We start from the raw sequence: 115,343 nt of genomic DNA, 5'->3' as shown, positions 1-115,343 counted from the left end.
GAAAAGGGAATGACCTATATCAGCTCTTCAGGTGACGAACAGTTTGAATCTTATCCTGAATTACTGATACAGGCTCGCAAGTACCTGCAGTCTCTTCAGGAGCAAGGCATTCAACAAGGACAGGTCGTTATTTTGGAGATTGACCAGTCACAGGAATTTTACCGTACCTTTTGGGCTTGTATGCTGGGGGGCATTATTGTCGCCCCGGTTAGTCCTCCGGCTGCCTGGGAACCAGGCTCAGCCGGTCTGGAGAAATTCACGAAAGTGTGGGAGGTGCTCGGGCGTCCAGTCGTTATCGTCGAGGAAGCCTACATGCCCAAGTATAAGCAGCTTGCGGAAAGTCCGGTATTCAAAGGTCTTATGTTGATTAGCGTGAACGAGCTTCAAGCAGGCCAGCAGATGGCTGATCTATGCCCAACCTCTCCTGATGACATTGTGTTCCTGCAATTCTCATCAGGAAGCACTGGAATTCCCAAAGGTGTGCAGTTAACAAATCACAATATTATCGCCAACAGTATTGCATGCAAGACTTTTCTTGGAGCTGAAGAAGGAGATAATGTGTTTACCTGGTTGCCGCATACGCATGATATGGGGATATTTGGACAGCATCTGACACCCGTCCTGAGTGGAGCCAACATCATGGTGATGTCACCTTATACCTTCGTACGGTCCCCTTACCTGTTCTTGCGCAAGATTACGGAGCATCAGGGAAAATGGTTTTGCTGTACCAATTTCGGTTTCGAATGGATGGTTCAGAAGATCCCGGATTCCAAGCTCTCAACGCTGGATCTCTCTTCACTGCGTATGACCTTGAATGGAGCAGAGCCTATATCAACGTCTGTTATCGAGCGATTTGTCAAAAAATTCAGCTCTTGTGGCTATCGTCCCAATATGATGTTTCCTGCATATGGTATGGCAGAAGCGACAGTAGGTGTATGTACCTCCAGACTGGGGGAAGAGCCACGAATTGAACGTATTTCGCGTACACGGCTGGTGCAGGAAGGACTGGCTGTGCCAGTCCAGCTACCTAGCAGTGATAGCCATACTTCAGATGTGATCGAATTTGTCCATGAAGGGTATCCCATGACAGGGATTCAGATCCGGATTGCGGATGAACAGGGTGAAGTGCTGGATGAGCGGGTTGTTGGCGAAATACAGATTCGTGGGGAATCGGTAACCTCCGGATATTACAGTCTCCCGGAGATCAATCGTGAAATGTATGTGGATGGGTGGCTTCGCACTGGAGACTTGGGTTATATGGCTGATGGCTCCCTGGTTGTAAGCGGACGAATCAAGGACATTGTGTTTATTCGGGGACAGAACCATTATGCGCATGATCTTGAAGAAATTTTGTACCAGAATAGCAGCATTCTGAGAGGGAATCTGACGGTAGTCGGACACTTTAACAGCCTCAAACAAGTAGAGGAGCTGCTTGTATTTGTTAAATACAAATCGGGTACTCCACAGTTCCTGGATGTACGACAGGATCTGATCCAACGTATGAGGGCTGGATTGGGTATTGAGATCACCCATGTTCTCCCAATCAAGGTTATTCCCAAAACGACGAGTGGCAAGGTCCAGCGCTTCATGCTGAGAAACGAATATGAGCGTGGAGTATTTACCAAGGACATCGAGGCCATTGAAGAGCTGATTCGCGAAAACACACAACAGCAAGGATACGAGACGGTTTCCGCATCGTCTTTGGAGTATACCGTACGTAAAGCCTGGGCCGAAATTCTTCAATTGCCCGCAGGAAAGATTGAGATGGATACTTCTTTTCTCGCACTTGGAGGCAATTCCATTCTCTCTTATCAATTACTTGACAAGCTGTCTGCACATATGGGACGTGAATTAGGACAAGAACTACTTGTTTTTTGCAGTACCGTACGTGAGATGGTGGAATATCTGCAGGAACTTCCAGCAGAAACGAAGGACTTTGAACAAGCTGAAACAACAGATAATCACCTGAATGTACATCGTGCTATTGCTATTACCGGACTGTCTCTGCGTCTGCCTGATGCCGACACCCAAGAGCAGTTCTGGAGCAATCTGGTTAACGGGTTAGATAGTGTTGACCGGGTTAGTTTAGAGCGTGCAACACGTTCCAAGCAACCCGGTTGGGATGACTGGATTGGGGAACTGAAGCAACCGGATACGTTTGATCATGAGTTCTTTGAAATCCCGTCTGAACAAGCTGCATTTATGGATCCGCAGCATCGGAAGCTGCTGGAAGTTGCTCATGAGGCGCTGGAGGATGCAGGTATGCTCGTGGATCATGAGGATAAGCGTGATGTGGGTGTGTATGTAGGGATTAACCCAAGCACATACTTCGATCTGGTTGTTGATTATATGAACCGGAGTCTTGGAAAGGCTGTTCATTCTCACGCTATGGTAGGTAATATGTCCAATATTGCAGCGGCCTCCATTTCACACATGTACAATTTTACAGGGCCGGCACTGTCCATAGATACAGCATGTTCTTCTTTTCTGGTCGCACTGACGCAAGCTGTGGCGGCCATTCAGGACAAGCGTATCTCTGGGGCAGTTGTAGGTGGAGCGAACATTTTGGCTACACCGCATGTTCATCAACTATCACGCAATGCTGGAATCTGTTCTTCCACTCAACATACGAAGGTATTTGATCGGGAAGCAGATGGTTCAGTCCTGGGGGAAGGTGCTGTTGTTGTATATCTGGAGCCGCTAACAGAGGCAGTTCGCAACAATAAACATGTTTATGGTGTGATTCGCGGGACAGCGGTGAATAACGACGGATATTCCCTGGGCATTATGGCACCCAACCCTCAGGGGCAATATGAGGTACTTCGTGCCGCTTATCGCGATGCCAACCTAAACCCGAGCGAGGTCTCTTATATTGAAGCACATGGATCGGGGACAAGAATTGGAGATCCAATTGAGGTGAATGCCTTGCTCCGACTGTTCCGGGAAAAGGGATATCCAAGCGACAATTCGATTGGATTAGGTTCAGTCAAAACCAATATTGGACATTTATTTGCAGCCTCTAGTGGAGCCAGTCTTGCCAAGGTTCTGCTCAGTATGCAGCATGGGGAACTGGCACCAAGTCTGCATATGGATAATCCGAATCCGGCCCTCCGACTGGACCAATCGCCGTTCCATATCGTTAGCGAGCATAGATCGTGGGATGTACCTGAAGGGAAAACGCGGAAGGCAGGCATCAGCTCATTTGGCCTGGGAGGTACGAATGCCCACATTGTGCTGGAGGAATGGAAAGCCCCTGTCCGTGCAGCTGCCCCGGCACGTGGCCAGTTGTTAACGTTCTCTGCGAAATCAGAGCAGGCTTTAAAAAAGCTGATTGATAACACGGAGCAGTATGTGAAGAAACATGCGGACCTGGCACTAGAGGATCTTTGTTTTACCCGGAACAGATATAGAAAACATTATCGGTATCGTGCGGCAGTAGCTGTCAGCTCAACCGGAGAGTGGAACATTGAAGAGATGGAATTTGGCTTCAAGCCTAGAAACCGAGCTGCTCGTGTCAATATTGTGGTTGGGGGGCATGAGATTTGCGGAGAAGATGAGGCTCAAGCTCGTAAGGTAATCAGGCCAGACGATTCTAATGAAGATACCGTATCAACCTTGAACTACTGGGTGACTTTGCTTGAGACACTTGTACATCTGGTTCCTTCCATTCAAGAGATTCGAGGAATAGCTGCAGGAGAGGAACTTGTATCCAGTTTACATCTGGATGGCGAGGAACATCACAGCGCTCATGCAAGCCAATCCACTCCAGTGAACAACAGAGTGACGTTAGACAGTCTGCAAGACACACCTGGCAAGATGGCAAACGCCGACATTGTAATTATGATTGGAGCAGATCAGACAGTGCAGCAGCTCGAATACAGTGGCAAGGAGAGCTTCATCCGCCTGTCTGCCGAGCCGACACTTACCATGGAGGATCAGCTTGCTTTATTACTGGGACAGCTTTATGTACGTGGTGCTGCACTGGATTGGGAACAGTTACATCCGAATGGCTCTGGCCAGATTGTACATCTGCCAGCACATCCATTCGAGCCGTATGTACATTGGATAGATGTGAATCAGGGAACGGAGGTCATGATATGACAAAAGAAGAAATTGAGCTTTTTCTCAAAAGCGAGATTGCTGCAGCGTTGAATCAGGAGCCAGAGGACATCGATGAAGAGATGAATTTTTTGAAAATTGGTGTCTCCTCTGTGCAGGCGCTCAAGATCATTAACCGTGCGCGTAAGCATCTTCAAGTTGACATCAGTCCGGTTGCGTTGTTTGAATACAAAACAATTGCCGAGTTCGCCGCCTATCTGAATGAATCTCTTCTTCAAGAGGGGGTTGCCGAATGATTGAAGTGGATATAGAGCAAGAGATCATTCATGAAGCTGAATTGTTTGCTGCCCGTGAAATTCGTCCTTATGCTCAACAAATTCAAGAGCAGCAAGCCATTCCCAGAACATTGATCCGTGCCATGGCTGAAAAAGGTTACTTGGCTGCCTCAATCCCCGCTGAATATGGCGGCATGGGTCTCGGTCCCAAGGCGTACGGGCTGTTGACTGAAGTATTTGGCAAGGCTCTTCCAGCCGTTCGCAGCTTGTTAACGGTACATACTTCACTTGTAAGTGAAACTTTGGTACGTTTCGGAACGCCTGAGCAAAAATCGTCCTGGCTGCCCAAGTTGGTGAAGGGAGAATGGATTGCTGCCTTTGGCTTGACTGAACCGGAAGTTGGTTCGGATGCCAAAAGTGTAAAGACCGAGTGGAGAGAAGAATCGGACTGTTATGTTTTGAATGGAAAAAAGAAGTGGATCACGTTTGGACATTTGGCAGATGTATTTATCATTATTGCCTCGAATCAGGGACGAAGCACTGCTTTTTGGGTCGAACGCCAGTTTGAGGGTGTACAGACCCAACCTATTGAAGGTGTCATGGTTGCGGGAGAGACAGGTATAGCTGAGATTGATCTCCATGAGGTGCGTGTACCAAAAAATCACATTATTGGACGTCTGAATGAAGGTTTTGAGTACATCGTAACCGGGGCGCTGGACCAGGGCAGATATAGCATAGCCTGGGCAGGGCTGGCGATTGCGCAGGAAGCGCTGGATGCCATGGTGACTTACTCAAGGAAGCGGAAGCAATTTGATCAGAAGCTAAGTCATTTTCAGCTGATTCGCGGCATGATTGGAGATGCGGTGACAAAAGTCCATGCAGCACGAGCATTATGTTTACGGGCAGCCGAGCTGAGAGAAGCCAAGGACCCGCAGGCCGCCATGGAAACAACGATCGCCAAATATTTTACGTCCAAAGTTGCTGTTGAAGTTGCAAGCGATGCGCTACAGGTTCATGGTGCGAACGGAATTAGTAACCAATATCCTGTTGCCAGGTTGTATAAGGAAGCCAAAATTCTGGAGATTATTGAAGGTTCTTCTCAGATGCAGCAGGAGATGATCTCGCATTACGGATTAAAAGCCTATTACAAGCGTGGCGGTAGCGTATGACGTTCTGTGCGCTATTTCCCGGCCAGGGAAGCCAGTATATCGGAATGTGCAGTGAGTTGTTGGAAAGTGAGCCGGAGGCGAATCAGATCTTTGCGGAAGCGAGCGAGGTGATCGGATTTGATTTGAAGGCACTGGTTATGGAAGGGACCCTGGATCAATTGACGGTCTCTGAATATGCTCAACCTGCTGTACTGACAGCAAGCTACGTTTTATTTGACTCATTTGTTCGCCGGACAGGAATGACTCCAGATTATGCAGTAGGTCACAGTTTGGGGGAGATTTCGGCTTTGGTAGCGGCAGGAGCATTGCGATTTGCTGATGGGATCCGTTTTACAGCTCAGCGTGGTGCGTTGATGCATCGCTCCATTCAGGAGCAAAAAGGAAGAGCGGGTATTGTTGTTGATGTAACCCAAGAAGCGCTTGAAGAATTAGTCGAGAATATTCGTCAGAATGAGTATGTGACGATCTCCGGTTATAATTCACCGGGACAGTTTGTCGTCGCAGGTACTGCGAAGGGTCTTCAATTGCTGGATGATAAGGTGGATGGCTACGGTGGGGAGTTCATTCCTTTTCGCATGATGCCAATGAAGGCAGATGCACCTTATCATAGCGAGTTGATGCAGTTCATTCAGCCTGAGCTTGAAGAGATGCTTGCAGGGATTTCCTTCTCTGCACCGGTGTTTCCCATATGCTCTACAGTACATGGTGAGTTCATTCGAGGAGCCGAGGACATTCCTAAGCTGCTGAGCAGCCAGCTTTTGCAACCCATTCGCTGGAATCAGGCATTGGCACGTGTTCAAAATCTGGGAGCGACGGTATGGATCGATATCGGTCCAGGCCAGAGCGTAAGAAATATGCTGGCTGAGAATAAGACCTTGCCTGCAGCCTATTCGCTGGATGATCCGCAAGATCGATCCAGGTTACTGGAGCGACATGAAGCAGTAAACCAGACAAGTGTGGGAGGCGATAAGGCATGATCACGGAGATGATGCAGTACAATCAGCGGGTGAAACAATGGCTGCCTGGAGGTGTGCACTATAATTTTCACCTTCCTTGGGAAGAGACGCCGCTCCATTTCAAGCATGCTTCCCGAAGCAGAGTGACGGACATGAACGGCAACGAGTATTTGGATCTATATGCCCGCTTTGGTGCCCTCATTGTTGGTCACGGCAACGAGGAGTATAACGAGTGTCTGAAGGATACCATTGACCGTGTTCTTTCCGTAAGTCATTGCGATCTGGATGCAGAGGCTCTGGAACTGATCCATCAATATGTTCCTTCAGCAGAGATGATTCGTTTTGGGTTATCAGGCACGGAGATTGTCCAGAATGCACTTCGTCTTGCCCGGGCGTGGACAGGTAAAAATCGCTTTGTACGTTTTGAAGGCCATTATCATGGCAATGCGGACAATATTATGGGTGGCAAGACTGCACGTACAGGTCTGCCTGTACCTTCAGACTATCCCGGTGACATGAAAGGAACAAAGGGGAGGGCAAGGGATGCCATGGAATCTCAATCCTACCTCTTGCCATGGAATGACGCAGCCCGTCTGGAGGAACTATTTCACCAGCATGGAGACGACATTGCAGCAGTAATCATGGAGCCGGTTTGTGTAAATGGTGGCGGAGTCATGCCTGCTCCGGGTTATCTGCAAAAAGTCAGACAGTTATGTGATCAATACCAGGTCGTGCTCATTTTTGATGAGATTATAACAGGATTCCGTATGGGTCTCGGTGGTGCCCAACAGTTATTCGGTGTAACGCCCGATCTGACTACACTTGGGAAGGCCATCGCCGGTGGCGGAGTTCCGGTGTCAGCCCTGGTTGGCCGAGCGGATATCATGAAGTTGCTTGTAGACAAAAAAGTAATTCATGCGGGTACGTTTAATGGCTATCCATTAGGTACAGCTGCTGTAAAAGCTACACTGGAAATGTTGGGCCGCAATGGAGGACAGGCGATGCACAGCATGAACCGCCATGCTGAGATGATGCATGACATACTCTGCCAGGAAGCAGTGAAGGTAGGTCTGCCTTTAATTGTTCAAGGGCCGTCTGGCTGTGCTTCTTATCACTGCTGCACGGAGCCGCTTACGGATACGGCTGATTATACGTTTGAATTAATGTCTTTTGATATCTTGTTAAATAGCAAGCTTGCTGAGCACGGTGTTCTGGTATCTACGCTCTCGCGGATGTATCCGAATATCCTGCTTGATATGCAAGATGTTGCCTGGTTCGGTGAGCGTGTCCCTGCAGCACTTGCAGAAATGAAAGAGATCTACGACGAGCTGATCTGATGCTAGCTCAATAAGGAGGTGATTAGGTATGCATAATCGACTGATTGCAATCATTGGCGCAGGGGTGATGGGATGCGCCACAGCACTGGATGTCGCGAGGGCTGGTTATCGTGTAATTTTGCAGGATATTTCGGCGTCGGTCATCGAACACGCTCCTGATGTTATACGTCGTGAATATCGTTCAGCTTGCTTTCTGAAGCAAGGGTACGGTCAGGTGCCACTGGATCAGATCATGGAACGAATCTCGTTTCAGACACAAGATGAAGGTGTGGAAGAGGCAAGTATCATTATTGAAAATGTAACCGAGAACCTGGAGTTGAAAAAGGAAGTTTACGCACGACTATACCACAAGGTTCGTCCGGATGCTTTATTTGCGCTAAATACAAGCTGTATTTCCGTGACAAAGCTCGCTTCATTTTTGCCTGACCCAGGTCGAGTCATTGGGGTGCATCTGATGAATCCAGTTCCTGTTAAATCCATGGTGGAGGTGATCAAAGGACATCATACAACGCAGGGTACGGAACATGAGATGGTAGCGTTTTTGGAAACTCTTGATAAAAGTCCGGTTGTCATAGAGGATCTGCCCGGGTTTGTCTCTAATCGCCTCTCGCACTTGATAATGAATGAAGCGGCGTACATTGTGCAGGATGGAATCGCTACACCCGAGCAGGTGGACGCCATTATGAAGAAGGGCTTCAATTATCAGATGGGGCCGCTGGAGACGGCGGATCTGATTGGTCTGGATACGGTCGTGCATTCATTGAAAGTATTGTACGACAGCTATCAGGACCCCAAATTCCGATGCTGTCCGATGTTGCAGAAAATGGTTGATGCAGGACAGTGGGGGCGGAAGACGGGTCAAGGATTCTATGCCTACTAAGATGAAGGGTGGCATGACCATGGAAAAGCTCAAGGATATCAAATGTATCGTTTGGGATCTGGACCACACCATTATGGGATGGGGTTTTGCTTGAATCTGCAGATGTGCATCTGAAGCCGGGCTTAAAGGAGGTGATTGAAAAACTGGACCAGCGAGGTATTTTGCATTCTGTTGCCAGTAAAAATGATGCAGGTTCGCCGGTTTCAAGCAGCAATCTGCAGATCAGGAAGGAAGAGTGCTGTTTTAGCATGATTTGCAGCAGGCTGTAGAGTTTCCAGATTACATTGAGGTTTTAGTGCCCGAGGGGCAACATCAATAACAAGGGGGAAGGGCAGTGGATTATCGTCAGGAAATTCGGGAGTTTATCGGGAACAACCTCACCATGGATCATGAAGACACTCAAATTAATGATAATGACAATTATTTTGAGCAGCGGTTCGTCAATTCGCTCTTTGCGATGCGTTTGGTGGACTTTGTAGAGCGTAGATTCCAGATTGAGATAGCAAATGAAGATCTGGATTTGGCTAATTTCTGCACGATTAACCGTTTGCATGATCTTATTGAGAGAAAGTTGACTGAGAAGGAGGCGGCACTATGATTACAGCTAATCAGGCATCCATTCGTCCAGTCACAAGTCCGGCAACCAGCCCGTCCAACAAATATATGTATTTGTTTTTGGGAATTTCCTTTGGCACATGTTATGGAATCGCAAGTTTGTTCTTGTTCTTTGCGGATTTTATTGTACCCATAACAGGTGAGTTAACCTTGATGCATCCACTTGCGATCGTTGCTCTGTATTCACCTTCCATTGCCGGATTAATTACATGTTATGTGATGGGCGGAACGGAAGCATTAAAAGGAATGTTTATGAAGCTGGTTCCGCGCAGACAGGACCTGTTCTGGATACCGCTCATTATTGGTATTTCCATCATCTTTGCATCAACAATGCACTTTGGTTCCTTGTTATTCGGCATACCGGTCCCTGAGTTGACATATAGTGTACCTGAAATGATCTGGTTGGGGATTGTGAATCTGATCAAGGAGACGGGGCTGATTGGTGGGCTGTTTGGCTGGATCGGATTTTTGCTTCCATTCTTGCAAGGGAAGTTAAAAAATAATATAACAAGTGGTCTGATTACCGGCCTGTTGTTCGGATTATGGGTGCTTCCGGGATACTTGATTTCCTCTTTTGGCACCTCAACCACTTACATATACTACGTTGTTCAGCTTATGGCATTTATCGTGTTCCAAAGTTATATCTTCAATGCAACCAAAGGTACACTTCTGTTTTATCTGCTTGCATTCTGGCTTGTAGCCACAGGAAGTCAAATTGATTTGTACTACTTTAATCCGCAAGTTCAAATTATGCAATTCTTCTTTTTTGCAATATCGGCTATTGTCATACATGTCATCTTCAAGCGTAAAAATGTGGATACTTCACTTCAGACATTCCCTGCATATGTTCTGGAAAGAAAGTAAGCCTGGTTATGGTGGTGGATAAGTGATGGAACCGATCTATTTGGAGCAGCTACAAAAGGGGGAGGGAAACAGACAAATGGTCTGTTTTCCTTATCTCGGTGGCAACTCCAACAGTTTTCAGCCCCTAGTGCCGTACCTTCCTGACACGGAAATTTGGGCGTTTACGCCCCCGGGTCATGGTGTGAACACCGAAACACCCCTGAAGCATATGCAGCAACTCGTAGAACTGTATACCAGCAAGCTGCTGGATGTTATACAGCCTGGCAGTCTGTTATTTGGACATAGTCTGGGAGGGATTACAGCCTACTTCGTTGCGCAGCGCTTATATCAGGAACGTCCAGATGTAGCTAAAACGCTACGGCTTGTGTTATCAGCCTGCAACACGCCTGACGAATGCGGGATGCAGAATTATGATCGGATGTCAGACGAAAATCTGATTGATCATCTGTTTTCCTATGAAGCTCTTCCGCAAGAACTGATACATGAAAAAGAATTGTTGAATTATTTTCTGCCCGTCATCCGGGCGGATTTCAGGATGCTGGAATCTGCAGCAACGCTTGAATATGAGCCGCTCTCATTGCCGGTATTGTATCTGTGGGGAGAACGGGATCGTACTGTTACCCTTCAATCCGCGTTGAGATGGGGCCGATATTTTGACACATCCATGAAGCTTCAAACCATCAAAGAGGGTGCTCACATGTTCATGATGCATCAACCTTCAACGGTGGCGCATTATCTGACAAGCTTTATGACTCCAGATAAATAGGAACAACTTGTAGATGAGAGGAGCCATGTTCGTTTATGCTGCTACGAATGCTGAGAAACGATATAACGAGAAAAAAAGGGATTACGGCCGCTTTATTTATTTTTGTACTACTGGCCGCCTTGCTGGTATCTTCGGGGTCACGAATGATTATGGAACTGACGAGTTCCATCCAATATCTATTTTCTGAATCCAAAACACCACACTTTGTGCAAATGCATGCCGGAGAGATCGATCAGGCCAAAGTGAACACATGGGCTGAAGAAAATGCCATGGTCCAGCAGCATCAGATTGTGGAAATGGTCAACATTGACGGCTCCAATCTGTTCCTCGGAGCAGAGTCCGAAAAGAACAGTGTTATGGACATTGACTTTGTTACACAGAATCAGGGTTTCGACTATTTGTTGAATCTGGACAGTGAGATTATTCAGGTGAACGATGGCGAGATCGCGGTTCCGGTATATTACATGCAGCAAAAAAAATTGAGCGTGGGCGACCAGGTTCGGATCGATAATGGTCAATTTGAGCGTTCTTACACCATCGTTGATTTTGTCCGTGATGCTCAGATGAATCCATCGGTTGTGCACTCCAAACGGTTTATCGTGAGTGCAGGGAATTTGCAAGAACTGAAGCAGAGCATCGGAGAGATGGAGTATCTCATCGAATTCCGGTTGACGGATCCCGGACTGACGAGTGAATTTACCCAGGCTTACCAAAATGCCGGACTTCCCAACGCGGGTCCAGTCGTAACCTATGGGCTGTTCCAGGTACTGAATGCCATGACCGACGGAGTTATTGCAGCCGTTATTATTCTGGTCAGTCTTGTGCTGATTCTGATTGCGATGCTTTGCATCCGATTCACGATGCTTGCGACCATCGAAGAGGATTATCGTGAGATTAGTGTCATGAAAGCGATTGGAATCGCAGAGAAGGATATTAAGAGACTGTATCTGATGAAGTATGTATTTATGGCGGGATTTGCATCCGTGCTTGGTTACATTGCATCACTTGGCGTTAACAGACTATTTGTTTCCAACATCATGTTGTATATGGGAAAAGCACCTGCAACCCTGTTGCATTTCGCGATTCCATTATTAGCCGCTGGAATAATATTTGCCATGGTTGTTCTGTTTTGTCGAACGGTACTGCGGCGTTTTCGTTCCATCTCCGCGGTGGATGCTCTCCGTACCGGGAGCCTGGGAGATACACAGATCATTCGAAACCGGCTTAGTTTGTCCCGCAATCGCTGGTCTTCCGTACCTGTCTTTCTTGGTCTGAAGGAAGTGATACAGCGAATCAAGATGTTCCGATTATTGTTATTTGTCTTTGTAGTCAGTTCATTTATCATGATTGTGCCGGTCAACTTCCTGAACACTTTGCAGGCGCCAAGTTTTATCTCTTATATGGGTGTTGGACAAAGTGATATTCGCATTGACTTGAGGCACACAGACGATGTGGAGCAGCGTTATGACAATCTGGTTGCCCAGATCCAAAATGATAAAGATATCAAAACGTATTCCCCATTGGTAACAAGCCAGTTCAAGATTAAAAATGCGGAAGGAAGTTACGACAATCTGAGTGTAGAAACTGGGGATTTCAGTATTTTCCCATTGTCTTATGTTAGCGGTAATGCGCCAACAACCGAGAATGAAATTGCGTTATCTGATGCCAACAGTAGCGAGCTGCGCCTGAAGACTGGTGAGCAACTTACCTTGCTGGTTAATGGCAAGGACCAGATGATGACGGTCAGCGGAATATACCAGGACGTTACGAATGGTGGGAAAACGGCGAAGGCCTTATTACCTTACAACAAGGATAGTGTGTTGTGGTATGTGGTCAGTTTGGATCTGAATAATCGCGGGGACATGGCTACCAAAATTGCTGAATATGAGGCGGCTTTCTCGCCAGCCAAAGTAACCGATCTTCAAGGTTATCTGGATCAGACGTTAGGCGGAACCATCCAACAATTGAAAATGGTGACGATGCTGGCCTTGGTCATCGGTGTCTTCATATCTATTTTAATTACAGCACTGTTCCTTCAGATGTTAGTAGCCAAGGACAACAACGACATTGCTGTACTAAGAAGCCTTGGGTTTGCCTTGTCTAAAATAAAGTTCAAGTATGTCGTGATGTCACTTGTCATATTAATCTTAGGGGTTGTTACTGGAACGATATTGTCCAATACGTTGGGTCCGTTGCTGGTTAGTGCCATTATGTCGACGTTTGGTGCTTCCAATATTGTCTTTGTTGTTAACCCGTTACAGGCATATATTTTGTGTCCATTGTTACTTGCAGGCACGATTGTACTGACAGCATGGATTAGTATCCAATCGATCAAGGAAACGAGCATATCCAAAATGATTGTCGAATAGGGAGGATCAACGATGACAACTATACTTGAGGCTAAAGACGTGAATAAATCCGTAGCGATCGGCGAGAATGAAGAACATAACATCTTAAAAGATATCAACCTTCAATTAAAAAAGGGAGAATTTGTTTCCATCATGGGGCCATCTGGCTCAGGCAAGTCTACCTTACTGTACAACATAAGTGGTATGGATCAGATTAGTGCTGGAAGTGTCTATTTTAATGGCAAAAAAATATCTGCATTTGAGGAGAGGGATCTGGCAAGTCTACGTTTGACCAAGATGGGATTCATCTTTCAAAATATTCATCTGCTCAAGAATCTGAATCTATTAGACAATATCGTACTTTCCGCGTATCTGGCCAAGAATAGCAGCAGAGAAACGATTAATACACGGGCGATGTCATTAATGAAAAAAATGGGGATTGATGAGCTGGCTGGGCATAACATCACCCAAGCCTCAGGCGGACAGCTTCAACGGATTGCCATCTGCCGTGCGCTGATCAATAATCCAGATATTTTATTCGGCGATGAACCAACGGGGGCGCTGAATTCCAAATCAACGTATGAGATCATGGACATTCTGGGCGATATTAATGCAACGGGAACAACCATTCTGCTGGTGACCCATGATGTGAAAGTCGCTGCCAGATCGGAACGTGTACTGTTTATGATGGACGGTAAGCTCGTTGCAGACAGAAATATTGGAAAATATGCAAGAGAGCGTCAGGATCTAAAAACAAGGGAAAGCCATTTGGCGCAATGGTTGACTGAAATGGGGTTCTAAAAAAAGAACTCCATGACTACAATAGACCGACAGTCGGTCGAACGTATCGGAGGCCAGGATATGAGACTGATAAAAAACCCGGAAGAACGCAGGAACGAGATTTTGGATGCCGCCGAGATTCTGTTCGTAACAAAGGGATATACCAAAGCTACGGTCATGGATATCCTTCAGGCGTGCAACATTGCCAAGGGTACATTTTATTATTATTTTCAGTCCAAGGAAGAGGTCATGAACGCCATCGTCATGCGTTTTATTCTGAGCGGGGAGGCATCGGCCAGGCACGTGGTGTCCGATCCCAAACTGAATGCCCATGACAAAATTTTTCGCATCATGATGGCGCAGAATCAGCCTGACGGCAGAAAACATGATCTCATCGAGCAATTGCACAGTGTTCATAATGTGGAGATGCACCAAAAGAGTCTTGTTGAGACGGTAATTCGATTAAGTCCCATCTTGGCCGAGGTGGTAGAGCAGGGCATTCAGGAGGGGGTATTTCATACACCTAACCCAAAGGAATCCATCGAATTCTTGCTCGTATCGTCACAATTTTTGCTGGATCGAGGCATCTTTCAATGGGAGGAGGAAGAACTCCAAAAAAAGGTTGAAGCATTCACACATATTATGGAACGTGTGCTGGGAGCAGAACAAGGAAGCTTCGCCTACGTCACTCGTCTCTATTTTCCGAATCAAGGTTAGCCGAGAAAGGAGTATCATCCATGGAACATACCGTTCAAAAATCATTTAAAAAGTTTCTGGTAGTATGGTTTGGTCAGCTCATCTCCATGATTGGGATTGGACTTACAGCCTTCTCCCTGGGGGTGTATGCCTTCGAAAAAACGAATACGGCAACAAGTGTTGCATTGATTACCTTATTCACGTTTCTGCCGAATATCCTGCTTCGACCTATTGGAGGGGTACTGGCAGACCGATTCGACCGTCGAACGATGATGATTATCGGCGACCTGGGGTCGGCAGCCGGTTTGATTTTCATTCTGTCCATTATGCTCACAGGTGATATCCAATTATGGCATATCTATGTGGGAGTAGCCTTTAGTTCCGTGTTTTCTGCGTTGCAGAGCCCGGCATATAAGGCCTCTGCTACGGACCTGCTGGATAAGGATCAATTCTCAAAAGGCAGCGGTCTTGTACAACTGGCTGAATCCTCGAAGTTTCTGTTTTCACCAATCATTGCGGGCATTCTGCTTAGTATAACAACCATTGAAGTCATTCTGGTCATTAATATTCTGACATTCCTGGTTGCCATTCTGGCTGTGCTGGTTATTCGGAAGAGCATGAAGGTGGAGCGAGAGGATCGAGAAGGAAAAAACTGGATCACCGATATTCAAGAGGGCTGGAGAGAAGTTGTAACCAACAAGGGAGTACTGTTGCTGGTGGTGATTATTTCACTTGTCACCTTTTATCTGGGATTCCTCGAGACACTCATTGGTCCGATGCTTCTGTCATTCACGGATGCAAAGACACTTGGAACGTTTCAGTCTGTTAGTGCCATCGGCATGCTGATTAGCAGCTTATGCATCGGCATATTTACAATAACAAAGAGATACGCAAGTGTGCTTGTGATGGGTCTAATTTTGTGCGGCTTGTCTTTCTCGCTTCTGGGCATATCCACCAACATTTATTTTATAATCTTCGCAGGTTTCCTGTTCCTGTCATCGCTGCCGTTTGTCAACATGAGCGCAGATGTGCTGGTGCGAAACAATATTGCCAACGAAAAGCAGGGCAGGGTATGGGGAATCATTGGTATTCTGTCACAACTCGGGTTTATTATTGCGTACAGTTTGGCTGGATTTCTGGCCGACCATGTGTTTAATCCGTTGCTGATGGAGGGGGGAGCACTGGCTTCGTCTGTTGGTCAAATTATTGGAACTGGGCCAGGCAGAGGTATTGCCTTTCTGTTTATCATCGCGGGTCTGTTTGTTATTCTGATCGCAATAATCACATCCCGTTTGAAAATGATCAAATCTCTGGAGCAGAGCCCAGATATAACAGCTCCATCCGATGTTGGCGGGTTGGCGCACGATTAATTCGAATCCAACAGCGTAAGCCCTTGTTCGCAGCAGCGTGTGATACTTCTTCTGTACGAAGAAGTTATTCACACGATGAGCAGACAAGGGTTTTTTTGTGCTGAGGAGTCAGAAGATGTACTTAGACAAGAGAGTTTGTGTATTTGAAATTTGGATTGTCGGTGGAGCTTACCCTTTAACCGCCCCTGAAGTTAGTCCACCTACAATATACTTTTGCCCTATGAGGAACACAATCAACACAGGCAATGATGTGAGCACGATATCGGCACTAACCAGATTCCACTGGGCACTAAATTGTCCAAAGAAGTTATATACAGCCAGCGTCATCGGCCACATCTCCACCGTGTTGAGCATATAGAGCGGAGCAGTGAATTCATTCCAGACACTCAGGAAGTTCAGGACAAATACCGTCACCAGCACCGAGGTTAACAAAGGCACAATGATTCGCAGGAACAGTTTGATCCCATTACATCCGTCCATGATCGCGGCTTCATCCAGCTCCTTCGGGATGTTAGACACAAATGCATATGTAATGAACAGCGAGATCGGAATCCCCATGGCCGTGTAGAGCAGAATCATGCCGACATGTGAATTAATCATACCCATCGACTTCATGACTTCCATCAGCGGAATGTAGTTGAGCGGCAGTGTGATACCGAGAATCAGGAAGAAGTACAGAAACTTGCTGAGCCTCGAATGGTTACGAGATAAAGTGAATGCCGAGAAGGCCACAACAAATACCAACAGCAGGGAAGAGGCCCCCGAATGCAACAGACTGTTGAAAAAAGAACCTCCCAAGTGTCCCTGTTCATAGACAATTTTGTAATTTTCGAAAATAAACTTCTCGGGCAGTGTCAGTTTCAGCACTTTGGCCTCGGCGTCGGACTTGAATGAATTCAGTACAATGACGACAAAAGGAATCAGGACCACCAGGCTGAGCAGCCAGGCGAGTACATTTAATCCGATCGAAGCCAGTCTTTTTCTCAATCGCATGTCAGTATTCCACCTTTCGGTTCATCAAACGAATGATGAAAAAGGAGAGGATTGCCATGATGACAAACAGAATGGTAGATAGCGCACTCCCCAGTCCCCAATACCCTTTGGCAAAAGAGGAATAGACCGCCGTGTTAATCACATCTGTCGCGTTACCGGGGCCACCGTTGGTTAACACGTATACGGCATCGAATACTCTCAGCCCATATGTAATATTAAGTACCGTGGCGATGGTAATGGTAGGCATCAGCATCGGAATGGTGATCCGGAACAGCTTCTGCCCGAAGCCGGCGCCATCAATGGATGCTGCTTCGTAATAATCACGTGGAATCGCGAGCAGTCCGGCGATGAACAGCACCATGATGTACCCCATGCCTTTCCACGTATCCACTGCCATGATGGATGGCATGGCCCAGGTCAGGGAGCCCAGCCAGTTCTGGGCGAGAACGTCTAGTCCCATGGAACGCAGAGTCACGTTAACGAACCCATTGTTGGGGTCGAGCAGACTTTTGAACACAAGTCCAACAATCAGGAACGACAGCACCTGTGGGGAGAAGATAATCATCCGATGCAGATTGGCGGCTTTTACACCGCTGACCAACAGTAGAGCGAGAAATAAGCCCAGAACGGTCTTGGCGATGGATGTAACGAGGGTGAACAAGACTGTGTTTTTGATAAAAAGCAGATAGGTCGGATCACCCGCGAGAATGGTACGGAAATGCTCCAGACCGATAAAGTTCTTCTCCGAACTATAACTGTTCCAGTCAGTGAAGGAATAATAGATGCCCAGCAGGGCGGGAGCAACGATGAACAGCAGATATAACGCAATTGCTCCAGATGAGAAATACCAGGGATAGATTTTGTTTGCATTCATAATCCGTAACACCTTTCCTTCCTGCCAAAATACACAAGCGGGCAAATGCCCGCTGCATGTAACGCTATTCAGCGTTTATGTTTATCGGTGATTTGCGCTGTTACTGCCACTTCTCATCTTTCAGCACTTTGGCTTGTTCAGCACGACGTTTATCAATATTTTGCAAAATCTGATCCGGTGTCATTGCACCGGCGAACATACCTGATAAGTCCTTGCCAATATCCATCCATTGTGGATCAATATATTTCACAGCGGCCTGCATGACCGTACCTTTTTCATGATTTTTCTCATAATCAATATAGTCCTGTGTCAGCTTTGGTTCGATTTCCGGCCAGCAGATCGTCAGGTTGCCCTCACCTTCATCGAACACACGTTGCAGATGATCATGCTCGGTAATCCAGCGGAAGAATTTCAGCACTTCTTCGGGATGTTTACTGTTTTTGTTACCAAACATCGCAGCCGATCCGCCCGGATTCACACCAATCGTCTGATTATCTCCCCACGGCATGACGAAGAATCCCATATTGTCTTCCATTTCCGGATACGCTTCGGACACTTCCTTTTCCGTCCCTGGAACCCGCAGCAACATCGCTGCTTTCTCCTGACCAAACGCCTCAATTCCCGCTTCTACCGTATTGGACAAGAAGTCTTTGCCGAAATAACCGAGATCCGCAAATTCCTTCAATTGTTCAATGACCGTCTTGAGTTGCGTCATATCTGCGACTTTCATCTCATTGTTGTTTAATTTCTCGTAGGTTCCCGCTGTTGTTTGCTCATAGTTAGGTCCCGTTTCGAACAAAGGCAGAACCTGATACCACCCGCTGGCAGGTGCTTGATAGAACGGAATGATGTCTTTATCCTTAATTTTCTGGCTGATTGCCTTGAATTCGGCATAGGATGTAGGAGGCTCTATGCCAAGCTCTTGGAAGATACGTTTGTTATAGTACACATACCAGATTTTCGTTGGCGCAAAAGAAACCCCGTACACCTTGTCATTGTGACTGACAGTTGGCAAAATCTCTTCAGACATCCGACCTGTGAATTCCTCATTGGTCAAGTCAATGGCATTTTCCTCCGGTCTTACGTTGGCCGGCATGCTCAGTGGGTCCACATCGACATTGAAAATATCAGGTGCTTCGCCAGAAGCGAGCTTCACCTTGATCAGGTCACGCCACTGTGCGTCAGGTACGACCTGGAAGTCAATTTTGACACCCGTCTCCTGCTCATATTCCTTGGCCATCGTCTGCATGATGCCTGTACGCGGAATACCGGATTGACTTGTTCCAAACGTGAGAGTGACCTTACCCGAACCTTCCGTACTTTTACCTGAGTTGCACCCGGCAAGCAGCAGAGTGGAGAGCAGGAGCACACTTGCAAGCGAAAATAGAAATCGTTTTCTCATCATTGAACCTCCCGGAATATAAAGAAAATTGTCACTTGCCGAAACGCTTAATGTAAGCGTATTCTTATGTGAATAACTTTACTGTGAACAGCAGATGTGCTCAATAGACAAAAGCGTTCTGTTGGGTGGACATTTTCGAATGGTGTGACAGATATCATCATAGGACGAGGTGTGTGGGGATTGCGATATCGATTTGGAACGCTTCAGCAAAGTCTGTTTGCCTATTACTCTGCGGTATTTATTATCTTTTCGCTGATTGTGGCGGGGCTTCTGTATGTTTTTCTCGCAAGTGACATTCGTCATCGAAGTGAAGAACAGCAGAGACAACTGGGGGTATCCATCGTCAGTAACTTGGATCAGGAAGTGGTGAAAATGAACAACTTTTCCATGAATATCGTGTACTCCAATCTGGTCAAAGAACACTTCAGTCACTACTTGGCACCAGCAGAAGGCAGTGAGCAGACAATGACGAGTGATCCGGCATTGTACAAGGATACAACCACACTAATTGATGTCATTCTCGCGATCATCAGCAGCTCCAACACAGCCAAACAGGCCAATATCTATGATGTGAATGGCAAGATGCTGGGAGCGGGTGCATTCAACGGTCAACTGTCGGTAGACCTGACTCAGCGACCGTGGTACAAGGAAACCTGGGAGCGGAGTGGCTGGCGGGTGATCCAATTGTTAGAGGGCGGAGCTTTGCCCATACCTACGGGCGAGGGAAAATCGGATCAACCTTATATTTCGCTTACCCGTGTATACAAAGATGGCAATTATGTCAGCCAGGGTGTCGTTGAGATTTTGCAGGATGCCGGAACCCTGTTCCAGCACTTGAATGAATTGCAGGCGAATAACAACGATCTTCGGATCTATGTAGTGGATGAACAAAATACACGGTTGTATCCACTTTCTTCGGATGCCGATGTTTCTCAAGCAGGCCATTTCGATGATGTGGACTTGATTCAAAATCTTTCATTTCCACCTGATACGATGCAGGAGATCACCGATCCTTTGAGTCATTCCAAACAAATGATAACGTACATGACGTCACAGGAGACGGGATGGACCGTTATTGTCATGCAGTCCAAACAATCCCTTTTCGCGAGTCTCAACCGGATGGCTGTGATGTTTATCGGTGCCACGTTAGCTACTCTCATGCTGATTCTGGTTCTCTCGTATCTGATTTCCAAAAGGGTTACTTTGCCGCTGCATCGTTTGCAGCGCATTATTCAGAAAACGGGTGAGAATGATCTGGTATCGGGTCAGGATTCCGGTCAATTGTTCAAGCTGGAGCATCCCGGTTCTATTCGGGAGATGGATGAGTTAAATGATACGTTTATCCGGCTGAATCAACAGCTTGTGCAATCGTTTCAGGACAGGCTGGCGATGAAATCTCAGGAGACAGAAGCGAGATTGCTGGCGCTGCAATCCCAGATGAACCCGCATTTTCTCTATAACAACATCACCAATATCAGCATCATGGCGGAAGAAGGCATGAATGAGCAGATTGTCGCGTTCTGCGCCAATATTGCGTCTATGCTGCGTTATATTTCTACTCCGGGTAAGAGCGGGGTTCCACTGTCTCAAGAATTGGATTATTGTGAGCGATATCTGGAGTGTATGAAGATTAGGTTTGAGGATGATCTACACTACGAGTTTCATATTCCGGATGAGATGCAACATATTCAGATTCCAATGTTAATGGTACAACCACTACTCGAAAATGCCATGAAATATGGACTGGGTGATACCCCTCCATGGAAACTGAATATTACTGGAGAGTTGGATCCGGTACAGCAGACCTGGCAGATCCACGTAGAAGACAACGGGCCTGGCATGGAACCCGAGGCACTTGCCAAGATCATGCATTATATCGAACAGTCACAGGAGTGGGAGCGTATGCCTGACCTCGAAATAAACGGCATGGGACTCAAGAATATATGGGTCCGATTGAAATTATGGTATGGCACAGCAGCCCACATGCAGATTACGAACAAGCCTTCCGGCGGTGTCCAGATTACTATAGGCGGTTCCATTCGAAAGGAGCATGACTGAACCCATGACAATCAAATATAGAACGATTATTGTGGAAGATGAAGCCTTGATTCGCCGGAATGTCTCGCGCAAATTCAGAGAGCTGGACACCCGGTTCGAGGTGATCGGTGAAGCGCGGAACGGTCAGGAAGCGTTACAGCTCATTGAACATTCCGTACCTGATCTGGTCGTAACTGATATACAGATGCCGGTAATGAATGGATTGGAACTCGCCAAACATCTGTATTTTGCCTATCCGCATGTGAAAATTGTCATTCTGAGTGGTTATCATGAATTCGAATATGCACGGCAGGCGATCAGTTACAAGGTGGAGGATTATCTGCTCAAACCATTATCGGAAGAACAGCTTCGGACACTGCTGGATGCGATGGAATTGAAGCTTGGGAGCGCTGTGGATTCGCTTGCCCATGTCAGTGCCGTGCTGGATGAGCAGGTGAAGCCGGAGGATATCGCAGAGGCTGTTAAGTTGTATTTGAAGCAGAATTACATGCATGAGATTACACTCCAGGACATGGCGGGACAGATGCATTTTAGTGTGGACTATCTGGGAAAGTGCTTCAAGAAGGTGACGGGGGAGACTCCACTGAAATATATGACAGGTCTGCGGATTAATGAAGCGAAGCGCATGCTCGTCACTCACGAGAATATGGATATCAAGACCATTGGTGGAGCGGTAGGGTATAGTGACTCCCACTATTTCAGCCGGATCTTCAAAAACAAAACGGGCATGTATCCTAGCGAATACCGACTGCAATTGCAGGAACGAAAAAAAGCCCTGTCCATGGATGATGAGCACCATGTTGACTTGAGCTGATCACTGGGCCAGAGCTTCTTCGGTTATTTTGCGAATATCAAACGGGGAGCGGATACCTTCTTCGATCATGTCGGGGAGAATCTGTTCCAGAAAATACTGCACACAGTGGAGGTCGATATTTTTGATTTTGACCAAGGCATAACGGTACATAACGATAAATTCTTTCTCCGTATTGCCACGTTGGAGCTCAGCAAAGGCTTCATATACCTGATCCATCTTGTCTGCGACTTCGAGAATCAGTCCTTCAACCGATTGGTCTTTGCCCTCACGCAGCTGTCTGCGGAAAATAGGCTGGAACTCTTCAGGAATATTTTCATTAATAAAATGTTCAACCATGCCTTCTTCCACCTTTTGCAGCATCGAACGCAGCTCCAGTGAATAATGTTTGACCGGGGTCTTGATATCACCGATGAAGATTTCGCCATAATCATGACTGCTCGTAATTTCGTATAACTTCTTCCAATCGATGGTGGTTCCATGTTGCTCCTCAATATCTGCGAGTGTTTTGGCGTACTGTACGACTTTCCAGGAATGGGCGGATACGCTGTGTTCTTCGAATTTGAATTTGCCAGGTGTACGAATAATACGTTCAAGATCATTCAGTGACCTGAAGTACGTATGGATTCCCATATAAGCGATCATCCTTTGCTGGTTGAGTATAAGTGTGAGTATCCATCGACTATACGCCAGTTATGTCAACTGTGGATTAACGCGGATAGCAACGAAGGTAAAATGAAGCTATAAAAGGACGAGAGGATGAATGGGAACCGTACGAGAGAGTAACAGCTTATCAACAAACAATAAAAAGCCACGATGTGTGACTGAACGTGAGTTCGGCATCCATCGTGGCAGTTGAATCAAGAATTATGACTTTTTACGTACCGGAGAAGTGTACCAGTACGCCATGCCGACAAAGAGGGCACCACCGATGATATTACCAAGTGTCACCGGAATCATGTTGTGGAACCAGCCTGCCATCGTGATTGTATCCGGGTGGTTTGGCAGCAACCAGGATAAAGACAGCAAAGTCATATTGGCAACACTGTGCTCATAACCACTTGCGATAAATGCGTACAGACACCACCAGATTAGAACAAGTTTGGCGATATCTTCTTTGGAGCGAGCGGCCATCCAGATCGCCAGACAGACGAGCCAGTTACAGAGAATTCCTCGGAAGAACAACTCAGATACGGGCGCCGCCATCTTTTTGGCAGAGACGACAAACAGCAGATGTTCGGGTGTGGCCGTTTTGAACAGGCCGCTACCGACTATAAGTAGACTTAATAGAATTGCGCCAAGCAGGTTACCAACAAAGACGAGCCCCCAGTTCTTCAGCGTTTCGTTCACTGTGGTTCGGCCTGCCAGTGTACTCATGGTAAAGAACATATTGTTACCTGTAAACAGTTCCGATCCGGCAAAGATAACCAGCGTGAGCGCGAGTCCGAAGGACATGCCCATCAACATGGTTTGCAGTGGTGACTGCGCCGCAAGGAGCGGAGCACCGATACTGAAGATCAGAACGATGCCAAGTCCTACATAGGCACCAGCCATCAAGGCAGCAACCATATACCGTGACAGGCTTGCGTTCATTTGATCCCGTTTTTTAACCGCAGCTTCAATAATTCCCTCAACACTTGGTGTATACATCACGGTTTCCCCCATTATTTTGCATCAATCTTTGAACGTTTCAATGGAGCTATATTTCAATCCAGACCTGGCCGTTCTCTACCTTCACCGGATACATCTGTACTTGACCGTTGTCCGGTGCTTGCACAAGACCGGTAGTCAGGTCGATTTTCCAATCATACAGCGGATCGTACAGATAATGCCCGGACACGATGCCTTCAGCCAGCGGCCCACCCTTAGGGTGGGGATTGTGATTATCCGCAGCAAAGATGGTTCCATCCGATGCACGAAAGACAGCAAGCTGTTGATCCTTAATTTCAACTACTCTTCCGATTCGTGGCAGGAATTCTTCAACTACTCCGGCAGGGAAGTAGGTGCCTGATTGTTTTGTCGTCATCTTAAACCACTCCTTATCTATATTTAACATTCCGGCAATATTAATCTTGCGAACTTACTTATGGACGAGCCGATACTTCGATACCATGGAACATTTTGCTTTGGCCTTCTTCATTGCGAATCGTTTTTTGCCAAGGTTCTTCAACATGCTCAAGTGCAAATTCAATCCGCTGCATCAACGCTTTACGTTCCTCAAGGTTATCCACAACCACCGAACGAATATGCTCCAGACCCATGCGTTCCACCCACTCGGACGTCCGTTCCAGATAGTTACCTGTCTCGCGATAATATTGCATGATGGCTCCGCACAGTTCAATCAACTCTTCATCCGTTTTCACTTTACATAGGGAATCAGCCAGTCTTGCTTTAATACCACCGTTACCACCGATGAAGATTTCCCAGCCTCCGTCGTTACCAACGATACCAATATCTTTGGTACATGCCTCTGCACAGTTCCGCGGACAACCGTTGACAGCATATTTAAACTTGGCTGGCAGATCCAGACGTTCGAATTTACGTTCGATGCGAGCGCCCATGGCCATGGAATCCTGTGTACCGAATCGGCAGAATTGGGAGCCGACACATGTTTTGACCGTACGAAGCGATTTGGCGTATGCATAACCTGAAGGCATATCCAGTTCAGCCCAGACTTTGGTCAGATCTTCTTTTTTAACACCAATCAAGTCGAGACGCTGACCGCCAGTCACTTTGACTGCTTTCACATCATATTTGACTGATACGTCAGCGATTCGTTTGAGGTCCGCTGGTGTAGTCACCCCGCCATACATCCGAGGTACAACCGTATACGTTCCATCCTTTTGAATATTCGCGTTCATACGTTCGTTAACAAAACGGGATTCTTTCTCATCTTCGTGTGTATCTGGTGCAATCATGCCAAGGTAGTAGTTGATCGCCGGACGACATTTGGAACAACCTTCAGGTTGACTCCAACCCAGTACATTCATGACCTCTTTGGTCGTTTGTAATCCCTTTGCACGAATCTCGGCTACAATCTCATCCCGTCCCATGGAAGTACATCCGCATATTCCCTGTTTGGCTCCACTACTGAAACTGTCTCCAAGTACATATTGCAGAATCTGTTCAACCACCGGTTTACATCCACCGCAAGAGCGGGTTGCACCGGTACAGGCTTTGATTTCATCTACAGTAGTAAGGCCCTGGTTTGTAATAACATCAACAATGGTTCCTTTGGTTACCCCGTTACATCCACAGACGATCTCGTCCTCGGGCATCGTTTCAACAGAGGTTGCTTTCTTATGACCACCGCAGCCTGTACCCATGAGTGAACCATACAATTCTTCGGTCATTTCGGTCTGCTGTTTAATCAGCTTCTGCAATTCGGCAGAATCCGTAATGTCACCAAAGAGCACGGCGCCGACCATTTTATTATCACGAAGAAGAATTTTTTTGTAAGTCCGTTTCCAGTCATCTTTGTGCGAAATGACGGTGTGCTCCGGACTGTCGATGAATTCACCAGTTGAAAACACGTCCACACCCGAAATTTTCAATTTCGTGGATACAACAGAACCTTCATAAGGAGCCGTTTCAACCCCGCAGATATGTTTCGCCAGAATCATACCTTGCTCGAACAATGGGGCAACGAGGCCGTAACATACCCCGCGGTGCTCTGTACATTCCCCGACCGAGTACACATTTTCAAGTGAAGTCTGCATATAGTCATCCACGACAATACCCCGGTTGACTTCCATACCGCTTTCGCGGGCTACAGCCGTATTGGGTTTAATGCCTACAGCCATGACCACAAAATCAACATTCAAAACCGTATCATCTGCAAAACGTATCCCTTCAACCCGTTCGCCGCCCAGCAGTTCGGAAGTCTGCGCACCCATTTTGAACCGGATACCCTGACGTTCGAGTTCCGCCTTCAACATGGCTGAAGCTTGCGGATCAAGCTGACGCTCCATCAGATCCTGCATCAAGTGCACTACGGTAACTTCCATGCCAAGTTGTACCAACCCTTTGGCAGCTTCAAGGCCCAGCAGTCCGCCTCCGATAACGGCCGCTCGTTTATATTGCTTAGCAGCTTCCAGCATGACATTGCAATCGGCGATATCGCGGAAACCGACAACACCTTCTTTGTCATGTCCAGGTACGGGGAGAATAAAGGAGTTAGAGCCAGTCGCAATGATGATTTTGTCATAAGGGAAGCGAGTTCCATCCTCCGTCACAACCTCATGGGCATCCGAATCAATTCGGGTTACGGTTGTTCCTGTATGGAGGGTAATACCATAATCCTGATACCAGTGGAGATCATTCAGGACGATGTCATCCAGTGTTTTGCTTCCTTCCAATACATAGGACAACATAATGCGGTTGTAGTTAGGGTAGGGCTCTGTGCCAAAAACAGTAATATCAAATCGCGTAGTTAATTTCAAAATTTGTTCTACGGTACTGATTCCTGCCATTCCGTTACCTATGATAACGAGTTTCTCTTTTTTTCCGTTCATGTGTGTATGCCTCCTTGGATAGACGCTGTACATTACCAACAATTTTAGTGGTTTATATTTGAAATTATACAAGTAGTTGACGACAGTTTATGTGATTTAATTCACTAATAAAGATAGAAGAGTCATAAATATTATAGTGTGAGCCCCATCACAGAAAGTGATATTTATTTTATATAAATAAGAAATGCGAACTATTGTTCTTATTTTGTTTTCGTTGTAAAATCGGAACTGGGCCGTATTGTTCCCGATTTCTTTGAAAGGACGTTTTTGCATCATGATGGGAAGATCCCACCTTATTATCGGGACAGGCGTGTCGCTTTCTGTTCTGCAGTTGGCCGGTATGCCAGTGACTGCGCCGGCAGTTACGGTTGCTCTGATTGGTTCGTTATTGCCTGACATTGATGAGCCGAATTCGCTGCTGGTATCCAGAGCCTTGCCTAACAGCCTGATCAGGTTGTTACAGACGATTCTGTTGCCCACAGCTGTATTTGTGTACTTCTATGTTCATGCCAAACCATGGAACCTGTTGCTTGCGATCCTCATTGCGCTTGTGTCATTCCTGCCTTCGCGTTCGCTTCGCAAAGTGTTGATGTTTGCGATTGGACTCGGGCTGGTCTTTTATGGTCACGCATTTGCACCGTGGAATCTGATTGCAGGTAGCCTGCTTATGCTGTGCACCACGCTAACTCATAGGGGACTGACACATACCCTGTACGGAACCGCAATATGGGCGGGCTTGTTGTACAGCACGACCCAGCAGCAGGGACCTGAGATCTGGGTAGCGGGAGGAACTGCATATGCGATGCATCTGTTGGCCGATTCACTAACCAATCGGGGTATTCGTCCGTTACCACCGCTCAAGTGGCGCATACGGGTGAATCTGATGAGTACAGGGACCAAGCGTGGGGCCGTTGTAGAGAATGTCTGCATTGTGCTTAGTCTTATTTTGGCCTGGATTGCATTCTCACCGCTATTTCTATAGCCATCCAAAAACGCCAGCCCGCATAATGTGGGCTGGCGTTTACAGGTATGCATTTCATAATGAATGGATCGTAATAACCTAGCTAATTCAGGATTGAGAAGGAGAATCAGTCAGGTCGTCAATATCGGAAGAACCAAATACAAATAAAACAACAAGAATGACAATAATCAATAGCTCAGCGAACCCAGTTCCGTCAAAGTCAGACATCACTTCAACCTCATTTCTTGGCGTTAAGAATTGATTCTTTGTTGGAAAGCCCGTATAACATCATTCAACGTCATGTCCCCACCAATCTCATCCAGGAATTGCACCAGTTTGTCTTGATTCGATGGTGTGATATTTTGTAACGTTTTATATTGTCCGACCAGTTCAACGACCAGTGTAGCTTCTCGAAACAACGTGACCGCATCCACTCTTAACTTCCCACTGACCAGTAATGCTGCAACGATAAGTTCCAGATTTCTTCCTTTAAGGTTGCCATTGAGAAGGGTGTTTGCGGCATTTGTTTTTTTGGAGCCTTTATTCGATTTTCCATTCCTTCTCACTGCCATAACAGGTCCCCCGCTGCTTGGTGTTTAATTCATCTTCCGTTATTGTATCTTATGTTTAATTCCCTATAATGTTCGGCCTATTAATCTACGTATCTAACTGATATCGTTGTGAATATAAAAAAGAGACCTCCCGATTGTTAGGAGGTCTCTTGACAGCTATTACGCGTTATTAATTATGGTATTCATCGTTGTCCGATCAAGACCTTTGACCAGCTTCACGATCAGTTCTTTGGCTGCATCGTAGTCATCCGTATGAATGATGGAAGATGAGGTATGGATATAACGTGCGCAGATACCAATCACTGTTGATGGTACACCAATGCCACTCAGGTGAACTTGACCTGCATCGGTACCACCTGGTGAGATGAAATACTGCATTTTGATCTGATTGGATGAAGCCGTATCTTGAACATATTCCACCATTCCGCGATGGGTGAACATACCCGGGTCAAAAATACGAAGCAATGCGCCTTCTCCGATATGTCCAAAGGATTGTTTGTCACCTGTCATATCATTCGCCGCGCTACAGTCAAGTGCAAAGAAGATATCAGGCTGAATCAGATTGGCCGCCGTACGTGCACCGCGAAGCCCCAGTTCTTCCTGAACCGTTGCACCAGCATAGAGTGTGTTAGGCAGTTTTTCCTTGTGAAGCGCTTCAACCAGTTCAAGTGCAAGTCCTACGCCGTAACGATTATCCCACGCTTTAGCCATAATCTTCTTAGGATTGGCCATAGGTGTGAATTCACAGATCGGCACAATCTGCATACCTGGGTGGATGCCCCAAGATTCTGCTTCCGCACGGTTGTCCGCCCCAATGTCGAGATACATGGTATTCAGATCCACAGGTTTGTTCCGCTGCGACTCGTCCAGCAAATGTGTAGGTGTAGAACCTACCACTCCGGTAATCCGACGATCAGGTGTGATAATTTCCAATCGTTGAGACAGTACAGCCTGACTCCACCATCCACCCAGTGGGCGGAATTTGATCATGCCTGTTTCCGTAATGCCAGTAGTCATGAAACCTACTTCGTCAAAGTGTCCGGCTACCATAACTTTGGGACCGGATTCCTCCCCGCGTAATACACCAAATAGACTCCCCAGACGATCCTGGACGAACTCATCGGTATAAGCGGAAAGCTTATCTTTCATCCAGCCGCGAAGCTCACGTTCAAAACCGGATGCGGAAGGAAATTCCGTCAACGTACGAAACATATCCATCGTTTTTTCATTCATGTGTCTACAACTCCTCTGTTGGTATGTATTTCAGGTCACAGTAGAACGGCTACCGGCCTGTTGTTATTTAACCACTGGTCACATTACAGTATGAACCTTGCGCAAGTGATTGTCCATGTTTATGTCACGTATTTAAGGCATGTTTTGGGTGCTTACGGTGTCCAAGTTTCATGACTTTATCCGCTTTAGTCTTAGTCCTGATGACACTTCAATGAATATGAATATATGGAGGAGATGTCATCATTTTGTGATGTTCTTTATGTTCGATATTTGTTTGTCTGTTTCAGGAAGGAGCTAAATATCCAATGAAGCCTCCAGAAGAGGGCACGGAAAAAGTACTGTTTATCGTTCTTTTTATCTTGCTCGTGATTGTTCTTCTTTATTTATAGAACGTATCTAGAAGTCCTCAGAACCGGCGTATTCGCATCCTGCTTCCACAACATGATCTTGTTGGAAACATATGCTGTCTGTCGCCGGATACATAACCTTCCGATTATTAACAAACAATGAATATAGGATTACACACACTGGCATTGAGCCGTAGCTTTGAACCATTTCACATAGAGGAGGTCTTGTATCTTGCCAGCTCAATCTGCATCGGGAAGCGAAAAAAAGTCGTCGTCCCTGTCCATGGATGAAAAGGAGTACAAAAAAGTCGCAAAAAAACATGAGCCGCCTCGTCCAATCCTGAAAAATTGCCTCAAGGCATTTCTGGTTGGGGGTACTGTCTGTTTGATTGGACAGGCCATTCAAGAGGCTTTTATGGCCGGTTTCGACATGACATCGAAGGAAGCTTCCAGTCCTACAGTGGCGGTCATGATTCTCATATCGGTTATTCTAACGTGTCTCGGCGTTTACGATAAAATGGCTCAATGGGCAGGAGCAGGAACTGCTGTGCCGGTTACCGGCTTTGCCAATTCCATGTGTTCTGCTGCACTGGAACATCGTGCTGAAGGACTGGTGCTCGGTGTAGGGGCCAACATGTTTAAACTTGCTGGTTCCGTTATCGTGTTTGGTGTCGTGGCAGCATTTGTCGTAGGGATTGTTTACGCCTTTTTGGGATTTGGAGGTGGGCACCTGTGAAACGATTGGGTCGCCAGACATGGCAGTTTGAGAATCGTCCGCGGATCATCGGTAAAGCCGCAGTTGTAGGACCAGAAGAAGGCGAGGGTCCACTGTCATCTGATTTCGATTATGTCTATGACAATCTCGAGATCGGCGAGAAAACGTGGGAAAAGGGAGAACGCAAACTGCTCGAACAGGCCTCTCAGCTGGCTTTGGTTAATGCAAATATCACCAAGGAAGAGCTTCAATTTTTTGTGGGTGGAGATCTGATGAATCAGATTATCAGTAGTTCCTTTTCAGCGCGAAAACTGGGTGTGCCTTACCTGGGTGTCTTTGGAGCCTGTTCTACTTCCATGGAAACGTTAGCGTTAGCGTCCATGATAGTTGACTCCGGGGCTGGAGATTATGTCCTTGCAGGAACGGTGAGCCACAACTGTACGGTGGAAAAACAATTTCGGTATCCTACGGAGTATGGTTCCCAAAAGCCGCCTTATGCGCAATATACCGTCACAGGATCAGGGTGTGGTGTGGTCTCCCGTACGGGTGATGGTCCCGTTGTTACCAAAGCCACGATTGGACGCATTATGGATTTGGGCATCAAAGATCCCTTTAACATGGGTTCAGCCATGGCGCCAGCAGCAGCCGACACCATAATCTCTCATTTCAGGGATACGGGATTGGAACCCGGCTATTATGATCTCATTGTGACCGGGGATCTGGCTTCCGTTGGTCTGCCAATTACGAAAGAGCTTTTGCAAAAAGAAGGCATTCCCATGGAACAGACGGTTTTTAATGACTGCGGCCTGATGATCTATGATCGGGAGAAACAGCCTTATGTTGTTGCCGGGGGAAGTGGCTGCGGATGTTCTGCCACCGTCACCTATGGTCACATTTTGAACCGGATGCAGAAGGGTGATCTTAAACGGGTGCTCGTCGTTGCTACGGGTGCGCTGTTATCTCCGATTTCGTACCAGCAGGGTGAAAGTATTCCTTGTATTGCACATGCCGTAGCCATAGAAAAGGAGGGATAAGGGTAATGCAGTTCTTGTGGGCATTTATTGTTGGCGGTTTAATCTGTGTTGTCGGACAGCTTCTAATGGATGGGGTTAAACTGACGCCAGCTCATACCATGAGTACACTTGTTGTGACAGGTGCGCTTGCGGATGCATTTGGCGTGTATGACCCCCTGGTTAAATTTGCAGGTGCGGGTGCAACCATCCCCATCACAAGTTTCGGTAATTCCTTGGTGCACGGGGCATTGACGGAGCTGGAAAAAGAGGGATGGCTGGGTGTGATTACAGGGATTTTCGATCTGACTGCGGCGGGAATATCGTCAGCGATCATCTTTTCTTTTCTCGCGGCATTGGTGGTTAAACCAAAAGGCTAACATAGAATGAGAAATCTACTTGAACATATTGCGACTCAACAGAGGCTTCGGATAACTTTTATCCGGGCCTTTTTTGTCGTATTCATGCGTGAATTGCGGTGAATCTGACGGGCTGGAAACAAATTGTGAGTTCCTTCGAGTGTACTCGTGACTCTGGATCATGTACAATAAAAGGAAATCTGTATGCTTTTTTAGGAGGTTAGACCACATGCCTGTGCGCAAAGAGTCGATCCAAATCATATCCGCAGTTCGTTCAAATCTGGAATCCTGTATTATGGGGAAATCCTTTGAAATTCAACTTTTACTTACAGCTTTGCTTGCAGGCGGGCACGTTCTGATTGAAGACGTACCGGGAACTGGCAAAACGCAATTAATCAAGGCATTATCGAAATCCATGCGTGGTGAGTACCGACGCATTCAATGTAATCCTGATATTTTACCTAGTGATATTACGGGGGTATCTGTGTTTCATCCGAAGGATGAGCGGTTTTATTTCCGGCCAGGTCCTGTGATGACCAACATTTTGCTAGCTGATGAGATTAACCGGGCCACAACAAAAACCCAATCAGCTTTGCTTGAGGTTATGGAGGAGCGCAGTGTAACCGTTGATGGTGATACGTATGATCTGCCACATCCATTCATGCTCTGTGCAACTCAGAATCCGATTGATTTTGAAGGTACGTACACTTTGCCGGAAGCACAACTCGACCGGTTTATGTTGAAAATAAGTCTGGGTTATCCCGATAAAGAAATTGAGAAAATCCTATTGAAACAGCATCAGCTCGGTCAGCCTGTAGATCGCCTTGAATCCGTGACTCATATGGACCAGATATCGGCAATCCAGCAGGAGATTAGGGAGGTCTTTATCGGTGATCCGGTTATGGACTATCTGCTTGATGTTGTTCGTCAAACCCGCTCCCACCCATCTGTATTGCTGGGTGCCAGCCCACGGGCAGCCATATCGTTCATGATGGCCGTAAAAGCCTTTGCTTTCTTGCAGGAACGTGATTATGTGCTTCCGGATGATGTGAAAACGATGGCCCCTTATGTGATCTCTCATCGTATTGTGCTTCGTCCCGAATCGAGACTGGACAGTATGAGTTCCGAGGCCGTTTTGAAAGCCGTACTCCAGCAAGTGCGCGTGCCCGTCTCCATGGGGCAATAGTTCATGAAGCCGCTTTTTAGAACAGTCAATAGAGGGTTACGCCACCCACGCGTATGGAGCATCGCAATGGTGTGGATGTGCTGTCTGGCTTATGTTTTGTTTCAGGGCGGGAAGACATCCCTTATGTTGCTGTCGATGGTGACCCTGCTCTGTGTGTACCTTGCCATAGCTGGATTTAGCGGGGTAAGACGTGCTCAAGGAGTTCGTAGGTTATCTTCTGGTCCAGACCACGAAGAATTGCTGCATGCGGGTGACCAGGTTCAAGTACAGCTGAGTCTGACGATTCCGGGATTCCTCCCGCTTCCCTATGTTGTTGTACGTGAAATGCTGCATCGGCACAACGGAGAATCGTGGTCGTTCAAGGAAAGTTTGATTCCCAATATGCGAGGTAATGGCGAGTTGTCTTTTCAGACACCGCCACTTGAGCGGGGAAAGTATGTTTTTTCAGAAACGGAATGTGCCAGCGAGGACATATTTGGACTGATTGAACATCGAGGAAAGTTTAAGGCCAAAGGTGAGTTTCGTGTACTGCCAAGAACGGTATTTATTCCATATTGGCAGCTCTACGACCGCAAATCACGGTTATCCGGTCCTCAGACGGCGTTAACCCGTTCACGGAGAGAGACCACTCAGATCAATGGTGTACGTGACTACGTATACGGAGATCGACTTTCCCGCATTCACTGGAATGCCACGGCAAAGACAGGGAACTGGAAGTCCAAGGAGTTTGAACATGAGTCTGTGCCCAAAACCATTCTGGTTCTGGATGCGCTGGCATCAAGTTATGAACATGGGGATGCTTTCGAAATTGCCGTTTCCACGGCTGCCTCTCTGCTGGAGTATGGTGTCAGGGAACGAATGGGGATGGGGTTGTTGACATTGTCAGAACAGACATCCTTCATGGCCCCCAGTGAAAGTCTGATGGAACGACAGAAGATGATGCATCATCTGGTGGATATTCAATATAACGGTCAGGATACCCATCTGTTGCCCGGCGTGGAAAGAATCGCACGTCAACTGCCTCAGGGAGCCTACTTTGTCGTGATTTCTCCCCAGAAGGATGAAAAAATAATGGAACTGTTGCGCTGGGCCGATACGCGGGGCATGACTCCATGTCATATTCTGATCGATACCAGTGAATCCCGCCGGAGTGCCGAGTGGAATGCCATGTTGCGTGGAAGAGGCACGAGGTCATTCACTGTTTCTCACTTGCAGGAGCTTCCAACGGTGATGGGGGGAGGTTCTGTATGAGTACAAAAGGAAATGAAAGTGTTGCAGGAAAACGATCCTGGTATCATGCAGCGTCGTTGCTCTGGATTTTCCTGATTGGAATGCAGTGGATTTCATTTACGCAGGAATCGTGGTACACGGAGACAACTTCTCTGGTGTTATGGACACTTGCAGCGGTTAGTGTGCTGGAGGTCATTCTGCCCTTCAAAACGATGTATCGGGCGATCATCAAGGCGGTCGTTGTTGGTTACATTTTGCATAAAACGCTAATTGATTATACGGTGTACATCCCTTATGGCTCTTTAACGGACCGAGCGGAACAATTCATATTACACATGACGCCGTACATCTGGTTCTCCCTGTGTGCATGGGTGATGCTTGAAGCTGCGCTTCGACTCGTGACCACAACACGTCGCATTCTTGTTTTTCTGGGTGTTAACATCATTTCGATGGGGATTCTCGATTCTTTCACTCAGATTCCGCTCTGGATTGAAATCGCGTGGGTGATGTTTGCGGGGATGGGATGGCTCGTATGTCAGCATTTCCGTAACTATCAGCTACAGTATCCACAAGGTTGGAAACGAATCATCCGGTATCCTTATAAAGTCCTGGCCAATATTGCCATTATCTTTTCTTTGATTATTGTAGCCAGCGTTAATATGCCGGAGATTCCACCCACCTTGACGGATCCATACACAGCTTGGCGTAACTATACCGGAACTTCCACCAATCAGGCTGGTAATGGAAACCTTGATATTCCGGCGGCTACCGAATCGGGATACAGCAGGGAAGACAATCAGCTTGGTGGAGGATTCAATTTCGACTATACCCCTGTCATGTCTGTCACCACCAATGAGCGCAGTTATTGGCGCGGTGAGACACGTGCAGAGTATACAGGCACAGGCTGGGATGACCGTGGACGGGGTTCAACAGAGAATGTTGAAGCCGGACAGCCTCTGGAGAACCAGGAATCCGGTAATGTGAATACCAAACAAGTGACTCAGAATGTAACGATGCTGAATGATAATGTCTATCCGATTCTCTTCGGTGCTTATTCGATAGCTGAAGTTAGCTCGATTAATGGTGAAGACAGAACGGAACGGATGTTGTGGAATGCCGAACAGGCTGAACTTCATGTGGTGACAGACCGTCAGCAACCGCAGTATCCCAAGACGTATACTATCGTATCGGAAGCCCCTGTGATTGTGGAAGATGAGCTTCGTACGAAGTCATTTGAAGATCTGTATAACAGTAATCCGGCAGATGATATGTACTTGCAGTTACCATCCCGTTTCCCTGACCGGGTGTCAGATCTGGCAGCCGAGATAACGGCATCTGCGAATACTCCGTATGAAAAAGTGGCATTACTGCAAAACTATTTACAAACTAATTTTGAATACACGAACAATCCGGATTTATCTCGAAAAGTAAGCAGCGACTTTGTGGAAGGTTTCCTGTTCGACATTATGGAAGGCTACTGTGATTACTTCTCCACTGCGCTGGTGATGATGGCGCGCTCGGAGGGCATTCCTGCAAGGTGGGTTAAAGGTTATGCGCCTGGACAACTGTCCCTGAATTCGGACATGCAGGCTCCACGTCAACCTGGCGCGGAGATTGAGACGACCTACACCGTTACCAATGCAGATGCACACTCCTGGGCAGAGGTTTACTTTGGTGAGTATGGATGGATCCCTGTTGAAGCAACACCGGGCTTTGATATGCCGCTGCTGACGGAACAGCCTGATGTACAACCTGTAGATGAGCCAGAAGAAGAGCCAGAAGAGGAGCCGATACAAGAGGAAGAGCAGACCCCTGCACCTGAGCAGACATCGTCTGCCATCCCAACTTTTGTTATCTGGGCTGCAGGAGCCATTATCGTATTGTGGGTAGCATATATGTTCTGGCGTAATCGTTTCTCCATGCGATTCTTCCTGCTTCGTCTACGGACAGGTGGACCGCTCACCCCTGAACAGAAGGTAGTGGCAGAGACCGAGCGTTGGATTCAGTATGTGAAACGCAAAGGGTTGACCCGGAGCGGAGACGAGACACTTCGTGAATCGGTAGCCCGCTGGAGCCAGGCCAAACCTGCTGCAGAAGCAACATTGCATGAGCTTCTCACGAAGTTTGAACAGACTCGTTACAGCCCAGCGTCCGTAACTGCCGACGACTGGAAGGGCGTCTATCAGACCGCCTTGAAGCTGCGGAAGGAACTGAAAGCGGAACGGGCATAGTTGTTGCCCGTCCCGTTTTTCCTTTTTTCCTATGCCATCAGGCGCTGTATGCATTTTCAGGAAAGACGGATTTGTGATATAGTGTGTCGTATGAAACTGAGGTGACTTCTTTGTTTAAAATGTTAATGCCCAAGCTGCGTGTAGACACGGTTTTTGACATTAATCTGGAAGAGCTGTACGCTCAAGGCTACCGTGGAATTATAACTGATCTGGATAACACACTCGTTGGAGCCAAAGCCCCTGACGCTACGCCCGAACTGATTGAATGGTTTGCACGTGTGAAAGAGGCAGGTTTCAAGCTGATGATTGTGTCCAATAACAATTTGAATCGTGTATCCCTGTTTGCGACCCCGCTGGATATCCAGTTTGTGCATAGTGCACGCAAACCATCGAATGTACCGTTTCGTAGAGCAATGAAAATGATGGAGTTATCTCCTGAAAACACGATTGTAGTAGGCGATCAGATGCTTACGGACGTTTATGGAGGGAACCGAATGGGGTTATATACCGTTCTGGTACTGCCAATCTCCATTGGGGACGAAGGTTTTATGACCCGCTTCAATCGACGCGTGGAACGGATTGCTCTAACGAGTTTACGCAGGAAAGGCTTATGGCTTGAGGAGGAAAAGAAGAAATGACAGAACCGCATAACGGCAATCTTGCCGTAAGGTGCAGCGGATGTGGCGTGCATCTGCAAACAGAAAATTCGGAATTACCAGGGTTTATCCCCGAGAAGGCATTGGATCGTGAACCGGTTATATGCCAGCGCTGTTTCCGCATCAAAAACTACAATGAGTCATCATCCGTTACGGTGGATCAGGACGAATTCCTGGCGCTGCTTAGCAAAATCGGGGATAAGGATGCACTTGTCATCCATATCGTTGATTTGTTTGACTTTGATGGCAGCATTATCTCCGGTCTGCAACGTTTTGTAGGCAACAATCCGGTATTGCTTGCTGTGAACAAAACGGACTTGCTTCCGAAAGTAACCAACTGGAACAAGGTTCGGAACTGGGTACAGAAGCAAGCCAAAGAACAGGGTTTGCGTACCGTGGATGTAGTCTTGTGCAGTGCAAAGCAAAATCAGGGCTTCGACAGACTGCTTGAGCTTGTAGGAACGTATCGCGAAGATCGTGACGTGTACGTGGTTGGTGGTACCAATGTGGGTAAATCCACACTGATTAACCGTCTGATTCGTGATTACAGCGATCTGGAGCAGGAACTGACCACATCCCGTTATCCGGGAACAACGCTGGATATGGTGAACATTCCGTTGGATGATGGAAAATATATCATTGATACGCCTGGAATCGTGTATCCATGGCGTTTCAGCGAGATTGTTTCACGTAAGGATCTCGCTGCCATCATGCCGGAAAAACCGCTTAAACCGGCTGTGTATCAGTTAAATTCCGGTCAGACGCTGTTCTTTGGCGGCATGGCTCGATTTGACTTTGTGGAAGGTGATCGCCAGTCGTTCACTTGTTTTATCAGCACTGCGCTTGATATTCATCGGACGAAGCTGGAGCGTGCAGATGATCTGTACCGCGACCACCTTGGAGAATTGTTATCTCCGCCAACCCGTGAGGATGCAGCAGAGATGGCGGAATGGACCAGACATGAATTCCGCATCAAACGCGGCAGTCAATCGGATGTATTCATCTCGGGTCTGGGCTGGATTAAGGTTAATGGCGATATTGGAGCGCTTGTTGCTGTGCATGCTCCAAAAGGCATTCGTGTACAGATCCGCCCATCCTTAATCTAATGTAATCTCAGAACCTGTACATCAGAGCGGATTGGAGGCGGACCTATGTCTGAGGATAAAAAGGGCACCCCTTCACTTCCTGTGTTGCTTGGCGTTATGGGTGATCCTATTGCTCATTCCAAATCACCGGCAATGCACAATGCGGCCCTGCAAGCTGCAGGAGTGAATGGAATGTATATGCCGCTGCATGTTCATCCGGATCAATTGGAAGCGGCAGTTCGGGGAATTGTGGCATTGGGCTATCGTGGTGTCAATGTCACGATCCCGCATAAAGAGCAGGTGATGCAGTACCTGGATGTGATCGATGAAAGTGCTCGCCTGATTGGTGCGGTGAATACCATCGTCAATGAAAGTGGAACACTGACAGGGTACAATACGGATGGTATTGGCTATGTCCGATCGCTGAAGGAAGAGGCTGTGCCTGAGCTTGCGGGTAAACGTATTGCTGTACTGGGAGCAGGTGGAGCGGCAAGAGGCGTTATATACGCACTTGCATTGGAGAAACCTGAACGCATCCACATTCTGAACCGTACAGCGGACAGGGCTATTGCACTCGCTTCGGATTTACGGGGCCATGGCTTGGGAGAAATCTCAGGCAGTGGCATGGAAGACGCTGCGACGGTCTTGGCTACGGCTGATATTGTGATCAACACAACGGCTGCCGGAATGCATCCTCATGTTGATGACGTGCCAGTTGATCCCGCACTGATCCGTGAAGGCGCAGCTGTGAGTGATCTGATCTATAATCCGCTGGAGACCCGTCTGCTTCGGGAGTCGCGGATGCGAGGATGCACAGTGCACGGTGGTCTGGGTATGTTTGTATACCAGGGCGCAGTGGCCTTTGAACATTGGCTTGGCATTCCGGCTCCAGTGGAGACGATGAGACGAGCGGTACTAAACAGTTTTGAAGTGTGAAAATGATATTAAGAGTACAGGCAATCGGAGTCACCTTGTGTACTCAGTGATCATTTTCACCATTGAAAAATAATAATTGAATGGTCAGGTCCGGACAGTTTTTGTGCTGTCGATCAGGTCCTGCTCAACATAAGGAGTATGGAGTATTCATGTTAAACGGTAAACAAAAGCGCTTTTTGCGGTCACAGGCACATCACCTGACCCCTGTATTTCAGATTGGTAAAGGTGGAACTAACGAGCACCTGTTCCGTCACATCGAAGATGCGATTGAGAAGCGCGAATTGATGAAAGTGCAAGTGTTGAACAACAATGACGAGGACAGAAAAGAGATGGCAGAAGAAGTTGCCCGTGAAACGGGAAGTGAGCTTGTACAACTGATTGGTAACACAATCATCCTGTACAAAGAATCTCGCGATAACAAACAAATCGAACTACCTAGATAAGGGAGCGTGACACAGGTGAAGATCGGCATCATGGGTGGTACGTTTGATCCGATCCACATGGGACACCTCCTGGCAGCTGAAGCGGCAAGGGACTCACATGCACTGGATGAGATCTGGTTCATGCCTTCCCATGTTCCACCTCACAAACGCGGAGCCGGAGCTTCGGGACAGCAACGTCTCGATATGACGGAAGCGGCTGTGAAGGGTGTGCAGCAATATGAGGTGCTGGGTATCGAGATGGAATTGGGCGGAGTGTCTTATACCATCGATACGATGAAGGAACTGTGGCGTCGCCATCCTGAACATGAATTTTATTTCATTATCGGGGCGGATATGGTGAACTATCTCCCCAAATGGGAGCAGATTGAAGAGCTTGCAGAACGCTTAACCTTTATCGGAGTTGGTCGGCCGGGCTTCCAGTTACATCTGGATGATTTACCAGACGAGTTACAGGATCGGGTCCTGCTGGCCGAGATGCCCTTGGTCGATATTTCATCGACAGCCGTACGCAGACGTCTGGCCAAAGGTCATTCGGTACGCTTCATGATTCCTGATGAAGTGCACCAATACATTGTAAGGAGCGGTTTATATGGCACTAAGCCGTGATGAACTGATTCAAGCCGTATCCGGACAAATGCCGGAAAAACGCTGGAAGCATACACTGGGTGTAATGGAATCGTCAGTGATGTTGGCTGAAAAATACGGTGCTGATCCTGTGAAAGCAGATCTGGCAGCGATATTGCATGATGTGGCGAAGTACTGGCCCGTAGCGGAGATGGAAGCGGTCATCCGTGATAACGGATTAAACCAGGAACTTCTGCAACATGACAAGCAGCTCTGGCATTCCGAAGTCGGTGCTTTTGTAGCCAAGCGTGATTACGGTGTGGAAGATTCCGAAGTTATTAATGCCATCCGGTGGCATACCTCGGGTCGGGTAGGAATGAGCTTGCTGGACAAAGTGGTATGTCTTGCCGATTACATTGAACCGGGACGAGATTTCCCGGGAGTGGATCACATTCGCGAACAGGCTGAACGTAGTCTGGATGAAGGTTTAATTGCCGGATTCGATTCGACGATCAGCTTGTTGATCTCGCAGCGCCGTGTCATTTATCCTTTGACCATGCTGTCGCGGAATGACTTAATTGCACAATTATAGAGGTTGTTCAAAAAGTCCACCTTTGATTACGAAGGATGCCTAGCGGCATCATCAGCATCGAACTTGAAATTCAGCCGAAATGTCCGTTGCTCACGTAGTTTGCCTACGCTCCGCTACTCCATTTCTAGCTTTATTCCATCTTCTCGGTACTGAAAACTGATCTTTTTGAACACACAATTATAGATTATGGAGGTTGGTTCATGACAGTATCATCGAAAGAACTTATGAATATGGCGGTTGCTGCCGCTGACGACAAAAAGGCATCCAATATTGTAGCATTGGATCTGATTAATGTTTCTCTGGTGGCAGATTATTTTGTAATTTGTCACGGGAATTCCGATACACAGGTACAAGCCATTGCCACTGAAATTCGCAAACAGGCTCATGCAGCCGGAGCGACGATCAAAGGTATCGAAGGTATGGATTCTGCACGTTGGGTATTGATGGACATGGGCGATGTTGTTGTTCATATCTTCCACCGCGACGAGCGTGAATACTACAACATTGAACGACTCTGGTCTGATGCCAAAGTGGTGGAAACTGTATGAGTTTGATTGCTGGAACAGTCGTCTCTTTGCCGGTTTCACGTGAAGTGTCTCCGTTTGGCTTCTTTTTGACGACAGGATCGGAAGATGTACTGCTTCACTACACCGAGTTAACACGGGATATTAAAATTGGTGAGACGCTTGAGGTATTTGTATTCTTTGATACAGAAGATCGTCTGGCCGTAACGATGAAAAAGCCTTATCTCATGCTTGGCGAAATGGCACGACTGGTTGTGGCTGATGTTCACCCACGACTGGGCTGTTTCCTGGAAATGGGCCTTGGACGGCAATTGCTGCTTCCTATTCGTGAATTGCCTGAACTGGAAGAACTGCGTCCTCAAGTGGGGGATGAAGTCTTTGTAATCATGGAACATGACAAGCAAGGACGCCTGCGTGCCAAATTGGCCGGGGAACGTGAGCTTTCACCATTGTCTTTCCATGCGCCAACTTCATGGTTAAACGAGTGGGTTGAAGCGACGGTATACAAGCCACTGCAGATGGGTACTTTTGTACTTGTAGAGGGCGGTGTACTGGGCTTTGGCGCAATTGGTATGATTCATTCATCCGAACGTAGTCATATGCTGCGTCTTGGTGAAAAAGTGAAATGTCGGGTGACACTGGTACGTGAAGACGGACGTGTGAATCTGGCCATGACTCAACTCAAACAAGTTGGACGTAACGAAGATGCAGACAAGCTGCTCGCCTTTATGAAAGAGCGTCCTATGGGCGGCATGCCTTACTCGGATGCAACTCCGCCGGATATCATCAAGCAGCGCTTTGGCATCAGTAAGTCTGCTTTCAAGCGTGCCTTGGGCAAATTGATGAAAGACGGATTGGTGGTCCAAAAGGAAAGCTGGACGTATCTGTCCGAATCTGCTCCTGCGGATCAAAGTGAAAACAAGTAATCTTCCTGATTAAATAGTTGTAATATGGAACTCGGATAAGGCAGGGATAGGCTGGGTAAACACCGGATGCCCCTGCTTTTTCTTTTGTTATATAAATTGAACTAAACATTTACACGAAACGGAGAGGACAGAAAGAACCTGAAGAAGCGGAGCGTTCGCCTTTATCCCCGGATTTAAACCTTTATAAAAGGAATAAAAAAAATCTGGGGATAACAGCGATCGGAAGGTTGTTCTGTCATTGGAGTGTCCAGTGTAAATATTCTTTGGTTCAACTTATATAGATCAATTCGAAAATGAAATTGAAAGTGCGGTGCCTGACATGTCTTACCGGAAATTTGCCTATGTGTATGATGAATTAATGGAAGATATGCCTTATCCGGACTGGATAAGGTTTGCAAGAACAGCATGGGAAAAGCATGGAATGCCCAAAAGTGTCGCTGAACTTGGCTGTGGAACGGGCTCCATTACGATCCCGCTCGTGAACTCCGGTTTTGAAGTTACAGGCATTGATCTCTCAGCAGATATGCTGTCGGTTGCGCGCAGCAAGATGGAGGCCACGCCTCAGGGTCATCGCTTGTATCGCGAGGGCAGTGTCCGTTGGGTGCAGCAGGATATGCGGGAATGGCGAGTTCCCGAACCTGTGGATTCGGTGATATCTTTCTGTGATTGTGTCAATTATTTGCTTGAACAAGAAGATGTCATTCGTACATTTCAGCGGACATATGAGATGCTGAAGCCTGGTGGAACGTTCCTGTTTGATGTGCATCATCCCAATACCCTTATTCGTTATGATGAGGAGCAGCCTTTTGTACTGGATGAGCGCTCCGTATCTTATATCTGGACTTGTGATTTGGACCAGGATCGCTGTGAGATTGAACATCATCTCAGTATTTTTTCGCGTGTGGATGATGGTAACAAGGATATGTACCAGCGGTTTGAAGAAGTTCATGTCCAGCGCGCGTATAATCCGGACTGGATGAAGCTGGAGTTATCCAAGGCAGGTTTTAGAGACGTGAAGGTATATGCGGATTTTGAATGGAAAGAGGCCGGAGACAGCGCTCAGCGCTTGTTCTATGTGGCTGTGAAGTAAGAGCGAATAATGAGAACTGTCCTTATGTTTGGTGCATAAGGGCAGTTTTCGTATTATCAGGTTAGCCAGTAATTACTGGTTGGCCTTTTTTTGTGGTCGTTTTACGATGGGGGGAAGCCGGGAGAACGTGGCGGTTTTAGGGGCTAGGACCTCGTAACAAAAACAGTTCTCCCACGACCTCCAAAAGACCATGTTTGGGCTGGTAGGGGCAGTTGACCCCGTATAACAAGCGAAGCTATGGGTTTGGAACCATCGTGGAAAGGACCGGCGAAACAAAAGATAAGGAGTGAGCATATGGAACCTGTTGTTGGTGTAGATGTCGCTAAAGGTTCAAGTGTGATACAGGCGTTTCAAAAACGAAATGAACCCGTTGGCAAAGCTATCGTCATTGAGCATGCTGCGAGTGGATTCGAACAATTCACGGAGATGTTAGGGGCCCTTCAAGCCGAAACGGGTGTTGCTCCTGTGGTTGTTTTGGAAGCGACTGGGCATTACCATCGTGCCTTGGTGTCCTGTCTGAATCGGAGTGGCTACACCTACTACATTGTGAATCCCTTGCAATCCAAGCGAGCCAAGGGAACGCAGTTACGCAAAGTTAAAACAGATGCTGCAGATGCTTGGCATCTGGCAGAGATGTACTATCGCGGCGACGTGAAGCCACATCGAAATTGGGATGAGACGTTTACAGAGCTACAGCATTTGACTCGGCAGCATGAGTTTGTCACGGGAATCTTTGTGCAGGCGAAGCTGAACAGCAGAGCCTTGCTGGAGCAAGTGTTTCCGGCGTATGAGCAGATATTTTACAATGTGTTTTCAACCACATCATTGACGGTGCTGTCTCATTGTTTGGAGGGAAGTGTGGCGAATTGGAATGAAGTCATTCAGGGTAATTCGGGACGATCCCATTCCAAGCGATGGGCCCATGAAAAAGCGAGAAAACTGGAGGAAGTACTGGATGAATGGAGAGGAATTCGGCGTAGCCCCGCTCAAAGCAAGGCACTGCTCGGAATGGTCTCTTTATTGTTGACGATGATTCAGCAACTGGAGGAACTCGAAAAACAAATGGAGGAACTCGCAGAAAATCTGCCCGAAGTCGAACTGGTGAGAAGTATCCCGGGAATTGGAACGAAACTGGCCGCAGCCATTGTAGCTGAACTAGGTGATGTGAAACAGTTTAGTGATGCGAAGCAACTTGTGGCGTTTGCGGGCCTTGACCCCGGGATTTTCAGTTCAGGAAAGTTCACAGCGACAAGTACACGAATCACGAAACGAGGTTCTAAAAGGCTCAGACGTTCGCTATATTTAGCGGTGCAATGTGGAATGCGAAAGAATGCGAATGCAAGAATCCGTTCGTACTACGAGAAAAAAAGAAACGAGGGCAAGCCCTACAAGGTGGCTGTGATCGCCTGCGCAAACAAGCTGTTGCATCACATTTTCGCCATCTTGCAGAAGGGCCAGCCCTACCAAGTTTAATCCATATTTAACCAAAACCTCCATTGCAGTGGAGGTTATTTGCATTGGTCGAAAAAAGTATAACATGAAAAGAAAACTCATCCAACCTGAAATGCTTGACAAACATTAGCTGGTTTTTGTTTGATTTTCCATGGAGAATGAATAGCAATAGTCTTAAATAGGGTAAAGGAATGCAAGAAAAGACATAACGACGTGACAAAAAGTATTGCCAGTTAAAGTAAATGAGGCGATAATAGTCGGATAGAAAGCGTTTTCTGAGAAAATAAATCAACTGTCAATGTGAGGTGTAGAAATGGAAAGTACATATAAAACAAGACTTACCTCAGAACAACTGAATGCCATTATAGAACAACATTTCTCTACAAGTATACAGAACTACAAGGAAATGGTGGATGGCTGGGCCAATCATGCATACCTCATTACACTGAGTGACGCACAGCGAGTGGTACTCAAAATTGCACCGTCGGCTTCGACAAATCTGATGCGCTGTGAGCAGGATCTCATGATTGCCGAGGTTGAGGCACTACGCCTCATCACCGAGCTACCGGATGTCCCCGTACCTCAAGTGCTGGCTTATGATGACTCTTTAACCATGGCTTCAGCACGTTATTTTATCATGGAGTACATGTCTGGAACACCCTATAATCAGGTCAAGGATCAATATTCTGCGGAAGAGCAGGAGGCCATTGAATACCAGCTCGGTCTGTACAATCGTCGAATTAATGAAATCAAGGGCGAGAAATTCGGATATTTTTCGGAGCAAACACAACGTTATTCTACATGGAAAGAAGCATTTATGAATCTGATGGATGATATTCTTACCGACGGGGAAGAAGCCGGGATTACATTTTCGATTGATTACCCTGAATTGAGACGCCTGATTGAAGAAAAATCGGATGTGCTGGACGATGTTAAAGAACCTGTGCTTATCAGTTGGGATCTGTGGGATGGCAATGTACTAGTGGACGCAGGTCGAATCACAGCGATTATTGATTTTGAACGTTCACTGTGGGCAGATCCTCTGATGGAGCATTATTTCAGTCATTTTAACTATACGCCTGGTTTTGTGAAAGGGTATGGACATGAGATTACGACTGAAAGTGAGCTGAAAAGAAGAAGTCTCTATGACTTGTACTTTGATCTGGTACTGCGCATTGAGTGCGCTTATCGTCAATATGATAATCAGGAACATGTGAATTGGACCATTCATAATCTGGAGGAAGGCATTGAGCGTTTTCGGTTATCCTGAACAGCAACGAGTATTATTGAACGGTACGAACCATGTGACTTAAAAGGGTCATTATAACGTGTAATATTGACTTTGGGCTTGCTTTTTTATATAATGGTCCCGATATTGTATACATATTTCGATGATAAGGATCAGTAGTAATTCCTGTACATAACAGAGAGCCGGCGGTTGGTGCAAGCCGGTTGACAGTGATTTGCGAACTCGCCTTGGAGAAATGCGGTGATTACACCATTCTGTTTAACCTGCTTGTATAAAGCTTGGGGTCAGGAATGGAAATCCGCATCGGTTAACCGCCGTTACAGGTCCAAAGGGAGTGGATGACGAAGCACGTTCGTCCGCTAACTAGGGTGGTACCACGGGAATTCAACCTCTCGTCCCTAGCGCTGCAAACGCTACGGGATGCTGAGGTTTTTTTGTTGCAATTAAAGCTAAAGCGAATAACCTGAAGGAGGAACAATAGATGAGTGAGAATAACCAGCCGAAACACGGCTATCAGCCACAAGTCATGGAAAAAAGTTGGCAGCAATACTGGGATGCAAATAAAACGTTTAAAACGGGTGAGGACCCTGCTAAACCGAAATTTTATGCACTGGATATGTTCCCTTATCCATCCGGTTCAGGTCTGCACGTAGGACATCCGGAAGGATATACGGCAACAGATATCGTTTCCCGTTACAAACGTATGCGCGGTTACAATGTATTGCACCCAATGGGTTGGGACGCTTTCGGTCTGCCTGCTGAGCAGCATGCACTGGATACAGGTGAACATCCACGAGATATTACATTCCGTAATATTGACAATTTCCGTCGCCAGATCAAATCGCTTGGTTTCTCCTATGACTGGGATCGTGAGATCAGCACAACGGACCCTGAATACTATAAATGGACACAATGGATCTTTATCCAGCTGTACAATAAAGGCCTCGCTTATGTGGATGAAGTTGCAGTTAACTGGTGTGAAGCCCTTGGAACGGTACTTGCTAATGAAGAGGTTATTGATGGCAAGAGTGAACGTGGTGGACACCCGGTTGTACGTAAACCGATGCGTCAATGGGTTCTGAGAATTACCGAGTATGCAGAGCGTCTGTTGGAAGACCTGGAAGAGCTGGATTGGTCTGAAAGCATCAAGGATATGCAGCGCAACTGGATCGGTAAATCGACAGGTGCGGAAGTTGTATTTGCCATTGAAGGTCGCGAGGAAGTCATTAAGGTGTTCACTACCCGTGCAGACACATTGTTCGGTGCGAGCTTTGCAGTACTTGCTCCGGAACATGAATTGGTAGAAGCAATTACAACGGATGAACAACGTGAAGCGATTCAGGCTTATCAGGAGCAGGCTTCTCGTAAGAGTGATCTGGAACGTACGGATTTGGCCAAAGACAAAACAGGTGTATTCACTGGCGCTTATGCAATCAACCCTGTTAATGGTGCAAAACTGCCAATCTGGATTGCCGATTATGTTCTTGCAGGTTACGGTACAGGCGCGGTTATGGCTGTTCCGGGTCATGATGCACGTGACTGGGAATTTGCGAAGCAGTTCGGTCTGGATATCATTGAGGTTATTCAAGGTGGCGACGTTACACAAGAGGCATATTCCGGTGATGGCGCGCATGTGAATTCCGATTTCTTGAACGGACTGAACAATGAAGAAGCGGTTGCCAAGATGATTTCTTGGTTGGAAGAGAACGGTAAAGGACAAGGAAAAGTAACCTATCGTCTGCGCGATTGGCTGTTCAGTCGTCAGCGTTACTGGGGTGAGCCAATCCCGATTCTGCATCTGGAAGACGGAACAATGAAGACCGTACCGGAGGATCAACTTCCACTGCTGCTGCCTGATATCGACCAGATCAAACCTTCGGGTACAGGAGAATCACCACTGGCGAATGTTACGGAGTGGGTGAATACGGTAGATCCGGAAACGGGAATGAAGGCACGTCGTGAGACCAACACCATGCCACAATGGGCGGGCAGCTGCTGGTATTACCTGCGCTTTATCGATCCGCACAATGACAAGGAACTGATCTCCAAGGAGAAACAGCAACAGTGGCTGCCAGTTGATCTGTACATTGGCGGAGCAGAGCACGCGGTGCTTCACTTGCTGTACGCTCGTTTCTGGCACAAAGTGCTGTATGATCTGGGTGTTGTGGAGACCAAAGAACCTTTCCACAAACTGGTGAACCAAGGTATGATCCTGGGTACCAATAATGAGAAAATGAGTAAATCTCGTGGTAATGTCATTAACCCGGATGAAATCGTCAATGAATTCGGTGCAGATACATTGCGTCTGTACGAGATGTTCATGGGACCATTGGAAGCGACAAAACCGTGGAATGCAAACGGGGTTGAAGGCATGCACCGCTTCCTGTCACGTGTATGGCGTCTCTTCATTAACGAAGACACAGGAGCCATCAATGACAAGATTACGGTGGACGGTGGAACGGATGAGTTCAAACGGACTGCTCACAAAACGATCAAAAAAGTTACGGAAGATCTGGAACATCTGCGCTTCAACACATCCATCAGCCAGCTGATGATTTTCATCAACGATGCATACAAAGCGGACACACTGCCTCGTGAAGCGATGGAGAAATTTGTACAGCTGTTGTCACCACTGGCACCGCATATGGCAGAGGAACTGTGGAGCCGTTTGGGTCATGAAGGTGGAATCTCTTACGTGGCTTGGCCTGAATATGATGAGTCCATGACAGTGGATGCGGAAGTGGAAATCGTTGTTCAGGTGAATGGTAAAATTGTAACTCGTGCTACAATCGCGAAGGATCTGGATGCACAGGGTATGCAGGACTTTACGATGGAGCTGGCACCTGTTAAGCAGGCGCTGGAAGGCAAGACCATTCGCAAGGTCATTGCCGTTCCAGGCAAACTCGTTAATATTGTTGCCGGTTAATCTCACCGGCTCGGAATAGTTCATCCAGCTTTAACAAATCTTCATCATATTTGTCATGTGTCGTGTGGATCAGGCTGTCGAAAACGCCGTCAAGACTAACCTTCAGCAGTGCAAGTGCCTGAGCGGTAATACCGCCAGGTACAGCGACACGAGCCTGAAGCTCTTGCGGGGTGTATCCTCCTTCGGTGAGCAGCTTGCCTGTTCCCAGGAGCATTTCGCCAGCCAGAGCGCAGGCATCTGCCCTTTTAATGCCTGTCAGTTTCACTGCACTTTCGATCCACTGTTCCAAAAAGAACGATATGAATGCAGGTCCGCAGCTGGAGAAGTCGGATGTGATTCGTGTACAGGCTTCATCCACTTGGTACGGCCTGCCTATATGACTAAGCAGACTTTCTAACACAGCGCGGTCTTCACTGGTCATTCGTTCGCCATGTATACAGAGGGATGCTCCACTGCCGACTTGGTGTGTGACGCTGGGAATTACCTTGGAGACTTTGCAAGGAAGTGAAGATTCCAGATGTCGCAGCTGCACGGGACTGGTGATCGAGACAATTATATGATTGGGATTCACGACAGGCAGAATGTCGTCAATAACATGTTTGAATTCAAGCGGCTTCACGCACAGGAAGATGATATTACTTCGGATCACCGTTTCCCGATTGCTCTGGGATTCATGCAGACCGGGGTAACGGAGGGATAACTGACGTACTTTGGACGGGGTTCGATTGCTGGCTGCGATCTGCCGGGGCTCAAGTGCACCCGATTGGATCAGGGCATAGATTAGTAGACTGCCCATGCTGCCGGTTCCGATAAATCCAACCTTCATTGTTTCAGGCCTCCTTTCATGCTTTACGGTACTGGCGCAGTTCATTCCCTCTATTCTATGCGTGAGGACCTGTTTCACATGACATGAAAAATGCACAACTTGTTTCATCAGGAAAGTTCAACGGTTCGGAAGCACCGCCCGTGTTCGAAATGAATGATTTTGAATTCAGGGAGAGGTGTGAAAGAATGAGATGGACCAAAGGGATGACCATTGCTGCTGCGGTGGTTGGAAGTATACTTATATTATGGTCGGGCAAAAGTGAACAACCACCTAGTGGCTGGGAACCCTTGCAGCTCGGCACCGAGAAGCCGACGATAGAGCAGGAACTCCCTGCTGTACAGTCGGCTACTTCGGTTCAGGGCAATACAGGAGCATCTTCGGGAGCGGATGCAAGTGGGATGCAGACTGGGAATGAGGCAAAGGCAGAAGAGTCTAAAGAGCTTGCGAGCGTTGGGGTTGAAGGTGATTCAGTTGTTCAAACTATAAGCCAGACGAATGATAATCCACCGGACACCTCCAATTCGATTGAACCAGTTACGCGAAGTACGAATTCGAATCCTTCGGTTACCTCCGAGACGGGCTCGAACAGTAATCCCCCTGTAGTTCGTGAGGAAGCTAGCGACAATGGCAAGATTGATGTGAATACCGCTCCAGTCTCCAAGCTTATCGAGCTTCCCGGAATTGGGGAGAAGAAAGCTCAAGCTATTGTGGACTATCGGAATGCACATGGTCCTTTTGCAAAAGTCAGTGATCTGACAAAGGTTAAAGGAATCGGGATGAAGATGCTGGAGAAGATGGCGCCGTATGTGCAGATCCGGTAAAATTAAAATATAAATTGTATCAAGCGGGAGGAAAGCAGCATGAGTACAGAGGTACGCAAGGACTGGGATACGTATTTTATGGACATCGCGTATATGGTTTCCACCCGTTCCCGCTGTTCGCGTCGTCATGTGGGTGCCGTTCTTGTTCAGGGAAAGAAACTGCTGGGAACAGCCTATAATGGTGCACCCACCGGCGTCCCGGATTGTTCTGAAGCAGGTTGCATGATATCGGAAGAGTATGAGTTGGTCGTGACCGATGGGCAAGAAGAAATGGTGAAAAAGCAAAGATGCATTCGCACAATTCATGCGGAGCAAAATTTGCTTTTATTCACAGATCGAATCGACCGCGAAGGCTCGTCCGTGTATGTGACCGACGAACCGTGCTGGACATGTGCCAATATGCTGGCGAATAGCGGGATTACAGAAATCGTGTTTCATCGTTCTTATCCTAAAGATACCGGCAAGGTTACCAATATGATGGAACAGAAGGGCATAACGTTCCGCAGACTAGAGAATTACCAGCCCCCGCGGGAAACGATGATGACCGTGAGCAATTAATGTGAATATGGTCGAATATGTGAGGGAGAACCTCCGGCAAGCCTGAATTGGCTTTCCGGGGGTTTTTCTGCGTTCAACGGGTGAAATGAGGGAGGGCTAGAAATGAAAGGCAGACCGTTATTAAGTTTTACGATTTGTTGGTTGTGCGGGAGCGGGATAGCATGCGCGTTGACAGGCTGGACGTTAATCTGGGGGTTAATTGGAGCTCTGACATGTCTGCCACTTTTACTTCATTTTATTAATGTGAGTGGATGGTCTGTTTTATTTTTACTCGCTGCCTTTATTGGAGGCGCTGCACATTGGGAATGGAATGATGCAGGCAATCATAGCAGTCTGCCGGAGACCATGCATATCGCTGCTCATGAGTTGGACGGATGGTCAGCTGAAATTCAGGGTGAGCTTGTGTCAGATGTACGTATTGATGGAGATCGGGCTGACTTTAAGATGCAGATGTCTTCAATATTGCCAACATCGGATTCGTCAGTAGATGCAGATCTTGCATCATCTTCTGCATTCAACATAAATGAACAATTGATCGTACAAGTCAGACTGTTGGAGGAAGAAGAACAACAGGTAGCAGCGGGCTGGAAGAGGGGGGATGTAATCACACTTAATGGTTCTTTTGCTTTTCCTGGCGAAGCAAGGAACTTTGGCGGGTTTGATTATCGCAGTTATTTGCGTACCCTGCATATCCACTGGTTGTTCAAAGTGAAGGGAGCCAGTTCGGTAACAGCAGTTGCTCCTGAGGGACTTGGACAATATAACGTACTACGGTGGACGGATTGGACTAGGCATAAGTTGGGCTCGGCGGTTGAGCAGTTATTTCCAGAGCCTCATGCAGGATATATGAAGGGTCTTATTATCGGGATGGCTACTGATATCGATCCCGGTACCTATGGTCAGTTTTCACAACTAGGTCTAACGCATATCCTGGCAATCTCCGGAACCCATGTCGCTGTATATGTTGCTTCGTTGCTTCTCATTCTATCTTGGCTAAGGCTTACCAGAGAGACGGCACTCACGATTGTTCTGATCCTGGTGCCAGCTTATGTACTGTTATCCGGTGGTTCACCTTCAGTGATTCGGGCAGGGATGATGTCCATGATTGGGTTGTATATGGCACGTCGAGGTCTCGCCAGAGACGGCCTTCAGATGATTAGTGCAGCAGCGTTGCTGATGATGTGGTGGGACCCGTACTTTTTGCTGAGCGTCAGCTTTCAGTTATCCTTTCTCGTGACCGCAGGTTTGATGATCTACATGCCATTAATTAACCGGCTGTTCAGCGGCTGGCCGAAATCTCTGGCTGCAACGGCATCCGTTACCGTGACCGCTCAGCTGATTTCGTTCCCAGTAACCATTTTGTATTTCAACCAGTTCTCACTACTCTCATTTGTAGCTAACTTTCTGCTGGTTTCTTTGATCAGTGCTATTGTATTACCTCTGGGGACGGTCGCCATGTTATTGTCATTCATATGGGTTCCCTTGGCGAAACCTCTCGCATGGATTGCGATGCAACTGAATCAACTGACATTTATAAGCGTGGAGTGGATGAACAGCCTGCCAGGTTTTGTGTTGATCTGGGCAACACCGCCCTTGTTATGGATTGGAGCATATTATGCTGTGTTGTATGCCTTACTCTACCTGTTGCATCGTGGCAATGGTGAGCAGCAAGAAACAGCGTTTGTTGAGGAAGAGACGGCTCCTCTTGTGAGGGGACAACCTTCAGTTTCAATGGCGAATATGGGCATTCGCTCTTCGGTGTCTACGGTGGCACAAGATCAAGGTAAGAACCGTGTAGATGGAAAAGAAACTTCATTAACGACATTAGGAGCCAGTATTGCCTGGCCGGAATATACAAGTGCATTTACCGCACGAGGTGCAGGTTATTATTCAAGTGAACGAATGAGTAAAGCTCAGCAATGGTTTTGCGGGTTGCTCGCTATCAGCTTTATTGCTGGATTGTGGTGGGCATATCAGACTCCCAAGCCTGCTGGAACCGGCATCGTGCAGTTTTTGGATATTGGTCAGGGAGACAGCACATTGATTACAACCCCGGAAGGCAAACACATTCTGGTGGATGGCGGGGGAACGGTTAGTTTTGGGAACACCGAACAATCGTGGAAAACAAGACGTGATCCGTATGAGGTAGGTGCCAAGGTGGTTGTTCCTTTATTGAAAAAAAGAGGTATCCATCAACTGGACGCTGTAATTGTAACGCATGCCGATCAGGATCATGCCGGAGGACTACAGGCTGTACTGGAACAGATTCCGGTTAAACGTTTCATGTTTAATGGCACAACCAGTGGTAAAGAAAACTTTGATAAATTACTGGACACAGCCATGGAACGTAAAATTCCTCTGTACGCCATTCAGCAGGGCATGTCCTATAAGGCTGATAAGCAGACAAGTTTACATTTTATAGCTTCGGATCTGGCACATATGGATGTAATTGAATCAGGCAATTTGCCTGTATCTGAACACCAGAATCATGATTCCGTTGTCTTTTTGCTAGACATGGCTGGGACTTCCATGTTGTTCACCGGGGATATGGATGCTGCGGCCGAGCAGGACCTGCTCTATATGATTCAAGATGGCTCATTGGCTGCCCAGTTTGAACAGAAAGGTTCAGATATTGGAGTTACAGAGGGAGTTGTACAAAGGGTACTTACACGACCGTTGCAGGTTAATTCAAATGATGTTTCAGCATCTGTATCCATTGACGTGTTAAAAGTCGCTCATCATGGGAGTAAAACGTCTTCAACCGAAGCCTGGCTCCAATACTGGAACGCCAAAACCGCTGTGATATCTGCAGGAGTTAACAATACATATGGGCATCCCAATCCGGGAGTGATGGAACGTCTGGAGGCTACCGGGTCAGATATTTATCGGACAGATCAGATGGGAGAGGTTCAGATGAGGGTGAAAGATGGGAAGATTGATATCCGGTACAAGTTGTTTGGAGTTGAGTGAAGGCAGGCAATCTATTTATCGGTATGAAGATGAGTGAAGAAAACTCCGATTTAATACCAACTGGAAGGTGAAAAAGACAAGAGAACATACAATAATGTGGATAGTTTGAGCAGAAAAAGTATTGAAGTTACGTGTAAATATCGAGTAAATGATCCCACCTGTGAAGCCTAATAGAACATATGCGGCAATAGCAACAAGCAATCTCATATACGTATTATCTTTTTTTCTGTATAAAAGTAGTCCATCCACCAATATAGAAAGTGGCGTAAGTAAGAAAAGTAATATAGCGAGGTTAATCAATAATCCAACCGCAAATGTATACCCGAATGAATAATAGTAAGTATTCTCTAATCTTTCATCTATAGGGACATAGTGATATATCCCCATTGCAAGTGAAATGAACACTGCAGTTAATACAGCTGCAACTATTTTTCCGCGTGGCCTATTGATTCTATGGTTTTTTGTCATTCGAAAATTGACCTCCCTAAATAACTATATTCAATAAGAGATAGGCTAAGGCGTTACTATATTTTAACATACAGAGGTTGAGGAAAAGTGGGAGTTAGAGAAAGAAAGTACTTAGTTGACCTATAAAAGAAAGAAGTCGTTTCGCTGCGAACGACTTTTTTCTTAATTTCATGGTGGTGATATATATTTTTTTTGGCAGTGGCCTGATAGGAAATGAGGGATGGGAGCGTGGTTCCACCGGCACAGATCAGAAGGAGACGGATTAAAAATATGAAATATCGTTACTATAGAAAGCCTACAACGACAAAGGCGCTACAGACTACCAAACGACTTTCGGTTCCGAGTGATACATTGTTTTTTCGGAAAGAAACCTTCAAAAGTTTCAAATGAATTCGGTCATCGGTAGTAGACTGGTATTCGGCAAGTGAAGGAAGGGAAGATTATTTTTAAAAGGACGGGGTGCCTTTAATAAAGGCGCCGAGGTTTACGCTGACCTGCTTGTGAGGGCCTTGAACGATTTGCAGAAGTGAAAAAAAATTTGGATGCGAAAACTTTTTGGGAACCCGTATACGTCTTACTTCTTGTTACGACAAAAGATTTATATAGAAAAGGAATAATCGGCCATGTTCAATAGGAAAACTGAAAAAATTCTTACACACTGTATTACCGAGCATAAAGAGAATGTATACCGACTTGCTTATAGCTATGTCAAAAATAAGGATGATGCCCTGGATATCGTACAAGACTCCATATACAAAGCGATGACGCATCTCGAACTTTTGAAGAACCCAGATGCGGTCAAAAGCTGGTTTTACCGGATTGTGGTGAATACCGCCCTGGATTTTCTGCGCAGAAACAAAAAGGTTCAGGCGATGGATCATGAAATGATCGAAACCTACAGCCCCGGGGCAGAAGATACGTATATGGACATTGATTTGAAGCGAACGCTCGAATCCTTGCCGGATAAATACAAGAGCGTCATTATACTGAGATATTTTGAAGACATGAAGATCGAAGAAGTTGCGGCTGTGCTGGATGAGAATGTGAATACGATTAAAACAAGGCTGTATCAGGCGCATCAGCTATTGCGAATCAAAATGAATGATGAAACAACCAAAGGAGATCGAGTAAGATGAACAATAACATGGAACAGCTGCGAAAAGAATATCAAGAAATACCCATTCCAGATGAATTGGATAGCATTGTAAACCAATCGATTCATAAATTCTCTAAGGAGGGAAGGAGGGGCCGCGGCTCAAAGTACAGATGGTTAGCCGTTTCTAGTGCGGCTGCGTTCATATTCCTTGTTGCGATCAATGTCAGTCCTCCTGTAGCGAAAGCCTTGTCATCCGTACCGGGTGTGGACCGGATTATCCAGGTGCTCACGTTCAAGGAATACGTGGTTGACGAGTCTAATTACAATGCGAGTATCAAAGTGCCTTCCATTACCGATATGGAGAATGAGCAGTTGCAAAGCGGGTTGAACGAGAAATATATGAAGGAAAACAAGGCGCTTTACGATAAGTTCCAGGCGGAAATCAGCGAATTGAAGAAGCAAGGCGGAGGCCATCTGGGACTTGATGTCGGATATGAAGTAAAGACGGACAACGACGAGATTTTATCTATACAAAGATACGTGGTCGAGGCCGCCGGTTCATCCTCGGAGGAGCTTCAGTTTGATACGATCGATAAGAAAAACCAAATCCTCATAACTCTGCCGATACTGTTCAAGGACGATCGTTATGTACGACTCATCAGCGACAACGTTAAAGAGCAGATGCAGGTGCAAATGAAAGCGGACCCTAATAAGATCTACTGGGCTCCGGGAGCTATCGACGTGCCGGTCACCAGTGAGTTCCAGAGCATCGCGAAGGATCAAGGCTTCTATATCAACAACGACGGCAAGCTCGTGATCGCTTTCAACAAATATGACGTCGCGCCAGGCTATATGGGTTCTGTGGAATTCGTCATTCCCACGGATGTGTTGAAAGACGTTCTGATTAACAACAAATACATTAAGTAATGGAAGAGACCGGTGATCGGGAAACCCGCGCCGGTTTTTTTTTGTTAGTACTTTGGTCGAAGAGACATTGTTCTGTTTTTGATTTTCCTAAAACTTTCTGTACCATCTCATGCGTCTAGCCAATGAGTGTGCAAGATTAGACACTCATACAAAGAGATGGAGGATGAAAGCTATGAAAAAGAAAACGATAAAATTCATGAAGATGGGGGCCATGGGCTGTGTAGCCATGCTCGGCGTTGGCGCAGCGAGCTTATCTGCAAATGCGCTGGCCTCGGCACCTGTTTCAGCGAACGTAACTGTCAGCTCTAAGGTACATGAAACCGTACCTATGGCTACAGGAGTAAAAATCGTGGAGAAGGTACTGAGCACAACAAGCAAGAACCTTATTGTGAACATCAAGGTACCGCAGCTGGACGGCATGCTGGACACCAGATACCAGAATGAACTGAATGACATCCTTTTATCCCATGCGCAAAAGGATCTTGCTCAGTGGGAGAAGGATGCCGCAGAAACGGCAAAAAAGGCAAAAGTAAATCACCAGAAGTTCCACCCCTATGAATTTTACGTCAGCTATAAGCTAAAGTCGGACGGAACTGGAAAGCCGGCAGGAGTAGTTTCGCTTGAAGTAATCACGGAAGGGTACAGGGGCGGAACAAGCATGCCACGGATTGATACCTACAACTTGAAAAATGCCTCTGCGGCTCAGCGCGTGACACTGGAGGATCTCCTCGGTTCTAACTATAAAGAAAAGCTTGATGCAGATATTCTTGCGCAAATGAGAAAGGATCCCGATCAATACTTCCTGGAAGAATTCGAAGGGACGTTCACGGAACAGTCGTTTTATATTGAAAAAGGCGAACTGGTTATCGTCTTCCCGAAATACAGTATCGCGCCGGGATATGTGGGTTCACCGGAGTTCCGTTTCAATCTGAAGAATGCCAGCCACTGAGGCAAAGCCGAATGACGATTATTCTGAATGTGGCATCCCGGAGACTCTCTTCTTACGGGATGCTTTTTTTAGTTCTAAAGGTAGAAGTTTCATGAAATTGTTTTGTTCTCTTCATTGATTACATTAATTGGAGAACTTTTCACAACCTCGGCGTCCTACCTATGAGCGACAAATCAAAAAGGATAGGGACGAAAGCAAAATGCATGACAACACGATTCATTTCGGAAGTTTAATCCGGAACTTTGCACCGGTACGAGGCGACGGTAAACGTTATATGCCAGGACTTGATGGCTTAAGGGCATTATCCGTCATGGCTGTCATGGCCTACCATCGCCGGAAGAAATGATAGACAATGACTTGCAGTTTTATGACTAGAATAAAGATAAGGATGATATGAAATGAACAAAAGGAAGAAAACACGATGGCCCATTTGGCTGATTGGATTTATTGTATTAGCTGGCGGGATTCTAGGAATCAATCTAATGGTGCAGAATGTTCTAGCTGCAAACAACAGCGCTACAGAGAACGTTGAATTGTCGCCCAGTGCATACCCAGGCTTAAATATCGAAACAAGGACGAAGAATACGAAGCATTATGTATTGTCGATTAGCAACGTCCTAACAAATAGCAAGGAGATTAATACTCCTATTCAGACGTGGGTCAATGATCAGGAAAAGAAATTCTTAACCCAGGTTGAGACCGATGCAAAAACGCTTCAAGGCGATCATCGTTCTGAATTGAATATTACAGTAGATACGAATAAAATTAATGACCATTTATATAGTTTAGTGTTCAATTCCTATCAAATCACCACAGGCGGTGCTAATGGACAATCGATAATAAAATCTTTTAATATCGACATAGCTGAAAATAAAATTTTAAATTTATCCGATATCATGACTTATGATAAAGCAACAGTTGACCATATTATGTCAATCGTGAAGGAAGAATTGAAGAAACAGAAAAACGTCCACTCTTATGTATTCGAAGCAGAACTTCAAAAATCCATAAAAAATCCATCTGAATGGAAATGGTCCTTAGGTAACGGAGTCTTTACTTTATACTTTAATAAATACGAGATCGCTGCTGGTGCAGCCGGGACGATCCAAGTGAACATCCCACTGAAATCCTTGCATTCCTACTTGAAAAAGGACCTCACCAAAAAATGGAATATCACTTATGGAAATAACGATAAGCCAAAAGGGAAGGGGCCAATTCAGCCTCGGCTTGATCCTAAAGGGAAATATGTGGCTCTTACCTTTGATGACGGGCCTCACCCAAAGGTGACACCTAGAGTTCTAAAGACTTTGAAGGAGTACAACGCGAAGGCTACTTTCTTCATGCTGGGCGTACAAGTAGAGTATTATCCTGGTATGGCTAAAAAAGTTGCTGAGGCCGGCCACGAGATCGGCAATCACTCCAAGAGTCATCCGAATCTTGCGAATATGAGCCTGAGTGAGGTGCGCAAACAAATCATAGAATCATCGCACCGAATCAAAGATGCGACTGGAGAAAAACCAACCCTATTCCGTCCGCCTTATGGTGCTATGAATGAATCAGTCAAAAAAGTCACCAAAGAACAGAAAACACCCATTATTTTATGGTCTGTGGATTCGCTGGATTGGAAAAGCCGGAACGCCCAAGCTGTAAATAAAGAGGTTGCTAAAAACATCAGATCAGGTTCGATTGTACTTATGCATGATATTCACGCTTCTACAGCTGATGCGCTGCCACAAATGCTTAAATCACTAAAAAAGCAAGGCTACCAATTCGTAACGGTTTCTCAGTTGTTGTCCTTGAATAAATCCACAGGAAATGGCCCTTATTATAATCAATAAGTTCATCACACAAAAAGAGGTACAAACCTTCGTTTTTCTAAGGTTTGTGCCTTTTCTATAAGAATGGATTTGCACTATCCTATATAAACCGACCTTCATTTATTTGGATTTAAAAATCATTCCTTGCTGTTTCATTTGATTGCAGGTTACAGCACAGCACAAAAAAAGCCCGCTTTCCGTTACACTCCACGAGGGAGAATATCGGAAAACGGGCCATTTTTTAAAAATGTAGAAGAAATATAAGAACTACTCTACGCCATCCTTAAAGTGTTTGTTCCAATGTTTGTCACCCTTGTGCAACAGATCTTCTACTGTTTTCTCAAGAGTCATTAACAGCTGTGCTCTGACATCAAGTACGGTTTCTCTGTACAAGCGTTCTTCCGATCCAACGATTTTATCGCCGTATAATGCCTGTGCAGCTACGTACTTCCGATGTTCCTCGACCAGAGTATCAATGGAGTCCAATGCATGTTCCACAAAGTGGGAAATACTTTGGTATTCTTTGGGCATTTGTTCTTTTAAAGCTTGAATTTTCGCAAGAGCTGGCATGCTCATCACCTCGTGTTTATGAATGTAAATTTACAATACACTATTTTCATGAAAATTGCATTAAAATCAGCTTGAATTTGGACAAATTTCGACTTTTTTTATTTTAGGACCCAAAAAAGTGCTTATCTATAATGTATGCCATTGCATTTGAATTGAGTCGTGTAAGTAATGGAATCCCTTTTGGATACGTTTGGTGACTCGTTATGCAATTTCTGTTATTCTAAGAGAAGATTTCAGCGGCCCTAATACATACGCCGTTATTTTGTTATGGCAAATTAAAAAAATACTTAACTTTGCAACAATTTTATTGATGATCACGTCTGTAAGGTTGCAGGGAGAGGGGGATCCTTTGTGGTAGAGCCGGAACTCATCAGAGCCGCTCAATCGGGCGATCGCGACGCTCTAATTACCCTATTGCGGGAGATTGAACAACATGTCTATCGGACCGCATATTACATTCTAAATAATGAACAGGACGCTTTGGATGCTGCGCAGGAAGCGTTGATCCGAATTTACACCAAAATCAACTCATACGAAGAAAAGGCCCAATTCAAAACATGGGTACAACGCATCGTCACAAACATCTGTATTGATAAATTCAGAAGAACCAAGCCGTCTGTCTCCATTGACGAACATGACATGGTTTTTCAGGATAATCAGGATGTGGAGTACGAGGTCATGTCTACATATGTGGCCCAGGACATTCAGGATGCGATCAACAAGCTTCCCGAGCATCATCGTACCGTTATTGTTCTAAGATATTTGCAGGACTTATCCTACAATGAAATTGCGGATTGTCTCGATCTTCCGTTGAATACGGTTAAATCTTATTTATTTAGAGCCAGACAGCAATTACAGAATCTACTACAGGAATATCAGAAAGGTGGTGTGACAGGATGAAATGCGAAGAGGTGGTGGAATGGATGCACCGCTATCTGGATCATGATCTGGGCGAGGCGGAAACCGCGCAGATGCTACAGCATGTGGCGAAGTGTCCGGAGTGCGCCGAAAATTTTAGTTTACTCAGAGCTCTTTCCAGAGAACTGGAAGAATTACCGCAAGTAAGCCCGAAATTTAGTCTGGTTGATGCGATTATGCCACAGCTTGATGCCATTGACGAAGCGCGGAAGGAACAGAGTAGCACTATACAGGAAATGAATCCTGTCCCCGCTGCATTTGAGAATTTACAACGTTCAAGTGAGCGGAAAACGAAGCAAAAATGGCTTAACTCGATGGCAGGACGTATGTCCATGGGTGCAGCGGCTGCGGCAGTTATATTGGGATTCGCCATCTGGGGAAATCCGCCTGAACAGATTGAGAATGCCGATTCCATGCTGATGAGCTCTGGAGCTTCTCAAGAGAGCGGCAATGTGGATGAAAATCCATTAAGCAAGAATATTGAAAATTATGATCCTGCCACTTCGTCCCAACCAAGCAGCAACGATGTGTTTGTGGATCAATCGAATGTTTCACCAACTGAACCAGATAACCAAGGCGTAGAAACAATTCCTGAAGAGAACGGTGGAGATGAGGTGCAGGAGCCTGAAGTTCAGTCAGATCCGACACCTAAACAACCGACTACCGAATCAACGCCTGCTCCGAATAAAGGACCGCAGGATAATTCGTCCAAAACTCCTCCGACCGATAATCAGAATAATCAGGTTCAGAACCAGGATTCCGAGCAGAGAATTCAGGAATCAGGAGATTCTCCTAAATCTTCTGCAGATGGGGAAGAGAATGGAGTAACAGAAACAGAAAATGGAGATGCGCAATCCTTCACTTCTCAGGATACAAAACCTAATATGACTGAAGATGCTCCGGTTGAAGGTAACACTGTACCTGATTCCAGTGCAGGTGCAAACGCTTCTGGCGAAAACAAAGGATTGGCAGCAGGACCGGATCAGGGAATGACTACAACGGCAGCACCAAAAGAATGGAAATCACCTGACGGCTCCTATGTAGTTATGCTTATTGGTGATCAAATTAGCATATACTCCAAACCTGTGAGCGAACCGGATGTTCTGAATCTGGTTGAACAACGCAGCATAGAGGGAACACTGAAGTCAGCGAGTTGGTCGAAGGATGGTACCCTATTTAATTACGAAACGGACAAGGACGGAACAACAGCCAAGAACTCGTTTAATGTACCTGCTGTTTCAGGTGAAGCTCCTGCGAAATAATTGAAAATGAGGAGTGTGCTCCCTCAAAACGAAAGAACAATTTCAGCATGACAAGCATATATTGGAAGTAACAAAACGTCCTATCTCAGTTCAAGCAACTGACGTCGTATGACCGCGCACCGGCTTTTTCTAGAACTGCTGGTGTCCGCGTTTATATAGATGTAGGACAGGGGACCTTCATCCATAACTGGATGTAAGGTCCCTTTGTTGTCTTGCGTTTTTTCTGGTAGGATAAGAGGGATAAGGAGGCGCCGTGAATGGATGTAAAAAGTGCAACAAAGGCAATACGTAATGGAGAAACGGCACCGATATATGTGCTGTACGGAACGGAGAAGTACCAGATACAGCAATTTACGGATATGTTAAAAGAACAGGTTATTGAAGAAGAACATCGCGATTTTGCGATTATTCCATATGATTTGTCTGAAACGGCTGTGGAGGTTGTTATTGAAGAAGCGGAGACTGTACCTTTTCTGGTTCCGCGTAAATTAATTATTGTAAGGGACGCGAGTCTGTTCACCGCAGGTAAAGAATCCAAGATTGAACATCAGGTTGATCGTCTGCTTACATATATGGAGAATCCGGCAGATTACAGTACGATTGTTTTCCTGGCCCAAGGGGATAAGCTGGATGAGCGTAAGAAACTGGTAAAGGCTGTCAAGAAACAGGCAGTAGTTCTTGCTTTTGCTCCACTTAGTGGAGATGAGCTGTTGAGTTGGATAGTGAAACTTGCGAAGCAGCGGGATGTTTCCTTGGAGACGGGAGCGGCGGAAACGTTGATCAGCTACGCAGGAACAGGTCTTCAGACCCTTTCTGCTGAAGTAGACAAGTTATGTTTGTTTGCGGGTAATGGGGGGACAATCAAGCGTGCTGATATCGAGTCACTGGTTGCCCGTAGTACAGAGCAGAATGTATTCTCGCTGGTGGAAGAACTCGCTAATTTGCGACTGGAGAAAGCGTTGGCTCTTTTCTATGAGTTGCTGAAGCAGCGGGAAGAACCGATTAAAATTGCCGCTTTAATCGCACGCCAGTTTCGGATCATGATCCAGGTGAAAGAGTTGGGGCAACAAAGTTACTCCCAGCAACAGATTGCCAGTCAGCTTGGTTTGCATCCGTATGCTGTTAAGATTGCGGGTGAGCAGGCCCGTAAATTTCAGCCGGAACGTCTGAGAATGATTCTGAGTCACCTCAGCGAACTGGATTACCAGATGAAAACAGGAGCGGTGGATAAAGTGCTTGGTCTGGAGCTGTTCTTATTAAGACTTGGTGCATGAATGGACACGTAAACGTAATAGATTACTAGTGTGAACAATAAACAAAGCGACCTTTGCTCCATGATCGTTAAATCATCGGAATAAAGGTCGCTTTTGTTTGTGTCTTATACTTATCGAATCAGATACTAAAAAATCCTGAAAGCCTATGCTGTTCAGGATTTTTCCATTGGATCGTATAAGTAACGCTTCTTACGCTTGTGCGGAAAGAGCGTTCAGTTTTTTCGCCAAGCGAGACTTTTTGCGTGCTGCAGCATTTTTATGAACCAGACCTTTAGTTACAGCCTTGTCCAGCTTTTTGGAAGCAGCTTGAATCGCAGCTTTTGCAGTATCAACTTCGTTACTTACCAGAGCAGCATCAGCAGCTTTAACAGCTGTACGGAGTGCAGACTTCTGGGAAGCGTTGAGTGCGCGGCGCTTGTCGCTCGTTTTTACGCGTTTAACAGCGGATTTGATGTTTGGCATTACATTCACCTCCTGTAAGGCATTTGCATGAATACAAACGTTTCACAACTTAAAATATTCTATCACGCTAGCATGTAAAATGCAACAGATATTCCTACGATGTTCGACATGCTGTATAAAGAAACTCTTTTTCCCACACAATATGCTCAAAAGCAGTAAGGGAGGCAGGAACACAATGACACTGGATTTGCAGAACTATACAGTTCGTACCGATTTGGCGATCGACTCCAAAGAAATGGCGCAAGGTGGACAGAAACAAACGATTCCCGGACTACGGGAAGATGTAGAGAAGAAAGAGGGTATTACGATTACACGTATTGATGTCCTGAATGAAGAAGCAGCCAAGGCGATTGGACGGGTAAAAGGTCACTATGTCACCTTGGAAGTACCTTCACTACGGAATGGTGATACCGAGTTACAGGAGCGAGTTGCTGCCGAGTTCACCCGTGAAATGGAAGATTTTATGATTAAGGCCGGAATCAACAAAACATCCAAGGTCTTGATTGTGGGCCTGGGCAACTTAAATGTCACCCCGGACTCACTGGGTCCACTTGTTGTGGAAAATCTGATGGTGACCCGTCAGTATTTCGAATTGGTGCCAGATCAGGTTGCGCCAGGGTATCGGGAAGTCAGCGCGATTGCTCCCGGCGTGTTAGGTACAACAGGCATTGAATCCAGTGACATCGTACAGGGGATTGTAGACCGGACCAAGCCAGATGCGATTATTGCGATTGATGCCTTGGCCTCCCGTTCCTTGGAACGTGTAAATACAACGATTCAGGTCGCGGACATTGGTATTCACCCGGGTTCCGGTATTGGAAACAAACGGCGTGGCCTGACTCGTGAGATATTAGGTGTGCCTTGCATCGCCATCGGAGTACCAACCGTATGTTATGCGTCCACCATCGTGAATAATGTGATTGAGATGATGAGCTCACACTTTCGCCAGGAAACGGATCAGACCAAACAGATCATGGGTATGCTGGACGACATCGGTGAACAAGATCGCTTGAGTCTGGTGAAAGAGGTACTGGAGCCACTAGGTCATGACCTCATTGTTACCCCAAAGGAAATCGATGAGTTTATTGAGGGAATTGCCAATGTTATCGCTTCAGGACTTAACGCCGCGCTCCATGATGCCGTGAATCCGGATAACGTAGCCGCTTATACACATTAAAACTTAAAACTGCTGAGAAGAAGGTCCGAATCTATCGGACTTTCTTTTTTTTGTTTTTGGAATCTTTCATTTTCCTGTTCTATCAATTTGGGCGGGCTCATAGAGTTGAAGTATAAGAGTTGTCCAGCAGGGAAGGAGACAGCAGAATGAACAAGATATTGGCCTGGAATATTGGGAAGTGGAAAAAAAGATGTCTGCACGTGCTGGCCATGGGCCGTACGTTGTTGTTGCTTATGATCATATCTGCCTTGTTTTTTGTCGTACTGGGTCTCGGGGGAATGGCAGAGAAACGTTTGAACAATTCACCCGTTTCTTCCATGAAAGGATTTGCGAGTGCCGTATCAAGCCGCTTTTTCGTCGATATGCTCGGTATGGAGATGCCCCATCTCACCCAGAAGGAACAGACCTCTGCCATATCCGGTGAAAATCTCACCTCATTTGTTTTCCAATTACTAACGAATGTAAATCCTCAAGACCCCAAGAGCCTGATTGCGAGAGAAATGCCGGGCATGGGTTCCAACCAACCTGTTCTGCTCCGTCCTGGATCTGGTAACGAAAAAGCCGAGGCTCCCGAAGATTATCAGCCCGGTCCCGGTCTTACGGACACGGCTTCCGCAGGTGGAGGAAAACCGGGTAGTGAGCTGCATGTTCCACCAGGTCAGGACAATACGGATCCACCTGAGTCGACTGAGCCTGGAGATGGAGAAGGTAAAGAAGATCCCCCAGCCAAGAATGGCGAGAAAGACAATTCAGGCTCACCGACAACAGGCAAAAAGTCAATTCTTATCTATCATTCCCATCCACGTGAAGGCTACAATCCACTACTAGGTACGAAAAGTGATAATCCATCATCAGGTAAATCAACAGGCAATGTGTTTCAAGTGGGAACCTACCTCTCAGACAGTCTGGAGAAGCTGGGAATCGGCGTAGAACACGCCAAGGATGATTACCCTACCAAAGTTAAGGACTACAACTGGAACTATTCCTATAAATACTCCCGTCAAACGGTAAAAGCGGCACTCGCTCAAAATGATGATCTGACATATCTCATAGACATTCATCGCGATTCACAGCGTCATGGCAAAACAACAACAACTATTAACGACTTGGGCTACGCCAAAGTATATTTCATTATTGGACATGAAAATCCAAATTGGCGGCAGAATGAAGCCTTTGCAGCGAAAATTCATAAGAAACTGGAAGCCAAGTATCCTGGGGTATCCCGTGGTGTGTGGGGCAAGGACGGCGGAGGAGCCAACAATGGAGAGTATAACCAAACCCTTTCACCTAACAGCATTTTGATTGAGATTGGTGGCATCGACAACACAGGAGCTGAGCTCCAACGGACATCAAAGATTCTCGCAGACATGATTTCTCAAGTGTATTGGGAAGATCAGAAGGTGGACAAAGCCAGTGTGGAAACCTCGTCGCAGGGTGGGTAGAAACCATATATGTTAGAAGGAAAAATAGTAGAGAGTGACAGGAGGCAATGCACATGTCCAGATTCGGTAAAAGACTGTTATCCATCGCTGTATTAATGTTGCTGGGTGTGCTGTTTGGAATGCAGCTGGCGGGCAGCAATTTTCATATGGGCAATCCCTCAGGAGGCACATCAACCGTTGTGACAACTGAACCAACTTCATCGGTGACCGAATCTGTTCCGACTGCTCCTGTCCAAAAGGAAATTAAAGAACCACCATTTGTACCTGTTCAGTCACCAAGCCAAGTGCTTGGGGCAGATCAAAATAAGGCTCCGGTTGATGTGTTGGCAGACAAAACGGCTGGATTATTGCAAAATCTCTCACACAGTGGGATCAAGTGGGTGGTCTCTCTTTTTAGCGGCGTTGCTGAATAAAATACCATAATGTTAAGGTACAATATAACCTCCGGGAGTGCATGATGACACTTTATTATAAAGTTGAGACATCACGGGATTGATGCACTGTGCTTCAACTGTTATAATGAAGTGATTGACACTAGGCTGTTTCTGGGGGTAAGGAATGACTGACATTCGGGCAAGACAACGTAAAATTCGTAACTTTTCTATTATTGCACATATAGATCACGGCAAATCAACACTTGCGGACCGGATCTTGGAGCACACAGGTGCGCTCACTTCACGTGAAATGCAGGAACAAGTTCTGGATAAGATGGACCTTGAACGTGAACGTGGAATAACAATCAAGCTACAAGCAGTAGCCTTGACTTACAAAGCGGATGATGGTGAAGAGTATTTATTGAATCTGATTGATACACCGGGACACGTAGACTTCACGTATGAAGTATCACGCAGTCTTGCTGCATGTGAAGGTGCTCTGCTGGTTGTGGATGCGGCTCAGGGAATTGAAGCTCAAACACTTGCCAACGTGTATCTTGCATTGGATAACAATCTTGAAATTTTACCGGTTATCAACAAAATTGACCTTCCGAGCGCTGATCCTGAACGGGTGAAGCAGGAAGTGGAAGATGTTATTGGTTTGGACACAAGTAATGCGGTTTTGGCTTCGGCCAAATCAGGAATCGGAATCAAAGAAATTTTGGAGCAAGTGGTGAAAAGTGTTCCGGCACCAACTGGTGATCCTGACCAGCCTTTGAAAGCGCTGATTTTTGACTCGCACTATGACCCGTACAAAGGTGTAATCGTATATGTGCGTGTTGTTGACGGCAAAATCAAATCCGGTTCCAAAATCAAAATGATGGCAACAGGAAAATCATTTGAAGTCATTGAAGTTGGAGCGTTCAAACCTCGTATGACCATCGTGGACGAGCTGAACGTCGGGGATGTAGGATTTATCGTTGCAGGTATCCGGCATGTTGGCGATACACAAGTCGGGGATACGGTAACGGATGCCAAAAATCCAACACCGGAACCTTTGCCGGGTTATCGTAAAATTAACCCAATGGTGTATTGTGGTCTCTATCCGATCGAAACATCGGACTATGTTGATCTGCGTGAAGCGTTGGAGAAATTGCAGTTGAACGATGCGTCTCTGAGCTTTGAACCGGAAACATCCAGTGCACTCGGTTTTGGATTCCGTTGCGGATTCCTTGGACTGCTTCACATGGACGTTATTCAGGAGCGGATCGAGCGGGAGTTTAACATTCCGTTGATCACAACGGCACCAAGTGTAATCTATCACGTCACCTTAACCAATGGTGAAGTGATGAAAATCGACAACCCATCCAACTATCCTGAGGTGGGCCGGATTGATTACGTCGAGGAACCATACGTCAAGGCAGATATTATCGTACCGAATGATTATGTAGGTACCATTATGGAGCTGTGTCAGAATAAACGCGGTGAATATGTGAATATGGAATATCTGGACACAACCCGGGTTACCATTACCTATGAGATTCCGCTGTCCGAGATTGTATATGACTTCTTCGACCAGTTGAAATCCGGTACCAAAGGATATGCATCCCTGGATTATGAGCTGTCCGGTTACCGTCAGTCCAATCTGGCGAAAATGGATATTGTACTTAATGGCGAACAGGTGGATGCTCTGTCCTTCATCGTTCACCGTGACCGTGCCTATAATCGCGGACGCATTGTCTGTGAGAAACTGCGCGAGCTGATTCCACGGCAAATGTTCGAGGTGCCAATTCAGGCATCTGTAGGTACCAAGGTCGTTGCTCGTGAGACAGTAAAAGCCATGCGTAAAAACGTACTTGCCAAGTGTTATGGTGGTGACATCTCGCGGAAACGGAAACTGCTTGAGAAGCAGAAGGAAGGTAAGAAACGGATGAAGCAGGTTGGTAACGTTGAGGTGCCACAAGAGGCATTCATGGCGGTACTGAAAATTGATGATTAAACAATCTATTTTGAGGTACAACACAGAATGTGTGTATTCAAATTAGATTAATGAGAATTTAATTTCGGTTACAACAAATATTAAATAACTAAGCTGAAAGGGAAGCCGGATGGCTTTCCTTTTTTCAAATAGAGGGGGACTTGCCATGACATTGGCAGCACACAGCCGGAAGACAGGTGCGCCCCAAGCGGTGTATCTTCACATTCCCTTTTGCACGAATAAATGTTTTTATTGCGACTTTAACTCTTACGTTCTGAAAGATCAGCCCGTGATGCAATATCTCGAAGCGCTGGAACGGGAGATGGAACATACAGTTAAGGCCAATCCACCGGGCGAGATCAAGACCATATTTGTAGGTGGGGGTACGCCAACAGCTCTGAAACCGGATGAGATGGCCGTATTTCTTCGTTCCGTGAAGACGTATTTCCCAAATTGGGCGGACGATATTGAATTCTCGATGGAAGCCAACCCGGGAACCACGGATGCGGAGAAACTCGCTGCGATGAAAGAAGGCGGGGTCAACCGTGTCAGCTTTGGCGTGCAGGCGTTTCAGAATGATCTGCTGACAGGCATTGGCCGTATTCATAATACGGATGATGTATATCGCAGTTTGGAGAATGCTCGTAAAGCAGGCTTGAATAACCTGTCCATTGACCTGATGTTTGGGTTGCCAAACCAGACCGTAGAAATGTTGAATGAGAGTATCGACAAAGCGCTCGAACTGGATCTGCCGCATTACTCCATCTACAGCCTGAAAGTGGAAGAAAATACACTTTTCCATACACTGTATCAGAAGAACCAGTTACCACTTCCTCATGAAGATGATGAGCTGGAAATGTATCTTCTATTAATGAGACGAATGAAAGAAGCAGGCTATGGGCAATACGAGATCAGTAACTTTGCCAAGCCGGGCTTTGAGAGTCGTCACAATATTACCTACTGGCGTAATGAGGACTACTACGGTCTTGGTGCAGGTGCACATGGGTATGTGGGCCGTGAACGGCATATGAATATTAAAGGTATAAATCCTTATGTCGAAGCTTCACGAGCAGGGCTGCCTCGTCTGGATCATTTTGAGATTGCTCGCCCGGAGGCCATGGAAGATTATCTGATGGTTGGGCTGAGAATGTTGGAGGGGGCTTCGGCCTCACGCTTTAGCGAACAGTTCGGAGAGTCCATGGAAGAAGTGTTTGCGAAGCCTTTGGGCAAAATGTTGAACGCAGGGTTGCTTGAGCGGACGGCAGACGGCTTCCGACTGAGCGAGCAGGGTATCCTGTTCGGAAATGACGTTTTTGCGGAGTTTATCGGGTCCATATCGCTGAATTCATAGCTTGAAATTCTATACGCTCTGTTGTATATTTATTCATATTGATTTTACAGAGCGTGTTAATTTTAACAACTACGAAGTCAGCTTTCCTCTGGAAAGCTTGGTAATAGGAGGAGAGCAGGATGTCGGTAATATGCAGAAAAGCCGTGCCGGAAGATGTTGAACCACTGTATGAAATGATTAAGGGCTATGCAGAGCGTGGGATCATGCTTCCGCGATCACGGGAAATACTGCACCGGCAGCTGGAGCACTTTGTTGTAGCCGAAGTTGATGGTGAAGTGGTGGGTTGCGGATCGCTTTGTCGTCTGGGGAATGATTTGGTGGAAGTCAGATCACTCGGTATCTCGGAAGGACACAAAGGGCTCGGTATTGGCTCCCGATTGCTGGACCGACTGGTAGAAGAAGCGGAGAAACAACAGATTCCTAAGGTTATGGCGTTGACATACGAAGTATCCTTCTTCCTCAAAAACGGCTTTGCCGTAGTGGAAAAAGAGATTTTTCCCGAGAAAGTATGGACCGACTGTGTTCATTGCAGCAAGCAGGATTGTTGTGATGAGATCGCGGTATTAAAAGAGCTTAACGTTTCAGCCTAACAACTGAATGGACTGCATGGATCGAGCCGAGTCAGCCTCTGCCCTACATGCAGTCCTTTTTTACTTCAAAGTATGTTCAATAAAGTTGTTAGGACTTGTCGACATTGGTCTATACTATAAATAGATGAGCCCACTCATCAAACTCACTTGACAATGTTCACGTCAGTTTGGTATTTTTGTATTACCGCTTAGCACTCATCTAACCGGAGTGCTAACGACATGGGACAGTACAGTCAGAAGGAGGGAATACTCACCATGTTAACAGAGCGTCAACGAATGATTCTGAACGCTATAGTGGATGACTATATCCGTTCAGCTGAGCCCGTAGGGTCCCGGAGCATTTCCAAAAGGGGAGATGTTGGATATAGTCCGGCGACGATCCGTAATGAAATGGCGGACCTTGAAGATATGGGTTTCCTGGAACAGCCGCATACATCGGCAGGACGCATTCCTTCTCATAAAGGCTATCGATATTACGTCGATCATTTGGTTCCTTGGAATCAGGTGGAGCCCCAGGAATTGGACGATCTGAAGTCGTTCTTCGCCGAAAAGCTGAATGTCATGGAACAAGTTATTCAACATGCATCCAATATTTTGTCACATATGACGAATTATACTTCGATCCTGCTTGGACCGGAAGTATTCCATACGTCCCTTCGCCACTTCCAATTGCTTCCTCTGAACGAAAGTGAAGCTGTGGCAATCATTGTGACCAATACCGGTCAGGTGGAGAACAAGACGGTCCAGATTCCTCCAGAAATTTCGGTAGCCGAGATGGAGAAAGTGGTTCGACTGTTGAACACCAAGCTGGTTGGTGTGCCAATTTACAAATTGAAATCCCGTCTCTATACTGAACTTGGGCAAGAGATGGAACGGCATATTACACGTTACGAGGAAGTTATGCAGGTGCTAAACAGTGCCTTTGACAACGAACATGATAATCGTCTGTTCCTCAGTGGTGCCACCAATATGTTGACTCAACCGGAGTTTAAAGATATCGAAAAGGTAAAAGATATTCTTGACCTGCTGGAAGAGACACCAACACTCATGAAATTGATGATGCCCGTGCCGGGTGGATCTGGTATTCAAGTGCGAATCGGCACTGAGAATGATCATGAAGCCTTTGCCAACTGCAGCCTGATTACAGCCTCCTATTCATTGGACGGTGAGGCTTTGGGTTCGATCGGTATTCTAGGACCCACGCGGATGGATTATGCACGTGTCATTCATATTCTAAATACACTATCCCGTGACTTGACGGCGATGCTGACACATCGTTTCAAATAAGATTCGGGAATGAACCATTTCATTCGTATAAGGAGGTGAACATCTTGAAAGAGGAGCAATCATTTACAGAAGAACAAGAGGTAACAGCAGCTGAGCAGGAACCTATTAATGAAGCTGGCGCTGCAGAAGCACAAGCTGAAGAGATGGCTGATCAGGAGCAGGATGAGCTTGCACGTCTGAAGGCAGAAGCTGAGGAGCAACAGCAGCGTTATGTCCGTGCACAGGCTGATTTCGATAACTTCCGTCGTCGTACTCAGAAGGAAAAAGAAGAATTGGCTAAATACGCTTCGATGAAGCTGGTCACCGAACTGGTACCGGTTATTGATAACTTCGAGCGCGCCATGGCTACTGTACCGGAAGGTGCAGAGGTCGAATCTTTCTCCAAGGGCATCCAAATGATTTTCCGTCAATTGGAAACCGTGATGAATAACGAAGGTCTGACGGCAATGGAATCGGTAGGACAACCGTTCAATCCTGAATTCCACCAAGCAATTATGCAAGTGGAGAGCGACGAGTACGAAGAAGGTATCGTTGTTGAGGAAGTCCAAAAGGGCTACATGCTGAAAGATAAAGTGCTTCGTCCAGCTATGGTTAAAGTCAGCTCATAATTTCCTTATAGGAAGGAATGAGTCGGCTCCATAGTTGAACAATGTGGGCGAAGTTTAATATAAAGGTTTGTACACATAGAGCACGATTAGCAACATGAACATCTAAATAAGGGTTAGATCAGACCCATTCATTTTAAATTGTTGAGGGAGGAAATTTTCGGATGAGCAAAGTAATTGGTATTGACTTAGGAACAACAAACTCATGCGTAGCAGTAATGGAAGGCGGCGAGGCTGTCGTAATTCCAAATCCGGAGGGCGCACGTACAACTCCATCCGTAGTTGGTTTCAAAAAAGATGGAGAGCGCGTTGTTGGTGAAACTGCAAAACGTCAAGCGATCACCAATCCGGATCGTACCATCATGTCGATCAAACGTCACATGGGTACTTCCCACAAGGAAACAATCGATGGCAAAGACTACTCTGCACAAGAGATCTCTGCAATCATCCTGCAAAAATTGAAAACTGATGCTGAAGCTTATCTGGGTCAAACGGTAACTCAAGCCGTTATCACTGTACCAGCTTACTTCAATGACAGTCAGCGTCAAGCGACTAAAGATGCGGGTAAAATTGCAGGTTTGGAAGTTCTGCGTATCGTCAACGAGCCTACAGCAGCAGCTTTGGCATACGGTATGGAGAAATCCGAAGACCAAACGATTCTCGTATATGACCTGGGTGGCGGTACGTTCGACGTATCCATTCTTGAACTGGGTGACGGCTTCTTCGAAGTTAAAGCAACGAGCGGGGATAACCAACTGGGCGGGGATGACTTTGACCAAGTAATCATTGATTATCTCGTAAGTGAATTCAAAAAAGATCAAGGCATTGACTTGAGTAAAGATAAAGCAGCGGTTCAACGTTTGAAAGATGCAGCGGAAAAAGCGAAAAAAGAACTTTCCGGTGTATTGACTACAACAATCTCCTTGCCGTTCATCACGGTTGCTGATGGCGTTCCACAGCATTTGGAGTTGAACCTGAGCCGTGCGAAATTTGAAGAAATCTCTGCAGGTCTGGTTGAGCGTACGCTTGAACCAACTCGTCGTGCATTGAGTGATGCGGGTATGACAGCTAACGATATCGACAAGATCGTATTAGTTGGTGGTTCCACACGTATTCCTGCAGTACAAGAAGCAATCAAAAAACTGACGGGTAAAGATCCACACAAAGGCGTTAACCCCGATGAAGTTGTAGCTTTGGGTGCTGCTGTACAAGCGGGCGTACTGACAGGTGATGTGAAAGACGTTGTATTGCTTGACGTAACTCCACTGTCCCTTGGTATCGAAACAGCAGGTGGCGTATTCACTAAGATGATCGAGCGTAACACAACGATCCCTACAAGCAAATCTCAAGTATTCTCCACATATGCAGACAATCAACCAAGCGTTGAGATTCATGTTCTGCAAGGTGAGCGTGAGATGGCAGCGGGTAACAAATCGCTTGGACGTTTCATGTTGGGTGATATTCCACCAGCTCCACGTGGCGTTCCACAGATCGAAGTTAGCTTCGATATTGATGCCAACGGTATCGTTAACGTATCTGCAACAGATAAAGGTACGAACAAAACTCAAAAAATCACAATCACTTCTTCCAGCGGTTTGAGCGATGCTGAAGTTGAGCAAATGATGAAAGATGCTGAGCTGCACGCTGAAGAAGATAAAAAACGCAGAGAACTCGTTGAAGCGAAAAACAGTGCAGATCAACTGATCTACTCTGTTGACAAAACGATCAAAGATCTTGGCGAAAAAGCAGATGCTGGCGAAGTTGAAAAAGCGAATGCAGCCAAAGAAAAACTGCAAGGCGTTCTGGCTTCCGACAACCTGGAAGACATCAAAGCTGCTACAGAAGAACTGACAGAGATCGTTCAACAATTGTCTGTGAAACTGTATGAGCAAGCACAGGCGCAAGAGCAAGAAGCACAAGGTGCTGAAGAACAACAAGGTTCCGCAAAACGTGACAACGTCGTAGACGCTGATTACGAAGTTGTGGATGAAGATAAAAAACAAAACTAATTCGTAGTTCTACGCGAATTAAACATCGGTGACGTTCGAATTAGAGGGAAAGTCATAGCCGGGGCTCCCGCGCTTTGGCTTTCCTTTTGTCACGATGTGCGATATGGTGAATGATATGGGGGTGGAAGAGTGGCTGAAAAGCGTGATTATTATGAGGTGCTTGGCGTTAGTAAAACGGCTAACGACGATGAGATTAAAAAGGCTTACCGTAAGCTTGCCCGTCAGTATCACCCTGACGTAAACAAGGCTGCTGATGCGGAAGCTAAATTTAAAGAAGTTAAAGAAGCTTATGATGTCGTGAGTGACGGTCAGAAGCGTGCACAATATGATCAATATGGTCATGTCGATCCGAATCAAGGTGGATTCGGTGGTGGCGGTGATTTTGGCGGCGGCGGATTTGGCGACATCTTCGACATGTTCTTTGGCGGCGGTGGCGGTGGACGACGTGATCCAAATGCTCCCCAACGGGGGAATGACCTGCAGTACACGATGACGATTGAGTTCAAGGAAGCTGTATTCGGTAAAGAAACGGATATTACGATTCCGCGTACCGAAGGCTGTGATACCTGTCATGGCTCAGGTGCCAAACCTGGAACGAAACCGGAAACCTGCTCGGTCTGCCAAGGTAGCGGTCAGCAGGAAGTCGTGCAAAATACACCGTTTGGACGTATGGTTAATCGTCGTGCATGTTCGAACTGTAGTGGTTCGGGCCAAATTATCAAAGAAAAATGTACAACGTGCAGTGGTAGCGGTAAAGTTCGCAAGCAACGCAAAATTCATGTCCGCATTCCAGCGGGTGTAGATGATGGCGCGCAACTGCGTATGACAGGTGAGGGCGAGGGAGGCCTGCGTGGCGGACCAGCGGGAGATCTGTATATTGTCATTCGCGTGAAATCACATGATTTCTTCGAGCGTGAAGGTGACGATATTTATTGCGAAATCCCACTTACCTTTGCTCAGGCAGCTCTGGGAGATGAAGTTGAAATCCCAACGTTGACCGAGAAAGTGAAGTTGAAAGTACCAGCTGGTACACAAACGGGAACGTATTTCCGACTCAAAGGCAAAGGTGTACCACGCCTGCGCGGTATGGGGCAAGGAGATCAGCATGTGAAAGTGGTTGTGGTTACACCTAGTAAGCTGAATGACGAGCAGAAAGATCTGCTTCGCCAAATTGCTGCGCTGGATGGAGAGCAAACACATGAGCATGAACAATCCTTCTTTGACAGAGTGAAACGCGCCTTCCGTGGCGACTGAGAATAAAATATAGCAAGTCCAAAAGGACACCACAGCGGTTTTTACCGCAGGGTGTCCTTTTTTATATGCCTTTTGAAGTGGCTACCCATTGGTCTTGGCAACATCCATGGATCTATGCTACAAAGAACGACAGCAATTTGTGGGAGCATTTCGGTATATTCTGAGCGAACTTGCGGAAAGATAGCATGGCGAGAATGATATGCATAGCTGATATGCGAGAAATTAGGGAAGCAGGTGAAGCGGATGACCGAGAAAAATATTTTGGCGTACTTTCACAGCCCGGAGCAGGCTCAAGGGGCAGCCAAAAAACTGGAGGCATTGCGAGTGGAGGACCTGTCAATTAATCGATTCAGCCGTTATGCGGGTGTAGGACCAAGCGGGGCTTCCTACAAGCCGGGCGTTTCCGGCAGTTTTTCATCATGGGTGCCCGATTCGATGCAAACAAATGCCAGTGCTGGAATCATGGCTGCGGCGGACCCTTCTGCAAGCGGCATGAGTGATGGTGGACAGGGTGGACCAACGGGAAGAGATGTATTACTTACTGTCATCGTAGATGAATCGGTACATCACCGCGCTATGTCTATAATCGAACAAGCCGGTGGAATGATCTAGTTTCAAGAAATCCATATAAGATGGACAGATAATTACACTTTAACGTAGAGTGTAGAACCAATCTGAAGAAGCGAAGCGTTCGCCTTTATCCCTGGATTTTCCCTTTGAAGAAGGGAATTAAAAAAAATCTGGGGATAACAGCGATCGGAGGATGGGACTACAATCGGAGTGTTACAGTGTAACACGTATTAGTTCATTTTAATTTGAAGGAGGAGCATTACAATGGCAGAACATGAACGTCCAGGCAAGATTCTCACAAAAACGGAAAAGATGAAACGATTGCAGTCCGCCAAAAATGAAGATGTGGAATTCAGCGCTGAAGCTGCGGATCATGAAGATATAGAAGCACTACGCCGCAGTGAAGCGGCTGATCGACGTCAGGGACGGGAGCTTAATGACTGAAGATCGCTCGGCAGTGACCCTCGAAGCTGTTTTTACAAGCTGGACTGAGGCCGAGTCTGCACGCAGAGCCCTGGAATTGTTGCACCCGAACCAATTGAGTATTGAGAGCCTTGGCAATGAAGCATCTGCATTGGACTCAAATGATGTTACGGGCTTCGATAATTCTCCTACGGCCGTTGTCGGAGGGTTTAGTGGCGAACTGAATGTACTTGCCCTGATTAGTGATGAAACGGAAATGTTGTCCAATGGTCAGGTGTATGATACACCCAAAGAGGACTCGGCAAACAGGCTAAAACAAGAAATTTTGCTGACCGTGTCCGTATCTAACGATTCGCTCCCGCAAGCCGCAGAGATGATCACACAGAACGGTGGACGTTTTTGCTAAGTGAGATTCGAATTATACAAAATGCTGAAGTAAATGAAACAGATATGAATGAATAGATGACAGGATATTCGAGCAGTCAGGCTGCGGATATCCTGTTTTGTTTTTCTTTTACTGGTGCGGCTTTGTGCTCCGGCTAGCTTGTGTAGTACAATAGTTGGGATGTTTGAAAAATGAGGAGGAAAAACCAAGTATGTTATGGCATGAACTAACAATACATACCACAGAAGAAGCTGTGGAGATGATTTCGAATTTTTTACATGAAGCGGGTGCTGGAGGGGTTTCGATTGAAGAGTCCGGTACTTTAAATAAAAAACGGGACACAACGTATGGTGAGTTATACGACGTTCCATTGAATGATATTCCGGAAGGCTTTGCGGTCATCAAAGGGTACTTCTCCGAAGGTACGGACATGGTTGCATTACAGTCTGAAGTTAATCCGAGAGTTGAGGAACTCTCCGAATTCGGAATTGATACAGGTGAAGTTCGTTATGAGACGCGTACAGTGGATGAAGATGACTGGGCAACAGCCTGGAAACAATATTTCAAGCCGGTACGTGTATCGGAACGTTTGACGATCAAGCCAACGTGGGAAGAGTATACGCCAGAAAGTCCGGATGAGAAAATTATTGAGCTTGATCCAGGCATGGCTTTTGGTACAGGAACCCACCCAACGACCTCCCTCTGCTTGCGCACACTGGAAACGGTTATTCAGGGCGGCGAGGAAGTTATTGACGTAGGTACAGGCTCTGGTATTTTGGCTATCGGAGCGATAAAACTTGGGGCAAAACATGTACTGGCGCTCGATCTTGATCCAGTTGCCGTAATTAGTGCCAGGGAGAATGTGGAACTGAATGGGCTGGAGCAACAAATTACGGTTAAAGAGAGTGATCTGTTGTCCGTCCTTGGGAGTCAGGACCCTGCACTTGGTGTACAACTGCCGGTTAAGGTTGTCGTGGCGAACATTCTGGCTGAGATCATTTTGTTGTTCGTAGACGATGTCTATCATGCGCTTGAGTCTGGTGGCACATATATTGTATCCGGCATTTGGAAGAACAAAGAGCAGGTTGTACATGATGCGCTGGTAGCCTCCGGGTTTGAAGTGAGTGCGATCCACCGTGATGAGGATTGGCTGGCGTTTGTAGCCAGAAAGGGGTAACGTATGGACTTTTGGAATTCGTTCTTTCGTTATCCGATCGATCAGCTTCCGTTTTTCCTGCTGACCATTCTGATCGCATTTACGGTGCATGAATTCTCGCATGCGTATTTTGCCAACAAATTCGGTGATCCGACAGCTAAGCTGTTGGGTCGGGTCACACTGAATCCGGTTGTACACTTTGACTTGTTTGGTGTGCTGTTGCTCATTATTGCCGGCTTTGGTTGGGCACGTCCAGTTCCGGTTAATCGGGCTAACTTCGACAAACCTAGATTGATGGGTATCATCGTATCCGCAGCAGGGCCTCTGAGCAATCTGTTGCTGGCGATCATCGGTACAATCATCTATGCTTCACTGGTTGGTTCGGGAGCACTCGGCGGCATTGATAATGAGCGGTTGCTAACAGCAATCACAACGTTTTTCGCTATCTTTAACTTAACCAACTTTTTCCTGTTCCTGTTTAACTTGATTCCGTTGCCACCACTGGATGGTTATCGGATTCTGGAAGATGTAGTGCCACCTTCAATCAGCCGCAAGCTGCAAGGGGTGGAGCAATGGTCCATTTTTATCTTCCTGTTGATTCTTGTTATACCTCCGTTGCAAAATGTAACGATTCAACCTTTGTATGAGTTTGCGCAAACGATGTATGTGGATCTGGCAAAGGTAATTATCGAATTATATCGCTAAAAAAGCGTATCGTGTTTTGGACGGATATACTGGTCAGAAACACGTAAAAGTTGTATGATCATCTGTGGCGATTGGATTCATGCTTGTCATTAGGCGGGGTGAATTCCAGTCATAACAGGACAGAATGGGTGGATTGACTAATGCAGCGATATTTTGTATCTGCAGAACAGTTTAATGAACACGCTGTGATCATCACAGGTGATGATGCACGCCATATCGGCAAGGTCATGCGTGGTAAACCTGGAGATAAACTGATTGTCAGTGACGGAAACTCCAGAGAAGCACTCGTGGAAATTGAGACCATTGAAGTTGGCCAAGTTACTGCAAATATTGTAGAGTCTCTGGTTATGGACCGTGAAGCACGGATTCGTGTAACCGTGGCACAGAGTTTGCCCAAGGGCGACAAGATGGAAACAGTCATCCAGAGATGTACTGAGATTGGGGCGGTATCATTTGTACCCTTCCTATCAGAACGTACGATTGTGCAATATGATGCCAAGAAAGAAGGCAAACGGTTGGAGCGGTGGCGGAAAATTGCCAAGGAAGCTGCCGAACAGAGTCACCGGAATCGCATTCCATCCGTTGAGCAGCCGCTTTCCTGGAAAGGGCTGTTATCTTCTTTTGAGGGCTACAGCCTGGTATGTTATTGTTATGAGAAAGAAAACGGTAAACAGCTGAGAGATGCACTGAAGCCGTTTGTAGAGCAGCTTGCACCTGGTGCAAGTGCAGAAGTTTTGATCGTGGTTGGACCGGAAGGTGGATTTTCTGAGAAGGAGACGGCAGAGGCTGATCAGGCAGGTGCCGTATCTGTTGGACTGGGCAAACGCATTTTGCGTGCTGAGACAGCTGGAATGGCAGCACTAACTTGCGTGTTATATGAATCCGGAGAAATGGGAGGAATGTAATTATGCCATCCGTGGCGTTTTACACCTTAGGCTGCAAAGTTAATTTCTATGATACAGAGGCGATTTGGCAATTGTTCAAAAACGAAGGTTACGATCAAGTGGACTTTGATGAACAGACAGCGGATGTATACTTGATTAATACTTGTACAGTAACCAATACCGGCGACAAAAAGAGCCGTCAAATTATTCGTCGTGCCATTCGGCGCAACCCGGAGGCGATTGTGGCCGTTACAGGCTGCTATGCGCAGACTTCTCCGGCAGAGATTCTGGACATCCCAGGGGTGGATCTGGTTATCGGTACACAGGACCGTGACAAGATTTTGCCATATGTTAATGAAATTAAGGAGTCCCGTCAACCCGTTAATGCGGTGCGTAATATTATGAAAACCCGTGTGTTTGAAGAGATGGATGTACCTGATTTTGCTGATCGTACCCGAGCGTTCCTGAAAATCCAGGATGGATGCAATAACTTTTGCACGTTCTGCATCATTCCGTGGTCTCGTGGTCTCTCACGCAGCCGTGAGGCGAATAGCATTATTCAACAGGCGCATCAGCTCGTACACGCCGGATACAAGGAGATTGTTCTGACCGGTATTCATACAGGTGGGTATGGTGATGACATGGAGAATTATGATCTGACCGATCTGCTGTGGGACCTGGACAAGGTAGAGGGGCTGGAGCGTATTCGAATCAGCTCGATTGAAGCCAGTCAGATTGACGACCGTATGCTCGACGTGATCAAACGTTCGGACAAACTTGTTCGTCACTTCCATATTCCGCTGCAAGCGGGTGATGATACGGTGTTGAAACGCATGCGCCGTAAATATACGACGGAAGAGTTTTACAACAAAATGCTTCGCATTCGGGAAGCAATGCCGGATGTAGCGATTACAACAGACATCATTGTTGGATTTCCAGGTGAGACGGATGAGATGTACCGTAATGGCTATGAGTTGATGCGGAAGATCGGTTTTTCCGAAATGCACGTTTTCCCTTATTCGAAACGCACGGGTACACCAGCAGCACGGATGGAAGATCAGGTGGACGAAGAGGTCAAAAATGCACGTGTGCATGAACTGATTGACTTGTCTGAGCAGATGCAACTGGAGTACGCTGAGCAGTTTGTTGGACAGGTACTGGATGTTATTCCCGAAGGTGAAGCCAAAGGCCGCGAGGGAAGTGGCAAGCTGCACGGTTATAGCGACAACTACATTCAACTGGTCTTTGACGGAACGATGGATATGGTCGGTAAAGTGTGCCGAGTCAAAGTGGTTGAAGCCGGTGTCAACGAGAGTCAGGCTACGCTGGTACGTGTGTTGGAAGAGAATCTTAAGTCCGCCGCGATGTGATCGAGGCGTCAGAAACAAGGATTTCATTTCCTTGGGGAGCTTACCCGGGGAGATGAGGTCCTTCTTTTGCAAAAAAATAAGATAAAGATATCGAAGTTGATGGGGGAGAGCATGATGAACAAAAAAGAAATTTCAGCAGGCGGAGTTGTTTATAGAACAGGGGAAGACGGACGTCTTCAAATTCAGCTTATCGTAGATCGTTATGGTAAAACAACTCTCGCCAAGGGCAAAATGGAAGATGGAGAAACAATCGAACAGACGGCACTGCGCGAGATTTTGGAAGAGACAGGTATGGTGGGTCGCATTGTAGAGCCGGTTGATATCATTGCTTACACGTACCAACATGCAGACTTTGGTCCGGTGGACAAGGAAGTTCATTATTATCTCGTTGAAGCCGAGAGTGGTGATCTACAGCCTCAGATTGAAGAAATCAAGGGTGTGGATTGGTATGCTCCGGAAGAAGCATGGTCCTTACAGCAGCAGAGCGGATATGATAATAACGATGATATCTTGCGTGTAGCCCTGAACAAGTTAGGCATTAACGTATAACGGCATTATTGTTCGAGTCAGTTAGCCGCGCGCTCTGTGGGTCTGGACAGGCAGATCATCAAGCCACGGGTGACTTCGCCGCGGGGGCGTGGACCGGTGGTTTTTTGTGCCAGATTGGCAAGTAACAGAATGGCAAAGCAAGCAGTGAACTGGTGATGTTAAAAAGGGTCTGGGCATGCGCAATCTGTGCCCCGTTGTCCGCTGACAGCCAGGCCGAAGCTGCATGCAGCTGGCCGATCAGCGGCATAAACAGCAGCGCTCCTGCAATGTTTAATACAACATGGGAGGCTGCGACAAATTTGCCTGCGGATGCTCCGCCCGCGGCAGCAATCACAGCGGTGATGCAGGTCCCCACATTGGACCCGATCACAATGGCGATGCCGATCTCCACAGGTAATACTCCTGTGGCTGCGAGCGTAATCGCCATGCTAATGACAGCTGCGCTGCTGTGAATGAGCGCTGTCAGACAGGCACCTGCCAGGAAGCCCCACCACAAGCTGTCGGCCGAGCGGTCGAGAAACCATTGAAATACGCCCATGCTCCGCAAGGGTAAGGCAATGGATTGCATCACTTGAATGCCTGTCATAACAAGTGCAAATCCCGCAGCTGCGAGGAAGCTGTACTGGATGTTAAACAGAGTCTGTCGCGTACGTTCAGGAGCGGCCAGATTGCGTTCACCAAGAACAACAAACAGGGCCCAGCCCGTTAGAGACAGGACGAGTAGCGGCAGGGAAGCACGGCCGATCTGCAGTCCCACCAGCTCCGTTGTCAGGCATGTCCCGATGTTGGTGCCGAGGATGATTCCAAGTGTGCGTCCATAGGTAATTAATCTGGCATTAGCCAGTCCAATGGTGAGTACGGTGACCGCAGTACTGCTCTGTAACAGGGCCGTTGCACCTGCACTGAAGGCCATGCCTTTCCATGGAGCAGAGGTAGCCCGATTGAGCCAACCCGCCAACATGGGCCCAGCCATGCGCTGCAAGGCCGTTTCCATCAGCTTCATGCCACCAAAAAAGATAATAAGCCCATAGAGTAGGGGCAATATAACATCTCTAAACATACAAAATCATTCCTTCCGTCCGGTTCCTTAACTCATCCTATGAGTAAATAAAGACAACCATGACAAGCCTAAAGGAATTCAGAGGGAAGCGACCTAAATTACCCCACCCCAATTCGAAAGATACGGTGATTCGTGCAAACGCAGCGAAGAAGACGAAATCGAATCTGAAGAAGCGAAGCGTGCGCCTTTGTGTCCGGATTTTCCCTTTAGGAAAGGGGAATCAAAAAAATCTGGAGACAACAGCGATCAGAGGAACAAATCGTCGCTGTAGTGTCACTCATACAGCGCTTAAAGTAACAGCTTAGCGCCAACATGCTCTCAACTGCCCCACCCCAATTCGAAAGATACGGTGATTCGTGCAAACGCAGCGAAGAAGACGAAATTGTTACCGAAGAAGCGAAGCGCTCGCCTTTATCCCCGGATTTTCCCTTTGAGAAAAGGGAGTTCAAAAAAATCTGGGGATAACAGCGATCAGAGGAACAATTCGTCGCCGTAGCGTCTCCTTTGCACCAAACCTATCTTTTCAACTAACTATGAAAGAAGTGGATCTACCTTGCCATCAGTTACACTCGAACGCAGTCGCAAAAAGCGGCTAGAACATGCACATCCATGGATATTTAACAATGAAATTGCCTCTGTTGACGGAAACCCGGAGCCGGGAGATCTGGTCAATGTATTGAATCATCAAGGTCGCTATCTGGCGACAGGATATTACAATCTCGCATCTCAGATCACGGTAAGAGTTGTATCTTATCAACCGCTGGAGTCCGAACAGATGGATACGGCGTTCTTTGCAGCGCGTTTCCGCGATTGCTTGCGTCATCGGGAACGTTTTATCCAGGATGGAGAGGCATACCGCCTCGTTTATGGCGAAGCAGATTTTCTGCCAGGATTGATCGTTGATCGATTTGGCAGCGTCCTCGTTGTACAGTTGCTTACACTTGGCATGGATCATTGCCGTGAAGCCATCGTACAGGCACTCATTGAAGTAATGCAGCCAGAAGGCATATATGAGCGCAGTGATGTCTCAATTCGTGAACTGGAAGGTTTGGAGCAGACCAAGGGTCCACTGTACGGAGAGTGCCCACGACATGTCACCGTTACAGAAAATGGACTACTCATTAAAGTGGATATCGTGGAAGGACAGAAGACAGGTTACTTCTTCGACCAACGCGAGAATCGTGCAGCCATCGAACCGCTCATGAAGGGTTGGGGCTACAAGAGTGGAATCACACTACAAACGACTGAGCAGGATGGCACAGAGCAGCTCTTGCCTGTGAATAAAAGCGGTAAAGTAGTTACATTCCCTTATTGGGATGGTGCCACTGTGCTGGAGTGCTTCTCACACACAGGCAGTTTCACGTTGAATGCTTGCAAGTATGGAGCCAAAAAAGTGACTTGTCTTGATATTTCGGAGCATGCCATTGAGAGTGCACGAACAAATGTGGAGCTGAACGGTTTTACCGACCGTGTTGAGTTCGTAGTTGCTGATGCATTCCAGTACTTGCGTGAACAAGTGAAAGGGCTGGATGAACGTACCGTACGTGCACGTGCAGGCGAACAGAAAGTAGATACATCCAAAGCGCTGGCAGCTGGCGGTAAAACATTTGATGTCGTCATCCTTGATCCTCCTGCATTTGCCAAAACGAAATCAGCAGTCAAAGGTGCATGCCGTGGATATAAGGATATCAACCTGCAAGGAATGAAACTGGTTAATGAGGGCGGATATCTGGTGACAGCCAGCTGTTCGTATCACATGCGTCCTGACCTTTTCCTGGATACGATTGCGGATGCAGCGGAAGATGCAGGCAAAGTGCTGCGTCTAATTGACTGGAAGGCAGCAGGTAAGGACCACCCGCAAATTTTAGGCGTGGATGAAGGACATTACCTGAAATTTGCTATTTTCGAAGTGCGTAGTAAAAAGAATTAGAAGAGTCTGGTTTCACTTTTTTTAATCTCTCGTGAGATAAAGTGAATTTTAAATGAATGATACTTTTGGCAAAAAGTCCACAGTGTGGTAGCTGCGGGCTTTTTGCTGTTTGGCTGTGTTAACGGAGATGATCTCCGTTTTTACCGGATAGTGGCAAACGTATGTTCCGAACCAAGTCAGATATGTTATACTGGGAATTAAAATCTTGTACGTGTAGTTTGGAGGATTAGACATGTCCGTTCGTTTTGTTATTGGCCGGGCAGGCAGCGGCAAAAGCTCGCTGATTACCCGGGAAATTACAACCCTGCTTCAACAAGAACCGCAAGGTAAACCTTTGATTTTACTCGTTCCGGAACAGAGTTCCTTTCGCACAGAGCAGGCATTGGTGTCTTCTGGAGCAATTAAAGGTACCATGCGTGCAGAAGTGCTCGGCTTTCGCCGTTTAGCCTATCGTGTAATGCAGGAAGCAGGTGGTTCTGCTCGTATTCCGATCGGAGCCGAAGGCAAAAAGATGCTGCTCTACAAGGTCATCCAGCGCCGTAAGGAAGAATTGAAGTTGTTTGGTGCATCCGGCAGCCAGCTGGGTTTTATAGGTGAATTAAATGACTTATATAGTGAATTTAAACGTTATGAAGTTGATCCATCATTGCTGGAAGAAGGGCTGTCTGGAGGGAATACCTCATCCACTTCGCCGATTCTGGAGGACAAGTTGCATGACTTGAATCTGATATATCGTGACTATGAACAGGAACTGACCCATTTATATATTGATGATGAAGACACGTTGACTGAGCTGACAGATCGTTTGTCGGAAAGTGCATTGCTGCAGGATGCCCAGATCTGGATTGATGGCTTTCAGGGATTCACGCCACAGGAGATGAGTGTGATCGGTCGGCTGATGTTGCAGTCCTCTTCCGTGACGATTGCACTGACACTGGATCGTCCTTATGATCACGGCGCACTGCCTGGAGAACTGGAACTGTTCTATCCCACAGCGAGTGCCTATGCGCGCCTGAAAGGGATGGCTGACGAACTGGGTATACCGAGTGATATAACCGTGCTAGATTCGGAGATTCCACCGAGATACAAAGATCGTCCGGGACTTGCTCATCTGGAGGCTGGTTTCGACCGGCGAATTCGTTGGAAAAGTGAAGGCCTTGATTCCGGAATCCGACTGGTTGCAGCGGAAAACCGACGAGCTGAGATGGAGGGGGCACTGCGTGAGATGCGGCGCCTGGCACAAAACGAAGGTGCGCGTTACCGGGATATGGCAGTACTTGTCCGGCAGTTGGATACCTACGCTGATATAGCTGAACCTCTATTCAGGGATTATGGCGTACCCGTCTTTCTGGACCGCAGAAGAAATGAACTTCATCATCCATTGTCCGAGTTTATCCGTTCTGCACTGGATATTGTTCGGCGCCACTGGCGTTACGAGGATGTATTTCGCTGTGTCAAAACGGATCTGCTACTTCCGCGTGATGGTTCCATCACTCGTGAAGATATGGACCAGCTTGAGAATTATGTACTGGCTTGTGGTATTCACGGGTATCGCTGGACTGATGGCAAACCATGGAAGTATGTACCAAGCCTGTCGCTGGAAGACAACGGTCAGGATGGCCGTAGTCGAGGACGGGACCAGATGCTTTCTCTAATGGAGAGCTGCCGAACGGTCATTACAGATTCCTTGGGTGTTTTTGAGAAACGAATGAAAAAGGCAAAGACAGCCAAAGCCCAGTGCGAGGCACTATACAGATTGCTGGAAGATGCTGAGATCCCATGGAAGCTGGAGAACATGTCTGCTGAAGCTAAGGCTCAAGGTGACCCCGAACGGTCGAGAGAACATCGGCAGATGTGGGGAGCTGTGCTGGATTTATTGGATCAGATGGTTGATATGATGGGGAATGAACGGCTGGATATCACGCTGTTTGCCGGGATGATTGAGACCGGATTGACGGAACTGAAGCTGGGTCTGGTACCACCAGCACTTGATCAGGTATTGGTTGGTTCCATGGACCGTACACGCCTTCAGGACATCAAATACGTATTTATCCTTGGCGCCGTTGATGGTGAATTACCTGCCGTACCTCAGGATGATGGCGTATTAACGGAACTGGAAAGAGCGTTACTGACAGAAAGAGGCGTGGCGCTTGGACCAGGAGCAACAAGACAGATGCTGGATGAACGTTTCCTGATCTATACGGCACTTACAGCGGCAAGCAGCCAGTTGTGGCTGAGTTACCCGGTTGCTGATGATGAGGGGAAAGCACTGCTTCCTTCCGAGATTGTCCGCCATGCACGGAAAATGTTTGGTCTCCAAGAACAGCCATTACTCGCTCAACCACCGGTTGCGAACTCGGAAGAAGCGCATTGGTCCTATGTCACCCATCCAGGTCAGAGTCTGTCTGCGCTCATTGGACAATTGCGCAAATGGCGCCGTGGAGAAGACATCCCTGAAATGTGGTGGGCGGTCTACAATTGGCATGTATCTCGAGAGACAAGCAGACCTCAGCTGGAGCGGTTGATGGGATCGATCTTTTATCGTAATCGGGCATTGCCACTACGTACAGCTACCAGTCGCAGACTGTATGGTACAGAGGTGAGGACGAGTGTCTCGCGAATGGAGCGGTTCGTTGCTTGTCCGTTCTCCCATTTTGCTTCGCACGGGCTGCGTCTCAAAGAACGGCAATTATACCGCCTTCAGGCTCCTGATATCGGACAGCTGTTTCATGCTGCACTAAGCCAGCTGGCTATGCGGTTGCGTGAAGAAAATCGTAGTTGGGGCAGCTTGACTCCAGACCAATGTCGTCAGGAAGCCGAGCAAACGGTGGAGCAGATTGCACCACAGCTGCAAGGGGAGATTTTGCTAAGCACCAAGCGATACGGTTATATTTTCCGCAAATTGAAGGACATTGTTAGCCGGGCATCCGTTATTCTCGGTGAACAGTCCAGACGTGGAAGTTTTGAACCGATTGGGCTGGAACTTGATTTTGGACCGGATAAAACACTGCCGCCACTACGTTTTGAACTGGAGAACGGATGTGTGATGGAGATCGTGGGTCGGATTGACCGTGTGGATGTGGCAGAAGGCGAGAATGGTCTGCTTTTGCGTGTCATTGACTATAAATCAAGCCAGACGGACCTCAAGTTACATGAAGTGTACTATGGTCTGTCATTGCAGATGCTCACCTATCTGGAGGTGCTGCTTAGTGCTGCCGAAGAATGGCTTGGGGAAACGGCGATGCCGGGAGGAACGTTGTATTTCCATGTGCATAACCCGCTGTTGCAATCCGCAAACGGCATGACATCGGAGCAGGCAGGACAAGAACTGCTGAAACGGTTCAAAATGAAAGGTTTGCTGCTGGCGGATCGGGACGCAATCGCTCAAATGGATAACACCCTGGATAAGGGGTATTCAGCGATTATTCCAGTTGCCCTTAAGGCGGACGGAAGCTTTTATAGCAGCGCCGCTGTAGCTACGCCAGAGCAATGGGATACGCTGCTTGCTTCGGTTCGCAGTAATATCCGTCAGATTGGTACCCGGATTACGGATGGGGATGTGGCTATTGAGCCTTATCGCATTCAGCAGGAAGTGGCGTGTACGTTCTGTCCGTATAAGCCTGTTTGTCAGTTTGATGAGAATATAGAAGGAAATGAGTATAATCTGTTGTCCAAACCGGGCAAACAGCAAATCTGGGATATGTTATCTCACAACAAGGGAGGGGAAACATCATGACGAATATGCCAAAACCGGAGGGTAGCTTCTGGAGTGATGACCAGTGGAGTGCCATCTCGGAAAGCGGAGAAGACATTCTGGTTGCCGCAGCGGCGGGATCAGGCAAGACAGCCGTGCTGGTTGAACGAATTATTCGCAAGATCGCAGATCCCTCCCAAGGATTCAGTGTAGATCGTTTACTTGTAGCCACGTTTACCAAAGCGGCGGCCGCCGAGATGAAACAACGGATTCGGGAAGCGCTGGAACGTGCGCTTGAAGAACAGCCTGGAGAAGAGCATCTGCGTAAGCAGCTGTCGCTGCTTGGACGGGCATCTATTACAACGCTGCATTCATTCTGTATGGAAGTCATTCGCCGTTACTATCAGCAAATTCCGTTGAACCCGGCTTTTCGTATATTGAATGAAAATGAAGCGGAGATCATGCGCCAGGAACTGCTTGAAGAACTATTTGAGGAAAAGTATGGCGAAGAAGATGAAGGTAGTACATTCCGCGAATTGGTCGACTGGTTCAGTGGAGAACGAAATGATGATGCGATGCATCGACTGGTGCAACGATTGTATGATTTCTCCCGCAGTCATTCCTGGCCGGATCATTGGCTGTCAGAGATGGCATCTGCTTTTCAGGTGGAAAGTGTGGAGGCACTTGGACATTCAGCATGGGTTCAGAGTATTTTGCGTGATGCGGCTCTTGCTTTGAGTGGTGCAGCAGGACTACTCCGTCAAGGTATTCATATTTCCATGCAGCCTGAAGGTCCGGCACCTTATGCAGATACGTTAAAAGAAGATCTGGTGATGGTGGAAGAGCTGCTGTCTGCGGCCCAGGTTATGCCATGGGAGAAGTTGCCTGAAGTGTTTCAACCCGCTGCATTTGGCAAACTGAAACCCTGCAAAAAGGATCAAACGGACCCTGCTTTACAGGATCAGGTGAAGGAACTCCGGGAGGCTGCGAAAAAGGCCGTTTCCGACCTGAAAGGTTCATTGTTCGGAAGAAGTGCTTTTTTGTTCTGGCAGGAGCTGGAGCAAGCGGCACCACTCATGCAGGAACTGTCGAGGCTGGTTAGTACGTTTGGAGAACGTTATCGACAGGCCAAGCAGGAACGGGGGCAAGTTGACTTCAGTGATCTGGAGCATTACTGTCTTCACATTTTGCGGCATGAGGATTCAACGCCTGAACTGTCGATGCCTTCCGATGCGGCTATGGAGTACCGTTCGCGATTCGATGAAGTGTTGCTTGATGAATATCAGGACACCAATACGGTTCAGGAAGATATCGTGAAGCTCATCTCCAGAGAAAACCCGGGTAACCGATTCATGGTCGGTGATGTCAAGCAGAGTATCTACCGTTTCCGTTTGGCTGAGCCGGGTCTGTTTATGAACAAGTATCGCCAATATGGAGTGAGCACATGCGAAGATGGAATGGTGGAAGATCGTCTGAGTCGTACAGGTCAACGTATTGATCTTGCACGGAATTTCCGCAGCCGTGCGGAAGTCGTGCATTCAGTCAATATGATATTCCGGCAACTCATGAACGAAGGTGTGGCAGAGATTGCTTACGATGAACGAGCTCAACTGGCATATGGGGCTACGTTCCCGTCAGAAACACTTGGTGATAAGGCGTATACACCTGAACTTATGCTGATCGATCGTCAGGGCGGTGGTCCTGATCTGACAGAGAGTACGGATGAGAATGGGGATGTATCAGTCTCCGCAGAACTGGAGAGTGCCGAACTTGAAACGGCCCAGTTGGAGGCGCGGGCGATCGCAAGGCGTATTCGTGAGATGGTTGGGGATACGGATAAACCTGCCCTCCATGTATATGACAAAGCCCTGCAAACGATGCGCCCGGCACGTTACGGTGACATGGTCATCTTGCTGCGTTCGACCTTGATGTGGGCTCCGCTCATGATTGAGGAATTCAGACAGCAGGGAATTCCTGCTGGAGGAGAGCAGAGCAAGGGCTATTTTCAGGCTACAGAAGTGGAAATCATGATGTCTCTGCTTCAGCTTGTTGATAATCCAAGGCAGGATATTCCGCTTGCTTCCGTGCTTCGTTCCCCGATTGTCGGACTGGATGAAGAGGAACTGGCACAGATTCGGCTCGGTGACAAAAGACAGTCATTCTATGATGCGGTTATATCGGCTGCGGGAGATTGGAGCGATTCCTCCACTAATGCTGTACAACAATCCCGGCAGGATAAGCATCCTGATTCCAATATCGTCCAGTTGCAGTGGCCGGAAGCCTGGTCAGAGATGGAACAGGGACAGCGGGAGACAGCAGCTTCAGTCGAGGCAGAGATCCTGGATGATGTCTATGAATCCGATGTGCATACATTGCATACAGATGGAATGCAAGATGCTGGTGTTGCGGGACATGCAAGTGAGGATTTGGGCATAACGGAGATCTCAGGCTCGGAATTACAGCAAAAGTTAATTCGTTTTATACGTCAATTGGAGCAGTGGAGACTTGAGGCAAGGCAAGGCAGTCTAAGTGAACTGATCTGGCGTATGTATCGGGAAACCGGTTATTTGGACTGGGTTGGTGGTCTTCCAGGAGGACTGCAACGTCAAAGTAATCTTAAGGCATTGTACGATCGCGCACGACAATATGAGGAATCAACTGCGAATCGCGGCTTGTTCCGTTTCCTGACCTATGTTTCCAGACTGCGGGAAAACGGGGGAGACCTCGGGACTGTAACAAGTAGCTCTGGTGAGCAGGATAACGCCGTACGTATCATGACCATTCACCGGAGTAAGGGTTTGGAGTTTCCAATTGTCTTTGTCGGTGGCATATCCAAGATGTTTAATCAGCAGGACTTGAACGCACCGTTTCTAATGCATAAGGAACTGGGGTTTGGTCCGAGGTTTGTGGATCGTGAGAACCGGGTTACCTATCCTACATTAGCCAATCTGGCGATTCGTCGTCGTGCGCAATTTGAACTGCTTGCTGAAGAGATGCGTGTGCTGTATGTTGCGTTGACCCGTCCCAAAGAGAAAATGATTCTGCTGGGTACCGTAAAAGATGCCGCGAAAAAAGCGCTCGCGTGGTCTCAGGTCAAGGATAGTCCTGAACTGGCATTGCCAGACTATCTGCTTGCTGCTGGACGGAGTTACCTGGACTGGATTGGACCATCCCTGATGAGACATCCAGATGCGGTTGTGCTGCGTGAACTTGCTGGAAGCAATGATTCGTTCTCAGCCTGTCTTGCAGATGATCAATCACGATGGGCGATCTCTATTATTTCCGCTGATCAGGTATCCCGTGACCATGTGGTGGATCAGACACTCGGAGATGAAGACGGGATGAATGAGGTACGGAAAGAACGAATTGCTGCCCTAAAAGCCGTTCAGCCTGTGAAGTTGATTACATCCTCAACGGTAGAAGAGCTGACGAAGATTGCACAAGATACGGCTAACCAAAACATTGAAGATGAAGGTGCAGATACAGTAGCTCTTCAACAAGAGGAGACACGGCTGATCAACGAGGTTGATCAACGCCTTTCATGGACGTATCCCTATGAAGCAGCAACTCAAGTAGCAGCCAGTACATCTGTCACGGAGTTGAAAACGTTACTTGCGATGCAGGACATCCAGTCCGTAGAGGTGATGGAGGAACTGGGAGAGCAGTCAGAGACATTATTGGATTATAACACCCCAGGAATCAATTACACCCAAAATGAAGCAGGCCATGTACTACGTGGCGTATCCGATGAATCTAACGAGCGTGAGACTGGATCAGGGTCAGATTCAAACCGTACGGTGAACGTTCCGGATGCGGGATCTGTGGGTACGTCTTTCAAACTGCATCTGCGTCGTCCGAAATTCATGGAGGCAACGCAGCTGACAGGGGCAGGACGGGGGAACGTGTATCATACGTTGATGCAGCATCTTCCTATAGATGGATCATCTGTTGATTCACAGCTTATTGAACAGACGATTGAGCGGTTGATTAAGCTTCAGATTTTGCTGCCCCATCATGCTGCGGCTATCGAACCTGAAGAACTGGCCGGATTTTTCAATACAGAACCAGGGAATGAATTATTGCGTGCAGCGTGGGTGAAACGGGAAATTCCGTTTGTGTATGGACTTCCGGCACACCAGTCTCCAGTGGAATGGCTTCATGAACGGGCGGCGAACTCAGATATACAGATGTTAAAAGAAGATAGCAAAATGCAGGCAACGATTGAAAATGAAACCGTGCTTGTACAGGGGATTATCGATTGTCTGTATGAGGTGGACGGCGAGCTTGTCTTGCTTGATTACAAGACGGATCGGGTGTTGGAGCATCGTGGTGGTTTGGATGAACTCACCAAAAATTATCGCTTCCAGCTAGATCTGTATGGACGGGCCATTGAAGATATATTGGGACGGAAAGTTGACCGGAAATGGCTGTACTTTTTTGATGGTGGACATGCAGTGGAATTGTAAAAGAACTGGATCGGAATTGTAAACCATGGATTTCATATGGGAGAGGTGTGGAACGGACGATGCGTATTTTGCATACAGGGGACTGGCATTTGGGAAAAACGCTGGAAGGACGAAGCCGACTGCGTGAACAGGAAGATTTCGTTGATGAACTCGTCAGGTTGGCTGATGAGCAGCAGGCGGATGCCATATTGATGGCCGGAGATGTGTATGATTCTGTCAATCCTCCCGCAGCGGCGGAACAACTTTTTTATGAAGCGGCAGCGCGTCTGACGGAGCATGGAAGACCCCTCGTGGTGATTGCAGGGAATCATGATCAGCCAGAACGTGTAGCTTCCGTAACTCCACTTGTGAACAGACAGGGCATCACACTCGTAGGGATGCCTACTTCAGAAGCGGTAACCATCCATGCAAAGCGAACCGGAGAAATTGCACAGATTGCTGCATTACCTTATCCTTCTGAAGCCAGATTGAATGAATTGCTGACAACAGATGGGGACGAAAATGTGCTTCGTCAGGCATACAGTCACCGGGTGGGCATGTTAATGCAGCGTCTGGCAGCTTCTTTTCGCCCGGATACCGTGAACTTGGCCATGAGTCATATCTATGTGCTCGGCGGACTTGAGAGTGATTCGGAACGTCCGATTCAGATCGGTGGGGCCTACACGGTGGACCCTTCATCTTTAGCGACTGGTGCGCAATACACGGCGCTGGGGCATCTTCATCGTGCACAGGCTGTCAAAGGAGACGGTGTGATTCGATATAGCGGTTCTCCGCTCGCCTACAGCTTCTCGGAAGCAGGGCAGAGCAAGTCTGTCACAATGGTTGATCTGGCGCCGGGTGGAGCAGCACAGGTAGAAGAAGTTTTGTTAACGTCCGGGCGTCCGCTTGTACGTTGGCAGGCCCGTGGTGGTCTGGCAGAAGTATATCGTTGGCTGGATGAGGGGCGTGATCCACAGGCTTTTATCGACATGGAAGTGTGGCTGGACGAGGCGATGTCCCTGAAGGAGATTCAGCAGCTGCGAAAATCACATGAAGGTATCATCCATATTCGCCCGGTGTATCCCGAGATGGCTGCAGCAGGACTTTTGGAGCAACGATCCGAGCTACCTGTGCATGAACTGTTCCGTAAATTCTATCAGCGTCAGACGGGTGGTGCACAGCCGGAAGACAGCCTGGTACAGCTTTTCCTGGAACTTGTGGATGAAGATGAGCCGGGTGCGCGTGAGGAGGTCGAGGAAAGATGAAGCCAATTCTATTAAAAGTTGCCGGACTGCAAAGTTACCGGGAGATGCAGGAAATTGATTTTACCGTGCTGACGGAGACGGGGCTATTTGGTATTTTCGGTCCAACGGGTAGTGGTAAATCTTCCTTGCTCGATGCCATCACACTCGCCATGTACGGAAAAGTGGAACGTGCGGTGAACGGGACGCAAGGCATTATGAATCATGCAGAGGATTCGTTGTCGGTTGCTTTTACATTTGAACTGATGTCGGCGGAAGGCACTCGGAGGTTCCGGGTAGAGCGACGTTTCAAACGAAATAATGAAGTTTCGGTGAGTAACACGATCAGCAAATTCATAGAGACGGTTAATGGCGAAGAACAGGTACTTGCCGACAAATTGGCAGATGTGAATCGCTGCGTTGAAGATGTGATCGGTTTGAAGATGGATGATTTTACACGGGCAGTCGTGCTTCCGCAAGGAAAGTTTGCCGAGTTTTTGTCACTCAAAGGCAGTGAACGTCGCCAGATGCTGCAACGATTATTCCATCTGGAGAAGTATGGGGACCAGTTGGCCATCAAATTAAGCCGGCGGGTCAAGGATAATGATATGGTTCACCAATCTCTTGCTGCGGAGCAACAGGGACTTGGTAATGCCAGCAAGGAGACGCTGGAAGAAACGAAACGTCTTCTTCAAACCGCTGTTCAGCAGTCTGAATTGTCCCGCAAAGCGCTGGATGAAGCTGCGAAGGAAGCTGAACAACTGGGCAAAATTCGTGAGTTAAGTAACGAACGGCAGGCCCGGATGGATGAACAGCAGAAGCTGAAAGCACTGGAACCACAGATAGTGGCAGGCGAACAACGGCTGAAACAATCCGTTGCGGCAGATGCAATACTGCCTGCGCTGCAGACGGTTCGAGATGCCAAGGCTACACAGAAGCAGCGGCAGGATACCGCCGAGAAAGCTCATCAGCAAGCACTGGAACATGAGCGTCTGGCTGTTCAGGAAGCGGAGAAGGCTGAGACGGCACGCAAGCAAATGACTGAGGAAGAACCGAAACTTTTGCTGCGCCTGGAGCAACTCGAACAAGCAAAAGAGCTGCAACGGGAACGGGACGGGCTTCAGGCCGATTGCTTGCGCCTCGCGCAGCTGCTGGAACAGGGGCAGGGCGAACAGACTGCGCTGGGACAGCAGCTTGAGAAAGAAAAGGAATTGCAACAGCGCGGACGCAAACGGCGTGAGGAACTACAGGAGAGCCTCAAGCCAAATGAAGTGAAGTCAGAGGAACGCAGGCAACTTCAAGTTGCACTTGAACTGAAACATCGTGTGGATACTGCCGCGGAGCAATTGCAACAAAATAAGGCTGACATGCAAGCCTATAAGCAGTCGGCAGAACAGGGAGCCGACAAGCTGAAGGCGGCGGCTGAGGAAGAACAACGCCTGAGTGATCAGCGTCAGCATCTGGTAGAACAGGCGTCAGCAGGTCTTGAGGCCTTGCTTGCCTGTGAGCAGGACATCAGTCGCGAACAGAGCCTGCTGGCTCTAGCGGAGGAACAGCTGCGTGGCACGATGCGTGAGCAGGAGCTGCACCGGCTGTCCTCCGCTTTGCGCGCCGAGTTGCAAGACGGCGAGCCATGCCCGGTGTGCGGCTCGCCGCACCACCCGCTCCCGGCTGCGCCGCCGGGAGAAGGTCCGCATGCAGGCGATGCGGACCTGGAAGTGCTGCGCAGCCTGCACGCGGAGCTGCAGGAGCTGCGCTTTGGGCTGCGCCAGCAGCTGCACGAACGTCGCAGCCTGCTGACGCAGCTTGGCGCCGCGGCCGGCGAAGCTCCTGCCGCAGCCGAGGCCGCGCCTGCGGCAGCGGAGCCCGAGCCCGCCGGGTCGCCCGAACACGGGCGCTCCCCGGCAGGCTGGGCATCGCGTGCCGCTGCGCTGCGCGAAGCCGCGCAGGCGCTGGCTGCCGCAGCAGCGCCGCTCCAGGCCGAAGCCGCCGCGTTGCAGCAGGCGGCTGTGGGCGCGCAGCAGCGCCGCATGGAAGCGGCAGCTGCGCAAGAGGCCGGCCGTGCCGGTCTCGCCCAGGCGGAGCGCAAGCTGGCCGAGAGCGAGGCCGCAGCGGCTGCCTTGCAGGGCCGCTGGGCCGCGGAACTGCCGGGCATCGCTCAGGAGGAGGCCAAGGCCCTCTATCAGGCGATGCAGGAGCGCGATGCGCGCGCCGAAGACATCAAGGAACGTCTGAACAAAAGCGTGACGTTCCTTGAGGAAAAAGACCAAATCATCCAATCTCTCCAGCAGAAGCTGGTGGAATTGGACAAACAACTGATTCAGTGGCAAACGGAGTGGCAGGGCAATAGCAAACAGCTGGCCGAGAAGGAAGAACGCTTGCGCCAGTGGGTTGGGGAGCAACGGGTAGAAGATCTGATTACTGCGGCTCAGGCTCGTCTGGATGGACTGCGGAAAACAGCTTCGGACTCGGCACAACGCTTCAAAGAAGCGGACACGCTGAAGCAGGAATCAGCCAAGAGAGACGTTATGGCTCAACAGGCAGCCGCCTCGGCAACTGAACATCTGCAACAGGCACAGGAGCGGTGGAAGCAATTGCTGGAACAATCCCCGTTTGACTCGGATGATGCTGTTGTATCCGCGGCAATTCCTTCACAGGAAGCAGAACGACTGGCAGGAGAGATCCAGCAGCACCGTGAACGTGAGCGTGAACTGGCATCCCAATTGCGTGAACTGGAACAAAAGCTGGGTGGTGCTGCCGTATCGGAGGAACAGTGGTTAGCGTGCACCGAACGATTGCAGCAGGTCCGGACTCAGGATGAGGCTGCCCTTCGTGCCAAAGCACGTGCAGAACGTGATCTGGAGGATGTGGAGCAGCGACATGTTCGCTGGACCGAACTGGAGAACAAGCGGGTGGAGGTAAGCCGTCAAGGCGAACTGCTCAGCAAACTTCAATCCGCGTTCAGAGGCAATGCTTTTGTCGAGTATATTGCCGAAGAACAACTGATGCAGGTTAGTCATGCGGCATCTCAGCGTCTGCGCTTCCTGACCAAACAGCGTTATTCACTCGAGGTGGATTCCGGTGGTGGTTTTGTGATTTGTGATGATGCTAACGGGGGAGTCAAACGACCAGTATCAACGTTGTCAGGTGGCGAGACGTTTTTGACTTCGTTGTCACTGGCTTTGGCACTGTCAGCCCAGATTCAGCTGCGAGGTCAGTACCCACTTCAATTCTTCTTCCTGGATGAAGGGTTTGGTACACTTGACCCTGAGCTGTTGGATACCGTCATTACGTCTCTGGAAAAACTACATGACGACCGATTGGCTGTTGGTGTAATCAGTCACGTGCCTGAACTGCGTGCACGCTTGCCGCGCAAGCTTGTGGTGATCCCGGCAGGTGAGGCCGGAAACGGCTCACGTGTGGTCTTGGAGACCCTGTAGAGGGCAATGTGTAAGCAATATAGATCATAGAAGCGCCTCTAATAGTCCAAGCAAAATGAATAATAGAGGTTGTTCAAAAAGTCCGCTTTTGATTACGAATGGTGCCTATTAAACACGCACTATTACGGAATGTTATTATTGTAAAAATATTTCTTTTCTTGCTTTTACAATATAGCGGAGTGAGTTACATCACAGATACAGGTTCATCCCGCTGTTATACTACAGTTAAGCCGACAAACTTTATTTAAGTACCCCGGCGGACATCTGATCAGGACGTTTCCTGAATAGATGTCCGCGCAGCAGCCTTCCAAGGAAGCCGCTCACGGGGTGCTTCTTTTTTCTGTTTTCTCGTCAGTAGTGTCAATTCGCCCAGTTCTGAATACCATGAAAAGGTGATCAAGAGCAGAATCAGGGAGGCGTTGGCAAGTGGAAAAAGTGGAAGCGAAGAAAATATGCAAGGAACACATGCACCGTTATGTATGTGTACAGATGAATGACGGTATGCACTACGATGGCATTATGGAAAATGTGGATGACGAAATGATCTATCTGGCTGTTCCCGTTGGACCGGAAGCCATGGTGAATCATGCGAACTGGGCTCCAAATGCAATGCCGGGAGCAAACTATCCAATAGGTCATACTCGCGGATTTTACCCAGGATACGGTTACCCTACTCCTTATCCATATTATGGTTATGGCCGTAGACGTTTTAACCGACTGGTGCTCCCGTTATTTGCGCTTACAGCGTTAACCCTTTTACCGTACTATTGAAATTAGAAAAAACAGTCATAACTGCAAGTGACACATTCTTATGTACCCTATGGGCATCCTATGAAAATCTTGAAAATAACAAGCTGAGGATGGATGTTTCATTCATGGTACCGTACAGAATGAAATACAGAGGTCTTATCACATACAGAGTCTCAGCCTGATGTATCGCCATAGTCATTGCAATACAACTGGCAACATACCGAATATCCAAAAAGGTCATGCCTGGGCAGAAGCGAACTTCTGTAAGGCATGACCTTTTTTTGAACCTGATTAGTGTAAGATCGAAGATGAACGGATAGCACATAACTTGTATTTAAACCTGCTGAAATCAGAACCTGGCCTTAACGTGTCCGTAGCAGCAATCGGTGTACTGCATCCTGAATATGCGAGAACTTGCCTATGTGCGAGCAAACGATCAAGAAACCGGAAAGCTTTAATTCTCATTTCCGATCAAAAGCTTCGCTTCGGGTGGAATCGATGTTGTTCTCTTGCCCAGGATTGGAGGAGCAAAGGATGATGTGTGAGTGCTGACGAATCTGAGGCATCTTATTCAAGGCTTTGAAGCGCCCTCAGAATTTTAAGGAATCTGATACACGTTATAACCGAACAAACAGCTGCTTTCAGCATTTTTTTGAGGTTGTTTTGGTAAATAACGTGCCTGATGTTCCTTATAATTTCAAATGTGGCCTGAACATCAAATGAGACGTCCTGTGTTTCTTGGGAAATCGTCCATCGTCCACTACTCCTTCTCCAAGATCGCCAGCATGGACTTCAAAATACCCTCAACTTAATGCAGATTTCAAATCCTCAAGTAAATCCTCAACATCCTCGATCCCAACGGAGATACGAATCAAACCATCCGTGATCCCCAATTCTTGCCGACGTTCATAGGGAATGGAAGCATGTGTCATTCGGGCAGGTACAGAAATTAAACTTTCCACCGCGCCCAGACTTTCAGCCAATGTGAAATAACGGACTTTGCTTAACACGTCATCTACTTTTTCAGCACTGCCTACATCAAAGGAAACCATACCGCCATATCCTCTCGCTTGTGTGGAAGCGAGCTTGTGCTGTGGATGGTCGGGCAACCCGGGATAATAGACTTTGCTCACTGTTGGATGTTGATTCAAAAATGCCACAAGCTGCTCTGTATTGCGTTCTTGCGCTTCCATCCGCAATCCCAATGTTTTAAGGCCACGCATTAACAACCAGGAATCCATGGGTCCCAGGACTGCGCCAATTGCATTTTGAATAAAATGCAGATCTTCACCAAGTTGCTCGCTGTTGACAACCGCAAGTCCTGCCACGACATCGCTATGACCGCCGATATATTTCGTTGCAGAATGTAGTACAATATCCGCTCCCAGAGCCAGCGGGGTTTGCCAATAAGGCGTACTAAACGTGTTATCCACGATGAACATCAATTCATGTTGTTTTGACCATTTCGCTACAGCAGTAATATCGGTGACCTTGAGTAACGGATTGGTAGGTGTTTCTACATAGATGGCCTTTGTATTGGATTGCAAAGCCTTTTCCAGTGCTTGTGGTGAGGTAGTATCTACGAAGGTAGATTCGATCCCCAGACGATTCAGCACCTTGGTGAAAATGCGATAAGTCCCGCCGTATACATCATCCGTCAGAATGACGTGATCTCCAGTTTTCAACAGAGACAGTACAGCGTGAATTGCAGCCATGCCCGAACTAAAAGCAAACCCTCGAACGCCATCCTCCAGCTCTTTAATGACTTCTTCCAACGCATGACGGGTAGGGTTGCCTGTACGTGAATACTCGTATCCTTTGTGTACGCCAACCGATTCTTGCTCATACGTGCTCACTTGATAGATCGGTACACTCACTGCTCCAGTGTGTGGATCACCAACAATACCTGCATGAATCAGCTTGGTTTTTGGTCTCATTTCATTGTCCTCCATTATAGATATTTTGGCTTAAATACCGTTCGCTGCTATCCGGGAAAATAACAACGATGTTACTTCCGGGAGCTGCGTGAACAGCTTCGTTTAATGCGGCTTGCATAGCTGCACCTGAGGAACTTCCTACCAGTAAGCCTTCCAACAAGGCCAGATCCTTGACCCGCTCAAAGGCATCTTCATCTGAGATCGTATGAATGGCATCAAAGTAACTCACATCCATAAAAGAAGATAATGTTTCGACCCCTATTCCTTCTGTACGATGTGGTCCCGATGGACCTCCTGCCAGAATCGAACCTTCGGGTTCTACGATACAAGTTTTAATTAACGGGTTTTGCTCCTTCAAATAGCGAGATACTCCCATGAAAGTTCCGCCAGACCCGGCTCCGGCGACATATACATCCACCTGCCCGTTCAGATCACGCCAAATCTCAGGGCCCAGATGTTCATAATGTGCGAGTGGGTTATCCGCATTGGAGAACTGACCTGGAATATAGGAACCCGGTATTTCTTTCGCCAGTGATTCCGCCTTGCGTATGGCACCAGTGATTCCTTCAGATGTGGGTGTGTTGACGACCGTAGCACCAAGGGCTTTCATCAACTGCTGCTTCTCAACGCTGAACTTCTGAGGTACCGTGAAAATGACCTTTAAATTAAGGCCTACAGCCGCCATTGCAAGACCAATGCCTGTGTTGCCTGCGGTAGCTTCGATCACCGTTCCACCTGGCTTAACATCTCCTCGTGCCAAGGCCTTCTCCAATAAAAACTTGCCAATCCTGTCCTTCACACTTCCTCCAGGATTCATGAATTCCAGTTTGGCGAACAGGCGGATTCCTTCCGGTAATGGATAACGAGTTAATTCAAGCAGTGGCGTATTACCGATAAGTTCCTGTACATGTTGATAAACGGTCAAATTAACCAATCTCCTTTTGAGTGTCATTAACCATACATATTTGTTTAATTGGAAAAAGTGCGTGATAAAACCATATTTCAATGTAATGGCGTGGTATATATCCAATGTCGTATAGTGTTCGGAGAGTTGACGTAGATTGCCTGGTTGTGTGTCTAGAGATTGGACGTGGGTTTTTACTTCTAGTATGATAGAAGGGAATACATACACTGGAATACAAAGGAGGGTATGAACTATGGATTGCTTATTTTGCAAAATTGTAGAGGGCAGCATTCCCTCCAATAAAGTACTGGAGAATGACCATGTTATCGTTTTTCATGACATCCAGCCCGCTGCACCGACACATGTTCTTGTCATTCCGAAGAAACATATTGCTTCCATGAATGAAGTTACTGCAGAAGATCTGCCATTGATCGGCGAGATTCATCTGGCTGCTCAAGAAGCGGCGAAGCGTCTTGGCGTGGAGGAAACAGGATATCGCTTAATCAACAATTGTGGTAAGGATGGAGAACAAACCGTTCATCATCTGCATTACCATTTGTTGGGTGGTACGAGACTTGGCGTGTTGACAAGTCTGTCCGATTCTCACAAATAAACGAGCTAATGGGTACTAATATTGAGGATTTAGTCATATGCATTAAATCCACGAATGTGTGACCAAATGCTTATATAATGAATTCATTTCATAATACCTTTGAGTTATAAAATGGATTCAAATAAGTGATCATTACATTGAGGTTGACACCTTTATTATCTTTCGCCTATAATGTAAGATGATGAACCGTGTTATTGCTCTTGGACGGTCTGGTCGGAGGGAGGGAAAACTGGTGTCTGAAACTAAAGTTCGCAAAAACGAGACTATTGATGCTGCACTTCGTCGTTTTAAACGCTCCATCGCTAAAGATGGCGTATTGGCTGAGGTGAAGAAACGTAAGCATTATGAGAAGCCAAGCGTAAAGCGCAAGAAAAAGTCCGAGGCTGCTCGTAAGAGAAAGTTTTAGGAGGATTTTAACTACATGAATCTTAGCGAACGATTGAACGAAGATATGAAGCAAGCGATGAAGAGTAAGGACAAGTTCAGACTCTCCAACATTCGGTTGATTCGTTCGACGATCAAGAATCTTGAAATAGATTTGAAAAGAGATTTGGATGACAACGAAGTGCTTGATATCCTGAGTCGTGAAATCAAACAGCGCAAAGATGCCCTCCAAGAATTTGACAAAGCGGGCCGTGAAGATCTCGCGGCAAATGCAAAAGCGGAAATTGAAGTACTCATCCAGTACCTTCCCACACAGCTTACCGAAGAAGAAATTAAAGTTATTGTACAGCAGACCATCCAGGAAACCGGTGCTTCTTCGAAAGCCGAGATGGGGAAAGTCATGGCGGCCCTTATGCCGAAAGTTAAAGGCAAAGCGGACGGCAAACTGGTAAATCAAGCAGTTCAACAATTTCTGCAATAAAGCAAATCAATAAACACCTTCTGACTTGTCAGGAGGTGTTTTTTCCATTTATCAGAAAGCATGATGTCCTTGGGATGACAAAATTCCTTTTTAATGGTTAATATATATTATTATGGTTTTTTTATTCTTGCAATTGATCGGGTTTTCAAATATAATTTTAAGATTTTGAAACGAAATGTTGCATTGCACGTAATAAATACCATAAGCTGGACAGTATAACATTAATGGAAAAGGGGGGACTATTGTGAAGGGAAAGCGCCGGAAGAAGCTTACGGGGCCATTGATGCTCTTAATGCTGCTGACGCTGTTGCTTCCTGTCTGGATTGGATCACCGTCAGCGCATGCAGCTGAGAAGAGTGGTGCCGTATATATTATTCCGGTTGATAAACCAATCGAGCAGGGACTTGGCAAGTTCATGGAACGCGGGTTCAAGCAAGCAGAAGAGATGAATGCTGGCCTGATCGTTCTTGATATCAATACGCCGGGAGGCCGTGTCGACACTGCAGAAGCATTGGGTATCCTGATCAAGGACAGTCCGATTGAGACTGTTGCATTTGTTCGTGGAGATGCTGCTTCAGCCGGGAGTTTTCTGGCTCTGAATGCAGATAAGATCGTAATGTCACCAGGCAGTATGATTGGTGCGGCAGCAATGGTGGACAGTACGGGTAAACATGTTGATGATCCAAAGCTTGTTGCATTCTGGAAAAGCAAAATGCAGGGAGCGGCAGAAATCAGTGGTCGTGATGGCAAGATTGCAGCTGGAATGACGGATGTTAACATCGTTGTTGAAATGCCAGAGATCAATAAAACCAAGCAAAAAGGTGAAATTATTGCTCTCTCGGCTGAAGAAGCGCTGAAAGTTGGTTATGCCGACCACATTAGCAACACACCGGAAGAAGCGGCAGCTTGGGCAGGTTACAGTCAGGATGACGTATTTAAGGTAGAACGGACGACAGCAGAGAACATCTCATCCTTTCTTACCAATCCGGTTGTCATGACCATATTGTTGTTCCTCGGAATCGCAGGTGTGGCCATTGAATTGATCGTTCCTGGGTTCGGAGTACCTGGTATTGTCGGTATTGTATGTTTTGTCCTGTATTTCTCAGGAAATTACGTTGCCGGTTTTGCAGGAGCAGAGACGTGGGTGTTGTTCACTGTTGGACTCATCTTGATGATTCTGGAGATGTTCATACCAAGTATGGGTATCTTGGGTATTCTGGGATCAATTGCGCTTGTTGCAGGTGTTGTGAGGGCTGCTTATGATACGAGTGATGCATTCGTTTCCTTGGGTATCGCTTTCGGAGCAGCATTGGTAGTGATTGCGATTATCGCAGTACTGTTTAAAGATCGAGGGATATGGAATAGATTCATACTGAGTGACAGTATGTCAGCTGAGCGTGGATACTCATCCGCTACAGAGCGTAAAGAGTTGATTGGACTGCAAGGCATTAGTCTCACACCGCTTCGACCTTCTGGAACAGCGATGTTTGAAGGAGAACGAATTGATGTTGTGGCAGATGGTGATTTCATTCCGGTTGACACCCCGATTATTGTGATTAAAGCGGAAGGTACCCGGATTGTTGTTCAGCAAGCATTACCGGTGTAACCTGCTCTGTTGTCGAAGCGGATTAACGCTTCGGCAATGTACATAACCACGTAGCTGAAGCTGCCAGCGAGGTGGTGCATTCTTTAATTTAGTAGCGGACTCATGAATGTCTTCTCAAGTGTTTTTATCAAAATCAAATTGCAAATGGAGGAAATTAAACAATGGAACCAACTATGATTACGGTTTTGCTCATTGCGGTAGTAGCCATCATCGTATTGAGCGTATTCTTCAGCTTTTTCCCGGTCATGCTCTGGATCTCGGCAATTGCATCCGGTGTGCGTGTTAGTATTATTACACTGGTTGCGATGAGACTCAGACGTGTAACACCTAGCCGAATCGTAAATCCGATGATCAAAGCCACTAAAGCAGGCATTCAATTGTCGATGAATCAACTGGAAAGTCACTTCCTGGCTGGTGGTAACGTTGACCGTGTGGTTAACGCTCTGATCGCTGCCCAGCGTGCAAACATTCCACTCGAATTTGAACGTGCTGCTGCGATTGACCTTGCTGGTCGTGACGTATTGCAGGCGGTTCAAATGAGTGTTAACCCGCGTGTTATTGAAACGCCTGTTGTATCTGCGGTGGCAAAAGATGGTATCGAAGTCAATGTTCGAGCAAGAATTACAGTTCGTGCGAATATCGATCGACTCGTCGGTGGTGCTGGTGAAGAAACAATCATTGCCCGTGTCGGTGAAGGGATCGTAAGTACCAACGGTTCAGCAGAAACGCATAAAGTGGTTTTGGAAAATCCGGATCTGATCTCTCGTACAGTTTTGTCCAAAGGTTTGGATTCTGGAACTGCCTTTGAGATCCTGTCCATTGATATTGCGGACGTGGATATCGGTAAAAATATTGGTGCTTTCTTGCAAACTGAGCAGGCGGAAGCTGACAAGCGAATTGCTCAAGCCAAAGCGGAAGAACGTCGTGCGATGGCTGTAGCACAAGAGCAAGAGATGAAAGCACGCGTTGTAGAGATGAGAGCGCGCGTTGTTGAGTCTGAATCGGCAGTACCACTTGCAATGGCAGAGGCTTTGCGTAGTGGGAAAATTGGTGTGATGGACTACATGAATCTCAAAAATATTGAAGCAGATACTCAAATGCGTAATACACTGGGGAAACCTGTTGAAGGTTCGAATTCCAACGATCAGGGTGATTCCAAAAACGGAAGATAGGCGGTGAGTGCATATGGGCCTATTCGAATGGATTTTTGATAACTTGTACATTGTGGCTGTTGTCGGTTTTGCGCTCTTCTCATTTTTGGGGAAAGCTGCCAAATCGGCTGATCCAAACAAAAAGCGTCCTGCCAGCGGGATGCCTACGTTTGGAGGCGGCGGTGATTCAGACCGGGAAGAACGCTCAAGAGACAATTCATCTCCGCAGCAGTCTTCCGGACATACAGATCCCCGTTATGATGAACAGTATGACGATCGGTACGAAGATGAACAATATGAGAATCAGTATGGTCAGCCATATTCGGAGCCTGCTCCTTCTTCTCCGTCCGCAAGTGACTACAAAAGTGAGAACTCTTTGAGCAACATGGAAAGCTCGCTTGAGCAACAAATGAAAGAAGTGGAACGACAGGAGCGTTTGATTCAAGAGAGATTAAATCGCTTCTCTTCTGCAAATAAACCTGTTGTGTCTGATTCCAGTTGGGATATACCCAACACCGATGAATCGGGAGCATCTCCGCTTCGCCCTGCCGATATTCGTACAGGTGTGTTGTGGGCAGAAGTACTGGGTCCTCCTCGTTCCAAACAGCCGTTTGGTACAAGAGGGAAACTGTAAACAAGTCTTCATAATGAACAGAAAATAGAGCCGTCTCTGGTGCGCAGAAAGCCGCCTGAGACGGCTTTTTCTGTGTTCCTTACTTTTTTCTCAACATTCGTCCCTAACACGCTCCGGAATTTTCATAAATTCATGAATCTGCGCATAAGTTGAACTGTAGAGGAAGGGGGAAGACCTTCGAATGACCCGGATCAGCCGCAAGCTGCGCAGATGGACCAGTGAAGTGTTGGATCTGCCGCAGGATGTGCTTTATGATATGCCACGGTTAACCCTGATTGGCAGTAAGCAACTGTATATAGAGAATCATCGCGGTGTCATCCATTTCACCCCGGATCGTATCGTGTTGGCTCTTTCCCAAGGCCAGTTGGAGATCAAAGGAACTGCCTTGGTGATACGTAACATTTTGCCGGATGAAGTAGCTGTTGAAGGAACGATTCTGGATATTCATATGAATGGAGTGGAGGGGAACGGATGAAGCAGCCCAGTCTGTATAAACTGCGGGGAGCAGTCCGAATCACGGTCACTGGGGGAGACATTGAAACATTAATCAACACGGTGGCAGAGCAGGGACTGGAAGTGTGGAACCTGCGTGCTCACGATGGACGCGTGGCAGAGATGAACATTCTGCTGCCGCATTTTTTCAGGTTGCGTCCTGTGTTGAAACGGACAGGCTGCAGGGTGAAAGTAACCCATCGCAGCGGTTTCCCTTTTTTTGCGGCCCGATTATTGCGGAGGAAGTTCTTTCTTGGGGGGATGCTGTTTTTTGTGGCAGCTTTGTTTGCGTTGTCGTCCATGGTATGGAGTGTGGAGGTCAAGGGTAACGTCACCATTCCCACCGACGAGGTGCTTGCAGCAGCGAAGAAAGAGGGTATATACCCTTTCCAATGGGGGTTCCGCTTGCAAAGCCAAGACAAGCTCTCCAGGCAGCTTGCACTCGCTCTTCCGGATGTAACCTGGATTGGCGTGAGCAAAGAGGGGACAACCATCACCATTCAGGTCGTAGAATCGGCCCAACCAAAGCGCGAACCATTGCTGAATCCCAGACATCTGATCAGCAAGTCAGATGCTGTTGTCACTCAAATCTATGCGGAGCAGGGACGCCCTGTTGTTCAGAAGGACATGCGTGTCAAAAAGGGTCAGGTATTGATCTCGGGGATTCTCGGGGATGAGGAGAACACCAAAACCATCGTTGCCAAAGGCGAAGTTCGTGGTCTGGTATGGCGTGAGTATCAGGTAGAGGTTCCACTGGTGCAAAAACATAATACAATGACAGGTGAGAGCAAAGAACGTTTTTACATGGTGCTGGGGAAATGGGCAATCCAACTGTGGGGGTACGGAAGTACACCGTTCAGTTCATTTGATACCGAGAGTAACCATAAACCATTGACGTGGCGATCCTTTACACTTCCCATGGGTTGGCTGACAGAGAAAGATCTGGAGACTCGAGAGCACGAGCAGCAACAGACGATAGAATGGGCCAGAACAAAAGGATTGGAAGGAGCAAGGAACGATATTATCGCCAAAAACGGCAAAGGAACAAAAATTATAAGTGAAAAAATTTTGCATGAGAAGAAAGAGAATGGTAAAGTTTATATGAAAGTCTTATTTGAAGTAGAAGAAAGCATTGCGGAAGAACTTCCGCTAGTCCATAGTCAAGGAGAATGAGGATATTTGTCAGAGCAAACACGCAGCATACAAATCTCCCTCCAGAGTGCGGGAGAGGGCCAATCTCTTTTTGGACCCCAAGATACTTTTCTTAAACTGATTGAATCCGAGATTCCCGCCCAGATTGCATCCCGTGAAGCGGAGATTGTGATTTTTGGCAACGCACAGCAGGTGGAATCGCTTGAACAATTATTTGATGTGTTACTGCAATTGATACGCAATGGATATGTGTTAACCGAGAGAGATGTGAAGTATGCGATTGAACTTGCCAAGGATATGCGGGCAGACCAACTATTGGACCTGTTCAAAGGCGAGATTACGACGACATACCGAGGTAAACCAATCCGTGTTAAAACCATCGGACAGAAGCACTATGTAACTACAATTAAAAAACGTGATATTGTATTTGGCATTGGTCCTGCCGGTACGGGTAAAACCTACCTTGCTGTTGTACTGGCTGTTGCCGCAATTAAAGAAGGCAGCGTCAAACGCATTGTACTCACACGGCCTGCTGTTGAAGCGGGAGAGAGTCTTGGATTTTTGCCAGGTGATCTTCAGGAAAAGGTAGACCCGTATCTGAGACCGCTGTACGATGCCCTGTATGACGTTATGGGACAAGAACAGACCGCTAAGGCACTGGAGCGTGGCTTAATCGAAATCGCACCACTCGCCTATATGCGGGGGCGTACGCTGGATGACTCCTTCATCATTCTTGATGAAGCACAGAATACAACACCGGAACAGATGAAGATGTTCCTGACCCGTCTTGGTTTTGGCTCCAAAATGGTCATCACCGGGGACGTGACACAGATTGATTTACCGCGTGGTAAGAAATCCGGGCTTGTGGAAGCGAATACGATCTTAAACGAAGTTAACGAGATTGGATTTGTCTATTTTGCCGAGCAAGATGTTGTACGGCATTCTCTCGTCCAGAAAATTATCGTGGCTTACAACCACGCCGCAGAAAATCAAGCATAGAAAGGGATTGTCTAAAGTGACCTCGAAGGAACCGTCAAAAGGCAAATCTTTTCAGAATAAGGCTACAGGATGGAAGTATAGCGTGTGGGCACGCTATCTTCTGTTTTTGTTTCTGGTGATTCTTTTCTACGTGAGTCTGGCTTCCAAGCTGCTCCCTGAGCGGTATGATATTCAGGAAGGGACACGGAGTGAAGTGGACATTGCTGCGCCTATGCAGATTCCGAATAACAAGGCCACACTCAAAGCACAGGAAGAAGCTGCCGAACGGGTACAGCCGATATTTCAGATTGTCCAGTTGCGAAACGAAAATTTGATGACTACCCTGCTTGACCGTGTAGATCGATTAAATCAGGATGATCAGATATCAAGTCAGGACAAGATTGATATTTATCGGGATGAAATTCCGCAGCGCCAGAAGGATTTTGTGACCAACTATATCAATAATAATCGGAAAGCCGGTACATACTCCGAGACTCTTTTGGAAGAGATCAGAAATGTGATACAGGAGCAAAGCTACCGTATTCCCGAAGAAACCTACATCAAAATCTCACGTCTGACATCGGATGATATCCAGGAGATGAAACCAGTTGCGAGGGATATTGTTGCCCGGTTAATGACGGATCAGATCAGCGATGCAACCACTGCCCGTGCCAAAGTTGCCGAGATGGTGAGTGTCAGCTCTCTTGGTAAGCGTACGCAACGTGAGGTCGTGCAAGAGCTTGCTCGCCTCGTGGTGACCGCTAACCGCTTCTACGATGAAGAGGGAACCAAGGAAGCCAAAGTTCAGGCGCGTGAGAACACGCAAACTGTCTTTATCAAGCAAGGGGACACATTAGTGGCCAAGGGTGAGATGATCACCCCGGAGATGTATACTTTGCTGGATGAGAATGATTTGCTGAAAAATGAAGTGAACTACTGGCCACAGCTTGGTCTGCTTATGTTTGCCTGCCTGTTGTCAGCAGCAATTCTGATGTATATTCAGCAATGCAGCGGAACGCATTTCAAATATAATAATGCGCAGCTGTTGATGCTTGTTCTCATTTTTATTATTACGATTGTGGTTATGCATGTGACAGCGATTATCCAAACCAATGAGAGGTCTTATGTGGGCTTCCTTGCACCTGTTGCGGTAGGGGCGATGTTAATTGCCTTATTGCTGGATACGTCGCTTGCCTTTGTATGTTCGATATTGATCGGTATGTTATCCAGCATTATTTTGAATACGCATCAGGGTCAACTTTTTGACTTCGAATTAGGGTTCTTCGCTGTATTGGTTTCATTTGTTGCGATCTTCGCAACACATAAGGCTAGCCAGCGATCCACGATCCTGAAAGGGGCTATTATGGTCTGTTTGTTCGGGTCCATAGCCGTCTTCACCTTGGCTTTGATTGACTCGGGCGATTGGAATCGAACCACGACACTGTATGGCGTTGGGTTTGCATTTGCTGGTGGCGTGCTAACTGCCATACTGGTCATTGGGCTGATGCCATTTTTTGAAACTTCATTTGGCATTTTGTCAGCGCTCAAACTGGTAGAACTGTCTAATCCGAACCATCCGCTTCTGCGCAAGCTGCTGACGGAGACACCGGGTACCTATCATCACAGTGTTATGGTAGGGAATCTGTCCGAAGCAGCAGCAGAAGCCATAGGAGCTAACGGATTGCTCTGCCGAGTGGGTTCGTATTATCATGATATTGGCAAGACGAAACGCCCCATCTATTTTATTGAGAATCAGAACAATATGGAGAATCCGCATGATTCAATTGATCCGAAACTGAGCAAATCCATTATCGTTGCCCATGCGCGCGATGGGGTGGAAATGCAGAAGGATTACAAGCTGCCGAGACCTATTCGGGATATAGCGGAACAGCATCACGGCACGACATTTCTCCACTATTTCTATCACAAAGCACTGCGCCAGGCTGAAGAAGCGGGTGTTGAGCCTGATTTCACGGAAGAAGATTTCCGTTACCCTGGGCCGAAGGCTCAGTCCAAGGAATCGGCTATTGTTGGCATTGCCGATAGTGTGGAGGCTGCTGTGAGATCTTTGCGCAAACCGACAGTGGAGCAAGTGGAGTCCATGATTGAGAAGATTATTAAAGGACGATTGGACGATCATCAATTCAATGATTGTGACCTTACGATGCGTGAACTGGATATCGTCGCCAGAACATTGAAGGAAACGGTGATGGGTATCTTCCACTCCAGGATAGAATATCCGGAGGAGATTAAGAAACCAAAGCCGACCTCACCCGAAGCGGGCTAATTTAATGATAGTTCGTGTTCAAAAAGGTCGGTTTTCAGTACCGAGAAGATGGGATGAAGCTAGAAATGGAGTAGCGGAGTGTAGGGAAAACTACGTGAGCAACGGACATTTCGGCTGAATTCCATATTCGATGCTGATGATGCCCCTAGGCATCTCTCGTAATCAAAAGCGGGCTTTTTGAACAACCTCTAATATGAGTAGACAGGAGTTATGAAGGAATGAGTCTTAATCTGGCATGGAATAATGAACAACAGGATAAAGAAATTACAGAACCAATGATTGCAATGCTGGAACAGTTGCTGAATCTCGCCGGAGAAGCGGAAGGTGTTGCAGACGGAGAAGTGGCTCTGACTTTTGTGAACGATGAGCAGATCCATGAGTTGAACCGTGATTATCGCGGCATTGATCGTCCTACGGATGTACTGTCTTTTGCGATGAACGAAACGGTGGATGAAGAGCTCGATATTATCTATGAGCTGGACGAAGATGAAGAAATGGAAGAAATGCCGGATGTTCTTGGAGACATCATCATTTCCGTACCACGGACCATCCTGCAAAGTGAAGAGTATGGACACTCATTTGAACGTGAACTTGGTTTTCTGTTTGTCCATGGTTTCTTGCACCTGCTCGGATACGACCATCAGGATGAAGCAAGTGAGGCTGAAATGATGGGCAAACAAGAAGCGGTATTGGCCCAGGCCGGGTTGACACGATAATGAAAAGGCGCTCCTGGGGTCTGGTATTCCGCAATGCTGCGGAAGGAATCGCATATGGGTTGCGGACTCAGCGTAATGTGAGAGTTCACACGGGAGTGGCTATTTTGATGTGTGTAGCCGGCTTTTTTTTCAGAATCTCAAGAACGGATTGGATGTTTGTGCTGACCGCTGTCTTTTTGGTCCTGGTGACTGAATTGATGAACACGGCTGTAGAGGCAGCGGTTGACTTGGCACACCCCCATATCCATCCGCTGGCAAAAGCGGCAAAGGATACCGCGGCCGGGGCAGTTCTGCTGGCTGCGGTATTCGCCGTCATCATCGGTTGTATCGTTTTCATTAAGCCCGTGATGAATTGGCTGGGTTTGTACTGATTTTGTTTTAACCTTGTTTTGATTTGATTTTAATACTACACAAATTTGTGAAGTTAGACCTTTTTTAAGTTGAACTTGTAGACATCACACGATACGAAGAGGACAGAAATAAACCTGTAGAAGCAAAGCGTTCGCCTTTATCCCCGGATTTTCACATTGAAAAAGTGAATCAAAAAATCTGGGGATAACAGCGATCGAAGGGTTATTCTGGACTCGGAGTGACTAGTGTGAATTTGGCTTTGGTTGAACTTAATTCGTAGGTACTAACTTTATATTGCACCCTAAGGGAGAGAATATTAATGGACAACGGTTTGTTAATGCAAGAAGCAATTAAGGCACGTACGAAGGCGTATACGCCGTACTCCCATTTTGGTGTAGGCGCGGCTTTGCTTGACAGTGAAGGTCATGTGCATCATGGTTGTAATATTGAGAATGCTGCGTATACACCAGGTAACTGTGCTGAGCGTACAGCGATGTTCAGTGCCATTGCAGGTGGGCAGAAGCCTCGCAGCTTCAAAGCGATTGCCATTGTGGGCGACACGGATGGTCCGATTGCTCCATGTGGTGTATGTCGTCAGGTGATGTACGAACTGTGTGAACCGGATATGAAAGTTATCTTGGGGAACATGAAAGGTGATCTGCAAGAGACCACCGTTGCTGAACTGTTACCTTGGGCTTTTGGGCCTTCTGATCTGAATTCTGCCAAAAAATAAACCAATATTCCAGGCCTAGGCGCCTGAGGAGGAACATATGAAAAAACAAGCATTTAAATCCGGTTTTGTGGCCATTATTGGACGTCCAAATGTAGGTAAATCCACACTGATGAACCAGGTGATCGGACAGAAAATTGCGATCATGTCGGACAAGCCACAAACCACACGTAATAAAATTCATGGGGTGTATACATCCGAACATCAGCAAATCGTTTTCCTGGACACACCGGGTATTCACAAACGTCAATCCAAACTTGGCGATTACATGAACCAGACTGCTCTGAACACACTTGGAGAAGTAGAAGCAGCGTTGTTCCTGATTGATGCTTCGGAAGGCATGGGTGGCGGTGACCGTTATATTGCAGAACAGTTGAAAAATATTCGTACGCCTGTCATTCTTGTCATGAATAAAATTGACAAAATTGAGCCGGAAGCGCTGTTGCCACTCATTGAGACGTATCGCAAGCTTCACGATTTCGCTGAAATCGTTCCTGTCTCTGCCATGCTTGGCAGCAATGTCAGCACGTTGCTGGAACAGCTCGGCAAGTATTTGCCTGAAGGTCCACAGTACTATCCTGATGACCAGGTTACTGACCATCCGGAGCAGTTTGTATGTGCCGAGTTGATTCGTGAGAAAATTCTGCAAATGACTCGTGAAGAAGTGCCTCACTCCATTGCTGTAACTATCGAAGATATGAAAGTGCAAGATAATGGTGTCGTTTATATCTCAGCAGTCATTTTTGTGGAACGTGATTCCCAAAAAGGGATCATTATCGGCAAGCAAGGTGCCCTTCTGAAAGAAGTGGGTAAACGAGCTCGACACGACATTCAGAATTTGCTTGGCTCCAAAATTTTCATGGACCTGTGGGTTAAAGTGAAAAAAGACTGGAGAAATCAGGATAGAGTTCTGCGTGACCTTGGCTTTGGCCGCGACTAATCGTCGGAATTGTATCCAGTAATTGCAACACATAGTTTACCTTGCAAGACTCCATCCTATTTGGTAGATGCAGACGTCATTTCCGAAGAGAGGATGAAATTCCGATGCGAGATTTTTCGTGGAAGGTTTTTGCGATGACGGGGGATGTAGAGTCCTATTTGTTATATACCGAGGCTTGTAACTCGTTAGGACAGGAGTCGGATAATGCAAGGGAAGTGATTGAAGATGAAGAAGCCGAAGGATAACTGGCTGATTCGGGAATGGTTAGGTGACGAGGCATGCTATACAGGGTGGAAGGGATTGTCATCCGCAGCATGGACTACGGCGAAGGGAACAAAATCATTACGCTTTGCACCGAAAGCGGCGGGAAAGTAGGGGTACTCGTCCGCGGTGCCAAAAAGCCCAAGAGCCGACATGCTGCACTGGTGCAGCCGTTTACGTATGGTCAATATGTATATTTTCGCAATACAGGTCTAGGCACACTGAACGCTGGAGAAATTGTTGAATCTTATCATGAGTTGCGTGAAGATCTGGTCAAGGCCTCATATGCTTCTTATGCGTGTGAACTATTGGATCGGGTGCTTCAGGATGAAGAGACAGGTACATTTTGGTTCAAACAGTTAAAGGCGTGTTTGCAGGCGTTGAAGGAAGAGAAAGATCCGGTTGTTATTACAAGTCTGTACGAAATGAAAATATTACAGGCATCCGGATATGGTCCACAGTTCGATGAGTGCATCTCCTGCAATCAGGAGCGACCAGATGAGCAGTTGTTTATAAGTCCCAGACTTGGTGGCGTCTTGTGTCGAGCATGCAAACATTTCGATCCTCCAGCGATGTCAGTTAGTCCAAAGGCTCTGAAGTTGTTGCGTTTGTTCGCGCAGTTGGATCTGCAACGCTTGGGGAATATATCAGTGAGTGAGTCTACCCGTGATGAGATCAAAAAGTTGATGCGTGCTTTTATGGATCATCAGCTCGGTCTGAATCTTAAATCCCGTTCTTTCCTCGATCAGATGGAGAAGTACGGGATTTGAGGCGTTTTGGTGGAAGCGAAACTATATCTTGACTTCATACTAGATTTTATATATTATGAAATATAATTTCTCTTTATGAGACATGCATTGAACGAGAAAGTAAAAGACTGGATTTATTGCATTTATGGAGACAAGTCGTTGTATAACACTTGAGAATCATGAATGAGCGAGTCGGGGATGGTGGGAGCCTGGCTGAATCGGTTTTTGAAACGGCACTCGGGAGCATGAATGGACACGGAAAAGTGGGCTGGAACGAACAGGATCATCCTGTTTGATCTAAGCCAAGTAGGGTGGAACCGCGGGAATAGCTCTCGT

At 47.1% G+C, this 115,343-nt stretch carries 100 protein-coding genes and 1 other annotated feature (1 of these 101 running past the window's edge); of the genes, 85 read left to right on the top strand and 15 right to left on the bottom strand.

The features are described 5' to 3' along the window. The 13 genes from MKY66_RS21520 to MKY66_RS21460 form a co-directional block, all read left to right on the top strand. Positions 1-4,101: the 3' portion of a beta-ketoacyl synthase N-terminal-like domain-containing protein gene (locus tag MKY66_RS21520; protein ID WP_076214225.1), read on the top strand. The gene continues 99 nt to the left of window position 1, outside the view; the window shows 4,101 of its 4,200 coding nt (coding positions 100-4,200); its start codon lies off the left edge, out of view; its stop codon occupies positions 4,099-4,101. Further along, on the top strand, positions 4,098-4,355 hold the full coding sequence (locus MKY66_RS21515) for an acyl carrier protein (protein ID WP_036668520.1): 258 nt from the start codon (positions 4,098-4,100) through the stop codon (positions 4,353-4,355). Before MKY66_RS21520 ends, MKY66_RS21515 begins: the two co-directional genes overlap by 4 nt. After that, on the top strand, positions 4,352-5,503 hold the full coding sequence (locus MKY66_RS21510) for an acyl-CoA dehydrogenase family protein (protein ID WP_076214228.1): 1,152 nt from the start codon (positions 4,352-4,354) through the stop codon (positions 5,501-5,503). Before MKY66_RS21515 ends, MKY66_RS21510 begins: the two co-directional genes overlap by 4 nt. Further along, positions 5,500-6,480, top strand: a complete 981-nt coding sequence (locus MKY66_RS21505; RefSeq protein ID WP_076214231.1) for an ACP S-malonyltransferase — start codon at positions 5,500-5,502, stop codon at positions 6,478-6,480. Before MKY66_RS21510 ends, MKY66_RS21505 begins: the two co-directional genes overlap by 4 nt. Beyond that, a complete protein-coding gene (locus tag MKY66_RS21500) occupies positions 6,477-7,796 on the top strand; it encodes an aminotransferase class III-fold pyridoxal phosphate-dependent enzyme (protein WP_076214233.1) in 1,320 nt (439 codons plus the stop codon). The genes MKY66_RS21505 and MKY66_RS21500 overlap by 4 nt, the downstream gene beginning before the upstream one ends. Before the next feature lie 28 nt (positions 7,797-7,824). After that, entirely contained in the window at positions 7,825-8,676 is an 852-nt protein-coding gene (locus tag MKY66_RS21495; RefSeq protein WP_076214236.1) for a 3-hydroxyacyl-CoA dehydrogenase family protein, read from the top strand. 334 nt (positions 8,677-9,010) lie between these two features. Continuing rightward, positions 9,011-9,274 carry an acyl carrier protein gene (locus MKY66_RS21490; RefSeq protein ID WP_017687156.1) on the top strand — a complete coding sequence of 88 codons (264 nt, stop codon included), beginning with the start codon at positions 9,011-9,013 and terminating at the stop codon, positions 9,272-9,274. After that, positions 9,271-10,155, top strand: a complete 885-nt coding sequence (locus tag MKY66_RS21485) for a hypothetical protein (protein ID WP_179088561.1) — start codon at positions 9,271-9,273, stop codon at positions 10,153-10,155. Before MKY66_RS21490 ends, MKY66_RS21485 begins: the two co-directional genes overlap by 4 nt. 25 nt (positions 10,156-10,180) lie before the next feature. After that, positions 10,181-10,921 (top strand): alpha/beta fold hydrolase, encoded by a 741-nt coding sequence (locus tag MKY66_RS21480; protein ID WP_076214239.1) that lies wholly within the window; start codon positions 10,181-10,183, stop codon positions 10,919-10,921. Between the two features lie 47 nt (positions 10,922-10,968). Continuing rightward, the gene (locus MKY66_RS21475; protein WP_282320671.1) at positions 10,969-13,290 is read left to right on the top strand and encodes an ABC transporter permease; all 2,322 of its coding nucleotides are present in this window, start codon (positions 10,969-10,971) and stop codon (positions 13,288-13,290) included. 12 nt (positions 13,291-13,302) lie between these two features. Continuing rightward, complete coding sequence (locus MKY66_RS21470; RefSeq protein ID WP_047843824.1) at positions 13,303-14,070, top strand: ABC transporter ATP-binding protein; 768 nt, start codon at positions 13,303-13,305, stop codon at positions 14,068-14,070. Positions 14,071-14,130: 60 nt separating this feature from the next. Then, a complete protein-coding gene (locus MKY66_RS21465; RefSeq protein ID WP_076214243.1) occupies positions 14,131-14,766 on the top strand; it encodes a TetR/AcrR family transcriptional regulator in 636 nt (211 codons plus the stop codon). 20 nt (positions 14,767-14,786) lie between these two features. After that, positions 14,787-16,115: an MFS transporter gene (locus MKY66_RS21460; RefSeq protein ID WP_076214246.1), complete on the top strand. Its 1,329-nt coding sequence runs from the start codon at positions 14,787-14,789 to the stop codon at positions 16,113-16,115. Positions 16,116-16,283: 168 nt separating this feature from the next. Here the strand turns inward: MKY66_RS21460 and MKY66_RS21455 are convergent, their stop codons facing one another. From MKY66_RS21455 to MKY66_RS21445, 3 genes are all read right to left on the bottom strand, one after another. Continuing rightward, positions 16,284-17,108, bottom strand: a complete 825-nt coding sequence (locus MKY66_RS21455; protein ID WP_076214249.1) for a carbohydrate ABC transporter permease — start codon at positions 17,106-17,108, stop codon at positions 16,284-16,286. A 1-nt stretch (position 17,109) separates the two neighbouring features. Next, a complete protein-coding gene (locus MKY66_RS21450; RefSeq protein ID WP_076214267.1) occupies positions 17,110-17,982 on the bottom strand; it encodes a sugar ABC transporter permease in 873 nt (290 codons plus the stop codon). Positions 17,983-18,082: 100 nt separating this feature from the next. Continuing rightward, the gene (locus tag MKY66_RS21445; RefSeq protein ID WP_244898192.1) at positions 18,083-19,387 is read right to left on the bottom strand and encodes an ABC transporter substrate-binding protein; all 1,305 of its coding nucleotides are present in this window, start codon (positions 19,385-19,387) and stop codon (positions 18,083-18,085) included. 93 nt (positions 19,388-19,480) lie between these two features. On the opposite strand from MKY66_RS21445, the gene MKY66_RS21440 reads away from it, so the two are divergent. Then, positions 19,481-21,442 carry a histidine kinase gene (locus MKY66_RS21440; protein WP_339805836.1) on the top strand — a complete coding sequence of 654 codons (1,962 nt, stop codon included), beginning with the start codon at positions 19,481-19,483 and terminating at the stop codon, positions 21,440-21,442. Positions 21,443-21,446: 4 nt separating this feature from the next. Next, entirely contained in the window at positions 21,447-22,256 is an 810-nt protein-coding gene (locus tag MKY66_RS21435) for a response regulator (protein WP_036668535.1), read from the top strand. Here MKY66_RS21435 and MKY66_RS21430 read toward each other — a convergent pair whose 3' ends face one another. The 4 genes from MKY66_RS21430 to nirB all read right to left on the bottom strand — a co-directional run bounded on the left by MKY66_RS21430 (position 22,257) and on the right by nirB (position 26,767). Then, entirely contained in the window at positions 22,257-22,886 is a 630-nt protein-coding gene (locus tag MKY66_RS21430; RefSeq protein ID WP_074095934.1) for a YfbR-like 5'-deoxynucleotidase, read from the bottom strand. Between the two features lie 234 nt (positions 22,887-23,120). Beyond that, positions 23,121-23,903: a formate/nitrite transporter family protein gene (locus tag MKY66_RS21425; RefSeq protein WP_076214272.1), complete on the bottom strand. Its 783-nt coding sequence runs from the start codon at positions 23,901-23,903 to the stop codon at positions 23,121-23,123. Between the two features lie 49 nt (positions 23,904-23,952). Next, the gene (gene nirD / locus MKY66_RS21420; RefSeq protein ID WP_076214275.1) at positions 23,953-24,279 is read right to left on the bottom strand and encodes a nitrite reductase small subunit NirD; all 327 of its coding nucleotides are present in this window, start codon (positions 24,277-24,279) and stop codon (positions 23,953-23,955) included. A 58-nt stretch (positions 24,280-24,337) separates the two neighbouring features. Further along, positions 24,338-26,767 (bottom strand): nitrite reductase large subunit NirB, encoded by a 2,430-nt coding sequence (gene nirB, locus MKY66_RS21415; protein WP_076214278.1) that lies wholly within the window; start codon positions 26,765-26,767, stop codon positions 24,338-24,340. Between the two features lie 274 nt (positions 26,768-27,041). Between nirB and MKY66_RS21410 the strand changes: the two genes are divergently transcribed. Further along, a complete protein-coding gene (locus MKY66_RS21410; RefSeq protein WP_076214282.1) occupies positions 27,042-27,749 on the top strand; it encodes a metal-dependent hydrolase in 708 nt (235 codons plus the stop codon). Between the two features lie 230 nt (positions 27,750-27,979). On the opposite strand, the gene MKY66_RS21405 is transcribed toward MKY66_RS21410, so the two are convergent. Both MKY66_RS21405 and MKY66_RS21400 read right to left on the bottom strand, forming a co-directional pair. Next, positions 27,980-28,300 (bottom strand): hypothetical protein, encoded by a 321-nt coding sequence (locus MKY66_RS21405; RefSeq protein WP_076214284.1) that lies wholly within the window; start codon positions 28,298-28,300, stop codon positions 27,980-27,982. Between the two features lie 159 nt (positions 28,301-28,459). Then, positions 28,460-29,533 (bottom strand): M42 family metallopeptidase, encoded by a 1,074-nt coding sequence (locus MKY66_RS21400; protein ID WP_076214286.1) that lies wholly within the window; start codon positions 29,531-29,533, stop codon positions 28,460-28,462. Between the two features lie 630 nt (positions 29,534-30,163). On the opposite strand from MKY66_RS21400, the gene spoVAC reads away from it, so the two are divergent. The 18 genes from spoVAC (at position 30,164) to leuS (ending at position 49,054) form a co-directional block, all read left to right on the top strand. Further along, on the top strand, positions 30,164-30,616 hold the full coding sequence (spoVAC, locus tag MKY66_RS21395; protein WP_047844446.1) for a stage V sporulation protein AC: 453 nt from the start codon (positions 30,164-30,166) through the stop codon (positions 30,614-30,616). Then, a complete protein-coding gene (gene spoVAD / locus MKY66_RS21390; RefSeq protein WP_076214289.1) occupies positions 30,613-31,629 on the top strand; it encodes a stage V sporulation protein AD in 1,017 nt (338 codons plus the stop codon). The genes spoVAC and spoVAD overlap by 4 nt, the downstream gene beginning before the upstream one ends. Before the next feature lie 5 nt (positions 31,630-31,634). After that, on the top strand, positions 31,635-31,985 hold the full coding sequence (gene spoVAE, locus MKY66_RS21385; protein WP_076214292.1) for a stage V sporulation protein AE: 351 nt from the start codon (positions 31,635-31,637) through the stop codon (positions 31,983-31,985). Positions 31,986-32,193: 208 nt separating this feature from the next. After that, entirely contained in the window at positions 32,194-33,150 is a 957-nt protein-coding gene (locus tag MKY66_RS21380; protein ID WP_076214295.1) for a MoxR family ATPase, read from the top strand. A gap of 66 nt (positions 33,151-33,216) precedes the next feature. Then, entirely contained in the window at positions 33,217-34,401 is a 1,185-nt protein-coding gene (locus tag MKY66_RS21375) for a DUF58 domain-containing protein (protein WP_237175703.1), read from the top strand. Next, positions 34,398-36,611, top strand: coding sequence for a transglutaminase domain-containing protein (locus tag MKY66_RS21370; RefSeq protein ID WP_076214297.1), 2,214 nt, complete (start codon positions 34,398-34,400; stop codon positions 36,609-36,611). The genes MKY66_RS21375 and MKY66_RS21370 overlap by 4 nt, the downstream gene beginning before the upstream one ends. 110 nt (positions 36,612-36,721) lie before the next feature. Beyond that, positions 36,722-37,249: a YqeG family HAD IIIA-type phosphatase gene (locus MKY66_RS21365; protein ID WP_036615148.1), complete on the top strand. Its 528-nt coding sequence runs from the start codon at positions 36,722-36,724 to the stop codon at positions 37,247-37,249. Further along, complete coding sequence (gene yqeH / locus MKY66_RS21360; RefSeq protein WP_017687184.1) at positions 37,246-38,373, top strand: ribosome biogenesis GTPase YqeH; 1,128 nt, start codon at positions 37,246-37,248, stop codon at positions 38,371-38,373. The genes MKY66_RS21365 and yqeH overlap by 4 nt, the downstream gene beginning before the upstream one ends. Before the next feature lie 45 nt (positions 38,374-38,418). Then, positions 38,419-39,288 carry a shikimate dehydrogenase gene (aroE, locus tag MKY66_RS21355; RefSeq protein ID WP_076214300.1) on the top strand — a complete coding sequence of 290 codons (870 nt, stop codon included), beginning with the start codon at positions 38,419-38,421 and terminating at the stop codon, positions 39,286-39,288. Positions 39,289-39,437: 149 nt separating this feature from the next. Beyond that, positions 39,438-39,731 carry a ribosome assembly RNA-binding protein YhbY gene (yhbY, locus tag MKY66_RS21350; protein WP_017687186.1) on the top strand — a complete coding sequence of 98 codons (294 nt, stop codon included), beginning with the start codon at positions 39,438-39,440 and terminating at the stop codon, positions 39,729-39,731. 15 nt (positions 39,732-39,746) lie between these two features. Then, positions 39,747-40,337 (top strand): nicotinate-nucleotide adenylyltransferase, encoded by a 591-nt coding sequence (locus tag MKY66_RS21345; RefSeq protein ID WP_074095918.1) that lies wholly within the window; start codon positions 39,747-39,749, stop codon positions 40,335-40,337. Next, a complete protein-coding gene (gene yqeK, locus MKY66_RS21340) occupies positions 40,321-40,887 on the top strand; it encodes a bis(5'-nucleosyl)-tetraphosphatase (symmetrical) YqeK (protein ID WP_076214302.1) in 567 nt (188 codons plus the stop codon). Before MKY66_RS21345 ends, yqeK begins: the two co-directional genes overlap by 17 nt. Positions 40,888-41,087: 200 nt before the next feature. Beyond that, a complete protein-coding gene (gene rsfS / locus MKY66_RS21335) occupies positions 41,088-41,435 on the top strand; it encodes a ribosome silencing factor (protein WP_036615136.1) in 348 nt (115 codons plus the stop codon). After that, the gene (locus tag MKY66_RS21330; RefSeq protein WP_036668546.1) at positions 41,432-42,337 is read left to right on the top strand and encodes a S1-like domain-containing RNA-binding protein; all 906 of its coding nucleotides are present in this window, start codon (positions 41,432-41,434) and stop codon (positions 42,335-42,337) included. Before rsfS ends, MKY66_RS21330 begins: the two co-directional genes overlap by 4 nt. A 319-nt stretch (positions 42,338-42,656) precedes the next feature. After that, a complete protein-coding gene (locus tag MKY66_RS21325) occupies positions 42,657-43,427 on the top strand; it encodes a class I SAM-dependent methyltransferase (RefSeq protein ID WP_076214305.1) in 771 nt (256 codons plus the stop codon). 294 nt (positions 43,428-43,721) lie between these two features. After that, the gene (locus tag MKY66_RS21320; protein ID WP_076217271.1) at positions 43,722-44,900 is read left to right on the top strand and encodes an IS110 family transposase; all 1,179 of its coding nucleotides are present in this window, start codon (positions 43,722-43,724) and stop codon (positions 44,898-44,900) included. Between the two features lie 292 nt (positions 44,901-45,192). Then, positions 45,193-46,149 carry an aminoglycoside phosphotransferase family protein gene (locus tag MKY66_RS21315; RefSeq protein ID WP_076211702.1) on the top strand — a complete coding sequence of 319 codons (957 nt, stop codon included), beginning with the start codon at positions 45,193-45,195 and terminating at the stop codon, positions 46,147-46,149. A 112-nt stretch (positions 46,150-46,261) separates the two neighbouring features. Then, positions 46,262-46,531 (top strand) — a binding site (T-box leader). Positions 46,532-46,609: 78 nt separating this feature from the next. After that, positions 46,610-49,054 (top strand): leucine--tRNA ligase, encoded by a 2,445-nt coding sequence (leuS, locus tag MKY66_RS21310; RefSeq protein WP_076211700.1) that lies wholly within the window; start codon positions 46,610-46,612, stop codon positions 49,052-49,054. Here leuS and comER read toward each other — a convergent pair. Then, positions 49,035-49,880, bottom strand: a complete 846-nt coding sequence (gene comER / locus MKY66_RS21305) for a late competence protein ComER (protein ID WP_036615122.1) — start codon at positions 49,878-49,880, stop codon at positions 49,035-49,037. The two genes, leuS and comER, sit on opposite strands and share 20 nt — an antisense overlap. Before the next feature lie 185 nt (positions 49,881-50,065). Here comER and MKY66_RS21300 point away from each other — a divergent pair, with 185 nt between their 5' ends. The 8 genes from MKY66_RS21300 to MKY66_RS21265 all read left to right on the top strand — a co-directional run bounded on the left by MKY66_RS21300 (position 50,066) and on the right by MKY66_RS21265 (position 59,507). Beyond that, positions 50,066-50,701: a helix-hairpin-helix domain-containing protein gene (locus MKY66_RS21300; RefSeq protein ID WP_076211698.1), complete on the top strand. Its 636-nt coding sequence runs from the start codon at positions 50,066-50,068 to the stop codon at positions 50,699-50,701. 39 nt (positions 50,702-50,740) lie between these two features. Further along, on the top strand, positions 50,741-51,259 hold the full coding sequence (locus tag MKY66_RS21295; protein WP_017687196.1) for a cytidine/deoxycytidylate deaminase family protein: 519 nt from the start codon (positions 50,741-50,743) through the stop codon (positions 51,257-51,259). 102 nt (positions 51,260-51,361) lie between these two features. Then, positions 51,362-54,229 carry a ComEC/Rec2 family competence protein gene (locus MKY66_RS21290; RefSeq protein ID WP_076211696.1) on the top strand — a complete coding sequence of 956 codons (2,868 nt, stop codon included), beginning with the start codon at positions 51,362-51,364 and terminating at the stop codon, positions 54,227-54,229. A 1,091-nt stretch (positions 54,230-55,320) separates the two neighbouring features. Continuing rightward, on the top strand, positions 55,321-55,833 hold the full coding sequence (locus tag MKY66_RS21285) for a sigma-70 family RNA polymerase sigma factor (protein ID WP_076211692.1): 513 nt from the start codon (positions 55,321-55,323) through the stop codon (positions 55,831-55,833). Then, positions 55,830-56,720, top strand: coding sequence for a DUF3298 and DUF4163 domain-containing protein (locus MKY66_RS21280; protein ID WP_076211690.1), 891 nt, complete (start codon positions 55,830-55,832; stop codon positions 56,718-56,720). The genes MKY66_RS21285 and MKY66_RS21280 overlap by 4 nt, the downstream gene beginning before the upstream one ends. Positions 56,721-56,892: 172 nt before the next feature. Beyond that, positions 56,893-57,669: a DUF3298 and DUF4163 domain-containing protein gene (locus tag MKY66_RS21275; RefSeq protein ID WP_076211688.1), complete on the top strand. Its 777-nt coding sequence runs from the start codon at positions 56,893-56,895 to the stop codon at positions 57,667-57,669. Between the two features lie 199 nt (positions 57,670-57,868). Then, positions 57,869-58,015, top strand: coding sequence for a hypothetical protein (locus MKY66_RS21270; protein ID WP_179088528.1), 147 nt, complete (start codon positions 57,869-57,871; stop codon positions 58,013-58,015). 52 nt (positions 58,016-58,067) lie between these two features. Then, positions 58,068-59,507: a polysaccharide deacetylase family protein gene (locus MKY66_RS21265; protein ID WP_076211686.1), complete on the top strand. Its 1,440-nt coding sequence runs from the start codon at positions 58,068-58,070 to the stop codon at positions 59,505-59,507. Positions 59,508-59,753: 246 nt separating this feature from the next. Here MKY66_RS21265 and MKY66_RS21260 read toward each other — a convergent pair whose 3' ends face one another. After that, on the bottom strand, positions 59,754-60,056 hold the full coding sequence (locus MKY66_RS21260) for a hypothetical protein (protein WP_076211684.1): 303 nt from the start codon (positions 60,054-60,056) through the stop codon (positions 59,754-59,756). A gap of 351 nt (positions 60,057-60,407) precedes the next feature. Here MKY66_RS21260 and MKY66_RS21255 point away from each other — a divergent pair, with 351 nt between their 5' ends. The 3 genes from MKY66_RS21255 to holA all read left to right on the top strand — a co-directional run bounded on the left by MKY66_RS21255 (position 60,408) and on the right by holA (position 63,510). Further along, positions 60,408-60,956, top strand: coding sequence for a sigma-70 family RNA polymerase sigma factor (locus MKY66_RS21255; protein ID WP_017687205.1), 549 nt, complete (start codon positions 60,408-60,410; stop codon positions 60,954-60,956). After that, complete coding sequence (locus tag MKY66_RS21250; RefSeq protein WP_076211682.1) at positions 60,953-62,236, top strand: zf-HC2 domain-containing protein; 1,284 nt, start codon at positions 60,953-60,955, stop codon at positions 62,234-62,236. The genes MKY66_RS21255 and MKY66_RS21250 overlap by 4 nt, the downstream gene beginning before the upstream one ends. Before the next feature lie 257 nt (positions 62,237-62,493). Continuing rightward, the gene (holA, locus tag MKY66_RS21245; protein WP_076211680.1) at positions 62,494-63,510 is read left to right on the top strand and encodes a DNA polymerase III subunit delta; all 1,017 of its coding nucleotides are present in this window, start codon (positions 62,494-62,496) and stop codon (positions 63,508-63,510) included. Between the two features lie 189 nt (positions 63,511-63,699). Here holA and rpsT read toward each other — a convergent pair whose 3' ends face one another. Continuing rightward, positions 63,700-63,972: a 30S ribosomal protein S20 gene (rpsT, locus tag MKY66_RS21240; RefSeq protein WP_024628504.1), complete on the bottom strand. Its 273-nt coding sequence runs from the start codon at positions 63,970-63,972 to the stop codon at positions 63,700-63,702. Between the two features lie 175 nt (positions 63,973-64,147). Here rpsT and gpr point away from each other — a divergent pair, with 175 nt between their 5' ends. The 18 genes from gpr (at position 64,148) to MKY66_RS21150 (ending at position 82,081) form a co-directional block, all read left to right on the top strand. Next, positions 64,148-65,149, top strand: coding sequence for a GPR endopeptidase (gene gpr, locus MKY66_RS21235; RefSeq protein ID WP_076211678.1), 1,002 nt, complete (start codon positions 64,148-64,150; stop codon positions 65,147-65,149). 146 nt (positions 65,150-65,295) lie between these two features. Beyond that, a complete protein-coding gene (locus tag MKY66_RS21230) occupies positions 65,296-66,591 on the top strand; it encodes a stage II sporulation protein P (RefSeq protein ID WP_076211676.1) in 1,296 nt (431 codons plus the stop codon). Between the two features lie 53 nt (positions 66,592-66,644). Then, entirely contained in the window at positions 66,645-67,004 is a 360-nt protein-coding gene (locus MKY66_RS21225; protein ID WP_076211674.1) for a hypothetical protein, read from the top strand. Positions 67,005-67,149: 145 nt separating this feature from the next. Further along, the gene (gene lepA / locus MKY66_RS21220) at positions 67,150-68,964 is read left to right on the top strand and encodes a translation elongation factor 4 (RefSeq protein WP_076211672.1); all 1,815 of its coding nucleotides are present in this window, start codon (positions 67,150-67,152) and stop codon (positions 68,962-68,964) included. Positions 68,965-69,109: 145 nt separating this feature from the next. Then, positions 69,110-70,294, top strand: a complete 1,185-nt coding sequence (gene hemW, locus MKY66_RS21215) for a radical SAM family heme chaperone HemW (RefSeq protein ID WP_036668565.1) — start codon at positions 69,110-69,112, stop codon at positions 70,292-70,294. A gap of 119 nt (positions 70,295-70,413) precedes the next feature. Continuing rightward, entirely contained in the window at positions 70,414-70,884 is a 471-nt protein-coding gene (locus tag MKY66_RS21210) for an N-acetyltransferase (RefSeq protein WP_017687214.1), read from the top strand. A 255-nt stretch (positions 70,885-71,139) separates the two neighbouring features. Further along, positions 71,140-72,171, top strand: coding sequence for a heat-inducible transcriptional repressor HrcA (hrcA, locus tag MKY66_RS21205; RefSeq protein ID WP_076211670.1), 1,032 nt, complete (start codon positions 71,140-71,142; stop codon positions 72,169-72,171). Between the two features lie 44 nt (positions 72,172-72,215). Then, positions 72,216-72,779, top strand: coding sequence for a nucleotide exchange factor GrpE (grpE, locus tag MKY66_RS21200; protein WP_076211668.1), 564 nt, complete (start codon positions 72,216-72,218; stop codon positions 72,777-72,779). A gap of 161 nt (positions 72,780-72,940) precedes the next feature. Further along, on the top strand, positions 72,941-74,785 hold the full coding sequence (dnaK, locus tag MKY66_RS21195; protein ID WP_076211666.1) for a molecular chaperone DnaK: 1,845 nt from the start codon (positions 72,941-72,943) through the stop codon (positions 74,783-74,785). A gap of 129 nt (positions 74,786-74,914) precedes the next feature. Continuing rightward, complete coding sequence (gene dnaJ / locus MKY66_RS21190; RefSeq protein ID WP_062835521.1) at positions 74,915-76,039, top strand: molecular chaperone DnaJ; 1,125 nt, start codon at positions 74,915-74,917, stop codon at positions 76,037-76,039. 243 nt (positions 76,040-76,282) lie between these two features. Beyond that, complete coding sequence (locus MKY66_RS21185; protein WP_017687219.1) at positions 76,283-76,651, top strand: hypothetical protein; 369 nt, start codon at positions 76,283-76,285, stop codon at positions 76,649-76,651. 222 nt (positions 76,652-76,873) lie between these two features. Next, positions 76,874-77,053 carry a YfhD family protein gene (locus MKY66_RS21180; protein ID WP_076211664.1) on the top strand — a complete coding sequence of 60 codons (180 nt, stop codon included), beginning with the start codon at positions 76,874-76,876 and terminating at the stop codon, positions 77,051-77,053. Beyond that, a complete protein-coding gene (locus MKY66_RS21175; protein WP_076211655.1) occupies positions 77,046-77,438 on the top strand; it encodes a hypothetical protein in 393 nt (130 codons plus the stop codon). The genes MKY66_RS21180 and MKY66_RS21175 overlap by 8 nt, the downstream gene beginning before the upstream one ends. 190 nt (positions 77,439-77,628) lie before the next feature. Then, the gene (prmA, locus tag MKY66_RS21170) at positions 77,629-78,594 is read left to right on the top strand and encodes a 50S ribosomal protein L11 methyltransferase (protein ID WP_076211653.1); all 966 of its coding nucleotides are present in this window, start codon (positions 77,629-77,631) and stop codon (positions 78,592-78,594) included. 3 nt (positions 78,595-78,597) lie between these two features. Beyond that, positions 78,598-79,278: a site-2 protease family protein gene (locus tag MKY66_RS21165; protein WP_076211651.1), complete on the top strand. Its 681-nt coding sequence runs from the start codon at positions 78,598-78,600 to the stop codon at positions 79,276-79,278. A 140-nt stretch (positions 79,279-79,418) separates the two neighbouring features. Further along, complete coding sequence (locus MKY66_RS21160; RefSeq protein ID WP_076211650.1) at positions 79,419-80,183, top strand: RsmE family RNA methyltransferase; 765 nt, start codon at positions 79,419-79,421, stop codon at positions 80,181-80,183. 2 nt (positions 80,184-80,185) lie between these two features. Beyond that, on the top strand, positions 80,186-81,532 hold the full coding sequence (gene mtaB / locus MKY66_RS21155) for a tRNA (N(6)-L-threonylcarbamoyladenosine(37)-C(2))-methylthiotransferase MtaB (RefSeq protein ID WP_076211647.1): 1,347 nt from the start codon (positions 80,186-80,188) through the stop codon (positions 81,530-81,532). 111 nt (positions 81,533-81,643) lie between these two features. After that, positions 81,644-82,081, top strand: coding sequence for an NUDIX domain-containing protein (locus MKY66_RS21150; RefSeq protein ID WP_076211644.1), 438 nt, complete (start codon positions 81,644-81,646; stop codon positions 82,079-82,081). A gap of 58 nt (positions 82,082-82,139) precedes the next feature. Here MKY66_RS21150 and MKY66_RS21145 read toward each other — a convergent pair whose 3' ends face one another. Next, entirely contained in the window at positions 82,140-83,141 is a 1,002-nt protein-coding gene (locus tag MKY66_RS21145; protein WP_076211643.1) for a Na/Pi symporter, read from the bottom strand. Between the two features lie 553 nt (positions 83,142-83,694). On the opposite strand from MKY66_RS21145, the gene MKY66_RS21140 reads away from it, so the two are divergent. The 6 genes from MKY66_RS21140 to MKY66_RS21115 all read left to right on the top strand — a co-directional run bounded on the left by MKY66_RS21140 (position 83,695) and on the right by MKY66_RS21115 (position 98,662). Continuing rightward, positions 83,695-85,071, top strand: a complete 1,377-nt coding sequence (locus MKY66_RS21140) for a class I SAM-dependent rRNA methyltransferase (RefSeq protein ID WP_076211641.1) — start codon at positions 83,695-83,697, stop codon at positions 85,069-85,071. 232 nt (positions 85,072-85,303) lie between these two features. Beyond that, the gene (gene addB / locus MKY66_RS21135) at positions 85,304-88,807 is read left to right on the top strand and encodes a helicase-exonuclease AddAB subunit AddB (protein ID WP_076211639.1); all 3,504 of its coding nucleotides are present in this window, start codon (positions 85,304-85,306) and stop codon (positions 88,805-88,807) included. Beyond that, the gene (gene addA, locus MKY66_RS21130; RefSeq protein ID WP_076211635.1) at positions 88,804-93,231 is read left to right on the top strand and encodes a helicase-exonuclease AddAB subunit AddA; all 4,428 of its coding nucleotides are present in this window, start codon (positions 88,804-88,806) and stop codon (positions 93,229-93,231) included. Before addB ends, addA begins: the two co-directional genes overlap by 4 nt. Before the next feature lie 59 nt (positions 93,232-93,290). After that, positions 93,291-94,475: an exonuclease SbcCD subunit D gene (locus MKY66_RS21125; protein WP_076211634.1), complete on the top strand. Its 1,185-nt coding sequence runs from the start codon at positions 93,291-93,293 to the stop codon at positions 94,473-94,475. Then, complete coding sequence (locus MKY66_RS21120) at positions 94,472-97,891, top strand: SMC family ATPase (protein ID WP_076211632.1); 3,420 nt, start codon at positions 94,472-94,474, stop codon at positions 97,889-97,891. Before MKY66_RS21125 ends, MKY66_RS21120 begins: the two co-directional genes overlap by 4 nt. Positions 97,892-98,317: 426 nt before the next feature. Next, positions 98,318-98,662 carry a hypothetical protein gene (locus MKY66_RS21115; protein ID WP_036674796.1) on the top strand — a complete coding sequence of 115 codons (345 nt, stop codon included), beginning with the start codon at positions 98,318-98,320 and terminating at the stop codon, positions 98,660-98,662. 782 nt (positions 98,663-99,444) lie between these two features. Here the strand turns inward: MKY66_RS21115 and MKY66_RS21110 are convergent. Continuing rightward, positions 99,445-100,578 (bottom strand): bifunctional cystathionine gamma-lyase/homocysteine desulfhydrase, encoded by a 1,134-nt coding sequence (locus tag MKY66_RS21110; RefSeq protein ID WP_076211630.1) that lies wholly within the window; start codon positions 100,576-100,578, stop codon positions 99,445-99,447. Between the two features lies 1 nt (position 100,579). Continuing rightward, entirely contained in the window at positions 100,580-101,503 is a 924-nt protein-coding gene (locus MKY66_RS21105; RefSeq protein ID WP_076211628.1) for a cysteine synthase family protein, read from the bottom strand. A gap of 232 nt (positions 101,504-101,735) precedes the next feature. Between MKY66_RS21105 and MKY66_RS21100 the strand changes: the two genes are divergently transcribed. The 16 genes from MKY66_RS21100 (at position 101,736) to recO (ending at position 115,028) form a co-directional block, all read left to right on the top strand. Beyond that, the gene (locus MKY66_RS21100; RefSeq protein WP_024628477.1) at positions 101,736-102,095 is read left to right on the top strand and encodes a histidine triad nucleotide-binding protein; all 360 of its coding nucleotides are present in this window, start codon (positions 101,736-101,738) and stop codon (positions 102,093-102,095) included. A gap of 232 nt (positions 102,096-102,327) precedes the next feature. After that, positions 102,328-102,501 carry a 30S ribosomal protein S21 gene (gene rpsU / locus MKY66_RS21095; protein ID WP_005547957.1) on the top strand — a complete coding sequence of 58 codons (174 nt, stop codon included), beginning with the start codon at positions 102,328-102,330 and terminating at the stop codon, positions 102,499-102,501. A 15-nt stretch (positions 102,502-102,516) separates the two neighbouring features. Continuing rightward, entirely contained in the window at positions 102,517-102,960 is a 444-nt protein-coding gene (locus tag MKY66_RS21090) for a GatB/YqeY domain-containing protein (RefSeq protein ID WP_017687237.1), read from the top strand. Positions 102,961-103,243: 283 nt separating this feature from the next. Next, positions 103,244-104,566: an NfeD family protein gene (locus MKY66_RS21085; protein ID WP_076211727.1), complete on the top strand. Its 1,323-nt coding sequence runs from the start codon at positions 103,244-103,246 to the stop codon at positions 104,564-104,566. Positions 104,567-104,727: 161 nt separating this feature from the next. Beyond that, positions 104,728-105,738 (top strand): flotillin-like protein FloA, encoded by a 1,011-nt coding sequence (gene floA / locus MKY66_RS21080; protein ID WP_076211626.1) that lies wholly within the window; start codon positions 104,728-104,730, stop codon positions 105,736-105,738. 13 nt (positions 105,739-105,751) lie between these two features. Further along, positions 105,752-106,351, top strand: a complete 600-nt coding sequence (locus tag MKY66_RS21075; protein WP_076211624.1) for a hypothetical protein — start codon at positions 105,752-105,754, stop codon at positions 106,349-106,351. 181 nt (positions 106,352-106,532) lie between these two features. Beyond that, positions 106,533-106,826, top strand: a complete 294-nt coding sequence (gene yqfC / locus MKY66_RS21070; protein ID WP_017687241.1) for a sporulation protein YqfC — start codon at positions 106,533-106,535, stop codon at positions 106,824-106,826. Further along, positions 106,823-108,016, top strand: coding sequence for a sporulation protein YqfD (yqfD, locus tag MKY66_RS21065; protein WP_076211622.1), 1,194 nt, complete (start codon positions 106,823-106,825; stop codon positions 108,014-108,016). Before yqfC ends, yqfD begins: the two co-directional genes overlap by 4 nt. A gap of 6 nt (positions 108,017-108,022) precedes the next feature. Continuing rightward, positions 108,023-108,994: a PhoH family protein gene (locus MKY66_RS21060; protein WP_017687243.1), complete on the top strand. Its 972-nt coding sequence runs from the start codon at positions 108,023-108,025 to the stop codon at positions 108,992-108,994. A gap of 16 nt (positions 108,995-109,010) precedes the next feature. Continuing rightward, entirely contained in the window at positions 109,011-111,260 is a 2,250-nt protein-coding gene (locus MKY66_RS21055; protein WP_076211620.1) for an HDIG domain-containing metalloprotein, read from the top strand. 218 nt (positions 111,261-111,478) lie between these two features. After that, positions 111,479-111,976, top strand: a complete 498-nt coding sequence (gene ybeY, locus MKY66_RS21050) for an rRNA maturation RNase YbeY (RefSeq protein ID WP_036674804.1) — start codon at positions 111,479-111,481, stop codon at positions 111,974-111,976. Further along, a complete protein-coding gene (locus MKY66_RS21045) occupies positions 111,976-112,347 on the top strand; it encodes a diacylglycerol kinase family protein (protein WP_076211618.1) in 372 nt (123 codons plus the stop codon). Before ybeY ends, MKY66_RS21045 begins: the two co-directional genes overlap by 1 nt. A gap of 299 nt (positions 112,348-112,646) precedes the next feature. Continuing rightward, positions 112,647-113,060: a cytidine deaminase gene (locus tag MKY66_RS21040; RefSeq protein WP_076211616.1), complete on the top strand. Its 414-nt coding sequence runs from the start codon at positions 112,647-112,649 to the stop codon at positions 113,058-113,060. 37 nt (positions 113,061-113,097) lie between these two features. Beyond that, on the top strand, positions 113,098-113,997 hold the full coding sequence (gene era, locus MKY66_RS21035) for a GTPase Era (protein ID WP_076211614.1): 900 nt from the start codon (positions 113,098-113,100) through the stop codon (positions 113,995-113,997). Between the two features lie 104 nt (positions 113,998-114,101). Continuing rightward, on the top strand, positions 114,102-114,242 hold the full coding sequence (locus MKY66_RS21030; RefSeq protein WP_074095877.1) for a YqzL family protein: 141 nt from the start codon (positions 114,102-114,104) through the stop codon (positions 114,240-114,242). Between the two features lie 33 nt (positions 114,243-114,275). Then, positions 114,276-115,028: a DNA repair protein RecO gene (recO, locus tag MKY66_RS21025; RefSeq protein WP_047843778.1), complete on the top strand. Its 753-nt coding sequence runs from the start codon at positions 114,276-114,278 to the stop codon at positions 115,026-115,028. Positions 115,029-115,343 lie beyond the last annotated feature (315 nt).

Origin of the sequence: Paenibacillus sp. FSL R5-0766, from assembly GCF_037971845.1 — a bacterium.
GTDB lineage: Bacteria > Bacillota > Bacilli > Paenibacillales > Paenibacillaceae > Paenibacillus.
Note: the sequence above shows the minus strand (reverse complement) of the source record. Positions and strands in the feature narration are given on the sequence as shown.

What these genes read in the sequence shown, in the direction of transcription:
- MKY66_RS21125 (WP_076211634.1), top strand. Translation starts at nt 93,291, where the DNA reads ATGCGTATTTTGCATACAGGGGACTGGCATTTGGGAAAAACGCTGGAA.
- MKY66_RS21425 (WP_076214272.1), bottom strand. Translation starts at nt 23,903, where the DNA reads ATGTATACACCAAGTGTTGAGGGAATTATTGAAGCTGCGGTTAAAAAA.
- MKY66_RS21165 (WP_076211651.1), top strand. Translation starts at nt 78,598, where the DNA reads ATGGACTTTTGGAATTCGTTCTTTCGTTATCCGATCGATCAGCTTCCG.
- MKY66_RS21260 (WP_076211684.1), bottom strand. Translation starts at nt 60,056, where the DNA reads ATGCCAGCTCTTGCGAAAATTCAAGCTTTAAAAGAACAAATGCCCAAA.
- gpr (WP_076211678.1), top strand. Translation starts at nt 64,148, where the DNA reads ATGACACTGGATTTGCAGAACTATACAGTTCGTACCGATTTGGCGATC.
- MKY66_RS21515 (WP_036668520.1), top strand. Translation starts at nt 4,098, where the DNA reads ATGACAAAAGAAGAAATTGAGCTTTTTCTCAAAAGCGAGATTGCTGCA.
- MKY66_RS21280 (WP_076211690.1), top strand. Translation starts at nt 55,830, where the DNA reads ATGAACAATAACATGGAACAGCTGCGAAAAGAATATCAAGAAATACCC.
- MKY66_RS21270 (WP_179088528.1), top strand. Translation starts at nt 57,869, where the DNA reads ATGCATGACAACACGATTCATTTCGGAAGTTTAATCCGGAACTTTGCA.
- addB (WP_076211639.1), top strand. Translation starts at nt 85,304, where the DNA reads ATGTCCGTTCGTTTTGTTATTGGCCGGGCAGGCAGCGGCAAAAGCTCG.
- era (WP_076211614.1), top strand. Translation starts at nt 113,098, where the DNA reads ATGAAAAAACAAGCATTTAAATCCGGTTTTGTGGCCATTATTGGACGT.
- mtaB (WP_076211647.1), top strand. Translation starts at nt 80,186, where the DNA reads ATGCCATCCGTGGCGTTTTACACCTTAGGCTGCAAAGTTAATTTCTAT.
- holA (WP_076211680.1), top strand. Translation starts at nt 62,494, where the DNA reads ATGGATGTAAAAAGTGCAACAAAGGCAATACGTAATGGAGAAACGGCA.
- MKY66_RS21110 (WP_076211630.1), bottom strand. Translation starts at nt 100,578, where the DNA reads ATGAGACCAAAAACCAAGCTGATTCATGCAGGTATTGTTGGTGATCCA.
- nirB (WP_076214278.1), bottom strand. Translation starts at nt 26,767, where the DNA reads ATGAACGGAAAAAAAGAGAAACTCGTTATCATAGGTAACGGAATGGCA.
- MKY66_RS21250 (WP_076211682.1), top strand. Translation starts at nt 60,953, where the DNA reads ATGAAATGCGAAGAGGTGGTGGAATGGATGCACCGCTATCTGGATCAT.
- MKY66_RS21500 (WP_076214233.1), top strand. Translation starts at nt 6,477, where the DNA reads ATGATCACGGAGATGATGCAGTACAATCAGCGGGTGAAACAATGGCTG.
- MKY66_RS21510 (WP_076214228.1), top strand. Translation starts at nt 4,352, where the DNA reads ATGATTGAAGTGGATATAGAGCAAGAGATCATTCATGAAGCTGAATTG.
- MKY66_RS21090 (WP_017687237.1), top strand. Translation starts at nt 102,517, where the DNA reads ATGAATCTTAGCGAACGATTGAACGAAGATATGAAGCAAGCGATGAAG.
- MKY66_RS21325 (WP_076214305.1), top strand. Translation starts at nt 42,657, where the DNA reads ATGTCTTACCGGAAATTTGCCTATGTGTATGATGAATTAATGGAAGAT.
- MKY66_RS21210 (WP_017687214.1), top strand. Translation starts at nt 70,414, where the DNA reads ATGTCGGTAATATGCAGAAAAGCCGTGCCGGAAGATGTTGAACCACTG.
- MKY66_RS21030 (WP_074095877.1), top strand. Translation starts at nt 114,102, where the DNA reads ATGCGAGATTTTTCGTGGAAGGTTTTTGCGATGACGGGGGATGTAGAG.
- yqeH (WP_017687184.1), top strand. Translation starts at nt 37,246, where the DNA reads ATGACAGAACCGCATAACGGCAATCTTGCCGTAAGGTGCAGCGGATGT.
- MKY66_RS21160 (WP_076211650.1), top strand. Translation starts at nt 79,419, where the DNA reads ATGCAGCGATATTTTGTATCTGCAGAACAGTTTAATGAACACGCTGTG.
- MKY66_RS21100 (WP_024628477.1), top strand. Translation starts at nt 101,736, where the DNA reads ATGGATTGCTTATTTTGCAAAATTGTAGAGGGCAGCATTCCCTCCAAT.
- MKY66_RS21505 (WP_076214231.1), top strand. Translation starts at nt 5,500, where the DNA reads ATGACGTTCTGTGCGCTATTTCCCGGCCAGGGAAGCCAGTATATCGGA.
- comER (WP_036615122.1), bottom strand. Translation starts at nt 49,880, where the DNA reads ATGAAGGTTGGATTTATCGGAACCGGCAGCATGGGCAGTCTACTAATC.
- MKY66_RS21430 (WP_074095934.1), bottom strand. Translation starts at nt 22,886, where the DNA reads ATGGGAATCCATACGTACTTCAGGTCACTGAATGATCTTGAACGTATT.
- MKY66_RS21475 (WP_282320671.1), top strand. Translation starts at nt 10,969, where the DNA reads ATGCTGAGAAACGATATAACGAGAAAAAAAGGGATTACGGCCGCTTTA.
- MKY66_RS21435 (WP_036668535.1), top strand. Translation starts at nt 21,447, where the DNA reads ATGACAATCAAATATAGAACGATTATTGTGGAAGATGAAGCCTTGATT.
- MKY66_RS21315 (WP_076211702.1), top strand. Translation starts at nt 45,193, where the DNA reads ATGGAAAGTACATATAAAACAAGACTTACCTCAGAACAACTGAATGCC.
- spoVAE (WP_076214292.1), top strand. Translation starts at nt 31,635, where the DNA reads ATGCAGTTCTTGTGGGCATTTATTGTTGGCGGTTTAATCTGTGTTGTC.
- MKY66_RS21120 (WP_076211632.1), top strand. Translation starts at nt 94,472, where the DNA reads ATGAAGCCAATTCTATTAAAAGTTGCCGGACTGCAAAGTTACCGGGAG.
- MKY66_RS21480 (WP_076214239.1), top strand. Translation starts at nt 10,181, where the DNA reads ATGGAACCGATCTATTTGGAGCAGCTACAAAAGGGGGAGGGAAACAGA.
- MKY66_RS21320 (WP_076217271.1), top strand. Translation starts at nt 43,722, where the DNA reads ATGGAACCTGTTGTTGGTGTAGATGTCGCTAAAGGTTCAAGTGTGATA.
- MKY66_RS21375 (WP_237175703.1), top strand. Translation starts at nt 33,217, where the DNA reads ATGGTGTGGATGTGCTGTCTGGCTTATGTTTTGTTTCAGGGCGGGAAG.
- MKY66_RS21180 (WP_076211664.1), top strand. Translation starts at nt 76,874, where the DNA reads ATGGCAGAACATGAACGTCCAGGCAAGATTCTCACAAAAACGGAAAAG.
- MKY66_RS21150 (WP_076211644.1), top strand. Translation starts at nt 81,644, where the DNA reads ATGATGAACAAAAAAGAAATTTCAGCAGGCGGAGTTGTTTATAGAACA.
- MKY66_RS21175 (WP_076211655.1), top strand. Translation starts at nt 77,046, where the DNA reads ATGACTGAAGATCGCTCGGCAGTGACCCTCGAAGCTGTTTTTACAAGC.
- MKY66_RS21485 (WP_179088561.1), top strand. Translation starts at nt 9,271, where the DNA reads ATGATTACAGCTAATCAGGCATCCATTCGTCCAGTCACAAGTCCGGCA.
- yqeK (WP_076214302.1), top strand. Translation starts at nt 40,321, where the DNA reads ATGGCACTAAGCCGTGATGAACTGATTCAAGCCGTATCCGGACAAATG.
- MKY66_RS21410 (WP_076214282.1), top strand. Translation starts at nt 27,042, where the DNA reads ATGATGGGAAGATCCCACCTTATTATCGGGACAGGCGTGTCGCTTTCT.
- MKY66_RS21330 (WP_036668546.1), top strand. Translation starts at nt 41,432, where the DNA reads ATGAGTTTGATTGCTGGAACAGTCGTCTCTTTGCCGGTTTCACGTGAA.
- MKY66_RS21275 (WP_076211688.1), top strand. Translation starts at nt 56,893, where the DNA reads ATGAAAAAGAAAACGATAAAATTCATGAAGATGGGGGCCATGGGCTGT.
- MKY66_RS21265 (WP_076211686.1), top strand. Translation starts at nt 58,068, where the DNA reads ATGAACAAAAGGAAGAAAACACGATGGCCCATTTGGCTGATTGGATTT.
- MKY66_RS21470 (WP_047843824.1), top strand. Translation starts at nt 13,303, where the DNA reads ATGACAACTATACTTGAGGCTAAAGACGTGAATAAATCCGTAGCGATC.
- MKY66_RS21460 (WP_076214246.1), top strand. Translation starts at nt 14,787, where the DNA reads ATGGAACATACCGTTCAAAAATCATTTAAAAAGTTTCTGGTAGTATGG.
- spoVAC (WP_047844446.1), top strand. Translation starts at nt 30,164, where the DNA reads ATGGATGAAAAGGAGTACAAAAAAGTCGCAAAAAAACATGAGCCGCCT.
- prmA (WP_076211653.1), top strand. Translation starts at nt 77,629, where the DNA reads ATGTTATGGCATGAACTAACAATACATACCACAGAAGAAGCTGTGGAG.
- MKY66_RS21285 (WP_076211692.1), top strand. Translation starts at nt 55,321, where the DNA reads ATGTTCAATAGGAAAACTGAAAAAATTCTTACACACTGTATTACCGAG.
- aroE (WP_076214300.1), top strand. Translation starts at nt 38,419, where the DNA reads ATGTCTGAGGATAAAAAGGGCACCCCTTCACTTCCTGTGTTGCTTGGC.
- MKY66_RS21455 (WP_076214249.1), bottom strand. Translation starts at nt 17,108, where the DNA reads ATGCGATTGAGAAAAAGACTGGCTTCGATCGGATTAAATGTACTCGCC.
- lepA (WP_076211672.1), top strand. Translation starts at nt 67,150, where the DNA reads ATGACTGACATTCGGGCAAGACAACGTAAAATTCGTAACTTTTCTATT.
- dnaK (WP_076211666.1), top strand. Translation starts at nt 72,941, where the DNA reads ATGAGCAAAGTAATTGGTATTGACTTAGGAACAACAAACTCATGCGTA.
- MKY66_RS21405 (WP_076214284.1), bottom strand. Translation starts at nt 28,300, where the DNA reads ATGGCAGTGAGAAGGAATGGAAAATCGAATAAAGGCTCCAAAAAAACA.
- leuS (WP_076211700.1), top strand. Translation starts at nt 46,610, where the DNA reads ATGAGTGAGAATAACCAGCCGAAACACGGCTATCAGCCACAAGTCATG.
- hrcA (WP_076211670.1), top strand. Translation starts at nt 71,140, where the DNA reads ATGTTAACAGAGCGTCAACGAATGATTCTGAACGCTATAGTGGATGAC.
- MKY66_RS21370 (WP_076214297.1), top strand. Translation starts at nt 34,398, where the DNA reads ATGAGTACAAAAGGAAATGAAAGTGTTGCAGGAAAACGATCCTGGTAT.
- MKY66_RS21380 (WP_076214295.1), top strand. Translation starts at nt 32,194, where the DNA reads ATGCCTGTGCGCAAAGAGTCGATCCAAATCATATCCGCAGTTCGTTCA.
- floA (WP_076211626.1), top strand. Translation starts at nt 104,728, where the DNA reads ATGGAACCAACTATGATTACGGTTTTGCTCATTGCGGTAGTAGCCATC.
- yqfD (WP_076211622.1), top strand. Translation starts at nt 106,823, where the DNA reads ATGAAGCAGCCCAGTCTGTATAAACTGCGGGGAGCAGTCCGAATCACG.
- MKY66_RS21495 (WP_076214236.1), top strand. Translation starts at nt 7,825, where the DNA reads ATGCATAATCGACTGATTGCAATCATTGGCGCAGGGGTGATGGGATGC.
- hemW (WP_036668565.1), top strand. Translation starts at nt 69,110, where the DNA reads ATGACATTGGCAGCACACAGCCGGAAGACAGGTGCGCCCCAAGCGGTG.
- yqfC (WP_017687241.1), top strand. Translation starts at nt 106,533, where the DNA reads ATGACCCGGATCAGCCGCAAGCTGCGCAGATGGACCAGTGAAGTGTTG.
- MKY66_RS21040 (WP_076211616.1), top strand. Translation starts at nt 112,647, where the DNA reads ATGGACAACGGTTTGTTAATGCAAGAAGCAATTAAGGCACGTACGAAG.
- MKY66_RS21465 (WP_076214243.1), top strand. Translation starts at nt 14,131, where the DNA reads ATGAGACTGATAAAAAACCCGGAAGAACGCAGGAACGAGATTTTGGAT.
- recO (WP_047843778.1), top strand. Translation starts at nt 114,276, where the DNA reads ATGCTATACAGGGTGGAAGGGATTGTCATCCGCAGCATGGACTACGGC.
- MKY66_RS21445 (WP_244898192.1), bottom strand. Translation starts at nt 19,387, where the DNA reads ATGATGAGAAAACGATTTCTATTTTCGCTTGCAAGTGTGCTCCTGCTC.
- MKY66_RS21230 (WP_076211676.1), top strand. Translation starts at nt 65,296, where the DNA reads ATGAACAAGATATTGGCCTGGAATATTGGGAAGTGGAAAAAAAGATGT.
- MKY66_RS21295 (WP_017687196.1), top strand. Translation starts at nt 50,741, where the DNA reads ATGAGTACAGAGGTACGCAAGGACTGGGATACGTATTTTATGGACATC.
- MKY66_RS21075 (WP_076211624.1), top strand. Translation starts at nt 105,752, where the DNA reads ATGGGCCTATTCGAATGGATTTTTGATAACTTGTACATTGTGGCTGTT.
- addA (WP_076211635.1), top strand. Translation starts at nt 88,804, where the DNA reads ATGACGAATATGCCAAAACCGGAGGGTAGCTTCTGGAGTGATGACCAG.
- yhbY (WP_017687186.1), top strand. Translation starts at nt 39,438, where the DNA reads ATGTTAAACGGTAAACAAAAGCGCTTTTTGCGGTCACAGGCACATCAC.
- ybeY (WP_036674804.1), top strand. Translation starts at nt 111,479, where the DNA reads ATGAGTCTTAATCTGGCATGGAATAATGAACAACAGGATAAAGAAATT.
- MKY66_RS21290 (WP_076211696.1), top strand. Translation starts at nt 51,362, where the DNA reads ATGAAAGGCAGACCGTTATTAAGTTTTACGATTTGTTGGTTGTGCGGG.
- MKY66_RS21225 (WP_076211674.1), top strand. Translation starts at nt 66,645, where the DNA reads ATGTCCAGATTCGGTAAAAGACTGTTATCCATCGCTGTATTAATGTTG.
- nirD (WP_076214275.1), bottom strand. Translation starts at nt 24,279, where the DNA reads ATGACGACAAAACAATCAGGCACCTACTTCCCTGCCGGAGTAGTTGAA.
- MKY66_RS21400 (WP_076214286.1), bottom strand. Translation starts at nt 29,533, where the DNA reads ATGAATGAAAAAACGATGGATATGTTTCGTACGTTGACGGAATTTCCT.
- MKY66_RS21300 (WP_076211698.1), top strand. Translation starts at nt 50,066, where the DNA reads ATGAGATGGACCAAAGGGATGACCATTGCTGCTGCGGTGGTTGGAAGT.
- rsfS (WP_036615136.1), top strand. Translation starts at nt 41,088, where the DNA reads ATGACAGTATCATCGAAAGAACTTATGAATATGGCGGTTGCTGCCGCT.
- rpsT (WP_024628504.1), bottom strand. Translation starts at nt 63,972, where the DNA reads ATGCCAAACATCAAATCCGCTGTTAAACGCGTAAAAACGAGCGACAAG.
- MKY66_RS21185 (WP_017687219.1), top strand. Translation starts at nt 76,283, where the DNA reads ATGACCGAGAAAAATATTTTGGCGTACTTTCACAGCCCGGAGCAGGCT.
- MKY66_RS21045 (WP_076211618.1), top strand. Translation starts at nt 111,976, where the DNA reads ATGAAAAGGCGCTCCTGGGGTCTGGTATTCCGCAATGCTGCGGAAGGA.
- MKY66_RS21145 (WP_076211643.1), bottom strand. Translation starts at nt 83,141, where the DNA reads ATGTTTAGAGATGTTATATTGCCCCTACTCTATGGGCTTATTATCTTT.
- MKY66_RS21450 (WP_076214267.1), bottom strand. Translation starts at nt 17,982, where the DNA reads ATGAATGCAAACAAAATCTATCCCTGGTATTTCTCATCTGGAGCAATT.
- MKY66_RS21085 (WP_076211727.1), top strand. Translation starts at nt 103,244, where the DNA reads ATGCTCTTAATGCTGCTGACGCTGTTGCTTCCTGTCTGGATTGGATCA.